General features: G+C 70.4%; 105 protein-coding genes, 6 tRNA genes and 1 pseudogene (2 of these 112 running past the window's edge). 72 read left to right on the top strand and 40 right to left on the bottom strand.

Annotation, left to right across the window (positions count from 1 at the left end; translation table 11 throughout):
• Both AB0C96_RS12560 and AB0C96_RS12555 read right to left on the bottom strand, forming a co-directional pair.
• Positions 1–212, bottom strand: partial view of a pyridoxamine 5'-phosphate oxidase family protein gene (locus AB0C96_RS12560; RefSeq protein WP_362916474.1) — the 5' portion only. 193 nt of this gene lie to the left of the window's left edge; 212 of the gene's 405 nt are visible here — the first part of the coding sequence; the start codon lies at positions 210–212; its stop codon lies beyond the left edge, outside the window.
• A 53-nt stretch (positions 213–265) separates the two neighbouring features.
• Positions 266–847 carry a Uma2 family endonuclease gene (locus AB0C96_RS12555; RefSeq protein ID WP_362916472.1) on the bottom strand — a complete coding sequence of 194 codons (582 nt, stop codon included), beginning with the start codon at positions 845–847 and terminating at the stop codon, positions 266–268.
• Between the two features lie 184 nt (positions 848–1,031).
• On the opposite strand from AB0C96_RS12555, the gene clpB reads away from it, so the two are divergent.
• Both clpB and AB0C96_RS12545 read left to right on the top strand, forming a co-directional pair.
• Positions 1,032–3,668: an ATP-dependent chaperone ClpB gene (clpB, locus tag AB0C96_RS12550; RefSeq protein ID WP_362916470.1), complete on the top strand. Its 2,637-nt coding sequence runs from the start codon at positions 1,032–1,034 to the stop codon at positions 3,666–3,668.
• A 192-nt stretch (positions 3,669–3,860) separates the two neighbouring features.
• Entirely contained in the window at positions 3,861–4,391 is a 531-nt protein-coding gene (locus AB0C96_RS12545) for a YbjN domain-containing protein (protein ID WP_362916468.1), read from the top strand.
• Positions 4,392–4,521: 130 nt separating this feature from the next.
• Here AB0C96_RS12545 and AB0C96_RS12540 read toward each other — a convergent pair whose 3' ends face one another.
• Positions 4,522–5,700 (bottom strand): pyridoxal phosphate-dependent aminotransferase, encoded by a 1,179-nt coding sequence (locus AB0C96_RS12540; RefSeq protein WP_362916466.1) that lies wholly within the window; start codon positions 5,698–5,700, stop codon positions 4,522–4,524.
• Positions 5,701–5,934: 234 nt separating this feature from the next.
• Here AB0C96_RS12540 and AB0C96_RS12535 point away from each other — a divergent pair, with 234 nt between their 5' ends.
• The 14 genes from AB0C96_RS12535 to AB0C96_RS12470 all read left to right on the top strand — a co-directional run bounded on the left by AB0C96_RS12535 (position 5,935) and on the right by AB0C96_RS12470 (position 20,503).
• Complete coding sequence (locus tag AB0C96_RS12535) at positions 5,935–6,207, top strand: hypothetical protein (RefSeq protein ID WP_362916464.1); 273 nt, start codon at positions 5,935–5,937, stop codon at positions 6,205–6,207.
• 324 nt (positions 6,208–6,531) lie between these two features.
• Positions 6,532–7,053, top strand: a complete 522-nt coding sequence (locus AB0C96_RS12530; RefSeq protein WP_362916462.1) for a DUF2617 family protein — start codon at positions 6,532–6,534, stop codon at positions 7,051–7,053.
• A gap of 267 nt (positions 7,054–7,320) precedes the next feature.
• Positions 7,321–9,024, top strand: a complete 1,704-nt coding sequence (locus AB0C96_RS12525; RefSeq protein WP_362916460.1) for a polyamine aminopropyltransferase — start codon at positions 7,321–7,323, stop codon at positions 9,022–9,024.
• A gap of 120 nt (positions 9,025–9,144) precedes the next feature.
• Positions 9,145–9,927: an SRPBCC domain-containing protein gene (locus AB0C96_RS12520; RefSeq protein ID WP_362916458.1), complete on the top strand. Its 783-nt coding sequence runs from the start codon at positions 9,145–9,147 to the stop codon at positions 9,925–9,927.
• Positions 9,928–10,545: 618 nt separating this feature from the next.
• On the top strand, positions 10,546–11,397 hold the full coding sequence (locus tag AB0C96_RS12515; RefSeq protein ID WP_362916456.1) for an aldose 1-epimerase: 852 nt from the start codon (positions 10,546–10,548) through the stop codon (positions 11,395–11,397).
• 10 nt (positions 11,398–11,407) lie between these two features.
• Complete coding sequence (gene pyrE, locus AB0C96_RS12510) at positions 11,408–11,950, top strand: orotate phosphoribosyltransferase (protein WP_362710425.1); 543 nt, start codon at positions 11,408–11,410, stop codon at positions 11,948–11,950.
• A gap of 207 nt (positions 11,951–12,157) precedes the next feature.
• Positions 12,158–13,180, top strand: a complete 1,023-nt coding sequence (gene fbaA / locus AB0C96_RS12505) for a class II fructose-bisphosphate aldolase (RefSeq protein WP_362916454.1) — start codon at positions 12,158–12,160, stop codon at positions 13,178–13,180.
• Positions 13,181–13,272: 92 nt separating this feature from the next.
• The gene (locus AB0C96_RS12500; RefSeq protein WP_362916452.1) at positions 13,273–14,775 is read left to right on the top strand and encodes an MFS transporter; all 1,503 of its coding nucleotides are present in this window, start codon (positions 13,273–13,275) and stop codon (positions 14,773–14,775) included.
• A 72-nt stretch (positions 14,776–14,847) separates the two neighbouring features.
• Positions 14,848–15,261, top strand: a complete 414-nt coding sequence (locus AB0C96_RS12495) for a DUF3151 domain-containing protein (protein WP_362916450.1) — start codon at positions 14,848–14,850, stop codon at positions 15,259–15,261.
• A 195-nt stretch (positions 15,262–15,456) separates the two neighbouring features.
• Positions 15,457–16,299 carry a tryptophan 2,3-dioxygenase family protein gene (locus AB0C96_RS12490; protein ID WP_362916448.1) on the top strand — a complete coding sequence of 281 codons (843 nt, stop codon included), beginning with the start codon at positions 15,457–15,459 and terminating at the stop codon, positions 16,297–16,299.
• Positions 16,292–17,620: a kynureninase gene (kynU, locus tag AB0C96_RS12485; RefSeq protein WP_362916446.1), complete on the top strand. Its 1,329-nt coding sequence runs from the start codon at positions 16,292–16,294 to the stop codon at positions 17,618–17,620. Before AB0C96_RS12490 ends, kynU begins: the two co-directional genes overlap by 8 nt.
• Positions 17,617–18,408 (top strand): alpha/beta hydrolase, encoded by a 792-nt coding sequence (locus tag AB0C96_RS12480; protein ID WP_362916444.1) that lies wholly within the window; start codon positions 17,617–17,619, stop codon positions 18,406–18,408. Before kynU ends, AB0C96_RS12480 begins: the two co-directional genes overlap by 4 nt.
• A gap of 74 nt (positions 18,409–18,482) precedes the next feature.
• A complete protein-coding gene (locus tag AB0C96_RS12475; protein WP_362916442.1) occupies positions 18,483–19,850 on the top strand; it encodes a histidine kinase in 1,368 nt (455 codons plus the stop codon).
• A complete protein-coding gene (locus AB0C96_RS12470; RefSeq protein WP_362916441.1) occupies positions 19,847–20,503 on the top strand; it encodes a response regulator transcription factor in 657 nt (218 codons plus the stop codon). Before AB0C96_RS12475 ends, AB0C96_RS12470 begins: the two co-directional genes overlap by 4 nt.
• A 172-nt stretch (positions 20,504–20,675) precedes the next feature.
• Here the strand turns inward: AB0C96_RS12470 and AB0C96_RS12465 are convergent, their stop codons facing one another.
• Positions 20,676–22,346, bottom strand: a complete 1,671-nt coding sequence (locus AB0C96_RS12465; protein ID WP_362916439.1) for an ABC transporter permease — start codon at positions 22,344–22,346, stop codon at positions 20,676–20,678.
• A complete protein-coding gene (locus tag AB0C96_RS12460) occupies positions 22,343–23,326 on the bottom strand; it encodes an ABC transporter ATP-binding protein (RefSeq protein ID WP_362916437.1) in 984 nt (327 codons plus the stop codon). Before AB0C96_RS12460 ends, AB0C96_RS12465 begins: the two co-directional genes overlap by 4 nt.
• Before the next feature lie 115 nt (positions 23,327–23,441).
• Here AB0C96_RS12460 and AB0C96_RS12455 point away from each other — a divergent pair, with 115 nt between their 5' ends.
• Positions 23,442–23,963: a MarR family transcriptional regulator gene (locus AB0C96_RS12455; RefSeq protein ID WP_362916511.1), complete on the top strand. Its 522-nt coding sequence runs from the start codon at positions 23,442–23,444 to the stop codon at positions 23,961–23,963.
• A 150-nt stretch (positions 23,964–24,113) separates the two neighbouring features.
• Here AB0C96_RS12455 and AB0C96_RS12450 read toward each other — a convergent pair whose 3' ends face one another.
• On the bottom strand, positions 24,114–25,202 hold the full coding sequence (locus AB0C96_RS12450) for a hypothetical protein (protein WP_362916435.1): 1,089 nt from the start codon (positions 25,200–25,202) through the stop codon (positions 24,114–24,116).
• A gap of 206 nt (positions 25,203–25,408) precedes the next feature.
• Here AB0C96_RS12450 and AB0C96_RS12445 point away from each other — a divergent pair, with 206 nt between their 5' ends.
• Together AB0C96_RS12445 and AB0C96_RS12440 are read left to right on the top strand one after the other, a co-directional pair.
• Positions 25,409–26,695 carry an adenylosuccinate synthase gene (locus tag AB0C96_RS12445; protein WP_362916433.1) on the top strand — a complete coding sequence of 429 codons (1,287 nt, stop codon included), beginning with the start codon at positions 25,409–25,411 and terminating at the stop codon, positions 26,693–26,695.
• Between the two features lie 171 nt (positions 26,696–26,866).
• Positions 26,867–27,454, top strand: coding sequence for a Uma2 family endonuclease (locus tag AB0C96_RS12440; RefSeq protein WP_362916431.1), 588 nt, complete (start codon positions 26,867–26,869; stop codon positions 27,452–27,454).
• Between the two features lie 18 nt (positions 27,455–27,472).
• On the opposite strand, the gene AB0C96_RS12435 is transcribed toward AB0C96_RS12440, so the two are convergent.
• Positions 27,473–29,257, bottom strand: a complete 1,785-nt coding sequence (locus AB0C96_RS12435) for a serine/threonine-protein kinase (protein ID WP_362916429.1) — start codon at positions 29,255–29,257, stop codon at positions 27,473–27,475.
• Between the two features lie 396 nt (positions 29,258–29,653).
• Here AB0C96_RS12435 and AB0C96_RS12430 point away from each other — a divergent pair, with 396 nt between their 5' ends.
• The 4 genes from AB0C96_RS12430 to AB0C96_RS12415 all read left to right on the top strand — a co-directional run bounded on the left by AB0C96_RS12430 (position 29,654) and on the right by AB0C96_RS12415 (position 33,592).
• Positions 29,654–30,448 (top strand): VTC domain-containing protein, encoded by a 795-nt coding sequence (locus AB0C96_RS12430; protein WP_362916427.1) that lies wholly within the window; start codon positions 29,654–29,656, stop codon positions 30,446–30,448.
• A 195-nt stretch (positions 30,449–30,643) separates the two neighbouring features.
• Positions 30,644–32,008 carry an aspartate aminotransferase family protein gene (locus tag AB0C96_RS12425; RefSeq protein ID WP_362916425.1) on the top strand — a complete coding sequence of 455 codons (1,365 nt, stop codon included), beginning with the start codon at positions 30,644–30,646 and terminating at the stop codon, positions 32,006–32,008.
• 141 nt (positions 32,009–32,149) lie between these two features.
• Positions 32,150–32,818, top strand: coding sequence for a GntR family transcriptional regulator (locus AB0C96_RS12420; protein WP_362916424.1), 669 nt, complete (start codon positions 32,150–32,152; stop codon positions 32,816–32,818).
• A 123-nt stretch (positions 32,819–32,941) separates the two neighbouring features.
• Positions 32,942–33,592 carry a hypothetical protein gene (locus AB0C96_RS12415; RefSeq protein ID WP_362916422.1) on the top strand — a complete coding sequence of 217 codons (651 nt, stop codon included), beginning with the start codon at positions 32,942–32,944 and terminating at the stop codon, positions 33,590–33,592.
• 99 nt (positions 33,593–33,691) lie between these two features.
• Here AB0C96_RS12415 and AB0C96_RS12410 read toward each other — a convergent pair whose 3' ends face one another.
• Positions 33,692–34,453 carry an SLATT domain-containing protein gene (locus AB0C96_RS12410; RefSeq protein ID WP_362916420.1) on the bottom strand — a complete coding sequence of 254 codons (762 nt, stop codon included), beginning with the start codon at positions 34,451–34,453 and terminating at the stop codon, positions 33,692–33,694.
• Between the two features lie 398 nt (positions 34,454–34,851).
• On the opposite strand from AB0C96_RS12410, the gene purD reads away from it, so the two are divergent.
• The 4 genes from purD (at position 34,852) to AB0C96_RS12390 (ending at position 41,174) form a co-directional block, all read left to right on the top strand.
• Entirely contained in the window at positions 34,852–36,165 is a 1,314-nt protein-coding gene (gene purD / locus AB0C96_RS12405; RefSeq protein ID WP_362916418.1) for a phosphoribosylamine--glycine ligase, read from the top strand.
• Between the two features lie 440 nt (positions 36,166–36,605).
• Positions 36,606–38,396, top strand: coding sequence for a hypothetical protein (locus AB0C96_RS12400; RefSeq protein WP_362916509.1), 1,791 nt, complete (start codon positions 36,606–36,608; stop codon positions 38,394–38,396).
• A 289-nt stretch (positions 38,397–38,685) separates the two neighbouring features.
• Entirely contained in the window at positions 38,686–40,164 is a 1,479-nt protein-coding gene (locus AB0C96_RS12395) for a N,N-dimethylformamidase beta subunit family domain-containing protein (RefSeq protein ID WP_362916416.1), read from the top strand.
• A 95-nt stretch (positions 40,165–40,259) separates the two neighbouring features.
• A complete protein-coding gene (locus AB0C96_RS12390) occupies positions 40,260–41,174 on the top strand; it encodes a phosphoribosylaminoimidazolesuccinocarboxamide synthase (RefSeq protein WP_362916414.1) in 915 nt (304 codons plus the stop codon).
• Between the two features lie 134 nt (positions 41,175–41,308).
• Here the strand turns inward: AB0C96_RS12390 and AB0C96_RS12385 are convergent.
• The 8 genes from AB0C96_RS12385 to AB0C96_RS12350 all read right to left on the bottom strand — a co-directional run bounded on the left by AB0C96_RS12385 (position 41,309) and on the right by AB0C96_RS12350 (position 46,125).
• Positions 41,309–41,384: transfer RNA gene (locus AB0C96_RS12385), tRNA-Gly, on the bottom strand.
• Positions 41,385–41,438: 54 nt separating this feature from the next.
• Positions 41,439–42,059, bottom strand: coding sequence for a response regulator transcription factor (locus AB0C96_RS12380; protein ID WP_362916412.1), 621 nt, complete (start codon positions 42,057–42,059; stop codon positions 41,439–41,441).
• Entirely contained in the window at positions 42,056–43,318 is a 1,263-nt protein-coding gene (locus AB0C96_RS12375; protein WP_362916410.1) for a histidine kinase, read from the bottom strand. Before AB0C96_RS12375 ends, AB0C96_RS12380 begins: the two co-directional genes overlap by 4 nt.
• Positions 43,319–43,415: 97 nt before the next feature.
• Positions 43,416–44,234: an ABC transporter permease gene (locus AB0C96_RS12370; protein ID WP_362916408.1), complete on the bottom strand. Its 819-nt coding sequence runs from the start codon at positions 44,232–44,234 to the stop codon at positions 43,416–43,418.
• Positions 44,231–45,295 (bottom strand): ABC transporter ATP-binding protein, encoded by a 1,065-nt coding sequence (locus AB0C96_RS12365; protein WP_362916406.1) that lies wholly within the window; start codon positions 45,293–45,295, stop codon positions 44,231–44,233. Before AB0C96_RS12365 ends, AB0C96_RS12370 begins: the two co-directional genes overlap by 4 nt.
• Positions 45,296–45,465: 170 nt before the next feature.
• A tRNA-Gly gene (locus AB0C96_RS12360) sits at positions 45,466–45,538 on the bottom strand.
• 75 nt (positions 45,539–45,613) lie between these two features.
• Positions 45,614–45,685: transfer RNA gene (locus tag AB0C96_RS12355), tRNA-Gly, on the bottom strand.
• A gap of 119 nt (positions 45,686–45,804) precedes the next feature.
• A complete protein-coding gene (locus tag AB0C96_RS12350) occupies positions 45,805–46,125 on the bottom strand; it encodes an Lsr2 family protein (protein ID WP_362916404.1) in 321 nt (106 codons plus the stop codon).
• A gap of 299 nt (positions 46,126–46,424) precedes the next feature.
• Here AB0C96_RS12350 and purS point away from each other — a divergent pair, with 299 nt between their 5' ends.
• The 4 genes from purS to AB0C96_RS12330 all read left to right on the top strand — a co-directional run bounded on the left by purS (position 46,425) and on the right by AB0C96_RS12330 (position 50,573).
• Positions 46,425–46,688 carry a phosphoribosylformylglycinamidine synthase subunit PurS gene (gene purS / locus AB0C96_RS12345; RefSeq protein WP_362916402.1) on the top strand — a complete coding sequence of 88 codons (264 nt, stop codon included), beginning with the start codon at positions 46,425–46,427 and terminating at the stop codon, positions 46,686–46,688.
• Positions 46,685–47,365 (top strand): phosphoribosylformylglycinamidine synthase subunit PurQ, encoded by a 681-nt coding sequence (purQ, locus tag AB0C96_RS12340; protein WP_362916400.1) that lies wholly within the window; start codon positions 46,685–46,687, stop codon positions 47,363–47,365. Before purS ends, purQ begins: the two co-directional genes overlap by 4 nt.
• On the top strand, positions 47,365–49,644 hold the full coding sequence (purL, locus tag AB0C96_RS12335) for a phosphoribosylformylglycinamidine synthase subunit PurL (RefSeq protein WP_362916507.1): 2,280 nt from the start codon (positions 47,365–47,367) through the stop codon (positions 49,642–49,644). Before purQ ends, purL begins: the two co-directional genes overlap by 1 nt.
• 125 nt (positions 49,645–49,769) lie before the next feature.
• Positions 49,770–50,573, top strand: coding sequence for a sterol carrier family protein (locus tag AB0C96_RS12330; RefSeq protein WP_362916398.1), 804 nt, complete (start codon positions 49,770–49,772; stop codon positions 50,571–50,573).
• Positions 50,574–50,674: 101 nt separating this feature from the next.
• Here AB0C96_RS12330 and AB0C96_RS12325 read toward each other — a convergent pair.
• Positions 50,675–51,536: pseudogene (locus AB0C96_RS12325) on the bottom strand (sulfatase-like hydrolase/transferase); the annotation flags it as partial.
• A gap of 256 nt (positions 51,537–51,792) precedes the next feature.
• Complete coding sequence (locus AB0C96_RS12320; RefSeq protein WP_362916396.1) at positions 51,793–51,945, bottom strand: putative leader peptide; 153 nt, start codon at positions 51,943–51,945, stop codon at positions 51,793–51,795.
• 94 nt (positions 51,946–52,039) lie between these two features.
• Here AB0C96_RS12320 and purF point away from each other — a divergent pair, with 94 nt between their 5' ends.
• Together purF and purM are read left to right on the top strand one after the other, a co-directional pair.
• Complete coding sequence (gene purF, locus AB0C96_RS12315; protein WP_362916394.1) at positions 52,040–53,599, top strand: amidophosphoribosyltransferase; 1,560 nt, start codon at positions 52,040–52,042, stop codon at positions 53,597–53,599.
• A gap of 34 nt (positions 53,600–53,633) precedes the next feature.
• Complete coding sequence (gene purM / locus AB0C96_RS12310) at positions 53,634–54,704, top strand: phosphoribosylformylglycinamidine cyclo-ligase (protein WP_362916392.1); 1,071 nt, start codon at positions 53,634–53,636, stop codon at positions 54,702–54,704.
• A 245-nt stretch (positions 54,705–54,949) separates the two neighbouring features.
• Here the strand turns inward: purM and AB0C96_RS12305 are convergent, their stop codons facing one another.
• The gene (locus tag AB0C96_RS12305; RefSeq protein WP_362916390.1) at positions 54,950–55,210 is read right to left on the bottom strand and encodes a DUF3073 domain-containing protein; all 261 of its coding nucleotides are present in this window, start codon (positions 55,208–55,210) and stop codon (positions 54,950–54,952) included.
• A gap of 330 nt (positions 55,211–55,540) precedes the next feature.
• The gene (locus tag AB0C96_RS12300) at positions 55,541–56,659 is read right to left on the bottom strand and encodes a Glu/Leu/Phe/Val dehydrogenase dimerization domain-containing protein (protein ID WP_362916388.1); all 1,119 of its coding nucleotides are present in this window, start codon (positions 56,657–56,659) and stop codon (positions 55,541–55,543) included.
• 205 nt (positions 56,660–56,864) lie between these two features.
• Between AB0C96_RS12300 and AB0C96_RS12295 the strand changes: the two genes are divergently transcribed.
• Entirely contained in the window at positions 56,865–57,701 is an 837-nt protein-coding gene (locus AB0C96_RS12295) for a hypothetical protein (RefSeq protein WP_362916386.1), read from the top strand.
• Between the two features lie 512 nt (positions 57,702–58,213).
• Entirely contained in the window at positions 58,214–58,420 is a 207-nt protein-coding gene (bldC, locus tag AB0C96_RS12290; RefSeq protein WP_003949541.1) for a developmental transcriptional regulator BldC, read from the top strand.
• Between the two features lie 541 nt (positions 58,421–58,961).
• On the opposite strand, the gene AB0C96_RS12285 is transcribed toward bldC, so the two are convergent.
• The 3 genes from AB0C96_RS12285 to hrpA form a co-directional block, all read right to left on the bottom strand.
• Complete coding sequence (locus AB0C96_RS12285; protein WP_362916384.1) at positions 58,962–59,195, bottom strand: DUF6274 family protein; 234 nt, start codon at positions 59,193–59,195, stop codon at positions 58,962–58,964.
• A gap of 187 nt (positions 59,196–59,382) precedes the next feature.
• Positions 59,383–59,457: transfer RNA gene (locus tag AB0C96_RS12280), tRNA-Asp, on the bottom strand.
• Positions 59,458–59,552: 95 nt separating this feature from the next.
• Positions 59,553–63,575: an ATP-dependent RNA helicase HrpA gene (hrpA, locus tag AB0C96_RS12275; protein ID WP_362916382.1), complete on the bottom strand. Its 4,023-nt coding sequence runs from the start codon at positions 63,573–63,575 to the stop codon at positions 59,553–59,555.
• Positions 63,576–63,817: 242 nt separating this feature from the next.
• Here hrpA and AB0C96_RS12270 point away from each other — a divergent pair, with 242 nt between their 5' ends.
• The gene (locus AB0C96_RS12270; protein WP_362916380.1) at positions 63,818–64,024 is read left to right on the top strand and encodes a hypothetical protein; all 207 of its coding nucleotides are present in this window, start codon (positions 63,818–63,820) and stop codon (positions 64,022–64,024) included.
• 50 nt (positions 64,025–64,074) lie between these two features.
• Here AB0C96_RS12270 and AB0C96_RS12265 read toward each other — a convergent pair.
• Both AB0C96_RS12265 and AB0C96_RS12260 read right to left on the bottom strand, forming a co-directional pair.
• Positions 64,075–64,148 (bottom strand) — tRNA-Phe (locus tag AB0C96_RS12265).
• 4 nt (positions 64,149–64,152) lie between these two features.
• Positions 64,153–64,227 (bottom strand) — tRNA-Asp (locus AB0C96_RS12260).
• A gap of 365 nt (positions 64,228–64,592) precedes the next feature.
• On the opposite strand from AB0C96_RS12260, the gene AB0C96_RS12255 reads away from it, so the two are divergent.
• Positions 64,593–65,174, top strand: a complete 582-nt coding sequence (locus AB0C96_RS12255) for a hypothetical protein (protein WP_362916378.1) — start codon at positions 64,593–64,595, stop codon at positions 65,172–65,174.
• 23 nt (positions 65,175–65,197) lie between these two features.
• On the opposite strand, the gene AB0C96_RS12250 is transcribed toward AB0C96_RS12255, so the two are convergent.
• A complete protein-coding gene (locus AB0C96_RS12250) occupies positions 65,198–65,833 on the bottom strand; it encodes a hypothetical protein (RefSeq protein ID WP_362916376.1) in 636 nt (211 codons plus the stop codon).
• The gene (locus tag AB0C96_RS12245) at positions 65,823–66,272 is read right to left on the bottom strand and encodes a hypothetical protein (protein WP_362916374.1); all 450 of its coding nucleotides are present in this window, start codon (positions 66,270–66,272) and stop codon (positions 65,823–65,825) included. Before AB0C96_RS12245 ends, AB0C96_RS12250 begins: the two co-directional genes overlap by 11 nt.
• A gap of 539 nt (positions 66,273–66,811) precedes the next feature.
• On the opposite strand from AB0C96_RS12245, the gene AB0C96_RS12240 reads away from it, so the two are divergent.
• From AB0C96_RS12240 to mobF, 20 genes are all read left to right on the top strand, one after another.
• Positions 66,812–67,549, top strand: coding sequence for a DUF2786 domain-containing protein (locus AB0C96_RS12240; protein WP_362916372.1), 738 nt, complete (start codon positions 66,812–66,814; stop codon positions 67,547–67,549).
• 66 nt (positions 67,550–67,615) lie between these two features.
• Positions 67,616–67,858: a hypothetical protein gene (locus AB0C96_RS12235; protein ID WP_362916371.1), complete on the top strand. Its 243-nt coding sequence runs from the start codon at positions 67,616–67,618 to the stop codon at positions 67,856–67,858.
• Positions 67,859–67,887: 29 nt separating this feature from the next.
• Positions 67,888–68,352 (top strand): DUF6197 family protein, encoded by a 465-nt coding sequence (locus AB0C96_RS12230; protein ID WP_362916369.1) that lies wholly within the window; start codon positions 67,888–67,890, stop codon positions 68,350–68,352.
• 93 nt (positions 68,353–68,445) lie between these two features.
• Positions 68,446–70,218 carry a ParB N-terminal domain-containing protein gene (locus AB0C96_RS12225; protein WP_362916367.1) on the top strand — a complete coding sequence of 591 codons (1,773 nt, stop codon included), beginning with the start codon at positions 68,446–68,448 and terminating at the stop codon, positions 70,216–70,218.
• A gap of 65 nt (positions 70,219–70,283) precedes the next feature.
• On the top strand, positions 70,284–70,706 hold the full coding sequence (locus AB0C96_RS12220) for a hypothetical protein (RefSeq protein WP_362916365.1): 423 nt from the start codon (positions 70,284–70,286) through the stop codon (positions 70,704–70,706).
• A 135-nt stretch (positions 70,707–70,841) separates the two neighbouring features.
• The gene (locus AB0C96_RS12215) at positions 70,842–72,059 is read left to right on the top strand and encodes a hypothetical protein (protein WP_362916363.1); all 1,218 of its coding nucleotides are present in this window, start codon (positions 70,842–70,844) and stop codon (positions 72,057–72,059) included.
• A 379-nt stretch (positions 72,060–72,438) separates the two neighbouring features.
• Positions 72,439–73,548 carry a hypothetical protein gene (locus AB0C96_RS12210; RefSeq protein WP_362916361.1) on the top strand — a complete coding sequence of 370 codons (1,110 nt, stop codon included), beginning with the start codon at positions 72,439–72,441 and terminating at the stop codon, positions 73,546–73,548.
• Positions 73,549–74,097: 549 nt separating this feature from the next.
• A complete protein-coding gene (locus AB0C96_RS12205) occupies positions 74,098–74,730 on the top strand; it encodes a hypothetical protein (protein WP_362916360.1) in 633 nt (210 codons plus the stop codon).
• A 59-nt stretch (positions 74,731–74,789) separates the two neighbouring features.
• Positions 74,790–75,149 (top strand): hypothetical protein, encoded by a 360-nt coding sequence (locus tag AB0C96_RS12200; RefSeq protein ID WP_362916359.1) that lies wholly within the window; start codon positions 74,790–74,792, stop codon positions 75,147–75,149.
• 123 nt (positions 75,150–75,272) lie between these two features.
• Entirely contained in the window at positions 75,273–76,163 is an 891-nt protein-coding gene (locus AB0C96_RS12195) for a hypothetical protein (RefSeq protein ID WP_362916358.1), read from the top strand.
• 119 nt (positions 76,164–76,282) lie between these two features.
• The gene (locus AB0C96_RS12190) at positions 76,283–76,705 is read left to right on the top strand and encodes a DUF6409 family protein (RefSeq protein WP_362916357.1); all 423 of its coding nucleotides are present in this window, start codon (positions 76,283–76,285) and stop codon (positions 76,703–76,705) included.
• Between the two features lie 331 nt (positions 76,706–77,036).
• Complete coding sequence (locus tag AB0C96_RS12185; protein WP_362916356.1) at positions 77,037–78,500, top strand: DUF3560 domain-containing protein; 1,464 nt, start codon at positions 77,037–77,039, stop codon at positions 78,498–78,500.
• 71 nt (positions 78,501–78,571) lie between these two features.
• Positions 78,572–79,219 (top strand): hypothetical protein, encoded by a 648-nt coding sequence (locus AB0C96_RS12180; protein ID WP_362916355.1) that lies wholly within the window; start codon positions 78,572–78,574, stop codon positions 79,217–79,219.
• Between the two features lie 61 nt (positions 79,220–79,280).
• Positions 79,281–79,709, top strand: a complete 429-nt coding sequence (locus AB0C96_RS12175) for a DUF6197 family protein (protein ID WP_362916354.1) — start codon at positions 79,281–79,283, stop codon at positions 79,707–79,709.
• Between the two features lie 44 nt (positions 79,710–79,753).
• Entirely contained in the window at positions 79,754–80,155 is a 402-nt protein-coding gene (locus AB0C96_RS12170) for a DUF6181 family protein (protein WP_362916352.1), read from the top strand.
• On the top strand, positions 80,152–80,760 hold the full coding sequence (locus AB0C96_RS12165) for a DUF6349 family protein (protein ID WP_362916350.1): 609 nt from the start codon (positions 80,152–80,154) through the stop codon (positions 80,758–80,760). The genes AB0C96_RS12170 and AB0C96_RS12165 overlap by 4 nt, the downstream gene beginning before the upstream one ends.
• Before the next feature lie 200 nt (positions 80,761–80,960).
• Positions 80,961–81,239 carry a DUF6211 family protein gene (locus AB0C96_RS12160; RefSeq protein ID WP_362916348.1) on the top strand — a complete coding sequence of 93 codons (279 nt, stop codon included), beginning with the start codon at positions 80,961–80,963 and terminating at the stop codon, positions 81,237–81,239.
• A gap of 44 nt (positions 81,240–81,283) precedes the next feature.
• Entirely contained in the window at positions 81,284–81,937 is a 654-nt protein-coding gene (locus AB0C96_RS12155; RefSeq protein WP_236573862.1) for a hypothetical protein, read from the top strand.
• A 3-nt stretch (positions 81,938–81,940) separates the two neighbouring features.
• Positions 81,941–82,117 (top strand): hypothetical protein, encoded by a 177-nt coding sequence (locus tag AB0C96_RS12150; RefSeq protein WP_362916346.1) that lies wholly within the window; start codon positions 81,941–81,943, stop codon positions 82,115–82,117.
• Positions 82,118–82,768: 651 nt separating this feature from the next.
• Positions 82,769–87,184: a MobF family relaxase gene (gene mobF / locus AB0C96_RS12145; protein ID WP_362916345.1), complete on the top strand. Its 4,416-nt coding sequence runs from the start codon at positions 82,769–82,771 to the stop codon at positions 87,182–87,184.
• A 44-nt stretch (positions 87,185–87,228) separates the two neighbouring features.
• Here mobF and AB0C96_RS12140 read toward each other — a convergent pair whose 3' ends face one another.
• From AB0C96_RS12140 to AB0C96_RS12105, 8 genes are all read right to left on the bottom strand, one after another.
• Entirely contained in the window at positions 87,229–87,801 is a 573-nt protein-coding gene (locus AB0C96_RS12140) for a hypothetical protein (protein WP_362916343.1), read from the bottom strand.
• 330 nt (positions 87,802–88,131) lie between these two features.
• On the bottom strand, positions 88,132–88,605 hold the full coding sequence (locus AB0C96_RS12135; RefSeq protein ID WP_362916341.1) for a TrmO family methyltransferase: 474 nt from the start codon (positions 88,603–88,605) through the stop codon (positions 88,132–88,134).
• A 31-nt stretch (positions 88,606–88,636) separates the two neighbouring features.
• Positions 88,637–90,028, bottom strand: coding sequence for a Tat pathway signal protein (locus AB0C96_RS12130; protein WP_362916339.1), 1,392 nt, complete (start codon positions 90,026–90,028; stop codon positions 88,637–88,639).
• 175 nt (positions 90,029–90,203) lie between these two features.
• Positions 90,204–91,037 (bottom strand): aminoglycoside phosphotransferase, encoded by an 834-nt coding sequence (locus tag AB0C96_RS12125; protein WP_362916337.1) that lies wholly within the window; start codon positions 91,035–91,037, stop codon positions 90,204–90,206.
• Positions 91,018–91,860, bottom strand: coding sequence for an aldo/keto reductase (locus tag AB0C96_RS12120; RefSeq protein WP_362916335.1), 843 nt, complete (start codon positions 91,858–91,860; stop codon positions 91,018–91,020). The genes AB0C96_RS12125 and AB0C96_RS12120 overlap by 20 nt, the downstream gene beginning before the upstream one ends.
• Positions 91,782–93,005 (bottom strand): cupin domain-containing protein, encoded by a 1,224-nt coding sequence (locus AB0C96_RS12115; RefSeq protein ID WP_362916333.1) that lies wholly within the window; start codon positions 93,003–93,005, stop codon positions 91,782–91,784. The genes AB0C96_RS12120 and AB0C96_RS12115 overlap by 79 nt, the downstream gene beginning before the upstream one ends.
• Positions 93,006–93,416: 411 nt before the next feature.
• Positions 93,417–93,890 carry a hypothetical protein gene (locus tag AB0C96_RS12110; protein ID WP_362916331.1) on the bottom strand — a complete coding sequence of 158 codons (474 nt, stop codon included), beginning with the start codon at positions 93,888–93,890 and terminating at the stop codon, positions 93,417–93,419.
• 11 nt (positions 93,891–93,901) lie between these two features.
• Entirely contained in the window at positions 93,902–95,170 is a 1,269-nt protein-coding gene (locus tag AB0C96_RS12105; RefSeq protein WP_362916329.1) for a helix-turn-helix transcriptional regulator, read from the bottom strand.
• 407 nt (positions 95,171–95,577) lie between these two features.
• Here AB0C96_RS12105 and AB0C96_RS12100 point away from each other — a divergent pair, with 407 nt between their 5' ends.
• The 15 genes from AB0C96_RS12100 (at position 95,578) to AB0C96_RS12030 (ending at position 111,359) form a co-directional block, all read left to right on the top strand.
• A complete protein-coding gene (locus AB0C96_RS12100; protein ID WP_362916327.1) occupies positions 95,578–96,183 on the top strand; it encodes a hypothetical protein in 606 nt (201 codons plus the stop codon).
• 124 nt (positions 96,184–96,307) lie between these two features.
• Positions 96,308–96,745: an ATP-binding protein gene (locus AB0C96_RS12095; protein ID WP_362916325.1), complete on the top strand. Its 438-nt coding sequence runs from the start codon at positions 96,308–96,310 to the stop codon at positions 96,743–96,745.
• Positions 96,745–97,230, top strand: coding sequence for a hypothetical protein (locus AB0C96_RS12090; protein ID WP_362916323.1), 486 nt, complete (start codon positions 96,745–96,747; stop codon positions 97,228–97,230). The genes AB0C96_RS12095 and AB0C96_RS12090 overlap by 1 nt, the downstream gene beginning before the upstream one ends.
• Positions 97,227–97,727 carry a hypothetical protein gene (locus tag AB0C96_RS12085; protein WP_362916321.1) on the top strand — a complete coding sequence of 167 codons (501 nt, stop codon included), beginning with the start codon at positions 97,227–97,229 and terminating at the stop codon, positions 97,725–97,727. The genes AB0C96_RS12090 and AB0C96_RS12085 overlap by 4 nt, the downstream gene beginning before the upstream one ends.
• Positions 97,728–97,781: 54 nt before the next feature.
• Positions 97,782–97,979, top strand: coding sequence for a DUF5999 family protein (locus AB0C96_RS12080; protein ID WP_362916319.1), 198 nt, complete (start codon positions 97,782–97,784; stop codon positions 97,977–97,979).
• Positions 97,976–99,184, top strand: a complete 1,209-nt coding sequence (locus tag AB0C96_RS12075) for a hypothetical protein (RefSeq protein ID WP_362916318.1) — start codon at positions 97,976–97,978, stop codon at positions 99,182–99,184. Before AB0C96_RS12080 ends, AB0C96_RS12075 begins: the two co-directional genes overlap by 4 nt.
• A gap of 33 nt (positions 99,185–99,217) precedes the next feature.
• Positions 99,218–100,135 carry an endonuclease/exonuclease/phosphatase family protein gene (locus AB0C96_RS12070; RefSeq protein ID WP_362916316.1) on the top strand — a complete coding sequence of 306 codons (918 nt, stop codon included), beginning with the start codon at positions 99,218–99,220 and terminating at the stop codon, positions 100,133–100,135.
• 62 nt (positions 100,136–100,197) lie between these two features.
• A complete protein-coding gene (locus AB0C96_RS12065; RefSeq protein ID WP_362916314.1) occupies positions 100,198–100,644 on the top strand; it encodes a DUF6082 family protein in 447 nt (148 codons plus the stop codon).
• A gap of 504 nt (positions 100,645–101,148) precedes the next feature.
• Positions 101,149–102,378: a methyltransferase, FxLD system gene (gene fxlM, locus AB0C96_RS12060; protein WP_362916312.1), complete on the top strand. Its 1,230-nt coding sequence runs from the start codon at positions 101,149–101,151 to the stop codon at positions 102,376–102,378.
• A gap of 58 nt (positions 102,379–102,436) precedes the next feature.
• The gene (locus AB0C96_RS12055) at positions 102,437–102,643 is read left to right on the top strand and encodes an FxLD family lanthipeptide (RefSeq protein ID WP_362916310.1); all 207 of its coding nucleotides are present in this window, start codon (positions 102,437–102,439) and stop codon (positions 102,641–102,643) included.
• Positions 102,644–102,728: 85 nt separating this feature from the next.
• Positions 102,729–105,779, top strand: a complete 3,051-nt coding sequence (locus AB0C96_RS12050; RefSeq protein WP_362916505.1) for a lantibiotic dehydratase — start codon at positions 102,729–102,731, stop codon at positions 105,777–105,779.
• Positions 105,776–106,999, top strand: coding sequence for a lanthionine synthetase C family protein (locus tag AB0C96_RS12045; protein ID WP_362916309.1), 1,224 nt, complete (start codon positions 105,776–105,778; stop codon positions 106,997–106,999). Before AB0C96_RS12050 ends, AB0C96_RS12045 begins: the two co-directional genes overlap by 4 nt.
• Positions 106,981–107,982, top strand: coding sequence for a thiopeptide-type bacteriocin biosynthesis protein (locus AB0C96_RS12040; protein ID WP_362916307.1), 1,002 nt, complete (start codon positions 106,981–106,983; stop codon positions 107,980–107,982). The genes AB0C96_RS12045 and AB0C96_RS12040 overlap by 19 nt, the downstream gene beginning before the upstream one ends.
• Entirely contained in the window at positions 107,979–109,148 is a 1,170-nt protein-coding gene (locus AB0C96_RS12035; protein WP_362916305.1) for a hypothetical protein, read from the top strand. Before AB0C96_RS12040 ends, AB0C96_RS12035 begins: the two co-directional genes overlap by 4 nt.
• A gap of 315 nt (positions 109,149–109,463) precedes the next feature.
• Positions 109,464–111,359, top strand: coding sequence for an ATP-binding cassette domain-containing protein (locus tag AB0C96_RS12030; protein ID WP_362916303.1), 1,896 nt, complete (start codon positions 109,464–109,466; stop codon positions 111,357–111,359).
• A 231-nt stretch (positions 111,360–111,590) separates the two neighbouring features.
• Here AB0C96_RS12030 and AB0C96_RS12025 read toward each other — a convergent pair whose 3' ends face one another.
• The 5 genes in view from AB0C96_RS12025 to AB0C96_RS12005 are tightly spaced (at most 41 nt apart) and all read right to left on the bottom strand, a layout consistent with a single transcriptional unit that may run on beyond the window.
• Positions 111,591–112,037 carry a hypothetical protein gene (locus AB0C96_RS12025; protein WP_362916301.1) on the bottom strand — a complete coding sequence of 149 codons (447 nt, stop codon included), beginning with the start codon at positions 112,035–112,037 and terminating at the stop codon, positions 111,591–111,593.
• On the bottom strand, positions 112,034–112,543 hold the full coding sequence (locus AB0C96_RS12020; RefSeq protein WP_362916299.1) for a hypothetical protein: 510 nt from the start codon (positions 112,541–112,543) through the stop codon (positions 112,034–112,036). Before AB0C96_RS12020 ends, AB0C96_RS12025 begins: the two co-directional genes overlap by 4 nt.
• Positions 112,540–113,988: a TraM recognition domain-containing protein gene (locus tag AB0C96_RS12015; RefSeq protein WP_362916297.1), complete on the bottom strand. Its 1,449-nt coding sequence runs from the start codon at positions 113,986–113,988 to the stop codon at positions 112,540–112,542. The genes AB0C96_RS12020 and AB0C96_RS12015 overlap by 4 nt, the downstream gene beginning before the upstream one ends.
• A gap of 41 nt (positions 113,989–114,029) precedes the next feature.
• Positions 114,030–114,284 (bottom strand): hypothetical protein, encoded by a 255-nt coding sequence (locus tag AB0C96_RS12010; protein WP_362916295.1) that lies wholly within the window; start codon positions 114,282–114,284, stop codon positions 114,030–114,032.
• Positions 114,285–114,292: 8 nt separating this feature from the next.
• A protein-coding gene (locus AB0C96_RS12005; RefSeq protein ID WP_362916294.1) for a DUF6238 family protein crosses the window boundary here: on the bottom strand, positions 114,293–114,444 show its 3' portion. The gene runs 235 nt beyond the window's last position; the window shows 152 of its 387 coding nt (coding positions 236–387); its start codon lies off the right edge, out of view; the stop codon is at positions 114,293–114,295.

Genomic DNA, 114,444 nt, shown 5'->3' with positions numbered 1-114,444 from the left:
GCACCGTCCGCCCCGGCGGCGAGGACGTTCTTGACCTTGGTGCTGTCCTTGCGGGTGATGACCCGCGCGATCCGCTGCTCGGCGTCGTAGGTGACGCCCACCGGGACGACGTGCGGCGTCCCGTCCGTACGCAACGTGGTGAGGGTCGACATCAGGTACTCGCGCCAGAAGGCGAGGTACTCGGGGGTGAGGGCGGAGAGGTCGTGGGCCATGGGGGCAAGGGTAGGCCCGCGTCCCTCAGGGGTTCGCGGGCCACTGCTGAAAGTCAGAGGAAGTCGATGGTCTCCAGGTCGAAGGAGAAGGGGGCGGGGAGGGGGACGGGTTTGCCGAGTGGGACGCTGATGCTGCCTGCGTAGTCTCCCTCCGAGGGCTCGCTGAACAGTGTGATCGTGGACTTCTCACGATCGACGAGGAGGTAGAGCGGGATGTTCGCGCGGGCGTAGGCGTCGCGCTTGGTGACGCGGTCCCGGTGCGGCTTGCTTGAGGTCACCTCGACGACCAGGGCGACAGCGTCGCTGGGAACCCAGTTCCCTGGCAGGCCGAAGAGGTCTGCGGTGCTGGGGGCGAAGGTGGCATCCGGGATCACGTAATTCTTGGGATACAGGCCGCCAGGTGACAGCTGGATCCCCTTGTTGCCGGATACGTCCATGTCGGTGTGAGACTTGGCCAGGACCTGCTTGACGATCTTGCTGAAGACCCGCTCATGCCTATTGTCCGGCGGTGGTGTCACAACGATCTCCCCCTCGATCAGCTCGGCTCGGAAGCCCTCGGGGGTCTCCAAGGCGAAGAAGCCGTTCAGGAGGGTCTCTTCGTTCGTAGCTACAGGCTCTTGTGCCATAGCCGTCATGCTGCACCTCCTTGTGGTCGAAGGCCAGCGTTGCCAGAGAAGGTCAGTGACACGGGCATATTCGAGTGGATTCCCTCGCAAGGATCAGCCTTGAGTGGAATAGACTCAACTTATCGCACGTTGGTACTTGCAGGATTCGGGTACGAGGGACGACGGAACGTCGTACGAGGAGGATCACAAGGCCGTGGACGCCGAGCTGACCAACAAGAGCCGGGAGGCGCTCAGCGCCGCCAATGACCGGGCGATCACCGCCGGGCACGCGGACATGACGTCCGCGCACCTCCTGCTCGCGCTGCTGGCCGGGCAGGACAACGAGAACATCATGGACCTGCTGGCCGCCGTCGAGGCCGACGCCGCGGTGCTGCGCAACGGGGCCGAGCGCCAGCTCGCCGCGCTGCCCAGCGTGCAGGGCTCGACGGTCGCCCCGCCCCAGCCGGACCGCGACCTGCTCGCCGCGATCGCGGAGGCCACCCAGCGCGCCAAGGAACTGGACGACGCCTACGTCTCCACCGAGCACCTGCTCATCGGTATCGCGGCCAAGGGCGGGCGCACCGGTGAGCTGCTGGAGCAGCAGGGCGCCTCCGCCAAGAAGCTGCTGGCCGCCTTCGAGGCCAGCCGTGGCGGGCAGCGGGTGACCAACCCCGATCCGGAGGGCACGTACAAGGCGCTGGAGAAGTTCGGCACGGACTTCACGGCGGCCGCCCGCGAGGGCAAGCTCGACCCGGTCATCGGCCGGGACCACGAGATCCGCCGGGTGGTGCAGGTGCTGTCCCGCCGGACGAAGAACAACCCGGTGCTGATCGGTGAGCCGGGCGTCGGCAAGACCGCCGTCGTCGAGGGGCTGGCGCAGCGGATCGTCAAGGGCGACGTGCCCGAGTCGCTGCGCAACAAGCGCCTGGTCGCGCTCGACCTGGGCGCGATGGTCGCCGGTGCCAAGTACCGCGGCGAGTTCGAGGAACGGCTGAAGACCGTCCTGGCGGAGATCAAGGCCAGCGACGGCCAGATCATCACGTTCATCGACGAGCTGCACACGGTCGTGGGCGCGGGCGCCGGCGGCGACTCGTCCATGGACGCCGGCAACATGCTCAAGCCGATGCTTGCCCGCGGCGAGCTGCGGATGGTCGGTGCGACCACCCTCGACGAGTACCGCGAGCGGATCGAGAAGGACCCGGCGCTGGAGCGGCGCTTCCAGCAGGTGCTGGTCGCCGAGCCGACCGTCGAGGACACGGTGGCCATCCTGCGCGGCCTCAAGGGACGCTACGAGGCCCACCACAAGGTGCAGATCGCGGACTCCGCGCTGGTCGCCGCGGCCGGCCTCTCCGACCGGTACATCACCTCCCGCTTCCTGCCCGACAAGGCCATCGACCTGGTCGACGAGGCCGCGTCCCGGCTCCGCATGGAGATCGACTCCTCGCCCGTCGAGATCGACGAGCTCCAGCGCGCCGTGGACCGCCTCAAGATGGAGGAACTGGCGCTCAAGAACGAGACCGATGCCGGCTCCGTCCAGCGCCTGGAGAAGCTGCGCAAGGACCTCGCCGACAAGGAGGAGGAGCTGCGCGGCCTGACCGCCCGCTGGGAGAAGGAGAAGCAGAGCCTCAACCGGGTCGGTGAGCTCAAGGAGAAGCTCGACGACCTGCGCGTCCAGGCCGAGCGCGCGCAACGCGACGGCGACTTCGACGCCGCCTCCAAGCTGCTGTACGGCGAGATCCCGGGCGTCGAGCAGGAGCTGGAGGCGGCCGCCGCCGCCGAGGCCGAGCAGGAGGCGTCCAAGGAGTCCATGGTCAAGGAGGAGGTCGGTCCGGACGACATCGCGGACGTGGTCGCCTCCTGGACCGGTATCCCGGCCGGGCGGCTCCTGGAGGGCGAGACCCAGAAGCTGCTGCGCATGGAGGAGGAGATCGGCAAGCGGCTGATCGGCCAGACCGAGGCCGTGCGGTCGGTGTCGGACGCGGTGCGCCGCACGCGCGCGGGGATCGCCGACCCGGACCGGCCCACCGGCTCGTTCCTCTTCCTCGGCCCGACCGGCGTCGGCAAGACCGAGCTGGCCAAGGCTCTGGCGGACTTCCTCTTCGACGACGAGCGGGCGATGGTCCGGATCGACATGTCGGAGTACGGCGAGAAGCACAGCGTCGCCCGCCTGGTCGGCGCGCCGCCCGGCTACGTCGGCTACGAGGAGGGCGGCCAGCTGACGGAGGCGGTCCGCCGCCGCCCGTACAGCGTCGTGCTCCTCGACGAGGTGGAGAAGGCGCACACCGAGGTCTTCGACATCCTGTTGCAGGTCCTCGACGACGGTCGGCTCACGGACGGCCAGGGCCGGACGGTGGACTTCCGCAACACCATCCTCATCCTGACCTCCAACCTCGGCTCCGCCTTCCTCATGGATCCGCTGCTCAAGGAGGACCAGAAGCGGGAGAAGGTGCTGGAGACGGTCCGCGGATCCTTCCGGCCCGAGTTCCTCAACCGGCTTGACGACGTGGTGGTCTTCCACCCGCTCGGCACGGACCAGCTCCAGCGGATCGCCCGGATCCAGCTGGACCACCTCCAGCGCCGCCTCACCGACCGCCGTCTGACGCTGGACGTCACCGACCGTGCCCTGACCTGGCTCGCCTGGCTGGGCCAGGAACCGGTCGTCGACGCCCCCGCGCCCGACCTGTCCTACGGTGCCCGCCCCCTGCGCCGCCTGGTCCAGTCGGCCATCGGTGATCGGCTCGCCCGCGGCATCCTGGCGGGCGAGGTGCTGGACGGGGACACCGTGCGGGTGGACGTGGACGGCGACGGCGAGGGACTGTCCGTGGAGGCGGTCCGGCGGAACGCGGCCTGAGCTGCGACGCTTCCCCCAGGGAGGGTCACGAGGCAGCCCGCGGCGCCGCTCGGTGCCGCGGCCCGGGCACCCGGCCGGACCGCCCGGTCGTTGCCTTGACCGACACCTTGCCCGCTGCCGTTCCGTCCGGGGTTGCCAGGACGGGGCGGGTGTGGGGGAGGATGGCAGGGACCATACGAAGGGAATTCCACGGTGAGCATCGACCCGTCCTCGATTCCGAATTTCGGGGGCCAGCCCGAACCGCAGCCCTCGGGGCCTGATGGTCCCGTCCTGCCCGACCAGGACCTGGTCAAGCAGCTCCTCGACCAGATGGAGCTGAAGTACGTCGTCGACGAGGAGGGTGACCTCGCCGCGCCGTGGGAGCAGTTCCGCACGTACTTCATGTTCCGTGGCGAGGAGGAGCAGCAGATCTTCTCCGTCCGCACGTTCTACGACCGCGCCCACGGCATCGACGAGAAGTCGAAGCTGCTGGAGGCGATCGACGACTGGAACCGCCGGACGCTGTGGCCCAAGGCCTACACCCACACCCATGACGACGGCACGGTCCGTCTGATCGGTGAGGCATCGATGCTGATCGGCACCGGTGTTTCGCTCGAACACTTCGTTTCGAGCACGGTCAGCTGGGTTCGCGCCTCGATCGAATTCGACAAGTGGCTCGTCGAGCAGCTCGGTCTGGAGGCCGAGATCGAAGGAGACCAGAAGCCGGACGACGACGAGGGCTGACCCGGCCCTTTCGCCCCAGCCACCCGGCTGCGCGGGCCCCGGAGCGCAACGGCTCCGGGGCCCGTGTCCGTGTGTGGGGGAGTGGGCGAGCACTGCGAGGGTGGAGCCGTTCCCACGTGATCGCCTCTCCTCAGAGTTTCCGGAGCCGGCCCACCGCCTCCCGCAGCACCTCCTCGCGCTTGCAGAAGGCGAATCGGACGTAGGGCGCGCCGCGGTCCTTGTGGTCGTAGAACACGGCGTTGGGAATGGCGACGACGCCGGCGCGCTCGGGCAGGGCGCGGCAGAAGGCGAAGCCGTCGCTCTCCCCGAGGGGGCGGATGTCGGTGGTGATGAAGTACGTGCCGGAGGGGTTGAAGACGCGGAAGCCGGCGTCGGTCAGGCCGGCGGCCAGGACGTCCCGCTTGCTGCGCAGATCGTCGCGGAGACCGGTGTAGTAGCTGTCGGGGAGGGCGAGCGCCTCGGCGACGGCGTACTGGAAGGGGCCGGCCGAGACGTAGGTGAGGAACTGCTTGGCCGAGCGGACGGCACCGACCAGCTCCGCCGACGCGGTGACCCAGCCGACCTTCCAGCCGGTGAAGGAGAACGTCTTGCCGGCGGAGCTGATCGTGACGGTGCGCTCGCGCATCCCCGGGAAGGACGCCAACGGCAGGTGCTCGCCCTCGAAGACCAGGTGTTCGTAGACCTCGTCGGTGATGACGAGGAGGTTGCGCTCCACGGCCAGCCGGGCGATGGCCGCCAGCTCGTCGCGGGTCAGGACGGTGCCGGTCGGGTTGTGCGGGGTGTTCAGGAGGATCAGGCGGGTGTCGTCGGTGACGGCGTCGCGCAGCTCGTCGAGGTCGAGGCGGTAGCTGCCGGACTCCGGATGGGCGCGCAGGGTCACCGGGACGCGGCGGCCGCCCGCCATCGCGATGCACGCGGCGTACGAGTCGTAGTACGGCTCCAGGGCGATGACCTCGTCGCCCGGCTCCAGCAGCGCCAGCAGCGAGGCCGCGATGGCTTCGGTGGCGCCGGCGGTGACCAGGACCTCGGTGTCGGGGTCGTACGAGAGGCCGAGGTGGCCGTAGCAGCGCTCCTGGTGGGCGGCGACCGCGGTGCGCAGTTCGGGGACGCCGGGGCCCGGCGGGTACTGGTTGCCGCGGCCGTCGCGCAGCGCCCGCACCGCTGCCTCTCTGACCTCCTCCGGACCGTCGGCGTCGGGAAACCCCTGGCCGAGGTTGATGGAGCCGGTGCGTACGGCGAGTGCCGACATCTCGGCGAAGATCGTGGTGCCGAATTCGGCGAGGCGGCGGTTGAGCAGCGGTCGGTCCATGCGCGCCATCCTCCGCCGAACCTCTGGAGTTCCTCAACTGTGCTTTGAGACGCCGGGAGCTCGGGCATCAGCCCCGCACACAGGATGGTGACGGCCGCCGGACGGGCGGCCGGCGGCGCGGGACGGCGCCGTGGCTCGGCGCACGGGGCGCCGGACGGAGCGATGCACCTCCACTGCCCAAGGGCGTGGGAGGTGGCCCCACGCTTCGGGGGGATACGAAAGGACGTGAGGCAGATGGGGATCGTGGCTTTCCTGGTGATCTGCGTGATGGTGATCGGGCTGGTGGCCCTGGCCGCACGCAGCGGCGCCGGCGGACGGCGCGGAAGCGGGTACCGCAGTTCCGGTGGCAGCAGCTGGTGGGCCGGCGGCGGTGACTCCGGTTCGAGTGGTGGCCACCACGGCGGCCACCACGGGGGCGGGCACCACGGCGGGCACTCGTGCGGCGGCGGCCACGGCGGCCACGGCGGCCATTCGTGCGGTGGCGGGGGCTGCGGCGGGGGTTCCTGAACCGGCCCGAGGCCCCCTCAACTACACACGTGCGGGCGGCCCTTGCCGCTCCGCATATGCGTCCGGCGGGCTGGGCGGAACGCCAAATCCCGCCGGGCGTAAGGTGGTTGAACAGATGAACTGCATGGCCCTCTAGGGGATGGAAACCCGGAGGAGATGGGTAAAAGCGCTGTGGGTGACCGGTCTTTCATGATTACCTCTTAACAGAGAATTCCCCACGTTCTCCGATCCCACGTGGGCACGTGCCGGCAGGCAGACGAACATTCCTGATCCTTCACGGGCGGGCCGGCCCACCATTCCACTGCGTGCTTGCGGAGCCGACCCATGCTCACCACTCTGAAGACGGCGTACACCGATACCCGTGCATCCGACCTGGCCTGGGCGCTGGGCAGGGAACCCCTGCCGGCCCTCGCCGTACTCGACCTCCAACTCCACGGCGCGCAAGTGCAGTTGAGGCTGCTCGGCGCCTCCCATCAGGTGCTTCTGGAGGAGGAGCACGGCACGTGTTCCGAGACGGTCGCCTGTATGCCGGGCAGCAGCACCCCGCTGCCGCTCGGCGTGGCCAAACGGCTGGGCGACTGGGAGTACGAGTTCGCCGCGCACGTGGAGACCCTCTCCCACGGCTCGTTCGCGGGCCGGGCGCAGGAGCTGCTGGCGCTGGTCGCCGAGCATCCCTACGGGCTGGCCGGCACCTTTCCTGGCTCGCCGCACGCCTTCACCGCAATGCTGGCCCAGTGCCAGCAGGGCCGGGTGCGCTGGCGGACCTGGCACGCGTATCCGCAGGAGGGCCGCCTGGTTGCCACCCGTACGCGGGTGGGCGTACGCGCGGCGGTCGCGGCTGTCTAGTGGGTGACCGGCCGAAGTGACCGACCCGGTCGGCCGGGACGGTCGGTGGGTGGGCGCGGGGTTGTGGGGTGTGGCGGTCGCGGGTGGTGCGCGCTCGGGGCATGGATGGACGAGGGAGCGCGCACGACGGTGAATGCGCCGGCGGATCGAAGCCGTCGCAACTGGCGCCCCATGCGCATCGACATCGCCCCAACTGGCGCGTGTAGCCCGCAGACTGCACTCGTGTGGGTGACGAAGAGCGACGGAAGCGTCACGTAGCGTTCACTCATGATCGACCCCCCAGAGTCCGTTCTCACCGGCACCCTCGGGGCGCCGGAGGTCCTCGCGCCGGCGCGGCTGCCCGTGCCGACCGGGCTCGGTCGGCTGCTGGTCCTCGCCGTGGTCTTCGTCTGCGCCGCCTGCGGCCTGGTGTACGAGCTCGAACTGGTCGCACTGGCCGCGTACTTGGTCGGTGACTCGGTCACCCAGGCGTCCGTCGTCCTGTCCGTCATGGTCTTCGCGATGGGCGTCGGCGCACTGCTCGCCAAGCGGCTGCGCTGCCGGGCGGCGGTCGGCTTCGGCGCGGTCGAGGCCGGCCTGGCGCTGGTCGGCGGCGGCTCCGCGATGGCGCTCTACGCCTGCTTCGCCTGGTTCGGCCAGTCCCGCTCAGCGCTCGTCGGCTTCTCGCTGGCGATCGGCGTGCTGATCGGCGCCGAGGTGCCGCTGCTGATGACGCTGATCCAGCGGGTCCGCCGGCAGGACGCGGGCGGCGCGGTCGCCGATCTCTTCGCCGCCGACTACGTCGGAGCGCTCGTCGGAGGCCTGGCCTTCCCCTTCCTCCTGCTGCCCTGCCTCGGCCAGTTGACCGGCGCGCTGGTCACCGGCGCGGTCAACGTGGTGGCCGGCGGTGCGCTGGTGCTCTGGCTCTTCCGCCACGACCTGACCGTCCGCGCCCGGTGGCTGTTGCTCGTCGTCAACGTCCTGGTGCTCGCGCTGCTGGCGACGGGCATGCTGCTGGCCACGCCGTTCGAACGGGCCGCCCGGCGCGCGGTGTACGGCGCTCCGGCGCGGGTCGCGGTGCAGACCGGCGTACAGGAAGTGGTGCTGACCGGCGGTACGGGGCACGGGAGGAAAGGTTCCGGCCCGCCGCTGGAGCTCTACCTGGACGGGCGGTTACGGGTCAGCTCGGACACCGAATTCCGCTACCACGAGGCGCTGGTGCATCCGGCGATGGCGGGCGGCCCGCACGCCCGGGTGCTGGTGCTCGGCGGCGGCGACGGCCTCGCGGTGCGCGAGATCCTCCGCTACCGCGCCGTCCGTTCCGTGACCGTCGTCGAACTCGACCCCGGCGTACTGAAGTTGGCCCGCACCGACCCCGGACTCTCCCGCCTCAACCACCACTCGCTCGGCGATCCACGGGTGCACGTGATCACCGCCGACGCCTTCGACTGGCTGCGGTGGCAGGCCGGTCGGAGCCGCCACCCGGCGCCCTACGACGTCATCGTCTCCGACCTCCCCGACCCCGGGATCACCGCCAGCACCAAGCTCTACTCGCAGGAGTTCTACGGCCTCGCTGCGCGGATGCTGGCCGACGGTGGGCGGCTGGTGGTCGACGCCGGACCACCGGTCGTGCGGGCACGGACGTACTGGACGGTGGTGGCGACGGTCCGCTCGGTGGGCCTGGCGACCGTCCCCTACCGGGTGCCGGGCCGAGCCGCCGGTTTCTCCGGCGGTCCGGACCGCTCGGCCAACCCCACTCCCTGGACGGCGGCCGACGGGCTTCCGACCGCCGTGCAGCCGCCCGACCGGAGCCGCTACTGGGGGTTCGTCCTGGCCGCGCGGCAGCGGCCCCGGTTCGGGCTGGCGCCCGACGCGCCCCCGCTCGCCGGCGTCACCGCGGCCGAGCTGCAAGCCGGCCGGCGCGGGGCGGCCCGCGCCAGGATGGCCGGGCTGCCGGTGTCGACGCTGATGCACCCGCGGTACCTGGACTGAGGCGGCACCGGCTCGCCGGCGGGCGCGGGCGGGCCCACCGAGGGGCGGCCCCGGCCCGGTGCGCAGAAAAGTGTGCGTGTGCGGGCACGGCTCCGGGGGCGCTGGGTAGGCTCCCATGTCATGGAGCATGAGGTGTACGTTCCGTTCCCCGTCGGCACCGTGCGGCAGGCGCTCACCGAGCCGGAGCGGGTGGCGCGCTGTGTCCCAGGAGTCCAGCTCGACGCCGATGCGGCCCCACACTGCCCCGAGGGCCGGCTGCGTCTGCGCATCGGGAGCTCCACCATCACCTACCGCGGCTCGCTGACGGTCAGTGCCGAGGACGCGCGGGTGACGGTCGAGGCGAAGGGCACCGAGGCGCGCGGCGACGGATCGGTCGCGCTGACGCTGACCGTACGGCTCTCCCCGACCACCGAGCCCGGCCCCGGTACGACCCTGACCTGCACCGGCACGGTCCACAGCGAGGGCCGGCTCGCCGAGGCCACCGGCCAGTCCGCCCAGACCGCCGGCCGCCGACTGCTGGACCGCTTCGCGGAGAACCTGACGGCGGACCTGCGGCAGCGACCGGTGACCGACACCGAGGAACCCGCCCAGCCCGGCGTCTTCGACTCCGACGTACCGCCGCCGTCCCTGGACACGCTCAGCGACGAGGACACCTACGCGGGCGACCGGTACCCGAGTGACACCTACGGCGCCGCCCCCGCGGAGGCGGCCCACGCCCGTCGGACGATGATCGGCCGCAGCGCGGAGGAGGTCGACCACGCCCCACCCAGGGGCCGCTACGCGCCCGTCCCGGCCCCCCAGACGTCCTCCACCTCCGCCACCCTCCGCTGGGCGGCCCCCGCCGCGGCGGTGGTCGTGGCGGGGGCGGTGGTCGTGGGGCGCGTCCTGCGACGGCGGCGTTGACCTCCTACGCTGTCGGCTTTCCCGCCGTGGCCTAGGCGGCCGGCGCTCCCCCCACGTTGTTGGCTTTCCCGCCGTGGGTGTTTCGCGCCGTGGCGCCTGCGGCGGGCGTGGGTGTTGTCGGGTGCGGTGACGGGCCTCCGGGGCAGGGTTTCCGGACTGCTTCGCTTTACGCTCCGCTGCGCTCCGCCTTTGCTCTTCATCGAGCCTTCGGAAGCAAAGCCCGGACACCCTGCCCCTCCGGCCCGTCCCCTCCCGTGAGTGGGAGGAAAGACGGTCGTGGGGGCGGGTGTGAGTGGGCTGGTGCGCGCAGATGACGGTCTACGGGCACCCCCACCGGTCTTCTTCCCCACCATCCACGGGAGGGGGCGGACCGCAGGACGAAGTCCGGAGGGGCGCACCCGCAGCTGACAGCCCCGCGCAGCGGCAACAGCCCGCCGCAGGCGTCATGGAGAGAAAGCCAAGAACGTGGGGGGAGCGCCGGCCGCCAGGCCACGGCGGGAAAGCCAACAACGTGGGCAGGCAGCCAAGCGCAGCGGAGGGGCCAAACGGCAAGGTGCCAGCACGGCGCCGCAGACGAAAACGTGGGAGGTCAGCCAACCGCCGCGTAGGGTCGTCACCGTGAGTACCGACAGAGACACGCAGGCCGCGCCGGAGGCGACGGGTGTTCGCCTCGTTGCCGGGAGCACCGAGTTGACCGTGCGGCCGGACGACGGCTGCCGGATCGGCAGCCTCCGTATCGGCGGGACGGAGATCCTCCGGCAGGGCGCCACGTACGGCTGCTTCCCGATGGTCCCGTGGTGTGGACGGATCGAGCACGGGCAGTTCCGCAACGGTGGTGAAGTGCACCAGATGCCGGTCAATGCGCCGCCGCACGCCATCCACGGCACCGGGCGCAACCTCCGCTGGCGGACGGTGCGTTCGAGTGCCACGGAGGCGGTGTTCACCTACGAGCTCACCGATCCGGCGGCGCCGTGGCCGTATCCGGGGCGGGTCACCCAACTCGTCGAACTGGCCGAGGACGGTGGGTCGCTCACCCTCACCATGGGCGTCGAGGCGACCGGCGACTCGTTCCCGGCGCAGGCCGGCTGGCACCCGTGGTTCCTGCGGAACCTGGGGGTCGGTGAGGACGCACGGATCGACTTCGCTCCGGAGTGGCAGGAGGAACGCGGCGCCGACCACCTCCCGACGGGTCGGCGCATCATGCCCAGGCCCGGGCCCTGGGACGACTGCTTCGGCATGCCGCGCGGGGTGGATGTCACCCTCACCTGGCCGGGCCGCCTGGAGCTGAGGGTCGCCAGCCGCGCCGAGTGGGTGGTGATCTACGACGAGCAGGAGGCGGCGGTCTGCGTCGAGCCGCAGTCCGGCCCGCCGAACGGCCTCAACACCCTGCCGCGCCTGGTCACCCCCATCGACCCCCTGGAGATCTCCACCACCTGGAGCTGGCGGAGCCTGTTGCCGGGCACCGCCTAAGCTCAGGGGCATGAGTGACGACGTGCGCGGCGAGCTGCTGCAGCAGATCAAGGACAAGGCCGTGGTGCACGGCAAGGTGACGCTTTCTTCCGGCAAGGAGGCCGACTACTACATCGACCTGCGCCGGATCACCCTGGACGGCGAGGCCGCGCCGCTGGTCGGTCAGCTGATGCTGGACATCACCGCGGACCTGGACTACGACGCGGTCGGCGGGCTGACGCTCGGCGCCGACCCGGTCGCGACCTCGATGCTGCACGCCTCCGCCGCGCGCGGGCGGCGGCTGGACTCCTTCGTCGTCCGCAAGGCGCAGAAGGCGCACGGTATGCAGCGCCGCATCGAGGGCCCGGACATCAAGGGGCGCCGGGTGCTGGTCGTCGAGGACACCTCCACCACCGGTGGTTCGCCGCTGACCGCCGTCGAGGCGGCGCGTGAGGCGGGCGCCGAGGTCGTTGCGGTCGCGACGATCGTCGACCGGGGTGCCGCCTCGGCCATCGCCGAGGCCGGTCTGCCCTATATCACGGGCTACCAGCTCGGCGACCTCGGGCTGGGCTGAGGGTCGCCCGGAGACTGGAGCGAGGGCTCTGACCTGCGGTTTTGATGAGGGGTGCGGTGTTTCACGTGAAACACCGCACCCCTTTCGCATGACGGCCGGACGGGCGATGTGGAGCTCCCGGTCGAGTCTGGGAGGATGTGCTCGGCGAAGTCCTCGCCCCCTGGTCAGGGCCAAGAACGCACACCCGCACACACAAGGAGCGGACAGATGCCCATCGCAACCCCTGAGGTCTACAACGAGATGCTGGACCGGGCGAAGGCAGGCAAGTTCGCCTACCCGGCCATCAACGTCACGTCGACACAGACGCTGCACGCGGCGCTGCGGGGCTTCGCCGAGGCCGAGAGCGACGGCATCATTCAGATCTCCACCGGTGGTGCGGAGTTCCTGGGCGGCCAGTACAACAAGGACATGGTGACCGGCGCGGTGGCCCTCGCCGAGTTCGCGCACGTCGTCGCCGCCAAGTACGACGTCACGGTCGCGCTGCACACCGACCACTGCCCCAAGGACAAGCTCGACGGCTATGTCCGCCCGCTGCTCGACATCTCCGCCGAGCGTGTGGCCAAGGGCCAGAACCCGCTCTTCCAGTCCCACATGTGGGACGGCTCGGCCGAGACCCTGGCCGACAACCTGGCCATCGGCCAGGAGCTGCTCGCCAAGGCCGCCGCCGCCAAGATCATCCTTGAGGTCGAGATCACCCCGACCGGTGGCGAGGAGGACGGCGTCAGCCACGAGATCAACGACGAGCTGTACACCACGGTCGAGGACGCGCTGCGCACCGCCGAGGCGCTGGGCCTGGGCGAGAAGGGCCGCTACCTGCTCGCCGCCTCCTTCGGCAACGTCCACGGCGTCTACAAGCCGGGCAACGTCGTGCTCCGTCCCGAGCTGCTGAAGGACCTCCAGGAGGGCGTCGGCGCCAAGTACGGCACGTCCGCCCCGTTCGACTTCGTCTTCCACGGCGGCTCCGGCTCCACCGAGCAGGAGATCGCCACCGCGCTGGAGAACGGCGTGGTCAAGATGAACCTGGACACCGACACCCAGTACGCCTTCTCCCGCCCGATCGCGGACCACATGTTCCGCAACTACGACGGTGTGCTGAAGGTCGACGGCGAGGTCGGCGACAAGAAGACCTACGACCCGCGCAGCTGGGGCAAGCTGGCCGAGGCCGGTATGGCCAAGCGCGTCACCGAGGCCTGCGCCAACCTGCGCTCCACGGGCACCAAGATCAAGTAGTCCGTCCGTCACGGGCTTCGGGCCCCGCACCTCCTCAGAGGTGCGGGGGCCCTCGCCGTGCGCGGGCCCCCGCCGCCGGGCAAGCTCGCCGTATGAGGGAATCGAGCGCGCCGGGCAGCGTCCGGCTGGCCTCGGCGCAGGGCCGGTGGGTGCTGACGACGGCCGTACTGGGCTCCGGCATGGCGATGCTCGACAGCACCGTCGTCAATGTCGCGCTGCCGAGGATCGGCCGGGACCTCGGTGCGGATCTGGCGGTCCTCCAGTGGACCGTCACCGCCTACATGCTCACCCTCTCCTCGCTGATCCTGCTGGGCGGTACGCTCGGCGACCGCTTCGGCCGGCGGCGGATCTTCGTGATCGGCGTGGCGTGGTTCGCGGTCGCCTCCCTGCTGTGCGGCCTGGCGCCCACCGCCGGGGTGTTGATCGCGGCCCGGGCACTCCAGGGCATCGGCGGCGCCCTGCTCACCCCCGGCTCGCTCGCCCTGATCCAGGCCGTCTTCCACCCCGGCGACCGGGCCCGCGCGGTCGGCGCCTGGTCGGGGCTGGGCGGGGTGGCGGCCGCGGTCGGACCGTTCATCGGCGGCTGGCTGGTGGACGGTGCCGGCTGGCGCTGGGTGTTCTTCCTGAACGTGCCGCTGGCGGTGGTCTGCGTGCCGGTGGCGCTGCGGCACGTACCGGAGACCCGGGAGCACGGCGAACACCGCGGCTTCGACGTCTCCGGCGCGGTGTTGGGCGCGCTGGCGCTGGCCGGGGTCACCTATGCGCTGATCGCCGCGCCGGAGACGGGCGCGTCGCCGGGAGTGTTCGTGCCCGCGGCCCTCGGGCTGCTGCTCGGGGTGCTCTTCGTACGCGTCGAACGGCGCCAGCCGGACCCGATGCTGCCGCCCGCGATCTTCCGGATCCGGCTCTTCTCCGCGATCAACGGCGTCACGGTCTGCGTCTACGCCGCCTTCAGTGGCTTCTTCTTCTTCGCCGTGCTCCAGCTCCAGGTCGTGGCCGGCTACTCGGCGCTCCAGGCCGGCACCGCACTGCTGCCCACCACGGTGCTGATGCTCCTGCTCTCCGCCCGCTCCGGTGAGCTGGGCCAGCGCATCGGGCCGCGGATCCCGCTCACCGTGGGCCCGGTGCTGTGCGCCGCCGGCATGCTGCTGATGATCCGGGTCGGCCCGGGGGCCTCGTACGTCACCGAGGTGCTGCCCGCGCTGGTGGTGCTGGGCCTCGGCATGGTCATCCTCGTCGCGCCGCTCACCTCCACCGTGCTGGCGTCGGTGGACGTCGACCGGGCGGGCCTGGCCAGCGGCATCAACAATGCGGCGGCCCGCGCCGCCGGCCTGATGTCGGTGGCCGCGCTGCCGCTGCTGGCGGGCGTGGGCCCGGAGACGTACCGCTCGGCCGACGCGTTCGCGGCGACCTTCCGCCGTGCGATGCCGCTGTGCGCGGCCGTGCTGCTGGTGGGTGCGGTGATCGCCTGGCTGACCGTACGGCCCGTCACCCCCACCGCCGCCGAGCGGGGCCCGGAGGCGCACTGCCATCCGGAGTGCGCGTACCACTGCGGGGTGGGGGCACCACCACTCGATCCCGGCGAGGCGGATTGATTTCACTGGGGGAGCAACGGGGAGAAACCACCACGGCGGGAAAGCCGACAACGTGGGGGGAACAATGACCCCATGCCCATTCACGAGAATCTGCTCGGGGGACCGTCCCCGACCCATCTGCCCGACGACCCGGAGCCCCGCGAGCTGCTCGCCGCCGGTACGGCGCCGGCGGATGTCGCCGCGAAGTATCCGACCTCCTCCCTGGCCTGGGCGCAGCTCGCGGACGACGCGTTTGCGCAAGGCCGGGTCGTCGAGTCGTACGCCTACGCCCGTACCGGCTACCACCGTGGTCTGGACGCGCTGCGTCGGGCCGGCTGGAAGGGGCACGGCCCGGTGCCGTGGGAGCACGAGCCCAACCGCGGCTTCCTGCGGGCGCTGCACGCCCTCGCCCGCGCCGCGCAGACGATCGGTGAGCAGCAGGAGTACGAGCGGTGCAGCACCTTCCTGCGCGACTCCTCGCCGACCGCGGCGGAGACGCTCTCCTGAGCGAGGGGCAGACCCTCTCCTGAGCGAGGCGGATACCCCTCCGGGGTGCAGCGACAATACCCGCCTGGTCCCCTGACCAGGCGGGTATTGCTTTGGGAGGGGACCATTGCGGAAGATGCGGGTTGGGGACCGGGGCCCCCGTGCCGGCACGGCAGGGGCGGACCGCTACCCGGAGTACGTTTCGAGGAGACAGCGATGTCCCACGAGGTAACCGGCGGGGCTCACGAGCCTGAGACCCCGAACCTCGACTTCGCAGGTACCACCCCGTACGAGGACTACGTCCAGGCCGGCGTCCTCACCCACCTCCAGCACCCGCTCTCCGACGACCCCGGCGAAATGGTCTTCCTGGTCACCACGCAGGTGATGGAGCTGTGGTTCACGGTCATCGTCCATGAGTGGCACACCGCCGCCGAGGCGCTGCGCCGCGACGACCTCACGGTGGCGATGGATGCGCTGCGCCGCTCCACGTACGAGTTGGAGGCGCTGAACGCCGCCTGGAAGCCGCTGGCCAAGCTGACGCCGGCGCAGTTCAACGCGTACCGCAGTGCGCTCGGGGAGGGTTCCGGGTTCCAGTCGGCGATGTACCGGCGGCTGGAGTTCCTGCTCGGTGAGAAGTCGGCGTCGATGCTGGTGCCGCACCGTGGCGCGCCCCGGGAGCACGCCGAGCTGGAGAAGGCCCTTCAGGAGCCGAGCCTGTGGGACGAGGTGCTGCGGCTGCTGGCCCGTCGTGGCCACGCCGTCCCCGAGGAGGTGCTCCGGCGGGATCCTGCCCTGCGCTATGAGCCGCATCCGGCCGTCGAGGCGGTCTGGGCCGAGGTCTACGCCGGCTCGCAGGAGTCCGAACTGGTCCGGCTGGGTGAGGCGCTGACCGAGGTCGCCGAGTTGGTCTGGCGCTGGCGCAACGACCATCTGGTCGCGACCCGGCGGGCCATGGGGGCGAAAATGGGAACCGGCGGTTCGGCCGGTGTGGCCTGGCTGGAGAAGCGGGCCCGTAAGAACGTGTTCCCCGAGCTGTGGACGGCGCGCAGCCATGTCTGAGATCCCCAAGACCCCTGAAGCCGGAGAGCCGGCCGGTGCCGGCGAGCTCTCCGGGGAGCGTGAACTCGCCCTTCGTGCACGGCAGTTGGACGCCGAGGACGCGCTGGCCGCGCTCCGTGACCGCTTTGTCCTGGACGGGGAGGTCTACCTCGACGGCAACTCGCTGGGGGCGCTGCCCCGCGCGGTGCCCGACCGGATAGCCGATGTCATCGCCCGGGAGTGGGGCGAGTTGCGCATCCGTTCCTGGACCGAATCCGGCTGGTGGACCGCGCCCGAACGGGTCGGCGACAAGATCGCCCCGCTGATCGGGGCGGCCCCCGGCCGGGTGGTGGTCGGCGACTCGACCAGCGTCAACATCTTCAAGGCCGTGGTCGGCGGCATACGGATGGCCGGCAAGGGCTGCACGGAGATCCTGGTCGACGCGACGACCTTCCCGACCGACGGCTACATCGCCCGCTCGGCGGCCCGGATGACCGGTCTCGCGGTGCGGCCGGTGGAGCCCGCCAGGATCGCCGACGAGGTGACCGAGCGGACCGCGCTGGCGCTGGTCAACCACGTCGACTACCGCACCGGCGAGCTCAACGACCTGCCCGGTATCACCGCGGCGCTGCACTCCGCGGGTGCGCTCGCGGTCTGGGACCTGTGCCACAGCGCGGGTGCCCTGCCGGTCGGGCTCGACGCCCACCACGTCGACCTCGCCGTCGGCTGCACGTACAAGTACCTCAACGGCGGCCCGGGTTCGCCCGCGTACCTCTACGTCCGCGAGAGCCTCCAGGAGCGGTTCGAATCGCCGCTGCCGGGGTGGAACTCGCACACCGATCCGTTCGCGATGGACCCGGCCTACGCCCCCGCCGACGACATCCGGCGCGGCCGGGTCGGCACCCCGGACATCCTGTCGCTGCTGGCGCTGGAGGCGGCGCTGGAGGCCTGGGACGGGGTCGCGATCGAGGACGTACGGACCAAGAGCCTGGCCCTGACCGACTTCTTCCTGGAGTGCGTGACCGCCTACGTACCGGCCGGTCGGGTCCGCTCGCTCACACCGAACGACCACCGGCGGCGCGGCAGTCAGGTGTCGCTGGCGTGCTCCCCCACGCTCTCGGCGCCGTTCGGGCAGGGGGGTGCCCCGCTCGCCGGTGAGGTGATGGAGGAGCTGATCCGGCGCGGGGTGATCGGCGACTTCCGCCCTCCCGACGTGCTGCGTTTCGGGTTCACCCCGCTCTACACCTCCTTCGCGGACGCGGAGCGGGCGGCGTGGGTGCTCGGTGAGGTGCTGGGGGCGCTGCCCGAGGTGCAGCCGGGAGCATCCGGAGCCGGCGGGTGAGTCCTGCGGACGAGGAGACGGCGCTGCTGGGGCTCGCCCCGGTGGCGCCGGACCGCACCGTGGCCTACGGGCCGCATCCGGACCAGGTCGTCGATCTGTACGTGCCGCGGGCGGCGGGCACGGGCACGGCGGCGGCCGGCCCGCTGGTCGTCCTGCTGCACGGCGGGTTCTGGCGGGCGGCGTACGACCGGGGCCACCTGTCGCCGCTCGCCGCCCATCTGGCCGGGCTGGGGCTGCCGGTCGCGCTCGCCGAGTACCGCAGGGTCGGCGCGGGCGGCGGTGTGCCGGAGACCTTCGAGGACGTGGCGGCTGCCATCGGGGCGGCGGTGCGTGCGGTCCCGGACGCCGGGGGACCGGTCGTGGTCGGGCACTCGGCGGGCGGCCATCTCGCGCTGCTCGCCGCGGCCCGGCCCGGCACCCCGGTGACCCGGGTGATCGCCGTCTCGCCGGTGGCCGACCTCGCCCGCGCCCATGAGCTGGGACTGAGCAACGGGGCGGTCGCCGAACTCCTCGGCGACGGCCCTGGCCTGCCGGAGCGCCTCGCGGCGGCCGACCCGGCCCGCCGTCCGCCCGCCGGCATCCCCGTCACGATCCTGCACGGCACCGACGACCCGGACGTCCCGCTCGACATCTCCCGCCGCTACGCCGCCGTGTGCCCCGCCGCGACGGAGCTGCGGGAGCTGCCCGGCGTGGGCCACTACGCACCGGTCACCCCGGGTACGCCCGGCTGTGCGGCCCTGGTGGCGCTGCTGTGCCCACCGGGGGTGGACACCGCTGTTACCCCGTAGTACTTGAGACGGACCCCGGCAGATCCTCACTGGTGGGGACGCCGGGGGCCCGTTCAGTGCTTACCGTTGTCAGGGTGAACCAGACGACCCAGACGCAGGGCACGCTGCGCTCAGAGGCCCGGATCGCCCATGGTGGGCTGCACCGGCTGCGCCAGGACCTGTTCGTCGACGCCTTCGCCTTCCGCCCGATGCCGCCGCTGGAGGACGCCAAGGTGTCCCGATGGGTGCCCTGGCTGCCGGAGCGGCTGCGCCACTGGGCGCGCTGGCTGCCCCACCTCATCGTGGGCTTCTTCTCGGTGCTGGTCTTCCTCGCGACCTACACCATGAGCTACGACATCGGGCCGGTGAAGGGGCTGCTCGTTGCCGGTTTCTGCCTGCTGGTCGCCGCCCCGCCGGCGCTCACGCTCTTCCGGCCGGTGGGCGCCTACTGGCTGTCGCTGCTCGCCTTGGGGGTGTCGGATTTCGCCAGCGCCGCCTTCTCCTCGTACGCCAGCTACTTCGACGGCGCCGCCTTCCCGACGCTGGTCGCCACCATGGTCCTCGTGGTGCTGCGCACGCGGCCGCGGCTGGCGGTGGAGATGTGGCTGGTCACCTTCGCGGTGGCGGCCGTCCTGACGGCGGTCACCAGCGGGGACACGGGTGATCTGCCGCCGGTGGCGGTCTTCACCGGTGTGGTGCTGATCTCCGCCGCGGCCATCCGGGCCTGGCGCGAGGAGCGCCGGCACGTCGTCGAGACGCAGACCGTCACCGCCGAGGAGCGGTCCCGGCGGACCCTCCTGGAGGAGCGCGCCACCATCGCCCGTGAGCTGCACGACGTGGTCGCCCACCACATGTCGGTCATCGCCATCCAGGCCGAGGCCGCCCCGTACCGGGTGGAGAACACCCCGCCCGAGCTCGCCACGTCCTTTGCGACGATCCGTGAGAACGCGGTGGCGGCGCTCACCGAACTGCGCCGCATCCTGGGCGTGGTCCGCTCCGAGGACCCGGACGCGTTCGTCGACAGCGACCCGGAGGCGCCGCAGCCGACGCTCGCCAGCCTGGACTCGCTGCTCGACAGCGTCCGCGGCGCCGGGCTGACCGTCGACGCCGTGATCACCGGTGCGCCGCGCCCGCTGCCGCAGGGCGTGGAGCTCTCCGCGTACCGGATCGTCCAGGAGGCGCTGAGCAATGCGCTGCGCCACTCGCCGGGCGCCGACGCCCGGGTGGAGATCTCCTATGTGCTGGGCGGGATCGGCCTGCGGATCATCAACGGTGTGCCGAGCCGTCTCGCCAAGCCGTCCCCGGGCGCCGGGCACGGTGTGCTGGGCATGCGCGAGCGGGTGCAGATGCTGGGTGGTGAGATCACCGCCGACCACACCGAGGACGGCGGTTTCGAAGTCGCGGTGTTCATTCCGGTGTCGGCGTCGGCCGGGGAGACCACTGCCGGGGGGAGCGCGTCATGATCCGGGTACTGATCGTCGATGACCAGGTCATGGTCCGTGAGGGATTCTCCGTCCTGCTCAACGCCATGCCGGACATCGAGGTGGTGGGCGAGGCGGTCGACGGCCGCCAGGCGGTGCAGAAGGTCGCGGTGCTCAAGCCCGATGTGGTGCTGATGGACATCCGGATGCCGGAGATGAACGGCCTGGAGGCGACCCGTGAGATCGTCGCCGCCGACGCGGACGCCAAGGTCCTGGTCCTGACCACGTTCGACCTCGACGAGTACGTCTACCAGGCGCTGCGCGCCGGAGCCAGCGGCTTTCTGCTCAAGGACGCCTCGGCCGGTCAGCTCGCCGAGGGTGTCCGGATCGTCGCCTCCGGCGAGGCGCTGCTCGCGCCCACCGTCACCAAGCGGCTGATCTCCGAGTTCTCCCGTCTGGGCACGCCCCGTGCGCCCGCCCAGGAACGCATCGCCGACCTGACGGAACGGGAGACCGAGGTCCTGGTGCTGGTGGCCCAGGGCCTCTCGAACGGAGAGATCGCGGAGCATCTCGTGGTCGCCGAATCCACCGTGAAGACCCATGTCAGCCGCATCCTGGTGAAGCTGGGCCTGCGGGACCGGACCCAGGCGGCGGTGTTCGCCTACGAGGCGCGGCTGGTGACGCCCGGGGGGTGAGTGTGCTCCTGCGTTCCCCTGCTTCGTCCACAGCCTGTGGATGGAGCGCGGGAGTGCAGGGGAACGGCAGCACAGGAGCACAGGAACACAGGAGTACGCCGCCGGAGTCCGCTACAGCTCCGGCGGCGTACGTCGTGGGGGCGGCGGTTTCACGTGAAACCGCCGCTCGGGATCAGCCGAGGTCGCGGCGGCGGACGCCGAGGAGACCGGCGACGGCGAGGACGGCGGACAGCGCCAGCAGCCAGACGAACGGAGCCGCGGTGGCCTCGGCGCCGGGCAGCTTGGGGAGGTGGGTGTAGGGGGAGAGGTCCATGGCCCACTGGGGGAACTTCAGGGAGGGCCCGATCCAGCCGATGGCCAGGCAGCCGCCGACCAGCGCCCAGACGGCGGTGGTGGCCTTGGGGAACAGGCCGAAGACCAGCACGGCCAGACCGGTGAGGGTCCACACGGCCGGGACCTGGGAGAGAGTGGCGGCCAGCACGGGACCCAGCCGTCCTCCCACGTCATGGACCGAGGCGCCGTAACTCAGGCCCAGGGCCAGGCCGCCGAACCCCAGGACGACGGCGGTGCCCCCGTACGCCACGACCAGATGGCCGGCGGCCCAGCGGAGCCGGCCGACGGCGCCGGCCAGGACCGGTTCCGCGCGCTCGCCGGTCTCCTCGCCGCGCAGCCGGAGTACCGCGCCGACCGCGTAGATCGAGGCGACCATGCCGAGCATGCCGGCCATCGTGGCCAGGAAGGCGTCGGTCAGGCCCTGTTGGCCCCCCATCCGCTCAAAGATCTCGCGGGTCTGTTGGTTGCTGCCGACCAGGTCGGAAGCGCCCTTGGCGATCCCGCCGAAGACCCCGCCGGCGCACAGGAAGCCGGCCGACCAGCCCAGCAGCGTGGTGCGCTGGAGCCGCCAGGCCAGGCCGAAGGGGCCGGCCAGGGTGCGGGGCGCCTCGGCCGGGCCGGGGCGGGCCGGTAGGAAGCTCATGCCGATGTCGCGGCGGGCGGTCAGGGCGTACGAGGCGGCGACGGCCAGCGCGGTCGCGACGACGAAGAGCAGCAGGACCCACCAGCGCTCCGCGGCGTACGGGCGGAGGTTCTCCGACCAGCCGATGGGCGAGATCCAGGTGAGGGAGGAGGAGGTTGCTCCGGACTCCGTCCGGGAGGACCCGCCGGCGCCGGCGGCGTCGCCCGCGGCGCGCAGCGCGAAGGCGAGGCCGAGCACCGCACCGGTCAGGCCCTTGGCCATCCGGGCGCTCTCGGTGAGCTGGGCGGCGATTGCGGCCAGACCGGCGAAGAGCAGGCCCGTGCAGCCGATCGCGAGGCCGAGGGCGAGCGAACCGGCGGCCGGCCGGCCGGAGCCGGTCAGGCCGGCCGCGATCAGCACGGCGAGCACGGCGTTGGCGAGCAGCGCCGACAGCAGTGCAGAGGTCAGCGGCGCACGGCGGCCGACCATGGCCGCGGAGAGCAGCTCCTGGCGGCCCGTCTCCTCCTCCTCGCGGGTGTGCCGGACGACGATCAGCAGGCTCATCACCGCGGCGAGCACGGCGCCGAAGCCGGCCATCCGCCAGGCGATCAGACCGCCGATGGAGTCGCTGAAGACCGGGCCGTACAGCGCGCGCATCGAGCCGTTGCCGTTCATCGAGGCGGCCAGTTCGCCGCGCTTGGCGGCGGTGTCGTACAGCCCCTCGAAGGCCGAGCCCATGCTGGCGACGGCGAGCCCGAGGGCCAGTACCCAGGCCGGGATCATCACCCGGTCGCGGCGCAGCGCCAGGCGCAGCAGGGTGCCGGTGCCGGCGAAGTGCCGGGGGCGGGCAGTGGGCGAAGGGAGGCCTGCGGCCACGGCGGCGGTCATCGCGCGACCGCCCCTGCGGCGTGCGCCGCGCCGCGCACATCGTCCTGGTAGTGGCGCAGGAAGAGCTCTTCGAGGGTGGGCGGGGTGCTGGTCAGACTGCGGACACCGGTGTCGGCGAGCGAGCGGAGCACGGCGTCGAGCCGGTCGGTGTCGACGGTGAGCCTGACCCGGTTGCCCTGGCCCCGCTCGATCGGCTGAACGTCCACGTCATGCACGCCGGGGAGCGCGGCCAGCCCTGCCCCGGCTGCCTCCAGGGGTGCCCCCGGCGGGCCGGCGAGTTCGGCGACGATCGTGGTGCGGGTCAGGTGCCGCAGCTCGCCCAGGGAGCCGGATTCGACGGTCCGTCCCGTGCGGATGATGCTGACCCGGTCGCAGAGCGCCTCGACCTCGGACAGCACATGGCTGGAGAGCAGGACCGTACGGCCGCGGTCGCGCTCCTCGGCGACGCAGCTCTGGAACACCTCCTCCATCAGCGGGTCGAGGCCGGAGGTGGGCTCGTCGAGGATCAGCAGGTCGACGTCCGAGGCGAAGGCGGCGACCAGGGCGACCTTCTGCCGGTTGCCCTTGGAGTACGTGCGCCCCTTCTTCGTGGGGTCCAGTTCGAACCGCTCCAGGAGTTCGGTCCGGCGGGCGGCGTCCTGCCCGCCGCGCAGCCGTCCGTAGAGGTCGATGACCTCGCCTCCGGAGAGGTTGCGCCACAGGGTGACGTCGCCGGGGACGTAGGCGATGCGGCGGTGCAGCTCGACGGCGTCGTGCCAGGGGTCCTTGCCCAGGAGCCGGGCGGTGCCGCCATCGGCGCGCAGCAGGCCGAGCAGGACGCGGATCGTCGTGGACTTGCCGGCGCCGTTGGGGCCGAGGAAGCCGTGCACCTCGCCGGCTTCGACGGTGAGGTCGAGGCCGGTCAGCGCGTGGGTCCGTCCGAAGGACTTGCGCAGACCGTCCACCTGGATGGCGGGAGCGGGAGCGATTGCCGTGGTCATGCTTTTGAAGCTACGCTAGTTTCACAAATTTGTGAAGTTAAGAAACCGTATAAAGTTGGGACGGGGGTCGGGGCGGGTCCCTCTGATCAGGGGAGATGATGCAGAGATGGCGGACATGAGCGAGCAGCGGCAGCAGGGCGACGACACGCGTGCGGAGGAGGCGATCTCGACGTTCGTCGAGCGCTTCGCCGCCCAGATGGTCGAGGCGGGGATGGCGCGCATGCCGGCCCGCGTCTTCGCCTGCCTGCTCGCCTCCGACTCCGGCGTGCTGACCTCGGCCGAGCTGGGGGAGCGCCTCCAGATCAGCCCCGCCGCGGTCTCCGGCGCGGTCCGCTACCTCTCCCAGGTCGACATGGTCAGCCGGGAGCGCGAGCCCGGCTCCCGCCGCGACCGCTACCGCGTCCACAGCGACCAGTGGTACGAGGCCCTGACGCGCCGGGAGAGCGTGCTCACCCGCTGGGAGAGCACCCTGCGCGAGGGCGTGGAGAGCCTCGGCAAGGACTCGCCCGCCGGGCGCCGCCTGAACGAGACGCTGGTCTTCTTCGACTTCCTCCAGAAGGAGCTGCCCACGATGCTGGAGCGCTGGCGCGAGTACCGCGACCAGCTGCGCGCCGAGTACGACGAGGCCGAGGGCTGAGCCCGCCGGGCGCCCCGGCCCCGGCCTCGGCCCTGGCCTCGGCCCTGCTCTCCCGTTCCCTGCTCCCGCTTCCGGCCCCGGCCCCGGCCCCCGCTCTCGGCACCCGCTTCCGGCTCCCGCTTCCGGCCTCGGGGTCCCTCGCCCCCGGCCTCAGCCCCGGGGCAGTTGGAGCCGCCAGGCGCCCGGCTGCACGGTCCAGGTGCGGGTCCTGACCGGCCCACCGACCGTCGCGTCCGCCCGGTAGTGGAAGTCCGCGCCGGAGACCGTCACCGCCCGCGCCCGGGTTCGTATCGGTCGCCCCTCGCCCGGCCAGTGCACCACGACCTCGGCCAGCTGCCGGTCCCCGCCCGCCGCGGACTCCGGCGCCCCGGCTGCTCCGCCCGGCACGACCGACACCCCGCGCACCGGCCGGTCCAGGTCCGCCAGCAGCACCCCGTCTGCCTCGATCCGCAGCCGCTGGCCCGGGATCCGGGCGCGCCGCCCTCCCCCGTCCTCGGCTTCTCCCCCGTGCTCGGGGGACCCTCCCGCGCGCGGGGACGCCCACCGTCCGTTCGTCGGCGCCAGCAACGACAGCGCCGTACGGGCGGTCCGCGTGGCCGGCTGCCACCACGGTCGGTGCCGATCGAGGCCGTCCGCCGAGCCGCCCGGCGCGGTCACCGGATGCCAGGCGTCCGCCGGGCCCGCGGCCCCGGCCGGTCCGGTCGTCCCCGGCGCCACCGCGCCGTTCCCGGGCCGCCGGTCCCCGCCCGGTCCTCGCCGGTCAGGTGCGCTGTCGCGCCCGCCGCCACGCCCGCCGTCCCGCCCGCACGGAATCTGTAGCCCGCCCAGCACGATCCCGTCGCTGTCGTCCGTGAGCAGGTCCATCGGCCGTTCGCCACCGTCCAGCACCGCCCGTGCGGCGGCCACCGTGTCCGTCGGCACTCCCAGCGCCCGGCTCAGCGCGACCGCCGCCGGCGCCCCCACCGGAACCACCGACACCGGCACCCTCGCCAGCTCCCGCTCCTTGTGCAGCAACCCCACGACCCGCAGCAACGCACGGTCGTCGCCGATCACCACCGGCCGCCGCTGTCCCCGTCGGGCCAGGATGCGGGCGAATTCCTCGGGCCCCTCCGGAAGGCAGATCTTCGCCCCCGCGCCCGCACACAGGACATCCTTCGCGATGCGTACGGATTCGCCGTCGGTACTGCGGGCGAGCGGGTCGATGACCACGAGCAGGGGGTACCCCCGAACGGAGTCCACGGGAGAGTGCCCAGAAGGCTGCGCCGACACCTCGGTCCTTCCTCAGGTAGCATCTCGGTGCAAGAGCCCCTTGCGCTATTGCGCCAGGGGCTTCGTCTATTCCGGGGCACCGGTTCGACGGCTCTAGCGATGACGGACGCGTGGACACGCACGCCGACGCCATCCACGCACGTTGGACATGCCCCGCCCGGAAGGGGTGTACGCCTGTGCCCGCACTTGTGCTGCTCGGTGCTCAGTGGGGTGATGAGGGCAAGGGAAAGGCCACCGATCTGCTCGGTGGGTCCGTTGACTATGTGGTGCGCTACCAGGGTGGCAACAACGCCGGCCACACGGTCGTCGTCGGCGACCAGAAGTACGCGCTGCACCTCCTCCCTTCCGGAATCCTCTCGCCGGGATGCACCCCGGTCATCGGCAACGGCGTCGTCGTCGACCCGGCGGTCCTGCTCTCCGAGCTGAGCGGACTCAACGAGCGCGGCGTCGACACGTCCAAGCTGCTGCTCAGCGGTAACGCGCACCTGATCACCTCGTACCACACGACGCTCGACAAGGTGACGGAACGCTTCCTCGGCAAGCGGAAGATCGGCACCACCGGCCGCGGCATCGGCCCGACCTACGCCGACAAGATCAACCGCGTCGGCATCCGGGTCCAGGACCTCTACGACGAGTCGATCCTGACCCAGAAGGTCGAGGCGGCCCTCGACGTCAAGAACCAGCTGCTGACCAAGCTCTACAACCGCCGCGCCATCGAGGCCGGCCAGGTCGTCGAGGAGCTGCTGGGCTACGCCGAGCAGATCAAGGGCTACGTCGCCGACACCACCCTGATCCTCAACGACGCGCTCGACCAGGACAAGGTCGTGCTCTTCGAGGGTGGCCAGGGCACGCTGCTCGACATCGACCACGGCACGTACCCCTTCGTCACCTCTTCGAACCCGACCGCCGGCGGCGCCTGCACCGGCACCGGCGTCGGCCCGACGAAGATCAGCCGGGTCATCGGCATCCTCAAGGCCTACACGACGCGCGTCGGCGCGGGCCCGTTCCCGACCGAGCTGTTCGACAAGGACGGCGAGGCGCTCCGCACCATCGGTGGCGAGCGCGGCGTCACGACCGGCCGCGACCGCCGCTGCGGCTGGTTCGACGCGGTCATCGCCCGCTACGCGACCCGGGTGAACGGCCTCACGGACTTCTTCCTCACCAAGCTGGACGTGCTGACCGGCTGGGAGCAGATCCCGGTCTGCGTCGCGTACGAGATCGACGGCCGGCGTGTCGAGGAACTCCCGTACTCGCAGTCCGACTTCCACCACGCCAAGCCGATCTACGAGATGCTGCCGGGCTGGTCCGAGGACATCACCCAGGCGAAGACCTTCTCCGACCTGCCGAAGAACGCCCAGGCGTACGTCAAGGCGCTGGAGGAGATGTCCGGCGCCCCGATCTCCGCGATCGGCGTCGGCCCCGGCCGCGACGAGACGATCGAGATCAACTCGTTCCTGTCGTAGGGCCATAAGGTCCCGCAAGACCGCACGGCCCAGGGGCCCGCGCACCGTCATCGGCGGTGGGCGGGCCCCTGCGCGTATCCGCGTGTCCTCGAACGAGTGACCTGTCGCGGAGTGCCCATCGGCCCCAACCGCGCCCGGCAACACTGGCTTTCACCTCGAAAGGAGTGCAGCATGACGGTTATGGCCGAGCGCACGCGTCACATGTTGGTGGAGGAATTCGAGCAGATCGCCTCCACCGCGCCCGAGACCGTCACGTTGGAGTTCATCAACGGACGGATTGAGGAGAAGTGCGTGCCGGACGGAGATCACGGCGAGATCATCAGGTGGCTCCAGGAGCGCTGCATGCAGCACCGTCCCGACATCTGGCTGTACGCGGACGACCGCGGCCTTCGGGTGGCGGAGTATCGCACAGGCCGTGCCCGGCCGGACGGAGTCCTGGCGCCCAAGGGGTACTTCGCAGGGCGCGGTGAATGGTCCGATCCGGAGGGCGTCCTGATGACCGTCGAGGTCACCTCGTACGACGGGGACACCGACCGCCGCGACCGGAAGGAAAAGCCGGCTGCCTATGCAGAGGCGGGCATTCCCGTCTATCTCCTCATCGATCGGGACAGCTGCGCTGTCGTCGTCCACACCGACCCGGACCCGCAGCAAGGCCGCTACCTCGACATCCACGAGGCTCCCTTCGGCAAGGAGGTCACCCTCCCCGACCCGGTCGGCATCACCCTCGACACCGAGATCCTCAAGAACTACGTCCGCTGACGCCCGCCTCGGTGCCGGTCACCCCGTCTTGCGGTACGTCAGCGCCTTCCCGTCGTCGAAGGTGCGGCGCAGTTTGCCGCCGACCATCTCCAGGGTGCTGGGCTCGCCGGGGCTACAGCTGTCCCTTGAGCCGGAGACGACGGTGGACGGGCCGAGCCGGACCGGGGGCCCGACGCCGGCCAGGGTGGCCGCGAACTCGCAGCGGTAGGTGGCACCGGTGGCCGTCATGGTGAGGACGGTGTCGCCGGTCCTGCCCTGGGTGAGGGTGAAGCGCCGCACGCTGCCGGCGTCGCCGACGGTCGCCTCCCAGGTGCCCAGGTAGTCCGCCGGGATCCCGCCGTTCGCGGCCGGCTTGGCCGAGGCCTGCCCGCTCATGCCGCCCTCCCGCGCGTCCGCCGACCGCACCCCGCTGCCACGGTCGCCCAGCAGGGTGTACGCGGTGGCCGCGCCGGCCCCGGCGAGCGCGAGGGCGACCACGGTGAGCAGGGCGGTGCCGATACCGCGGCGCCGGGGTCGGGGCCGGGGTCGGGGCGCGGTGGGCGCGGGCGCCGGAGCGGCGTGCGGATGGTGTCCGTGGGCGGCGACGGGCGGCGGGTACGACGTCGGGCCGTACGGGACGGGTGCGGGCGGCGGCGTCGGCGGGGTGCGGTCGGGGACCGGGGTGGGGGAGACGGTGGTGGGCAGGGCGTGCAGGCCGGGTTCCTCGGCGGGCTGCGCCGGGGCGGCCGGCCGTGCACCGGCCGGCTCCGCGCCGTCCCGGTCCCGCTCCGCGCCGTCCCGGTCCCGCTCTGCGTCGTCCCGGTCCCGCTCCGCGCTTGGCTCCTCCGTGTGCGGGTTCTCGGCCTCCAGCAGCTCCACGGCGTGCCGTCCCAGCCGGGCGACCAACGCCCCCGGCAGCCATGGCTCGTCGTCCGGGCCCGGCCCGGACCCGTCGTCCGCCCCCTCGGCCAGAGCCACCAACTCGTCGGTGGTGGGGCGCTGTTGGGGGTCCTTGGTCAGGCAGCGGGCGATCAGGTCGTGCAGTCCCCCGGGCAGCGTGGAGAGGTCGGGCTCCTCCTGGGCGATGCGGTACATCAGCGCGTGCGCCGCGCTGTCGGCAGTCCCGAACGGTTGCCGCCCGGTCGCCGCGTAGTTGAGCACCGAGCCCAGGGAGAAGACGTCGCAGGCCGGGGTGAGCGGTTCGCCGCGGACCTGCTCGGGCGACATGAATCCGGGCGAGCCGACCGCCGCGCCGGTCCGCGTCACGCCGTCGCCGCTCACCGCCTCCAGCGCCCGGGCGATGCCGAAGTCGATGACCCGGGGCCCGTCGATGGTGATCAGTACGTTGGACGGCTTGAGGTCGCGGTGGATGATCCCCGCGGCGTGGATCGACCGCAGCGCACGGGCCAGCCCGGCCGCCAGGATCCGCACCGTGCGCTCGGGCAGCGGTGTGCCGCCGCCGACGACCTGCTGGAGGGACGGGCCGGCGATGTAGGCCGTGGCGAGCCAGGGCGTCTCGGCCTCGGTATCCGCGTCCAGGACGGGCGCGGTCCACTCGCCGCCGACCTGCTGCGCGGCCCGCACCTCGCGCCGGAACCGGTCCCGGAACTCCTCCTCGTCGGCCAGCTCGGCCCGCACCAGCTTGACCGCGACCGTCCGTCCCCGGTCGGAACGGGCCAGGAACACGCGCCCCATCCCGCCCTCGCCGAGCCGCCCGATCAGGCGGTACGCGCCGATCCGTTGCGGATCCCGCGCGCCCAGAGGCACCAGCCCGCCGGGCCGCCCCGAACGCCCCTGCTGCCCGGCACGTCTTGGCTGTTCCACGTCCGTCGCCCTCTCCCCCGTATACGTCCTGCGGGCGGCGAGTGGGCGCAGGCGCATACGTGCGTGGCTGCCCGCGGCCCCTCTTCCGTGGTGAGGATATCCAGGGGTGATGGGCCACCGGCAGGCGGCGCGGGTGCCTCGGTCGATGCCGAACCGGTCGGCCAACGGGCGGACGGCGGCCGAGATCTGACGGTTGTGGAGACCGGATTCCGCGTCCCGGAACTTTTCCGGGGGAGTGAACGTAGAACGCATACCGCTCGTACCCCTCAGCACCGCGCACCCCAGGTCCGCTCGTACCCCTCAGCACCGCGCACCCCAGGTCCCGCTCGCACCCCTGAGCACCGCGCACCCCAGGTCCCGCACGCTCCCCGTCCCTCCGCCTGCCAAGGAGACCGTGTGATCCCCGCCGTACGCGCCCTCGCCCGTGCCGCCATGGCCGCGCGCCCCGTGCCGCTCGCCGACGTCCAGGCGCGGGCCGAGCTGCTCGCCCGCTTCGGCAGCAGCTACCTCGTCCCCGTCGACGTGTTCGCCGCCTTCGCGGCCGAGCTCACCGATCGCCGACGGCCCGGTGGTCCGTTCGCCGCGCTGTGCATCAACGGGCGCCGCTGGTTCCGCTACTGCTCCGTCTACTACGACACCCCCGACCTGCGCTCCTTCCACGACGACCGACGGGGCCTCCGGGTGCGCTACAAGATCCGCGAACGCCTCTACGCGGACACCGGGGAGCGGCAGTTCGAGATCAAGCTCCAGGGGCGGCGCGGCGAGACGGTCAAGCACCGGCGGCCGCTGCTGCCCGGCGACACGGCCCTCGGCACCGCCCCGCGCGGCTTCCTCGCCTCCGTACTGGACCGCTCGTACGGCATCGCGGCCCCCACCGACCTGGGCCGTTCGATCGAGACCGACTACACCCGGGTCACCCTCGTCGCCGACGGGCAGCGCATCACCTGTGACGCGGCGCTGCTCTGCCGCGACCTGGAGACCGGTCGTACGGTCCGGGCCGACGGCGGGCTGGTCCTCGTCGAGACCAAGACCGCCGGCCGGCTCACCGAGGTGGACCGGCTGCTGCACGGCTACGGCATCCGGGCCGCCGACTTCACCAAGTACGGCGGCGGGCTGTCGGCGCTGCGCCCGCACTTGACCGCCGGCCACCGGCGGGTCGCGGTGCGGACGGCGTTCCCCTCGGCGGTGTGACGGCCCTCCCCCGCGCCGGGGCGGGGGCCGGCCCGCCCTGGAGCTTCCTACAGCCCCGCCGACATTCTGTCCGTGGTGGTGGTGAGGGCCATACACACTGTCGGTACCGGACAAAGGGCGCTGATCCCTAGGCTGAGGATGTTCGCCGTGCCCATCCCTCGGCGGACCCGAGCGACCCGATCCGAGGTACTGACCGTGACCACGACGCACCCCGCCGCCGACCCCGCAGCCGGCGCGGCCGTGAAGGCCGACGACCGCGCCCATGTCTTCCACTCCTGGTCCGCGCAGGGCCTGATCGACCCGCTGCCGATCGCCGGCGCCGAGGGCTCGTACTTCTGGGACTACGACGGCAACCGCTACCTCGACTTCTCCTCCCAGCTGGTCAACACCAACATCGGCCACCAGCACCCCAAGGTCGTCGCCGCGATCCAGGAGCAGGCCGCGAAGCTCTGCACCATCGCACCGGGCTTCGCGGTGGACGTCCGGTCCGAGGCGGCCCGGCTGATCGCCGAGCGCACCCCCGGGGACCTCGACAAGATCTTCTTCACCAACGGCGGCGCGGAGGCCGTGGAGAACGCGGTCCGGATGGCCCGGCTGCACACCGGACGCGCCAAGGTGCTGTCCGCCTACCGCTCGTACCACGGCGCCACCGCCGCCGCGATCAACCTGACCGGCGACCCCCGCCGCTGGCCCTCCGACACCGCCTCGGCCGGCGTGGTGCACTTCTGGGGCCCGTTCCTGTACCGCTCGCCGTTCCACGCCGAGAACGAGCAGCAGGAGTGCGAGCGCGCCCTCGCGCACCTGGAGCAGACCATCGCCTTCGAGGGCCCGCAGTCCATCGCCGCGATCATCCTGGAGACCGTGCCCGGCACCGCCGGGATCATGGTGCCGCCGCCCGGCTACCTCGCCGGCGTCCGTGAGATCTGCGACCGCTACGGCATCGTCTTCATCCTGGACGAGGTGATGGCGGGCTTCGGGCGCACCGGTGAGTGGTTCGCCGCCGACCACTTCGGCGTCACGCCCGACCTGCTGACCTTCGCCAAGGGCGTCAACTCCGGCTACGTCCCGCTGGGTGGTGTGGCGATCAGCGCCGAGATCGCCGCGACCTTCGACCAGCGGCCGTACCCGGGCGGTCTGACGTACTCCGGCCACCCGCTGGCCTGTGCCTCCGCCGTGGCGACGATCAACGCGATGGCCGAGGAGCGGATCGTGGAGAACGCCGCCGAGATCGGCGAGAAGGTCATCGGACCGGGCCTGCGGGAGATCGCCGAGCGGCACCCGTCCGTCGGCGAGGTCCGCGGCCTGGGCGTCTTCTGGGCCCTGGACCTGGTCAGGAACCCGGAGACCCGCGAGCCGCTGGTGCCCTACAACGCCTCCGGCGCCGCCAACGCTCCGATGGCCGAATTCGCCGCGGCCTGCAAGCGCGGCGGGATCTGGCCGTTCGTGAACATGAACCGTACGCACGTCGTCCCGGCCTGCACGATCACCGAGGCCGAGGCCAAGGAGGGACTGGCCGCCCTTGACGAGGCCCTGACGACGGCGGACGCACACGTGGGCTGAAGCGCCCCGCAGCCCTTCCGCACCCCGGCCGGAACACCAGGTCACGGCCACCGCGGGCGGCAGCACCGGGCGGCCCTCGCCTATCGTGGGCGGGGGCCGCTCCCATCTGCGCGGTCATGGACGTCGAAGGAGACGCACACGATGGCCGCCGGCGGAGACAGTTCAGTCATACGTCGCAGCACCCTGCGCCAGCAGATCGCCGATGCGCTGCGCGACGAGGTGCTGGCCGGCCGGCTGCCCTGCGGCCACCCGTTCACCGTCAAGGAGATCGCCGACCAGTACGGTGTCTCCGCGACCCCGGTGCGCGAGGCGCTGCTCGACCTGTGCGCCCAGGGCCTGCTCGACGTCGAACAGCACCGTGGCTTCAAGGTGCACGCCTTCACCGCCGACGACTTCCGCGCCATGGTCGAGGCCCGCACCCTGATCATCGAGGGGATCTTCCGCAGCGGCGCGGAGCGGGCGCTGCGCGCCACCCCCGCCCAGGTGCTGATCTCCATCCGGCGCCGCGCCGAGGAGGCCGAGCGGGCCGCACGGGCCGGCGACCTCGACGTGCTGATCGGCTACGACCTGCGGTTCTGGCGCGAGCTGAGCAGCATCGTGAACAACGCCTACATCAGCGACTTCCTCGATCGGATCCGCATCCAGACCTGGATGTTCGTGGTCCCGCTGCTGCGCCGCCACCCCGACCTCAAGGGCCATCTGTGGCAGGGCCACGGCGCGCTGGCCGACGCCCTGGTCCGCCACGACCTCGCCGCGGCCCAGCGGCTGATCGCCGAGTACAACGAGCACTCCCTGGCGCTCGTGGGGTGAGCACACACCCTCGTGGGACGGCGCGGCTGGCACTACGCTGTCCCGACTCGGCCGTAATGGGCCGTACCCGTAGCTGTACGTGCGCCGGTGTCCCCGTCCCCGACCGGAAGCGAGTCCTCACCCGTGGCATGTGACCTGTGGCTGGTACCTCTCGTCGATGTGCTGTGCCACAGCCCCGACAACCCGTTCTCCGAAGAGATCGCCGCCTACGACAAGGCCCTGACGGAGGCGGGACTGCCGCCGGTCCCGGTCTTCAGCTACATGCCGGGCCTGTCCGGCGACGTGGCCCCCATCGCCGGCTTCGACTACGACGCGCTGCACTTCCTGCGCCGCGCCTACCTGCTGCGCCTGTGCGGCCTGGAAGTGACCCCGGTCGACGAACTGGGCGGCGACTACGAGCAGTTGCTGGAGATGTTCGAGACCACCGCGCAGCAGTCGCACCTGGTGTGGCACTACGACCACGCCGGCGCGTACGTCCCGGTCGACTTCCCGCATCCGCTCGGCAACGACGAACTCCTGGAGGGCGGCGGCCCGTTGGGGTCCTCGCACGGTCTGCTCCGCGACCTCGAACTGGTCGCGCCGGCCCTGGGTATCGATCCGGCCAATCCGCCGGCCGCGCCGGCGCCGCCGGCCGGCCCCACCTCCCTGGAGGAGCGGGCGGGCGCGGCGCCCCTGGACGACGGTCCGTTCGCCCGGGAGCGTCATGTGTGGCTCGGCCTGCACGCGGCCGCCACCAGGAGCCTGGGCCAGGGCTCCATGATCGTCTTCAGCTGATCCGGAGCGCGCGGGAGGAGCGGGGCGGCGCGGGGCGCCGAGGCTGAGGGGCGGTGGTCGGGTGACGGGCGAGTGGCGGGCGGGTGGCGCCACGCCCGCCTACCGCCCGTGCTCCGGCGGCCGCTGCCGCGGCATGTTCGGCCGGGCGCGGTGCGGCACCGCGAACCGCCCCGGCTGCCCCGCGCCCTCCGGCCGCGGCGCCACCCACGGCACCACGGCCTGGGCGGCCTGCGGCGCCGGACCGGCCCGGAACTCCGCCATCCAGTCGGCCGTCTCGGCGCGCACCAGCTCCCCGAGGTCCTCGTGGAACCGCCGCAGCACCCCCAGACAGCGCTCCGCCGCCTCGCTCGCGGTGCCCTCGGTCGGTCCGAGCACCTCGCGCACGCCCTCGGTGGCCCAGTCGAACTGCAATGTCTCCAGCCGCCGGTGGATCGCCTGGGCCGTCGCCAGGTCCCGCATCCAGCCGGCCGTCACCCCGAAGTAACGGTCGCAGCCCACGCACACCGCCGCCAACAGCAGTGCCAACCAGCCCCAGGGCTCCCCGCCCCGCCAGACCCCGGCCAGATCCAGCAGCGCCAGCACCCCGCCCCCCGTCACCCCGGCCGCGGCCCCCATCCGCAGCGCCCGCGCACCGCGCCGCTTGCCCACCCGGTCGTGCAGGTACCAGCCGGCGGTGCGCAGCGCGCCCTGCTCGGTCCACAGGTAGAGCGCGTCCAGCCGGTCGGCCGGCTCGGCCCAGTCGCCGCCCGGGAACGCCCGCCCGGCGAGATCCGGCCGGCCGCGGCGCCGGCTCCCGTTCTGCCGAGCCGGGCGGCCGCTCTCCCGAGGGGGCCCGTCGGGCTGCATCTCCGGCTGGTTCACCCGTGCACTCCCTCTCTACGTTCTCTGCGCTCGGTGCGGATACGTGCGGTGCGGACGACCGCGGTGCGGATACCCGCGGCGCGGACGACCGCGGTGCACGCGGGACATGACGTACTGCGGTGCACACGGGACATAAGGCGACGGCCGTTGTGCGCAGCCCCTTTCCTACCGCCGAACGGTTGGCCTCGGCCGCAAGATCACGCTATTTCCGCCCAGAAGTGGTGCACGATCGGATATAGGGCCATCGGTCATCTCACTCGAAAGGGTTGCCACCGGGGTCGGGGACGGCGCCCGGCGGATTCCGGCCGCCGCCCGCCCTCGTGCGATCGGGCACGTCCTTGTGCGATCGGGGCACGCCCGGCGTCCGGCCCGTTGGTGCATTCGTCTAGGCTGCCACCGTGAAGGTCCTCGTCATCGGCGGCGGCGCCCGCGAACACGCCCTGTGCCGCTCTCTGTCTCTCGACCCCGACGTCACCGCGCTGCACTGCGCTCCCGGCAACGCCGGCATCGCCGAGGTGGCCGAATTGCACGGGGTCGACGCCCTCGACGGCGCGGCCGTCGCCGAACTCGCGGCCGGCCTGGAGGCCGACCTGGTCGTCGTCGGCCCCGAGGCCCCCCTGGTGGCGGGCGTCGCGGACGCGGTGCGCGACCGCGGCATCCCGGTCTTCGGCCCGTCGGCCCGGGCCGCGCAGCTGGAGGGCTCCAAGGCCTTCGCCAAGGACGTGATGGCGGCCGCCGGGGTGCCCACCGCCCGCAGCTACGTCTGCACCACCCCGGACGAGATCGACGAGGCGTTGGACGCCTTCGGGGCGCCGTACGTCGTCAAGGACGACGGGCTGGCGGCCGGCAAGGGCGTCGTCGTCACCGAGGACGTCGCGGCCGCCCGCGCCCACGCGCTGGCCTGCGTGGCACAGCGTCGCGAAGCGACTCCGTCCGAGGTGGAGGCGGGCGAGGGGCGGGCCGTCATCGAGGAGTTCCTCGACGGCCCGGAGGTGTCGCTCTTCGCGGTCACCGACGGCGAGACCGTCGTCCCGCTACAGCCCGCCCAGGACTTCAAGCGCGCCTACGACGGCGACCAGGGCCCCAACACCGGCGGGATGGGCGCCTACAGCCCGCTGCCGTGGGCCGACCCCAAGCTGGTCGACGAGGTCATGGCCACCGTTCTCCAGCCCACCGTCGACGAGCTGCGCCGCCGCGGCACCCCGTTCTCCGGGCTGCTCTACGCGGGCCTGGCGATCACCTCGCGCGGGGTGCGGGTGATCGAGTTCAACGCCCGCTTCGGCGACCCGGAGACCCAGGTCGTGCTCGCCCGTCTGAAGACCCCGCTCGGCGGTCTGCTGCACGCCGCCGCCACCGGCGACCTCGCCGCGCTGCCGCCGCTGCGCTGGAGCGACGACGCCGCCGTGACGGTCGTCATCGCCTCCCACAACTACCCGGGCACCCCGCGCACCGGCGACGCCATCGAGGGGCTGGCCGAGGTCGCCGAGCAGGACGCCCCGGACGCGTACGTCCTGCACGCCGGCACCAAGCGGGACGAGGCGGGCGCGGTGCTCAGCGCGGGCGGCCGGGTGCTGTCCGTCACCGCCACCGGCGCCGACCTCACCACCGCCCGGCAGCGCGCCTACCGCGCCGTGGGCCGGATCTCCCTGGACGGCTCCCAGCACCGCACGGACATCGCCGCCAAGGTCGCGGACGCGGCGGCGGGCGCCTGACGCGCGCCGCAGAGGCACCACCCCCGGAGGGACGGGGCGTACGACGACGCCGATGCCACAGCGGTCGTACGCCCGGTCCGCACCGCTGGTCACGGGTTCCCGGCTTTACCCAAAGCCATTCCATCGAGTGACCACGCCAGATTCCGGCTGACGAGACCAACACCCCCAACTAGGGTGCGGCGCAAGCGCTCTGCGGTTTTCCGCGCCGTTCTTCGGCACGGCTGCCGCCGGGGCGTCCGGCAAGTGGCCCACCGGCATTGCGATGTCAGTGGCCAGTGCCACAGTGGTGGTGTGCGAGCTCGCTCGCACACACAACCGCAATGTTCGAAGGCGTCCGTCCCGTGTTCTCTCGTCCGGCTCCATCAGGACAGCAGGGGGTGTACAGGCTCGTGGCAAGTCCGGAAACAGGCGTCCTGGCGGCGCATGCCCGTGCCCTCGCCGTGCTGCGGATCCGCGGCACGGCACTGGCGGTGGCACTGGTGCCCGCGGCCGTGGCGGTGGTGCTGTCCGCCGGCCGGGCGACCGGCCATCTCGGCGCCGGCGGTGGCTGGGACCTGGCCGGCTGGGTCGTCGGGGCCACCGCCGTGCTCAGCCTGCTGCTCGCGACGCTGGTCACCGGAGTCGTCGTACGCGCCAGGCCGGCGCTCAGCCCCTCGGTGCCGATCTCCGAGAAGGCGGCCCCCGACCTGTACCGCCTGGTCCGTGACCTCGCCGACCGGCTCGGGGTCCCCGCACCGTCCGCAATAGCGCTCACGCCGGACTGCGACAGCTGGCTGGAGGACCGTACACACCGCGCCCACGGCCCGCCCCGCCGCGGCCGGCGCACCACGGACCAGGCCCGCCGGGCGGGCCACGAGGCCCCGGTCCTGGTGATCGGCTCGCCGTTCCTGTGGTGGATGCGGGTCGCCGAACTGCGCGCCCTGCTGGCCCCGGTCGTCGCCGGCACCGGCCCGTCCGCGCACCCCGACATAGCCGCGGCCCGCCGCTTCATCCGCGGCCTGGACGCCGCGGTCGCGGTGGCCGCCCGCGCTCGGGGCCCGCTGCGCGGCCCGGCGCTCCGCTTCGCCGGCCGGGTGGCCCGGCTGCTGCTGCGGGCCTGCCGCGAACACGCCACGATCATGGAGCGGGCCGTCGCGGCCGCCGCCTCCGAGCGCGCCCAGACCGTCGACTACGGCCTGCGGATCGTCGCCCAGGAGCAGGTCGGCCTCGCCTACGCGGGGTGGGACCGGCTGCTGACCCGGGTCGCGCTGCCCGCCTGGCGGATGGGCCGCTGGCCGTCCCGGCTGGACGCCGGCGTGGTCTCCGCGCTCACCGAGCTCTCCCGCCGCGACCGCCTCGCCGACGGCTTCGCCTCCCGCCTGGGCGAGCGCCCCGCCTGCGACCTCTTGGAGGAGCCGGGCGCCATCGACCGCGCCGCCTCCCTGCTGGCCGCCCGCCTCTTCCACGGCGGCCCGGCCGAACCGGGCCCCGACTGGTCTCCGGTCGGCTGGAACCAGTACCCCGAAGAGGTCGTGGACCGGAAGTGGCGCCTGGAGGCCGCCCGCCTCCACCGCGTCCTCGACGAACTCCCGGCCACGCCGCTCCCGCCCACCCCCGCCGCGACCCCGGACCCCGCTCCGGCCGCCCCGCCCCTGACGTACGCCGGCACCGCGGCCCGTACCCCCGTGGGTGGCCGCCCCGCGGGCCGGCCGTCCGGCGACGGCCGCCCGGCAGAGCCCCCGGCGGCCCCCGCGGACCCTCGCGCCGACGAGCCGGCGGCGCCGGGGCCGACCCTGGCCCGGGTCATCGACCGGCTCGCCCACGACGAGCGCGCCGGCGACCTGGTCGCCGCGCGGCTGGGCGCGGAGGTCGAGAGGGAGGAGCGCGAGGAGGCGGCGCGTCAGGCGGCCGGCGGCGACCGCGCGACACAGGACACCGCGGCGGGCGTGGCCTGGGGCGACGGTCTCTTCGAGGGCGGCCTCCCGCTGTTCCCGCTCCAGCCGCCCCGCACCGGCCGTGAGCTGCTCGCGGACCACGTCACGGCGATGGTCTGCTGCGCCGCCGTCGACACCGCCGGTGCCGCCCCCGGCCTCGACTGGCTGGACGGCCCGGCGCTGCTGGTCGACGGCGCCCGCCGGGTCGACCTCGGTCGCCCGGTGCTCAGCCTGGTCGACGACGGTGATGCGGAACCGCTCCGCGGCTGGCTGACGACGGTCGGCGTGCGCCCCGAGAAGCCGGTCCGGCTGGTATGAGCCGGTCGGCGGGCCGGACCGTGCGCCGGGGCCCGCGCCCGTCCCCGCGCCGGCGGCCGCGCCGACCTGCGAACGGGCGTGCGGGAGGGTCACCCGCAGTGTTCCGGATTCCCGGCTGAATGTTCTCTTCCAGTTCGTGTTTCGGGGCAAGTGCATCTAAATTCACGACGAAGGGTGACGAAGCGAGTGCGTAATGTGATGTGCTGGGGGTGGCCGGGTTCGCTCAGTCGGAGGTAGAGGCCGGCCCGATCGGCCGCGGCCAGTGGGGGACGCGGGAGGGGAGTGGAAGGTGGCGACGGAACAGATCAGGCGCTGGGAGTCGGGCGCCCTCGCCCACGCGGTCACGGACCCGTTCGGACAGGGACCACTGCCCTGGCTGCGCGGCAGCGAGAACTACTTCGACTCCGGCCGCATCATCCCCTGGTACGTCGACCCCGCCGTGGCCCAGGGCGATCTGCGGGTGCCCGCTCCCCGCAAGCACAACGGCCCGCGCACCGCCGACGACGTCCACCGTCAGATCAAGGGCTTCGCCGGCACCGGCGCGGTGGCCCCCGGCGACGCCATCGACTTCCGGGTCTCGGTCGACCCGCCGCAGCCGTTCAGCATCGACGTCTACCGCATCGGCCACTACGGCGGTGCCGGAGCCGCCAAGATCACCACCAGTCCGCGGCTCTCCGGCATCGTCCAACCGCCCCCGCTGACCGTCGACCGCACCGTCTCCTGCCACCACTGGTGGCTGTCCTGGCGCCTCCAGGTGCCGACGTACTGGCAGCTCGGGGCCTATGTCGCGGTGCTGACCACCGCCGACGGCTACCGCTCCCACATCCCCTTCACGGTCCGCGACGACACCCCCGCCGACCTGCTCCTGCTGCTGCCCGACATCACCTGGCAGGCCTACAACCTCTACCCGGAGGACGGCCGCACCGGCGCCAGCCTCTACCACGCCTGGGACGAGAAGGGCGCCCTGCTCGGCGAGCGGGACGCCGCCACCACCGTCTCCTTCGACCGCCCCTACGCCGGCGCCGGCCTGCCCCTCCATGTCGGCCACGCCTACGACTTCATCCGCTGGGCCGAGCGCTACGGCTACGACCTGGCCTACGCGGACGCCCGCGACCTGCACGCCGGCCGGGTCGACCCCTCCCGCTACCGGGGCCTGGTCTTCCCCGGCCACGACGAGTACTGGTCGGTGCCCATGCGCCGCACGGTCGAGCTCGCCCGCGACACCGGCACCTCCCTGGTGTTCCTCTCCGCCAACACCATGTACTGGCAGGTCGAACTCTCCCCGTCGCCCTCGGGCCCGGACTCGCTGCTCAACTGTCGTAAACGCCAGGGGCCCGGCCGCCCCGCCCTCTGGCGCGAGCTCGGCAACCCCGAGCAGCGGCTGATGGGCATCCAGTACGCCGGCCGGGTCCCCGAACCCGCTCCCATGGTCGTCCGCAACGCCGGCCACTGGCTGTGGGAGGCCACCGGCGCCCACGAAGGCGATGAGCTCCCCGGCCTGGTCGCCGGCGAGGCCGACCGCTACTTCCCGCGCACCAGCCTCCCCGAGCACACCCGCCGCATCCTGCTCGCCCACTCCCCGTACCACGACGGTGAGGGCACCCGCCGCCATCAGGAGACCTCCCTCTACCGCTCCCCCAGCGGCGCCCTGGTCTTCGCCTCCGGCACCTTCGCCTGGTCCCCGGCGCTCGACCGCCCCGGCCATGTCGACCAGCGTATCCAGCGCGCCACCGCCAACCTCCTCGACCGCATCTGCAAACGCGACTAGGGGATCTCGGGAGGGCAGCCGGCCCCCGTGGGACGCCGGCCTTCCGCATACGGGAGAATCGGAACGACTCCTGGATCAACCTACGCGGAGGAAGCGTGTCCGGTTTCGTAGAAAAGCCTGAGCCCGTGGAGGTCCCGGGGCTCACCCACCTCCACACCGGCAAGGTGCGCGACCTCTACCAGAACGCCGCCGGCGACCTGATCATGGTTGCCAGCGACCGCACCTCCGCCTACGACTGGGTGCTGCCCACCGAGATCCCCGACAAGGGCCGGGTGCTCACCCAGCTGTCCCTGTGGTGGTTCGACCAGCTCTCCGACCTGGCGCCCCATCACGTCCTCTCCACCGATGTCCCGGCCGGCGCCCCCGCCGACTGGGCGGGCCGCACCCTGGTCTGCACATCGCTGCGGATGGTCCCCGTCGAGTGCGTGGCCCGCGGCTACCTCGCCGGCTCCGGCCTCGTCGAGTACCGCCGGTCCCGTACGGTCTGTGGTCTGGAGCTCCCCGAGGGCCTCACCGACGGCTCCGAACTCCCCACGCCGATCTTCACCCCGGCCACCAAGGCCGCCGTCGGCGACCACGACGAGAACGTCTCCTTCGAGGAGACCGCCCGCCAGGTCGGTGCCGACGTCGCCGCCCAGCTGCGCGAGGCCACCCTCGCCATCTACGGCCGGGCCCGCGACATCGCCCGCGAACGGGGCCTCATCCTGGCCGACACCAAGTTCGAGTTCGGCTTCGACGAGCGCTCCGGGGGCGAGCCGGTGCTGACCCTCGCCGACGAGGTCCTCACGCCGGACTCCTCGCGCTACTGGCCCGCCGACCAGTGGGAGCCGGGCCGCGCCCAGCCCTCCTTCGACAAGCAGTTCGTCCGCGACTGGCTGACCTCGCCGGCCGCGGCCTGGGACCGTACGGGCGAGCTGCCGCCGCCCGCGCTCCCGCAGGAGATCGTCGAGCGCACCCGCGCCAAGTACGTCGAGGCCTACGAGCGCCTCACCGGCGACAGCTGGTCATAACCCGCCGCCCGTCCGACGGGAGCGACCCACGCGAAGGGGCCCCTCACCAAGGGGGCCCCACATCAAGGGGGCCCTCACGAAGGGGGCCCCGCACGAAAAGGGCCCCGGTCATCGACCGGGGCCCTTTTTCCATCTGGAGCGGACGACGAGGCTCGAACTCGCGACCTCAACCTTGGCAAGGTTGCGCTCTACCAACTGAGCTACGTCCGCATGCTCCGCGCCTGGCTCCTCGAAGGGACCCGTCACCGCGCGGTGCGGGGTCCACTATAGCCAACCTCGCTCGCGTGCGAGACGCGCCGCCGCATGGCGGTTCTCCGCGCCCAGCTTCGCGGTCGCCGACGAGAGGTAGTTCCGCACCGTCCCCGGAGACAACGAGGTCCGCCCGGCGATCTCCGCGATCGGCGCCCCCGCCTCCGCGCACTCCAACACCTCCGCCTCCCGGACCGTCAGCGGCGACTCCCCGGCGCTGATCGCATCCGCAGCCAACTCCGGGTCCACATAGCGGTTCCCGGCGTGGACGGTGCGGATGATCTCCGCCAGCCGCTGGGCCGACACGGTCTTCGGTACGAACCCCCGGACCCCGGCCTCCAGCGCCCTCTTCAGGTGTCCCGGCCGGCCGTGACTCGTCACGATCATGGACCGGCACTCCGGCACTTCACTGCGCAGGGATGTGGCCACCGCCACACCGTCCGCCCCCGGCATCTGAAGATCCAGCACCGCCACGTCCGGACGATGGGCCCGGGCCATCGCCCGCGCCTCCGGACCCGTCGCCGCCTGCGCGACCACCAGCAGATCGTCCTCCAGCGACAGCAGCGCCGCCAGCGCTCCCCGGATCAGGTGCTCGTCGTCCGCCAGCAACACCCGGATCACCGCCCCCTCGCTCACCCCGTCACCCCTGTCGTCGTCATCGGCAGCTCGACCGTCAGCCGGTACGAGCCCTTGCGGGCCGGGCCCGAGACCAGGGTCCCGCCCAGGGGCTGGAGCCGTTCCCGCAGCCCCTTCAGACCGCTGCCGGGAAGGGCCCCGGTGGCGGTCGCCCCGTCCCGCGGATCGCCGACCCCGTCGTTCTCCATGGTCATCACGAGCACCGAGCGCTCCGGGTCGATCCGGGTGCGCAGCGCACAGCTGCGGACATCGGCGGCGTGCCGCAGCACGTTCGTGGTGCCTTCACGGACGACCCAGCCGAGCGCCGACTCCACCTCCTCCGGCAACCGCAGGCCCTCCCCGCCCTCGATACGGCAGTCGACGCCGGCCGCGCGCAGTATCGAGCGGGCCCCGGCCAACTCCGCCTGGAGATCGACCTTGCGGTAGCCGCGCACCACCTCCCGTATCTCGCGCTGCGACTCCTGGGCGATCCGCTGCACCTCCACCATCTGTGTAACCGCCTCCGGCTGCTCCCGGCGGGCCAGCTGCACGGCCAGCTCGCTCTTCAGCGCGATCACCGCCAGATTCCGTCCCATCACATCGTGCAGATCCCGGCCGAACCGCAGCCGTTCCTCGGCGACCGCGAGCCGAGAGGCGGTGGCGCGCGCTGCGTCCAGCTGCCCGATGACGGCGAGCAGCCAGCCCGTGGGCCGCGCCATTCCCAAGGCCCATCCGCCCGCGAAGAGCACCAGGCCCGCCAGCGTCAGAGATATGGGCAAGGAGCGCGTGTACGGCAGGAGCAACAGCGTCTGCCCCGCCGCGGTGCCGAACAGCGTTGCCAGGAACCTCCGCTTGGACACCACCAGGCACTGGGCCATGAAGAACGGCGTCAGGGTCGAGGCGACCGCCAGCGCCGCGTTGCCCAGATGCTCCTTGCCGACCCCGCTGATGGCGAGCAGGGCGAACAGCGCGGCCTCGGAGAGGAAGGTCAGCACGGCGGAGCCGACCAGCAGCCGGTTCGGGGTCGCCCCGCGGTTGAGGTACCGCTCCAGGGCGCGGTGCAACAGGGGCTTGGCCAGGACTCCCTGCGCCACATTCAGCCCCATGGCCACCATGATCAGCGTGATCGGGAGGGTGCGGCCCATCGTCGTGCCCGTGAGCAGCGCCACCCCGCCGAACACCGGAAACCAGGCAATGAGGTACAGCGTCCAGCGGAAGTAGGCGTCCACCATGCTCATCCGGCTGCGCCGCCGCCACATCGCCCGCACCCACTTGCTCATGTGCTGCTCGCCCCCCCCGTCGTACCGATTGCGCCACCGCGCGTCGTGCGCCGCCGGGGAGCCGCGGCCCGCCCGGTGGATCCGGGGCGGACACCTCCTAGCGGCGCGGTTCCCAGCGGAACCACCGCTGCACAGCAAACAAGGCGATCCCGGCCCAGGCCAAACCGCTGAGCAGGTGCCCCAGCGTCTGCTTGACGTCCCCGCCGCCCGTCCAGCCCGCCCGTATCAGCTCCATCGCCGGTGACAGCGGCAGGAGCCCGAGAACGTCGGCCACCCGCTCCGGGTAGACGTCGAGCGGAACGACCATCCCGGACCCCGCCATCGACACCAGCATGAGGGGCAGCACGGTGAGCTGGGCCGCTTCGGTGGACCTGGTCAGGCGTGCGGACACCGCTGCGAACCCGACGGCCACGACCATGCCCAACGCCAGCCCGGCGAGCAGCAGATGCGGCGCCGACGGGAGGCCGGCGTCCAGGACCGGGCCGCCCACGAACACCAGCAGGGCGCACTGCGCCAGCCCCAGGACCACCGAGGGCAGGGCGGTGCCGGCCAGTATTTCCAGATCCCGCAGCTCGCCGGTGCGCAGCCGTTTGAGGACCAGCTCCTCGCGCCGGGCCACATAGGCGCTGGTCAGACTGGCGTAGACGGCGAAGACCAGGACGAATCCGAGAGTGCCCGGCAGCAGCACCGTTCCGACCGAGAGCCCCGCACCGGACAGCGGCATTCCCTCGACCGCCCGTTTCATGGCGAACGCCATGGCCACAGGGAGGACCAGCGTGGTGAACATGGCGGACTTGTTGCGGCCGAGGAGCGTCAACTCCGCGCGCCCCAGGGAGAGTAGACGGGCCGTCGGGCCGATTGCCGCCGGTGATGCGGTGCGCTGATTGTCGCTGACTTCCCGCGCGATTGCCCTCATGCCTTCTCCAGCCCCTTTGCTATCTGTAGAAATGCCTCTTCCAGGGATGCCGGTCTGACGTCCAGACCGCCCAGCGCTATCCCCTTTTCCCGCGCCCAGACCAGCACTCCGGTCGCGGTCCGCTGGAGCTCGTCGGTCCTCAGCCGGACCCTGCGCCCGGACGTCTCGTGGCCGACGACGCCCAGCGCCTCCAGCGGGGGAAGGTCGCCGACGTGGTAGCCCTCGGGCAGCTCGAAGGAGATGTGGGAGGGGTGCGCGGCGACGACCTCCGCGACATGTCCGGACGCCGCTATCCGCCCGTTGTGCAGGATCGCCAGCCGGTCCGCCAGCTCCTCGGCCTCCTCCAGATAGTGCGTGGTCAGCACGATCGTGGCGCCCCCGTCGCGCAGCTCACGGACCAGTTCCCAGGTCGCGTGGCGCGCTTCGGTGTCCAGCCCGGTCGTGGGCTCGTCCAGGAACAGCACCTCCGGCTCTCCCAGCAGCGCCAGCGCCAGATCCAGCCGCCGCCGCTCCCCACCGGACAGCTGCTTGACCCGTACGTCCTTGCGCCGCTCCAGTCCGACCCGGGACAGCGCCTCCTGGACCGGCCGCGCCCCGGTGGTGCACCCCGCCCACATCCGCAGGGTCTCCGCGGGCGTCAGCTCGGAGGGGAACCCGCCTTCCTGGAGCATCACGCCGACCCGGGGCCGGACCGCGGCCCGCTCGCGGAACGGATCATGGCCCAGCACCCGGACCCGTCCGCCCGTGGGCGCGGCCAGCCCCTCCAGCAGTTCGAGGGTGGAGGTCTTGCCCGCGCCATTGGTCCCCAGCAGCGCGAACAGCTCCCCGCGCGCGACCGAGAAGTCGATGCCCCGCACGGCCTCGAACCCCGTGGGCCTGCCCGGCGGGACCCGATCACCGTGTCCGCCCAGCCCCCGCGCCCGCCCCCGCGTCGAACGCCCGCCGGCGTCGCCGTACGACCTGCGAAGCCCCGTGACCTCGATCACGTCGGCGCCGCGCTCACATAGCGAGCCGGCGCCGCGGTGCCCTGCACCCCCGGTGCTTTTCTCCCCGATGTTCATGGTTCCAGCGTTCCGCCGACCCGCGTTTCCGGGCAGTGCGGCCTGTCATCGCAGCTGATGACAAATGTCAGTTGCCGATGATCGAAGAGTGGGCAAGGAGACGGCGTGTGGAGCACGGGAACGGTGAAATGCAGAAGGCCCCGGTCGCGATGACCGGGGCCTTCTTTCTGAGCGGACGACGAGGCTCGAACTCGCGACCTCAACCTTGGCAAGGTTGCGCTCTACCAACTGAGCTACGTCCGCAGGCATCCACTCGGCTTTCACCGAGCGGCGCGACAGCTACTCTACCTGATCCAACGGAGTGGTCGAGACTGTCAGAGCGGGTGACAGGGATTGCACACTGCGCCTCCCCCTTGGAAAGGGGGCGCTCTACTACTGAGCTACACCCGCGTGACTCCGTGAGGTCCGGCCTTTCGGCCTCGCCCCTCGGCGTGCTCCAGACTCTAGCTGATCAGTGGGGGTGCTGTGCAAGTCCGCTGCGCCCGGCCCGAGCGGTGCCGGCAAGTCGGTTAGCGGTTGGCCGCGTTGAAGGCCTCGTAGACCTTCTTGGGGATCCGGCCGCGCGGCGGGACGTCCATCTGGTTCGAGCGGGCCCAGGCCCGGACGGCCGCGGGGTCGGGGGTCACCGCGGTCCGGTGGTAGGCCTTGCCGGACTTCGCCCGCTTGCGGCCGGCCTCGACGAAGGGGGCGAGTGCGCCGCGCAGTTTCTTCGCATTGGCGGGATTGAGGTCGATCTCGTACGACTTCCCGTCCAATCCGAAGGTGACCGTCTCTGCGGCTTCTCCTCCGTCGATGTCATCGGAGAGCGTTACTACTACGCGCTGCGCCACGGATATCGGTCCTTTCGTGGAGCCACCCCTTGTTGACATGGGGTGATGCTCCGGATCCGGCTGATTGGGATCAATGCTTTTTCATTTGTACAGCGATGGGCATTGCATTGTGAAGCCCAGTTAATTTTGTCAGCGTGTCTTCCCGCAATCGGGACTCCCGATCTTTTCGAGGATTTTCCCCGGGCGCGCTTGCGCCGATACCGGCCCGTGATCTGGGGCCCGAGATATCTATGCGCGTAGATTTTCGAACACGGTACTGTGAGGACACCGCCTTACGCACCACACCACCGGGAGTGCCAGTGGCACGCGTCGTAGTCGACGTCATGCTCAAGCCGGAGATCCTCGACCCTCAGGGCCAGGCGGTGCAGCGCGCACTGCCACGCCTGGGCTTCGAAGGGATCGCCGACGTCCGTCAGGGCAAGCGTTTCGAACTTGAGGTGGAGGGTCCGGTCGACGAGGCCGCCCTCGCTCGCATCCACGAGATGGCCGAGACCTTCCTCGCCAATACCGTCATCGAAGACTTCACCGTCCGCGTCGAGGAGTCAGCCGGAGCCGGCTCATGACCTCGCGGATCGGAGTCATCACCTTCCCCGGCACGCTCGACGACCGCGACACCCAGCGCGCGGTCCGGGTGGCCGGCGCCGAAGCGGTGCCGCTGTGGCACCGCGACAAGGACCTCAAGCAGGTCGACGCCGTGGTGCTGCCCGGCGGTTTCTCCTACGGCGATTACCTGCGGGCCGGGGCCATCTCCCGGTTTTCGCCGGTGATGGAGACCGTGATCGAGCAGGCGAAGGCCGGTATGCCGGTCCTCGGCATCTGCAACGGCTTCCAGGTGCTCACCGAGACCCACCTGCTGCCCGGCGCCATGCTGCGCAACAACCACCTGCACTTCATCTGCCGCGACCAGAAGCTGCGGGTGGAGAACGCGGACACCGCCTGGACCACCGACTACACGGCCGGCCAGGAGATCTCCGTACCGCTGAAGAACATCGACGGCCGGTACGTCGCCGACGAGCGCACGCTCGACATGCTGGAGGCCGAGGGCCGGGTGGCCTTCCGCTACCTGGACGGCAACCCCAACGGCTCGCTCCGTGACATCGCCGGCATCACCAATGAGGCGGGCAACGTCGTCGGTCTGATGCCGCACCCCGAGCACGCCGTCGAGCCGCTGATCGGTACGGGCCGTACCGACGGCCTCGGATTCTTCACCTCGATCCTGAAGAAGCTGGTCAACGCATGATGGCCGAGCGAAGCGAAGGCACCATGAAGCACAGCCTGGACACCGTCGAGCACGCAGCGAAGACCCCCGAGGTCGAGCAGCCCTGGGCCGAACTGGGGCTCAAGCAGGACGAGTACGAGCGCATCCGCGAGATCCTCGGCCGCCGTCCGACCGGTGCCGAGCTCGCCATGTACTCCGTGATGTGGTCGGAGCACTGCTCGTACAAGAGCAGCAAGGTGCACCTGAAGCAGTTCGGCGAGAAGGCCCCGGAGAACGACGCCCTGCTCGTCGGCATCGGGGAGAACGCCGGTGTCGTCGACGTCGGCCAGGGCTACGCGGTCACCTTCAAGGTCGAGTCGCACAACCACCCCTCGTACATCGAGCCCTACCAGGGCGCGGCCACCGGCGTCGGCGGCATCGTGCGCGACATCCTCGCGATGGGCGCCCGGCCGGTCGCCGTGATGGACCCGCTGCGGTTCGGCGCCGCCGACCACCCCGACACCAAGCGCGTCCTGCCGGGCGTGGTCGCGGGCATCGGCGGCTACGGCAACTGCCTGGGCCTGCCCAACATCGGCGGCGAGGTCGTCTTCGACCCCTGCTACCAGGGGAACCCGCTGGTCAACGCGCTCTGCGTGGGCGTGATGAAGCACGAGGACATCCACCTCGCCAAGGCGTCCGGCGCCGGCAACAAGGTGATCCTCTACGGCGCCCGGACCGGCGGCGACGGCATCGGCGGCGTGTCCGTACTGGCCTCGGAGACGTTCGACGACAGCAAGCCGGCCAAGCGGCCCGCCGTGCAGGTCGGCGACCCCTTCCAGGAGAAGCTGCTCATCGAGTGCACCCTGGAGATCTTCAAGGCGAACCTGGTCACCGGCATCCAGGACCTCGGTGGCGCCGGGCTGTCCTGCGCCACCAGCGAGCTGGCCTCGGCCGGTTCCGGCGGTATGCGGGTCGAGCTGGACACCGTGCCGCTGCGCGACTCCTCCCTCTCGCCCGAGGAGATCCTCATGAGCGAGTCGCAGGAGCGGATGTGCGCGATCGTCGAGCCCGGCAACGTCGACCGCTTCATGGAGATCTGCGAGAAGTGGGACGTCATCGCGACCGTCATCGGTGAGGTGACGGACGGCTCGCAGCTGGAGATCTTCTGGCACGGCGAGCAGATCGTGGACGTCCCGCCGCGGACCGTGGCCCACGAGGGCCCGGTCTACCACCGCCCCTACGAGCGGCCGTCCTGGCAGGACGCCCTCCAGGCGGACGACGCGAACGCGCTCGCCCGGCCGGCCGGCGCCGAGGAGCTGCGGGCGCAGGTCCTGAAGGTGGTGGCCTCGCCCAACCAGGCCTCCAAGGCGTGGATCACCGACCAGTACGACCGCTTCGTGCAGGGCAACACCGTGCTCGCACAGCCGGAGGACTCCGGCATGGTGCGGATCGACGAGGACTCGAACCTCGGTGTCGCGGTGGCCACCGACGGCAACGGCCGGTACGCCAAGCTCGACCCGTACGCGGGTGCGCAGCTGGCGCTGGCCGAGGCGTACCGCAATGTGGCCGCCTCCGGTGCCAAGCCGCTGGCGGTCTCCGACTGCCTGAACTTCGGCTCGCCCGAGGACCCGGCGGTGATGTGGCAGTTCGCCGAGGCCACCCGTGGTCTCGCGGACGCCTGCCAGACCCTCGGCACCCCGGTCACCGGCGGCAACGTCTCGCTCTACAACCAGACCGGGGACGTGGCGATCCACCCGACGCCGGTCGTCGCGGTGCTCGGTGTCATCGACGACGTCAACCGCCGCACCCCGATCGCGTTCGCGGACGAGGGCCACCTCCTCTACCTCCTCGGCGACACCCGCGAGGAGCTGGGCGGTTCGGCCTGGTCGCAGGTGGTGCACGACCACCTCGGCGGTCTGCCGCCGAAGGTCGACCTGGCCCGCGAGCAGCTGCTGGCGGAGATCCTGATCTCGGCCTCGCGCGACGGCATGGTCGACGCCGCGCACGACCTGTCCGACGGCGGTCTGATCCAGGCCCTGGTGGAGTCGTGCCTGCGCGGCGGCAAGGGCGCCCGTCTGGTGGTCCCGGACGGTCTGGACCCGTTCGTCCTCCTCTTCTCGGAGTCGGCGGGGCGCGCGGTCGTCGCGGTCCCGCGGAGCGAGGAGCTCCGCTTCACCGACATGTGCGGCGCGCGGGGGCTGCCGGCCACCCGGATCGGTGTGGTGGACGGCGAAGAGATCGACGTCCAGGGGCAGTTCAGCATCCCGCTGAGCGAGCTGAAGGACGCCCACGAGGCGACGATCCCGAACCTGATCGCCTGAACGAGGCTCCCGGCCCGCCCGGGACCCCGCCCGTGACGCAACGGCCCGCCGGTCCGCCCGGCGGGCCGTTGCGCCGTCGTCCGGGGCCGGCGGCGGTTGTCAGTGCCCCCGCCTACGCTGAACGCATGTCACCCACCGCCCGGAAGCCGCGCGTTCGCCAGTACGACGCGAAGAAGACCCGTGCCGCCGTCACGGCCCAGTTCGCCGGTGTCCGACGGGCTGTGACGGGGCTGGCGCCCGACCAGCTGGCGCTGCCGACCCGGCTCGGCGACTGGACGGTGCGGGAGCTGGTGGCACACATCGGCCGGGGCGTCGACGCCGTCCAGCGGTTCGCCGAGCTGCCGGAGCCGCCGAAGCCGGAGGCCACGGCCCTCGACTGGCCGTTCGTGACGGCCGTGAACGCCGGGGCCCTCGCCGACGCCGGCCGGGAGCTCGCCGAGCGGCACCCCGACCTCGACGCCTACCTCGCCGCCATCGAGGAGCGTTTCACCGCGCTGCTGGCGGAGCACCCCGACACCCGCCTGCTCGCCACGAACGCGGGCCCCATGTCCCTCGCCGACTACCTCGTCACCCGCACCGTCGAACTCGTCGTGCACACCGACGACCTGAATGCGGCCGTGCCGGGCCTCGACGTGCCCCACGACCGTCAGGCGCTGGCCATCGCCACCCGGCTGCTGGCCGATGCGCTGGCGGTCAGGGCGCCGGGCGGATCGGTCGAGGTCCGGGTACCGCCGTTCGCCGTGGTGCAGTGCGTCGAGGGCCCCAAACACACCCGCGGCACCCCGCCGAACGTCGTCGAGACCGATCCGCTGACCTGGCTCCGGCTCGCCACCGGCCGTACGAGCTGGGCCGACGAGCTGGCGGCGGCGCACGTCAGCGCCAGCGGGGAGCGGGCCGACATCGGTGGGGTGCTGCCCCTGATGAGCTGAAGCCTGCCCGAGGGGGTGTCTTCCCGACCTTTCGTGAGCCTGCGGCGTCAGCCCTTCGGCTTCGGCTCGGGGTACGGGAGCAGCTCCGCGTCCACCGCCTCCCGCACCAGGGTCGGCACCCGGATGCCGCCCTCCTGGAGCGACGCCTTGTTCCCGGACAGCGGCCAGTTGTACGACCAGCGCTCGCCGCCGTTGTCGCTGGCGAAGAACGCCAGGGTGTCGTCCTCCTGGCCGGAGCGCCGCAGCGCGGCCAGCACCTCGCCGACCGAGCGGTCCAGGTCCTCGACCATCTCCGCGTACTTCTCCAGCGAGCCGCCGTCCGCGTGCCACAGCGCGTCGGGCTCGCCCGCGGTGATCCTGCGGACGATCCTCGCGCTCTCCTCGTGGTCGCCGTCCGCGATCCACGGCCAGTGCGGAGTGGTGAAGTCGAGGTTCGGCAGCCAGGGCCGGTCGTGCTCGCGCTCGATGTGGTCGACGGCCCGCTCGGTGATGATCCGGGTGTAGTAGCGCAGGTCCCGGTACTCCGCGTCGCCCTCGTAGAGGTCGTACTCGCCGGCCGGGCCCAGCTTCGAGTGGTACTCCAGCGCCCCGCCGAAGTTCCCGAAGAAGGTGTCCCAGCCCGACCTGGTCGGGCTGTAGTCCGGCAGATGGCCGAGTGCCACTTGCCGATCAGCGCGGTGCGGTAGCCGGCGGTGCGCAGCAGCGAGGCGAGGGTGGGGTGGTGCGGGTCCAACCCCACGGTCCGGTCGGCGATCGGCTCGGCCAACCCGCCCTGCGTACGGCCCGGAACGTCCGCTCACCGGGCCATGGCGGCCCGGCGGCAGCGGCGTCGGGCGCGCCCGCCGGCGCGCCCAGTCCGCCCAGGGCCGCCGCCGCACCCGCGCCGGCGAGCCCTCCGAACGTACGTCGGGACAGGTCGGGGGTCTGCGCGAGGGGCTCATGGGCGGGGTCGATGGAAGGCATCGGTTCGGCTCTCCAGGGTGGTGTCGGGCCGTGGCGCGGCGCCCCGTCGGCCCCCGGGAACGACGGCGGGCGGGGGAGCGTCGCGTATCTCACACGGACGGGCAGGAGGTGGGTACGGCACACGCCGCATACGGGCGGAATCCGGCAGGCGTGAGGAACGGGACAGGCGCCGGTGAGGGAGGAAAGACGCAGCTCAGATCGGGTGTCGACGGGTGGTGGACCGTGTCGCGACTACCCGCCGCAACCGCGCAGCCGCTCAGCGACAGATGGCGCTGGAGACCCGGCCGAGGTCGACGTGGCGGCGACGCACCAGGCGCTCGGCGGGGCGGTGCACCCGGCGACACACCAGGTGCGCCAAGGGCTGCGGGGTCTGCATGGGCAGAAATCCTGTCCGCGTGGTCGTGGTCACGTCAAGCATGCTCAACGCGCCGTTCATGCACTCATCCAGCTTCCCGGCCATCCCCGGTTCGGATGAATGCGCGACCTGCCCTAGACTCGGGGGCGTGCCACGTGGTGACGGACGACTCAACCACGACCTGCTCCCCGGCGAGAAGGGCCCCCAGGACGCTTGCGGCGTCTTCGGTGTCTGGGCTCCGGGTGAAGAGGTCGCCAAACTCACCTATTTCGGGCTGTACGCGCTGCAGCACCGTGGACAGGAGTCCGCGGGCATCGCAGTGAGCAACGGCTCCCAGATCCTCGTCTTCAAGGACATGGGACTGGTCTCCCAGGTCTTCGACGAGACTTCCCTCGGCTCCCTCCAGGGCCATATCGCCGTGGGCCACGCCCGCTACTCCACCACCGGTGCCTCGGTGTGGGAGAACGCCCAGCCGACGTTCCGTGCCACCGCGCACGGCTCGATCGCGCTCGGCCACAACGGCAACCTGGTCAACACCGCCGAGCTGGCCGAGATGGTCGCCGCGCTGCCCCGCGAGGGCGGTCGCGCCACCCAGGTCGCGGCGACCAACGACACCGACCTGGTCACGGCCCTGCTGGCCGGCCAGGTCGACGAGGACGGCAAGCCGCTGACCGTCGAGGACGCCGCCCCGCGCGTGCTGCCCAAGGTCAAGGGCGCCTTCTCGCTCTGCTTCATGGACGAGCACACGCTCTACGCCGCCCGCGACCCGCAGGGCATCCGCCCGCTGGTCCTCGGCCGCCTGGAGCGCGGCTGGGTGGTGGCCTCCGAGACCGCCGCGCTGGACATCGTCGGCGCCAGCTTCATCCGGGAGATCGAGCCCGGTGAGCTGGTCGCCATCGACGAGGACGGCCTGCGCAGCAGCCGCTTCGCCGAGGCCCGTCCCAAGGGCTGCGTCTTCGAGTACGTCTACCTCGCCCGCCCGGACACCGACATCGCCGGCCGCAACGTGTACCTCTCCCGGGTGGAGATGGGGCGCAAGCTGGCCGCCGAGGCCCCGGCCGACGCCGATCTGGTCATAGCGACGCCGGAGTCCGGCACCCCGGCCGCCGTCGGGTACGCCGAGGCCAGCGGCATCCCCTACGGGTCCGGCCTGGTCAAGAACTCCTACGTCGGCCGGACCTTCATCCAGCCCTCGCAGACCATCCGTCAGCTCGGCATCCGCCTCAAGCTCAACCCGCTCAAGGAAGTCATCCGCGGCAAGCGCCTGGTGGTCGTCGACGACTCGATCGTCCGCGGCAACACCCAGCGCGCCCTGGTGCGGATGCTGCGCGAGGCCGGCGCCGCCGAGGTCCACATCCGGATCTCGTCCCCGCCGATCAAGTGGCCGTGCTTCTTCGGCATCGACTTCGCCACCCGCGCGGAGCTGATCGCCAACGGGCTGAGCGTGGAGGAGATCGGCAAGTCGCTGGGCGCCGATTCGCTCGCGTACATCTCCATCGACGGCATGATCGAGGCGACCGCGATCGCCAAGCCGAACCTCTGCCGGGCCTGCTTCGACGGCGAGTACCCGATGGAGCTGCCCGACCCCCAGCTGCTGGGCAAGCACCTCCTGGAGTCGGAGACGACGGTCCCGACGAAGTCCGACGTGGACGGCGTCCAGACGCTCACCGCCGGGGTCGGCGGCGCCGACGCACTGCGTCGTCCGTAGAGCTCGTACACACACGACACGAAAGTTCTCTGCCATGTCCACTGCAGACACTGGTGCCAGCTACGCGAGCGCGGGCGTCGACATCGAAGCCGGCGACCGCGCCGTGGACCTGATGAAGGAGTGGGTGAAGAAGGCCACCCGCCCCGAGGTCGTGGGCGGGCTCGGCGGCTTCGCCGGCCTCTTCGACGCCTCCGCCCTCAAGCGCTACGAGCGTCCGCTGCTGGCCTCCGCCACCGACGGCGTCGGCACCAAGGTCGACATCGCCCGCAAGATGGGCGTCTACGACAGCATCGGCCACGACCTCGTCGGCATGGTCGTCGACGACCTGGTCGTCTGCGGTGCCGAGCCGCTCTTCATGACCGACTACATCTGCGTCGGCAAGGTCTACCCCGAGCGGGTCGCGGCCATCGTCAAGGGCATCGCCGAGGGCTGCGTGCTGGCCGGCTGCGCGCTGGTCGGCGGCGAGACCGCGGAGCACCCGGGGCTGCTCGGCGTGGACGAGTTCGACGTCGCCGGCGCCGGTACGGGCGTCGTCGAGGCGGACCGGGTGCTGGGCGCGGATCGCATCCGTACGGGCGACGCGGTGATCGCGATGGCGTCCTCCGGACTTCACTCGAACGGGTACTCCCTGGTCCGGCATGTGCTCTTCGACCGCGCCGGGATGGCCCTGGACCAGGAGGTCGCGGAGTTCGGCCGGACGCTGGGCGAGGAGCTGCTGGAGCCCACCAAGATCTACTCGCTGGACTGCCTGGCGCTGACCCGCACGACCGAGGTGCACGCCTTCTCGCACATCACCGGTGGCGGACTGGCGAACAACCTCGCCCGGGTCGTCCCGGACGGTCTGCACGCCACGGTCGACCGCTCCACCTGGACGCCGGGCCCGGTCTTCGACCTGGTCGGCACGGCCGGCTCGGTCGAGCGCCTGGAGCTGGAGAAGACCCTGAACATGGGCGTCGGCATGATCGCCGTCGTGCCGCAGGAGTCGGTGGAGGTCGCGCTGACCACGCTGGCGGACCGCGGCGTGGACGCCTGGGTCAGCGGTGAGATCGTCGAGCGGGGCGACCACGCCGAGGCAGTGACCCTGACCGGTGACTACGCGAGCTGACGACCTGAGGAACGCTCCCCACGGCCCGGCACGGGCCGTGGGAGGAGTCCCGGTCCCCGGTGGGCGCGGTGTGCGTGGGTACGGCCGCCGCGCTGGTGGCGACCGCTGCACCACGGGTCACCTGGGCAGCACAGAACCCGGTCCGGGCGATGCCCAGGACCGGGTCCGTGATGTTGTTGTGGGTGCCGTGACCGCACGTCGTGTCAGGCGCCTGGGGGCTGCCGGACCAGCCGTCCGCAGCGCGTTCAGGCGCGACGACGCTGTTGGGACGAGTCGCCCTCGTCCTCATCGTCGTCGTCCTTGTTGTACAGCTCTGCGTACCGTGCGTACGGGTCGTCGTCCTCGTCATCCTCGAACGGCTCTGCGTTCGGAGGCTGCTGGTTCGACGGTGATGCAGGTGATGCACCCAGCTCGTCGGCCAGTCGTGAGAGATCCGTCCCACCGCTGCTGTACTTCAGCTGGCGGGCGACCTTTGTCTGCTTGGCCTTGGCCCGGCCGCGCCCCATGGGTCGACCCCCTCAATGACGGGGCTCGATGGCCCCAGAGTCTTGACACGCGTTCATGGATCAGAGCGGGCTCTCAAAAGAGAGACCGGCCCGTAGGGCTTTAACGGTACCTGCTTCCGCGGCCATACGGTACGTCGCCCGCATCACCCGCCGCTCGGCACGACCGGCAAGGCGCCCCGTCCCCGCTGGTCAACTGCGATTTTAACCTGTCCTGTACGGCGACCCGCCGACGGGTGGTGAGGGATGTCTCCCCGACCGCCCGTGGCGGGCCGCGCAAGGTTGTGTTTCCGGCCGGCGAGGCCGAATGGCTGCGCCGGCCGCGGTGCCGGGTCAGGCGTGCCGGGCCTCCGCCATCCGGTGCTCGGCCAGCCGGTCGGCGGCCGCGGCGGGCGGAATGCCGTCGGCCTTTGCACGAGCGAATATCGCCAGCGTGGTGTCGAAGATCTTCGCGGCCTTGGCCTTGCAGCGGTCGAAGTCGAAGCCGTGCAGCTCGTCGGCCACCTGGATGACACCGCCGGCGTTCACGACGTAGTCGGGCGCGTAGAGGATGCCGCGGTCGGACAGGTCCTTCTCGACGCCGGGGTGCGCGAGCTGGTTGTTGGCCGCGCCGCACACCACCTTCGCGGTGAGCACCGGCACCGAGTCGTCGCTCAGGGCGCCGCCCAGCGCGCACGGCGCGTACACGTCCAGACCCTCGGTGCGGATCAGTGCCTCGGTGTCGGCGGCCACGGTGACCTGCGGGTGGTCGGCGACGACCCGGGCCACCGACTCGGTGCGCACGTCCGTGATCACGACCTCCGCGCCGTCCTTCAGGAGGTGCTCGACGAGGAGGTGCCCCACCTTGCCGACGCCCGCGATGCCGACCTTGCGCCCGTGCAGCGTGGGGTCGCCCCAGGCGTGCTGGGCCGAGGCGCGCATGCCCTGGAAGACGCCGTAGGCCGTCAGGACGGAGGAGTCGCCGGCGCCGCCGTTCTCCGGGGAGCGGCCGGTGGTCCACTTGTTGGTCCGGGCGACGACGTCCATGTCGGCGACGTACGTACCGACGTCGCACGCCGTCACGTAGCGGCCCCCGAGGGAGGACACGAACCGCCCGTAGGCGAGCAGGAGTTCCTCGGTCTTGATCAGATCGGGATCACCGATGATCACGGCCTTGCCGCCGCCGTGGTCCAGCCCGGCGAGCGCGTTCTTGTAGGACATGCCGCGCGACAGGTTCAGGGCGTCCAGCACGGCCTCCTCCTCGGAGGCGTACGCATGGAAGCGGGTGCCGCCGAGGGCGGGGCCCAGGGCGGTGTTGTGGATGGCGATCACTGCCTTCAGGCCACTGGCCCGGTCCTGGCAGAGAACGACCTGCTCATGGCCCCCCTGTTCGGACCGGAACAGGGTGTGCAGTACGCCGCCGTCGGTGCCGGCGGAGGCCGGACGTACGTCAGTCACTGTGGTGACTCCCATAAGTCGCGAAGGACGCCCTCCTGCGGGTGGGGAGGGCCGGTTGACAAGAGCGTAAGACCTGCCGGGCCGGTTGATCGGTCAGGTGCGGAGGATCACCCTCTCCCGGGGGACGGGCGTGGGACGATCTGGTCGTATCGCAGGCCGCACGGGGGCCGCGGGCGCGTCCCGGGCCCTTGCGGCGGTGGACTTCCCGGAAGGAGCGGGCGTGGCGTTGGCGTCGTCGGTGAAGGTCCCGTACATGGCGTATCTACGGGTCTACGAGCCGCTGGCAGCGTTCCCCGAGCCGGAGCGCTCCCACTGGGCGCGCTATGCCGAACGGGAGGACGCCCCCACCGCCCAGGACGAGCAGCGCCGGGCGCTGGCCGATCTGCTGCCGACGCCTCCGGTGCCGGTGCCGGTCCACGAGAGCGCGGATGCGTTCATCGCCGTGGTCGACGAGGTGACCTGTGTCTGTCCCTGGCGCACCCGGCTGCGCGGCTGGCAGGCCCTGGACGCGCTGGAGGAGCTGCTGCCGGCGTCGGTGCTGGACGCGGCGCTGCCCCCGGTGGTGCGCCGGCAGGCGGCCACCGACTACGAGCGGTGGCGGGAGCGCAATCCGGACGCCCGGCCGTGGATCCGCGGGTCGGCCTGGCACGTCCCGGTCCGCTGGTTCGTGCTCTTCGACGACGCGGAGCGGGAGTGTACGAAGGGTGACCAGGGGCCTGTGCTGCGTTACCGGACGCCGATGGTCCAGGCCAGGCGCCGGGTCGCCCGGGCATTGCGTACGCTGCGGGACGCGCTGGAAGAGGGGCCGCTGATCGACGGCCTGGTAGATGTGGGGCGCTGGCTTGAGGAGTTCCATCCGCGATCACTCGTGGAGTTGGACTACGGAGGGCTGGTGCACGCGGTGCCCGAGGGGCAGCTCGCCGAGGACCGTTCCGCCGCCGAGGTTGCGGAAGGACTGGCGGCGCTGCGCGAGGGGGACGGCGAGCGGGCCGGGGTCGCGTACGAGAAGCTTTCTCGGCGGTGGCGCGCGGTGCGCGAGCGTCAGTTCGCCAGCTGAGGGCCGGAGATGCCGAAGGTTCACGGCGTGGATGTTCGACGTTCGCTCTCCGGTGGTTGGACGGCTAAGGACGTTGGTCCTTAACCGGGCGATTGCCTCAAGCGTGACCTAAAGCACTGACTTCGGGTCTTGCTAGCAAGGTGCACCCTCGTGCCAAAATAGGACAAGGAGCCCGACGTGGGCTCCTTCCGTCCAACTAAGGGCGGATAGATCGGTATTGCGGTCCTTGAGGGGTCTCGTGGCGGCTGATCACGCTGTGACTGATCGTTACTGCCGTGTGACTGTCCGCTATGGCACGGTCCATCGGCATCCGCCGAGGTTGAACACCTGAGAGGGCAATTCCATCGGTTTGGCCGACGCGGCTGGACAGATGGTGTAGTTGTAGTGCCGAGGACAAGCCGTTCGTCCTATAACCGACTCGGCCCGCGTCCGCCATTTCGGGCAACGTGGGTCAAGGTGCAGAATTTAGAGGAAAGAACCGTGATGGTTCGGTTCTCCCGAGGAGGCCGCTCATGACCGCTCGCACCCCTGACGCCGAGCCGCTGCTGACCCCTGCCGAGGTTGCCACGATGTTCCGCGTGGACCCCAAGACGGTCACCCGCTGGGCCAAGGCAGGCAAGCTCACGTCCATCCGCACGCTCGGAGGACATCGGCGTTACCGCGAGGCTGAGGTCCGCGCACTGCTCGCGGGTATCCCGCAGCAGCGCAGCGAGGCCTGAACAACCGCATAACCAGGCCTTTTCGGGGCCCCCAACCCGAAAATGCCCACTTCGCACCACATGGCTCCACTGCTCCACAGAGCTGCATACGACGCGGCGCCTGTCCCAACAGGCCCCACACCCGCTCCATCTGGGTACGTCATCGATCGCGCTGGACTCCGCCGGGTCCAGCGCGATCTCTTTTGTGTGCGGCCGCTCCCGGGCCCCTCGGGGTGATCGGGTCGACCTGTCGCCGGTGTCGTTCCCGGCGGCTCCCAGGGCGCCTTCAGGGGCCCTGGATGGGCTTTTCCGCTCGGACCCCGGGGCCTCCCTCCGGAGCCCTTCGGGGGTGGTGCAATTGCACATATTAAATTGACCGGTTGTAGGGAGGGTGTAAGTTCCCTGTCTCGCCAAACTTGTTCGGTGACACCCGTCACACGACACGCCGCTTGAAGGCGATACGTCCCTGGGGTAGAGAACTTTCCCCGTCAGTAAGTCGTGTCCGAACCCGTCGGTACTCAACAGCCTGTCACCGCTCTGCGGGTGGCGCAGGCGTCCTTGGTCACCGGGTCGCGGGACTTTTGTCCTCGGCCGTGGCGGGCTCACGGGCGGGCGCGACGGGCGCGGGCGCAGCCGCGCGCGCCGGCGGCCCGGAGGGGGTCGTGTGCGGCTCCATGGCGAGCCGCAGCAGCTGATGGCAGATGGGGCAGTGCCGCATCAGATGGCGATAGCCCGTGGCGGCTGACAGGTGCGCCCGTAGCAGCGCCTTGGTCTCGTGCCGTACTGCAGTCGTCATCGCACAGCCCTCCCCGGCCCCCACACCTTCCCAAGTGAGTACCGGGGGCGCTGCCCGCCGTCAATACAGCCGGCAGCAAAGCCGTTACGGCGCGCAGCCGTCGGGCGGTACGCCATGGCTGGTGAGCGGGCGTCCGAGCGGACAACAGAACGGCCCGCATCGGATGCCGATGCGGGCCGTATCTTTGCGGTCCTGACGGGATTTGAACCCGCGGCCTCCACCTTGACAGGGTGGCGAGCACTCCAAACTGCTCCACAGGACCTTGCGTTTGCCTCCCGCTTGCGGCGGGCTGCGAAACAAGACTGTACAGCAGGTCAGGGGGTGCGGTCGAACTCGATACCGGTGGCCGCCCATCCGTCAGGGCGCGGCGGCGTCCACCGCTTTCACGATGCGTTTGTCGGAGACCGGGTAGGCGGTCCCCAGGGCGTGCGCGAAGTAGCTCACCCGGAGCTCCTCGATCATCCAGCGGATCTCCAGAGCCGCGGCCGGCACCGGGCGGCCGGGCGGGAACTGCTCCAGCAGCCAGGCGTATTCGTCCTGCATCTCCTTCACCTTCGCCATACGGGTGCGGTCCCGCTCGGCGTTGGTGGGCAGCTGTTGCAGCCGGCGGTCGGCGGCCACCAGATAGCGCATCAGATCCGGCAGCCGCTTGGCGCCGTGCGCCGTCACGAAGCCCGGCTTGATCAGCGCGGCCAGCTGCTCCTTGACGTCGGCGAGCGACGGCAGCAGCGAGGGGAACGTGGTCTCCTTCAGCCGGCGCTCGCACGCCTGCCAGGCGGCCAGCACCTCCTGGACCTGCTGGATGGTCCGCAGCGTGACGTCCACCAGATCGGCCCGGACCCCGTCGAACAGCTTCCGGAAGGACTCCTCGTCCCAGGCCGGGCCGCCCCGGGCCGCGATCAGACGGTCGGCGGCGGCGGTCACGCAGTCCTCGAAGAGCGCCGCGATCGAGCCGTGCGGATTGCGGGAGAGCGCGAGCTTCTGTTGGTTGCTGAGCTTGTCCTGGGCGAACTTGGCGGGGTTGGAGGGGATGTTGAGCAGGATGAGGCGGCGGGTGCCCGCCCACATCGCCGTCAGCTGCTCGGCCTCGGTGTCGAAGAGCCGTACGGCGACGCTGCTGCCCTCGTCGACCAGCGCCGGGTACGCCTTCAGCGGCTGGCCCGCACGCCGGGTCTCGAACGTGCGCGGCAGAGTGCCGAGGGTCCAGGACGTCAGCCCGGTCCGCTGCTCCGGGCCGGCCACCGCCGATCCGTCACCCGCGGCCCCCTGGCCGCCCCTGCGGTCCCTGGCGGGCCGCTCGGCGGCCTGCTCGAAGGCCTTGGAGATGGCGGCCCGGGTCTTCGGCTTGAGCTTCAGCCGCAGCGCCTCCAGGTCCTTGGCCTCGGCGAGCTTGCGGCGCCGCTCGTCGACCACCCGGAAGGTGATCTTGAGGTGGTCGGGGACCTTGTCGGTGTCGAAGTCGGCGGCCTCCACGGGGACGCCCACCATCCGCTGGAGCCCCGCGGCCAACGCGGCCGTCAGGGCGCCCTGGAGGGGAACCGCGGAGTCCAGGAAACGGGCCGCGAAGTTCGGCGCCGGGACGTAGTTGCGCCGGATCGGCTTGGGCAGCGACCGGATCAGCTCCGTCACCAACTGCTCCCGCAGACCCGGGATCTGCCAGTCGAAGCCCTCCGAGGAGACCTGGTTGAGCACCTGGAGGGGGATGTGGACGGTCACGCCGTCCGCGTCCGCGCCCGGCTCGAACTGGTAGCTGACCCTGAACTTCAGCTTCCCCTGGCGCCAGGAATCCGGGTAGTCGTCCTTGGTGACGGCCTCGGCGGATTCGTTGATGAGCATGGAGTGCTCGAAGTTCAGCAGCTCCGGCTCGTCCCGGTGCTGCTTCTTCCACCAGGAGTCGAAGTGCGCCCCGGAGACCACGTCCGCCGGGATGCGCTGGTCGTAGAAGTCGAAGAGGGTCTCGTCGTCCACGAGGATGTCGCGGCGCCGGGCCCGGTGCTCCAACTCCTCGACCTCGCCGAGGAGTTTGCGGTTGTCATGGAAGAACTGGTGGTGGGTGCGCCAGTCGCCCTCGACCAGGGCATGACGGATGAACAGGTCGCGGGAGGTCTCCGGATCGATCCGCCCGTAGTTCACCTTGCGCTGGGCGACGATCGGGACGCCGTAGAGCGTCACCCGCTCGTACGCCATCACCGCGGCCATCTTCTGTTCCCAGTGCGGCTCGCTGTACGTGCGCTTGACCAGGTGCTGGGCGAGCGGCTCGATCCACTCGGGCTCGACCCGCGCGTTCACCCGCGCCCACAGGCGGGACGTCTCGACCAGTTCCGCCGACATCACCCAGCGCGGTGGCTTCTTGAAGAGCGCCGAGCCGGGGAAGACCGCGAACTTGGCGCTGCGCGCGCCCAGGTACTCGTTCTTGGCGTCGGCGTCCTTGAGGCCGATGTGCGAAAGCAAACCGGCGAGCAGGGCGGTGTGGATGTGGTCCGGCGCCGCGTCCTCCTCGCTGAGGTGGATCCCCATGGACTTGGCGACCGTGCGCAGCTGGGAGTAGATGTCCTGCCACTCACGTATCCGGAGGTAGTTGAGGAACTCGCTGCGGCACATCCGGCGGAACGCCGAGGAGGACAGCTCCTTCTGCCGCTCGCGGATGTAGCGCCACAGGTTCAGGAACGCCAGGAAGTCGGAGGTCTCGTCCTTGAAGCGGGCGTGCTGCTGGTCGGCCTGCTGCTGTTTGTCGGACGGCCGCTCGCGCGGGTCCTGGATGGACAGCGCCGCCGCGATGACCATGACCTCGCGGACACAGCCGTTGCGGTCCGCCTCCAGCACCATCCGCGCCAGCCGCGGGTCGACCGGCAGCTGGGACAGCTTGCGGCCGGTCTGGGTGAGCCGCTGCCCCTTCTTCCCCTCCTGGGGGGCCTTCTGCTCGCGTTCGAGCGCCCCGAGCTCCTCCAGGAGCTGCACGCCGTCCTTGATGTTGCGCCGGTCCGGCGGATCGATGAAGGGGAACCTCTCGATGTCGCCGAGCCCGGCCGCGGTCATCTGGAGGATGACGGAGGCGAGGTTCGTACGGAGGATCTCCGCGTCCGTGAACTCCGGACGGCCCAGGAAGTCGTCCTCCGAGTACAGCCGGATGCAGATGCCGTCGCTGGTGCGGCCGCAGCGGCCCTTGCGCTGGTTGGCGCTGGCCTGGCTGATCGGCTCGATCGGCAGCCGCTGCACCTTGGTGCGGTAGCTGTAGCGGGAGATGCGGGCCATACCGGTGTCGATCACGTACCGGATGCCGGGGACGGTCAGGGAGGTCTCGGCCACGTTGGTCGCCAGCACGATCCGCCTGCCGGTGTGCCGCTGGAAGACGCGGTGCTGCTCGGCGTGCGACAGCCGGGCGTACAGCGGCAGCACCTCGGTGTCCCTGAGCTGCTTCTTGTTGAGCGCGTCGGCGGTGTCGCGGATCTCGCGCTCACCGGAGAGGAAGACCAGGACGTCGCCGGGCCCCTCGGCCTGGAGCTCGTCGACCGCGTCGCAGATGGCGGTGATCTGGTCCCGGTCGGCGTCCTCGCCGCCCTCTTCCAGCAGCGGCCGGTAGCGCACCTCGACCGGGTACGTACGCCCGCTGACCTCGATGATCGGCGCATCGCCGAAGTGCCGGGAGAACCGCTCCGGGTCGATGGTCGCCGAGGTGATGACGACCTTGAGGTCCGGGCGGCGCGGCAGCAGCTGCGCCAGGTAGCCGAGGATGAAGTCGATGTTGAGGCTGCGCTCGTGCGCCTCGTCGATGATGATCGTGTCGTACTGACGCAGCTCGCGGTCCGTCTGGATCTCGGCGAGCAGGATGCCGTCCGTCATCAGCTTGACGTGGGTGTCCGGGCTCACCTGGTCGGTGAAGCGGACCTTCCAGCCGACGGACTCGCCGAGCGGGGTGCGCAGCTCCTCGGCGACCCGCTCCGCGACCGTACGGGCGGCGATCCGGCGCGGCTGGGTGTGCCCGATCAGGCCCCGCACGCCGCGGCCCAGCTCCAGGCAGACCTTGGGGATCTGGGTCGTCTTGCCGGATCCGGTCTCGCCCGCGACGATCACGACCTGGTGGTCGCGGATCGCCTCCAGGATCGTGTCCTTCTTCTGGCTGACCGGCAGCGCCTCGGGGTAGCTGACCTCGGGCACGGCGGCGCGGCGGTCCGCCACGCGCAGCTCCGCCTGCGCGACGTCCGCGGCGATCTCGGTGAGCACGGCCGTCCGGGCCTCGGGCTTCCGGATCCGGCGTGCGCCGTCGAGCCGGCGCCCCAGCCGCTGCTGATCGCGCAGCATCAGCTCGGGCAGACGCTTGAGCAGGTCGGGCAGGGCGGGAGCGGCGCCGTCGGGCAGGGCGGGGGCAGGCTGACTGGACATACGTCCCCCAGGATCTCACCTCGGGTGAACGACTGGCGAACCATTTGCCCGCGCGGCCGGATCACGGGTACTGGGGGCTGACGCCGGCGGAGGCCCCCGCCAGGGCGGGTGACCTGCCCCCGTGTGCCCGGCATCGGCGCGTGGGCGGGTCCGCACGGTGATCATCTCGGCGCCCCCGGCCGAGCCCGCGGGTCCGCCGAATCGACTGGAACTCCGCCGCGCGCACAGGCGACGATGTCCCCATGGACAAAGGAATACGACGGATAGCCGGGGCCGCACTGATGGTCGCCGGCATCGCCTTCGCCGCCTGGCTGGTCTTCGGTGCGCCGCACGACTGGGAGGGCGACGTCCGGCTGCTGCGGATGGGGATGGGGCTGGGGGCGACCGCGGCCATCAGCGGCGGCGCCCGGCTGATCTTCTGGCGGCCGCAGGGCGAGCGCGTCACGTAGGTACGCGGAAGGCCCCGGTTCCATGAACCAGGGCCTTCCGACAAGAGGTGTGGCTGGGGCCGGGGTCGAACCGGCGACCTATCGCTTTTCAGGCGATCGCTCGTACCAACTGAGCTACCCAGCCGCAGCGGTCCTGACGGGATTTGAACCCGCGGCCTCCACCTTGACAGGGTGGCGAGCACTCCAAACTGCTCCACAGGACCTTGCATTGCGCGAGAGCGGCGTGAACCAGTCTCGCACACGATGGTGCGTGCCCCCAACGGGATTCGAACCCGAAATCGTTACCTCGCTGACCTGCGGAGATTCGCGGGAGCCCGGCAAATACGCCCGTCTGCGTCCTCCTGAGTCTAGCTCGATCCTCCTCGATCCTGCCCCCGTGCTGACACGTCAGCACGGGGAGGCATGCCGTTGTGACTGCAAATCTCGGGGGTCCGGGATGGCCCGAGAAGCCTATGATTCCAGGGTTCCTCGCCGGTGCCCCAACGTTTCGTAGCGTGATGAGTGTGAGGCAGACATCGCAGAGCGGCCCCGCGTTCCGAGTGTCGCCCGAGGGCGAGAGAATGTCGCCATGAGTGAGTGGGGGGTAGCGCTGATCGCGGCCGGGTCAGCGATCGTCGGCAGCGCCGTGACAGGCTGGTTTACGCGTAGCGCAGGACTGCGACAAGCATCTGCTGCACGACTGGCCGGTGAGGAGCAAGCTGCGGCAGCACGGCACGCCGGCGAGCGGCAGGCTGAGGCTGTCTTGAAGACCGTGCATCAGACCCTGGAATCGCAGGCCAGGGTGCAGCAGCTTGGGATCAAGCGCGACGCATACGTGGCCTTCCTGCAAGCAGCCCAAGCGCTTGCTGAAGACCGCAAGCGTGATCGAGGCGCGCTGGACGAAGCACTCCTTGCCGAGGCTCAGCGGGCGTATCAGGTCCTCTGGCTGGAGGGCACCGACAACGTCACGGCGCATGCCCAATTCCTCATGCGGGCGATCGAGGACTCCCTCACTGACCGCTCTGTCGGCGCAGACGAGATCGATCGCTGTCTACGCCACTACGTCTCCGTGGCGCAGCACCACTTGCAGGAGCCCTGGAGCTGGATGGGACGGAGTCGCAACTCCTGGATCGCAGGTGGGGTGACGGAGCCCCCTACCGCAGCGACCTGAGCCCCGCCAAGGACGGTCGGCCCTTACCAGAGACTGAAGGGGCGGCCTGCTGCGATCGCCACCCGAATGCGTGCTGTGATCTCCGCCTCAGACTCTCCGCGCTCTTGGCCGGCCCGGATAGCGGCGCCAATCGCGCGCGAGCGCCCGGCAGGGCCACGGAGGTCGGCCAGGGGACTGCTCGGGTCCCGGCGGCGAGCCAGCCATTCAGCCCGGTTCTCTGCCGCCGTGCCCAGCCGCAGGTGCGTCGGCTGCTGGCAGGAGTGGTTGTCACACGTGTGGCAGACGGTCGGGCTGTCGGTTCCCCAGCCGAGTCGAGGGATGACACCGTGCGCGAGCTGGTACCCGTACAGGTGGCCCGGCACCGTACCCGTTCGTGTCCTGCCCGGCCGCGAGGCGGCTCTGAAGCTGGCATGGCCGGTGCTGGAGATCCCACCGAGGAAGAACCAGCAGTCCTCGGTTGACGGGGTCCGGTAGACCTTCGCCCAGTACCGGGCCTGAACGGACTCGTCGGCCAGCCAGGCCATCCACTCAACGGCCGGTATGCGGACGGGCGTTGGTTCGCCGATGAGGGAAAGTTGCTCATCAACGTGAACGGGCCCGGCCCCGTTCACCGCCGCGAGCGGGAAGAGGCCGGGCCCGAAGTCGTTCTCAGGCGGCATCAGCCCGGCTGTCGTCCGTCGTGACGACCGGGGCCGGGGCGCCCGAGGTCGAGGTAGCCGTGTCTGCCGCATCCGCCCGAGGCTTACGGGTTCGGGCGGAGCGGGGCCGCTCGGCGCGGGCACGCAGCGCTTCGATGATCTCCTTCGCCCGAGCGGCGGTAACAGGCTTCGCCTCGCGTTCCAACTCCTCCGCCGGGACGCCCAGCAGTTCCGAGACCAACTCGGCGTCGTTGTCGAACAGCCGCAGGACTACAGCAGCAGCTTCCCGTGCCGTGACGTCGGCCTCCTCCTTCGTCTTGGCCGCCTTCACCGCGGCCTCGCGCGCGGACAGCGCGTTCGCGGCGGCCATCTCCCGCGTCTTCGCCTTCAGTGCTTCAGCAGCGCGAACCCGCCGCCGCAGCTCCGACGCGCTCACCGGTCCTGCCGAATTGGTGCTCACCCGTGCCCCCAGTTCTGTTCGAAATCGCTGCTCGTCGCGCGCACCGTAGGCACAGGTCCGCGGACATCTCGAACCACGAGTTCGTTGGGTGCCGGCCAGGGCGAAAGGCAGCCTCCGGCGGGTCCTCCTCGGAGGGGGAGGGGGTTGGTCGGTCGGGTGCCGCGCCGTTGTGGTGCGGGTGGTGAAGGCGGGGTTCCCTCCTCGGCCGGACACCCAGGGGCGTATCAGGAACCCGGGCACGGCGTCCAGGCCGAGCCGCTACGCGGTCGCTGCGCGAGCCAGGACACCGCGCCCGGAACCCTGATACGGCGGAGCTGTCCGACCGAGGAGGGAACCCCGCCCAGGCCCGTTGTGGCCGGGCCCGGCCGGGCGGGTGCGGGGCGTCGGTGGAGGAAAAGGGCAGGTCAGAGCGTGTATCCGGGTTGACCCAACCCCTAGAACGTGGTTTAATTAGTGGTGTCGGAAGGGGAGGGCAACCCCCGACCGGCACACGGTGGGCCGACCGGCCGCCGACAACCTCTCTCACCAGGAGAACGCACGTGAGCACCACGAAGGCCCCCGGAAAGCTCGACACCATCCGCGCCCTGCTCACCACGGCGGAGGACCCCCGCACGCCGGAGTCGGAGGCGGAGTTGGCCCGGAAGCGGGCGTTCGAAATGATGGCGAAGTACGGCGTCGAAGAGGCCATGCTGAGCGACGGTCAGCCGTCGCGGGACGCGGTCACCGCGCGATACGTCGACCTCCCCAACCCGTGGTCCATGTCCCGCGTCCGCCTCATGTGCTTCATCGCTCAGAACGTCGGCTGCAAGGCCGTGCACATGGGCGTGCGGGGCAACGTGCGCCGCGTTCACATCGTCGGCCACGAGTCCGACATCCAGCGCGCCGAAGTCCTGTACGCCTCCCTCCTGATCCAGATGCTCGGCGGGCTCAGCGCGCAGGTTGTTCCGTACGGCGTCCGCAGTGCGCGAGCCTGGCGCAACTCGTGGACCATCGGGTTCATCGAGCGCGTCATAGAACGGCTCAAGGCGATCGAGCAGGCCGCCCGCGCCGCCGCCAGCGGGGAAACGTCAGCCACGGGCCGCAGCGGTGAACTCGTGCTGGCCGACCGCGACGCGATGGTGGAGGCCGCCTACCGCAAGGAGCACCCGCACGTCCGGCACTCGCGCGGCTCGTACAGCGGCAGCGGGTACGGCGACGGAGCCGCCGCAGGCAACCGCGCCGACATCGGAGGCACCCGCCGCATCGGTGCTCAGGCCGCCGGAGCGCTCGCAGCCTGACCGCCCATCCCGGCCGGGGCGGCAGCCCGCCGCCCCGGCCCCCCTCGAAGCGCCGAGGAGCCACGCATGTACATGGAATGGGCCCGATTCCACAAGACCGACGAGAACGGCCGCCACTACTTCCAGACCTACAGCTTCCCCCAGGAGTGGGCCGCCGCGACGCCGAAGGAGCCCGGCACCGGCCGGATCAGCGAAGCCGCCGCCCTTGCCTACTCGATCATCTCCATGTCCGGGTGGCAGTGGCAGACGCCGTGCCACTGCGTCGAGTGCACCATCACGGCCAAGTCCGCCCAGCACGTGACCACTTGACCGCCACCAATCACCGCCAGGAGGACACGATGCCGTCCCGGAAGCCGCACGCCACCCCCGCCCGCATTCTCACGGCCGCCGCCGACCACATCGAACGCGTCGGGCTCTACCAGGGTGACCACCTCTGGCAGCCCGGCCGGATGGGCGACACCGCCCCGTGCACCGTGCTGCACGCGTGGGAGCGCGGCGTGCGCTCCGTCCGGCCCCGCTGGTCCGTACGCGGTGAACCGTGGGGCATCTTTCAACGCGCCCTGTTCGACTCCCTTGTGGTGCTCAGCAACCACGCCAACGGCCGTCCCGTGTCCGGCGTCCGATGGCGAAAGCTGCGGCTCACGGAGGATGCCTACCGGCGCACCCTCCTGTGGTGCTGGGGGGACGAGCCCGAGCGGACCACCGCCGAGGCCGCCGCGATGATCCGCGCCGCCGCAGCCCTGCATCCGAGTGGCGGCGATCACGGCATCCCCGGTTGTCCCACACTCAAGAATATGGTTTAATTAATGGTGTCGGAAGGGGGAGGGCAACCCCCCGACCGGCACCTTCACCGGGCCGAACGGCCCGACGAACTCTCACCGGAAAGCGAAGGACCGATGACGAACATCAAGACCCAGGCCGGCGTCCAGACCGCCCCTGCCCCGTGGCCGACCCTCACGGTCGCCGAACTCTCCGCGCACCCCGGCAACGTCCGCGACATCGAGGCCCCGGCCGATCTGCTGGCCGCCGTGCAGGCCAACGGCGTCGTGGAGCCGCTGTACGTCGTGCGCACCAACGGTGACGTGCCGCAGGTCATCGACGGGTTCCAGCGACTGGCCGCCGCTGTCGCCACAGGGCTGGAGACCGTGCCTGTCACCCCGCGCCCCGTCATCCGGATCGACGCGCTCACCCCGCACCCGAAGAACGCCCGTGAAGACCTTGACCTCAACGCGCCGTTCGTGGAATCGCTCCGCGCCGAGGGGTGCCGCATCCCCGTCAAGGTCCAGCGGCTTGACGGAGGAGTCCTCCAGGTCAACGACGGGAACCGGCGCTACTTCGGTGCGCGGGACGCGGGTCTCACTCACCTGCCGTACGAGTGGGAGGACGACGACCGCGACGAGGCCGGGCAGTTCCTCGACATGATCACGACCGCTCAGCACCGCAAGAGCCTGACCGCGTCCGAGATGAACCAGGCCATGTTCAGCGCCGCCGAGGCGGGCGCGCAGGTCGGCCGCATCGCTAAGGCCGCAGGCGTGCGGCAGAAGGACGTCAAGACCCTGGTCAAGGTCCGGTCCGACGAGAAGCTGTCGGCCGCCGTCAGGGGTGCGAGCAGCTATGAGTGGACCTTTGAGCACCTGGCCGCGCTCTCGGAGTTCGCGGACGACCCCGAAGCGCTCGCCGCGATCAGCGAGGCCGCCGCCGAGGACGACGCCGACGCCGGAGACGTTGACTGGGCAATTGCGATCGAGCGGACCAAGCGCGAAAAGCGGACCAAAGCCGAGGTTCACCGCGCGGAGCTGGAGGCGGCCGGGCAGAAGATCCGGGACGCCGAGGAGCTGTCCGAGCGGGCCATGCCCGTGTGGCGACTGCGCGGCATCAGCACCGAGGAGCACGCCGAGTGCAAGGGTCTGGTGTGGGTGTTCGACGAGCGGCGGGGCGACCGGTACGAGCCCTACTGCTCCGCCCCCGGCCTGTACGGGCACACAGTGCCCGAGGGCAGCGGCGGAACCGGCGGGACGAAGACCGCCGCTCAGGTGGAGGCCGAGCGCGCCGCCCGCGCCGCCGTCAAGAAGGGGAACATCGACTGGGACGCGGCCGAGGCCCTGCGCCGGAAGTGGATCACCGACCTGATCAAGCGGCGCAACCTCGCGAAGACCACGACCAACACCCTGATTGGTCACGTGAACAATGCTCTGCTGAACGGTAGTTGGGGAATCTGCGACGACCTGAACAAGGAGCCGACGACCGAGATCCTGGCCGCCTTCCTTGGCCTGAACACCGAACAGGCCAAGGACCGGGGCAGCTTCGCCGGGCATGTCGCCAAGGACCCCCGCAGGGCCCCGCAGCTCCAGTTCGCCGCCATCGCCGCCGTCCGGGAGAAGTGCGCGAACCGGTCCGCGTGGAGGACGGACAGCCAGCGCGCCCCGTGGACGCGGACGCCCACCGGCCGGTGGTTCCAGGTGCTCGCGTCCCTCGGGTACCCGCTCACGCCCATTGAGCAGTCGGTCGTGGACGACGAGCCGTACGACCCGTCGAAGAGGAAGCCCCGCGCGATCACGACCGGCAGCGAGCCGGAGGCCGAGCAGGAGCCCGGCACCGACGAGGAGACGGGCGAGCCGGAGGCCGAGGAGGCCGACGACCCGGCCAGCGACGACGAAGCCGCCGCCTAGCCGCCTCAGCCGCCCGACGCCGGGGGCGGGAACTCCCCGCCCCCGGCCACCCCAGGAGCCCCACAGTGACCCGTACAGCTTCGTTCGAGACCCACGCCGACGACCACGGATGCGGATGCGTCGCCGCCCCCGCCGAGCCCGACCCCGGCACCACCGCCGACATCATGCAGGCCCGCGCCATCGCGTCCGGACTCGCAGAGTTCGGCATCGGGCCCCGCCGCTGGTCAGCCGCCTACGACCACCAGGCCGCCGCCGTCGTCCTGCGCGTGGACACCCCGCGCGGACTGTACGCGCTTGCCATCCCGGCCCCCGGCCAGCCGTTCCCCGTCCGCCACCGTGGCGAGCGCATCGGAGCGCTGGACTGCCGCCGCACCTACGGCACCGCCGACAGCTACACCGCCGCCTTGTTCGCCGCCTTCCTGCGCGACCGCGCCGCACTCGACATCCCCGGCCGGGATGCTTGCCCCACACCTCAAAACATGGTTTAATTAATGGTGTTGGAGGGGGAGGGCAACCCCCCTCCAACACCACGGGCCGTCATCCGGCCCGACCCCGGCTGCACGCGGAGGGCAACCCGCCCGGCCGGGCCCTCGATTCCTCTCTCACCAGCAGGAGCACCCACGATGACCAGCGCAGCCATGCGGTTTTCCATACCCGCCACGGCCCAGTCCCGCGTCCGTCAGCTTGTCGAGGCCACCAACGCCCGCGCCGCCGTCCACCACCTCAGCGCGTACACGCTCGACATCTCCAAGCCGTTCCTTGCCGACTACCACGACATTGACGGCCGCCTGATCGGCCAGCGCCCCACCGTCACCGTGACGATCTCCGGTGACATCCCCCGTCACCACGGCTGGACTGTCATCGCCCGCCTAGACCACGACGAGGAGGGCGAGACGATCACCAGCCTGTTCCCCGGTCTGCCCGAGCAGGACGCCGAGGCCGCGCGCCAGTACCGCGCCATCGAGAACTTCTGCCACGGGTGCGCCGTCGCCCGCCACCGCACGGCCACCTATCTCGCGCGCCACGAGAACGGCGAGATGCGGCAGTTGGGCACGACGTGCGTGGAGCCGTACACCGGTCTGCCGATCAAGGGGCTTGAGGCCCTGTGGCGGTTCGGCACGCTGAAGGACTCCGATTGGGACGGCGAAGGGGGTGGCATTCCGGCCGATCTCCGCGTCCCGGTGATCGAGGTCCTGCGGGTGACCGCCGCCATCGTGAAGACGGAGGGCCGGTTCTACAGCCGGTCCGAGCAGTGGAAGAACACCATGCCGACCGCCGACGGCGTCGAAGCGTACTTCTTCGACCGCAAGGCCCCGATGGAGTGGCGGGCCGCTATTGACGCCGACCCCGACGCGCCGACCACCGCCGCCGCCGTCCGGGCATGGGCCGTCCAGGGATACGGCAGCCTCTCCGACTACCGCCACAAGGTGGGCCAGCTCGCCAAGGCGGAAACGGTCGACCCGCGCCACCTGCCGACGCTCGTGTCCGCCATCGCCGGTTGGTACCGCGACCAGGAGAAGGAGGCCACCGAGCGGGCCGCCCAGAACAGCAAGCCGCAGGGCACCGTGGGCGAGCGCATCACCACCAACGCCACCGTCACCACCGTGATCGAGCTGGAAGGCCGGACGTACGGCTACCACACTCAGCGCCGCCGACTGGTGAAGTTCCAGGACCCGAGCGGCAACGTGTTCGTCTGGTTCAGCTCCGCCGCCGATGTCCCCGACCAGGGCGACGAGGTCGAGCTGACCGGCACGGTCAAGGACCACAGCATCTACGGCGAGACCGCGCAGACCGTACTCACCCGGTGCCGCGTTGCCGCACGCGAACCGGTCGCCGCGTAGCAGCAGCCCGGCCGGGCGGGAGCCACCGCCCGGCCGGACCCGGGCCGCCGGGCCGTGGGGTGGGCGGCATCGAGCCGCCCACCCCACGCTTCGCCCACCACCGACCGGGGCCAGCCGCGTCGGCGGCCGGCCCCGCTCACCGGCCCCCGTACGAAGGGCGTCCCTCCGGGACGACTCAGCCCGGCCCGGCTCGCAGCCGGCCGAAACGTCCGGGCCGCAGGTGGCCCTCCCGTCCCGTCCGGACGCCGGGCCAAACGGGCGCGTGCCCTGCGGGCACGACGGCCCTGTCCATCGCGCTCCGCGCGACCACGGGCGGCACCTCGCCGACGTCGGAACGGCACGCCGCCGACCGCACCGCCGAGATCCCGAGGAACACCCCATGCCTAAGAACGTGTCTGCCGTCCAACATCAGGTTGCCCCCGCGGGAGACCCGTCTCCGCAGACCTGTCTCCAGGTCGCCAGGCAGGCCGCGATCCTCGCCGTCACCGCAGCCGACGACGCCATGACTGCCGTCTGCCGCAGCCGATCCGGCGCCACCGCCCGCTTGGAGGCGGCCATGCACGCGGCCCACAAGGAAGCCGTCGAAGCCGAGGGTCACGCCGACCGCGCCGAGCAATACGCCGACGACCCCACCATGCCGAGCAGTGCCCCCTTGTACTGCGCCCGTGCGGCCGTCGACCATGCTGTTCGGGCGCAGTCGGCCGCCGGAGTCGAGACGACGGCCGCCGACCTGCGGGCCGAGCTGGAGCGGAAGTTGACGGCGGCCGAGTACGCCGAGCGGGAGACCGAACGCCGCCGGGAAGAAGTCGAGCAGGAGGCCGAGGAGCGCGCGGCCACCGGCATGGACGCGGACAACCGGGACCGGGCGGCGAGGAACCGCTATCTCGCCGAAGGGCACGTTGCCGAACTCGGTTGGACGGCGGGACACGTCCGTGTGCTGGAGGCCGCCGCGTCCGGGCGCCTGTACTGGCGAGGCGGGCGGGCCCGGCAGGCAGCGCGGCACGGCGTGTGGAACGGTGGCCGGCGGATCAGTCGCGAGCGAACCCAGGCACTGTTCGCCGCGCGGTTCCTCGTCGCCGTCCGTCAGGACGACGGCACCCGCGTACTGACGCCCAGCCCGATGGGCCAAGTCGCCCTTGAACTGGCCCGGCTCCATCCCGGCGGGCTCCACGGCAGCGACAAGGCCGCCTACGAGGCACGGTTCGCCCGGGTCCGTCGACGCCACAAGCGCCGCGACGACCAGAAGGCCGCCGCCCGAGTGCTCCCGCCGCTCGATTCCAGCGCGCGGAAGTTGTACCGGAAGCCGGTCACTCTCACCGAGCAGCAGGCCCGCGCCGAGCGCGACGCCGTCGACCGGTGGGAGGACGAGGGCGGCTACTGCCCCGGCGCGGACACTCCGCGCCCCGCAGCAGGCGCCCCCGCGAACCCGCCCGTCCGGATCATCCTGCCCCTGCACCGGCACACCGCCGTGCAACCCGCCTTGTGGTGACGGTGATGCATCCGAGGAGCCCTCCGCACTACCCGCGGACCCCGGCCGCGCAGGCGCCGCGTCCGACCAACAGCAACTCCGGCGAACAGAATCGTTGGGTGCCGGCCAGGGCGAAAGGCAGCCTCCGGCGGGTCCTCCTCGGAGGGGGAGGGGGTTGGTCGGTCGGGTGCCGCGCCGTTGTGGTGCGGGTGGTGAAGGCGGGGTTCCCTCCTCGGCCGGACACCCAGGGGCGTATCAGGAACCCGGGCACGGCGTCCAGGCCGAGCCGCTACGCGGTCGCTGCGCGAGCCAGGACACCGCGCCCGGAACCCTGATACGGCGGAGCTGTCCGACCGAGGAGGGAACCCCGCCCAGGCCCGTTGTGGCCGGGCCCGGCCGGGCGGGTGCGGGGCGTCGGTGGAGGAAAAGGGCAGGTCAGAGCGTGTATCCGGGTTGACCCAACCCCTAGAACGTGGTTTAATTAGTGGTGTCGGAAGGGGAGGGCAACCCCCGACCGGCACACGGTGGGCCGACCGGCCGCCGACAACCTCTCTCACCAGGAGATGGACGATGAACACGCCTCTCACCGTCGCGGAACTGTCCCACCCGATCGCCCTCGAACTCGGCGGAAACTGGCGACCGCAGCCCGCGCGCCACGGCGTCCAGGAGCTGGACCACGCCGCCACGTTCACCCACCTGGACGGCCGACAGCTCCACCTCTCCGAGCGGTTCGATGACCCCGGACATCTGCGCATCCGGGGCGCGTTCCCCACCACCGACTATCCGTTCCGTAGGGGCGAGCGTGACACGGTCCGAGTTGCCATGAGCGAGGACCCGGCGGACATTGCGGCCCGGATCGCCGCCGATCTCATCCCCGTGCACCGCGAGGTTCACGAGCGGGTGAAGGAGCACAACCGCGCACAGGCCGCAATGCGCCGGGGTGTTGAGGAAGCCGCACGCGATCTCTCCGCCCGACTTCCCGGAGCGCGAACCCGAATCGACGGCACAACCGCCTTTGTCTACATGGATCTTGAACCGGGCGAAGTCCGTATCGGACTCGACGGCGACACGGTGAGTCTTGTACTCAACGACGTACCCCGGATTATCGCTGACGCCGTCGTATTCGCGGTGAGCCGATTCCTTCCCCATGTTCAGACCCCCGAGGGAGAGCGCGGCGAATACGTCGACGGATACGCCCTCTAATTCCCACGCGTCACGGCGGCGCGCTACCCCAGCGCGCCGCCCCCCAGAAAGGCCCCAGGATGAGCGCCGATGTATTCACCATCGAGCCGCAATGGATCGTGCAGGCCCCGCACCTCCGGTGCATCCTCAAACGCGCTCTTGCGCTCCAGGCCACACAGAATGTGTGGTCCAGTACCGAGCACATCAACAACGCCGTGGCGATGGCCTACGGCGATCAACTCCCGGACTCCGGCCGATGGGAACTGACCCGTTCCCAACTCCGTACACTCAAAATCGCCATTGAGTGGCGCAGGGCCAAGCGTGCGGCCAGTGACAACAAGACCGCCCCCGATATCCTCGAACGCTGGACGCAAATAGAGGATGAGGTCATAGCCGCATACCGGGCCGTGAGCAACGAAGCAGGGTTGTACTGGATTTAAAGGGGTTGCCGATCACCCAGGAACATGGTTTAATTAATGGTGTCGGAAGGGGGAGGGCAACCCCCCGACCGACACCGTGGGGCCAGCCGGCCCCGGACGATCTCTCACCAGGAGGACCGCGACATGCCCCGTAAGCCGAAGATGACCGACGAAGAGCGCCGGGCCTACTCCGCCAAGATGCGCGGTGAACTCGAAGCCGTCATGGATCGCGCGTACGGCGCGATGGCCGCAAGCGAAGAATTCTGGGCCACCGTCATGCGCACGGCCGCGAACCTGACCCACCCGGACCGCGACGACCGCAGCCCCACCAACTGCATCGCCATCGCTGCCCAGCACCCCAACGCCACCCACGTACTCAGCTCCGGAGACTGGCGAAAGGCCGGACGCTTCCCGGTCAAGGGCTCCACCTCCCTCCGCATCTGGACGCCGATCAAGCGGCGGCCCGAGGAGGGCCAGGAGGCCACGGCCGCAGCCGCCGACGGCGGGCAGCGCGAGGCCACCGACGAGACCGCCGGGGGTGAGGCGCGCAAGGTGTCAGGCTTCAAAGCCGGGCCGGTTTTCGACATCAGTCAGACCGACGGCGACGCCTACGAGCCGCCCGCCGCCGCCCCGCTCGCCGCCGAGGTCATCCGCGATGTCCTGGTGAACCAGTACCGCGACCAGTACCACGAGGACCCCGAGCAGGCCGGAGGGTTCGACTTCACCCAGGAAGCCCCCGACAACGCCGTCCGCATCCTTCTGTACGGCCACGCGTGGCGACGTATCAGCGAGGCGGACGCCCCCCTTCCCGGCCAGCACGCCGCCGAAGTCGCCTCAGCTGCCCACGTCGCCGCGCTCATCCTGAACATCACTCCGGGCCCCGCCGTCATGCCGCCGCTCGCGGGCATCATCAGCCAGGACAAGAAGCCCCCGGTACACGAGTCCGCCGTACGGGCCATCGAGACCGGCCGCGCCATCGCTCGCGCCGTCACGATGGCCGCCGAGCGCCGCCGCGAACTTGCCGTGGCTGGTTGACCCAGACCCAGGAACATGGTTTAATTAATGGTGTCGGAAGGGGGAGGGCAACCCCCCGACCGACACCCCCGCCGGGGTCGACCGGCCCCGGCGGGACCTCTCACCAGACAGGACACGACATGCTCACCACCGACCAGAAGCCCACCGTCCAGGACTTCCCCACCGCCACGCTCGTGATCGGCGGACCCTGGTTCCGGGGCCACCAGCTCGACACCCGCCCCGCCGTCGTCGTCGGCCCGTTCGGCGGACCGGAGTTCGCGGGCGAAGCCAACATGGTCGTTGTCTGGTTCTTCACCCTCGGTGCCCCGGAGCCCGGGGACAGCGTCCAGGCGATGTTCCCGCACGAGCTGACGCCGCTTGACGACACCCTCACCACGATGAACCCGGACGTTTTCCGCGACGTCGTGTGCGGTCTGCGCCGGGGACGGTTCGCCTACGACGACGGGGATGCACTCCGCGCCGCCGTCCGCCAGGCATGGCGCGAGCGGACCGGACTGGCCGACGCCGACCCGGCCGCCCGGCACACGCTCCACCGCAGCTGACACCAAGGCCCGCCGGTCCGGGGGAGGGCAACACCTCCGGACCGGCAGGCCCCCAGCACCCGAGCGGACACCCCTTCGGGGCGGCAGGACAGGTCCGGTGCGTTCACCGCCGCCGGCCGACTCCGCCGCAGGCGGCTCCGCCGACCGACGACGGGCACCGGACCGCAGTGGACGCGCCCCGCGGGGGCGCGGCAGCCCCTGTCGCCGCGCAGGCGCGACGACCCGCGAGCCGATCGTCCCTCACGGCCCGCGCCGGTGGTGCAGCGCCGCTGCCAGCACACGGTCCGCCCTGCGGCCGGACCACAAACTCTCACCAGAAAAGACCAGGTCAGTGACTATCGAGATCACCCATACCCGCCGAGAAGGAACCCTGATCGAGGGCACGAGCAGGAATGATGGCTCCAAGGAAGTCCTCCGCACCCGCCACTACGCATCCGGCTACACCACGCTCGCCAAGTGGTCCCGCAACCTGGGGTGCTGGTACCTCCCCTACAGCCGCGACAAGCGCACCTCTGAGCCGATGCTGGAGGCCCTTGCCGACCGGCTCCGCGCCGCAGGGTTCGAGGTCACCGTCACCATCGACGAGACCGACCGCCGGACCTTCGCCGAGGCGGAATCCGACCGCGTCGAGCGCGCCGAGGACCGCGCCCAACGGTTCGGCCAGTACGCGGACAACGCGGCTACCCGCTCCGAGGCCGCATGGAAGTCAAGCCACGAGATATCCGAGCGGTTTGCCTTCGGTCAGCCCATCCTCATCGGCCACCACTCCGAGGGCCGCGCCCGCCGTGATCACGCGCGGATGGACAACGCGATGCGCAAGAGCATCGGTGAGCGCGACCGCGCCGACCACTGGACCGGCCGGGCGCAGGCCGCCGCGAATTACGAGCGATTCAGGAAGGACCCCAGGCGCACGCTCCGCCGTCTCGACAAGCTGCGGGCTGATCTCCGCGCGGTCGAGAAGTGGCAGCGCGGCGAGTCCGCCAAGGGTTACTCCCGCAACCCCGACGACCCCGAGCTGACGATCCGGCACGAGGAGCTGACCGAGGAAATCGAGTACTGGCAGCAGATCATCAAGGATGCCGAGGCCGAAGGCGTCAAGGTCTGGTCGAAGGCCGACTTCACCCGCGGTGACTTCGTGCTCTACCGCGGCACCTGGTACGAGGTCCTGCGCGTCAACCCGAAGTCGGTCACCATTCCGCACATCCACAACGGCACCGGTCAGCGCGTCGTCCGCGCCACGGACAACCGGCACGACGGATGGACCTGGACCGCCCCCTACGACGACGTGTCCGGGCGCAAGAGCGCCGAAGAGATGCAGCAACCGCCCCAGGCCGAGACCACCGAGCACCATGAGCAGGCCGAGCAGTTCCCGCCGGTCGTGGAGCCGGTACCGGCGGCCGAGACGTGCCCCATGTGTCACTCCAGCCAGTGGCACGCGGAAGTACGCCGCTGCGCTCACTGCCACCACGCCCCCGAAGGGAAGCCGACCCCCGCTGCCAGGGCGGACCGGCAGGAAGACATGGCGCTGGTGCTCATCGCCTCGAAGAACTCCCGCCGCTCCCGCAAGCGCGCCTTGTGGGCGATGACCCGTCGCGAGGCACAGGCCGTGTGCGGCGACCCCCGCACCTCCGGCCGCTCCTACATGCTCACCTGGACCGACCGGCCCGGCGTCGAAGGTGCCGACTGGGAATGGGTGCCCGACAACGGGAGTCTCGACCCGGTCCTTTCGGACCTGGACGTCACCCCGCGCCGTGAATGGACCGCCGCCCCTCAGGCCCCGGCCGAGGCCGCGTAACCACGCCCCCGCCCGCCCCGGCGGCCGAGCGCGCCGGGGCGGGCCCCTCTCTCGCCAGCAGGAGCACCACCATGACCACGCAACTCCTCGAACGACCCGCGACCATCACCGTCCCCGACACCGAAGCGGCCAGGCTCATCGTCCCCGCGACCGAGGGCACCACCGTCCCGACGTACCGCGTCGGCGCCCCCGACATCCAGTGCCGATACCCCGTGATCGTGGGCACAGACCAGGTCATCGGCCGCGCGTACCGGTGGCACCGAGACTGGCTCGTCCTCACCACCGCGGGTGAACGCAACCTCCGCCGCCCCCCGAAGGGGACACCCGGCACGGAGATGGCCGCCGCCCATCTCGCGGGGCAGTACGCCGCCGGTCGGATCGGCGCCGTTCCCCTGGATCAGGTGCTCGCCGAGGCCCCCACCCCGCTGTGCGGGCCGGTGCCTCTCCTACACCCCCGGATGCCGGTCAACCCTCGCAACATCGAGGGCGCCCAGACCGCGTTCGCTGGCCTCCGTGCACACCACTGGCGGGCCGTCCTCACCGGGTTTCCCGGCAGCGATAACCACTGGTACCTCAGCTGCGAACTGTGCCCGTGGGAGGGCCCGAAGTTCTGGTCGCACTTGCGCGGGAGGAACGGGGCGCCGCCGAGCGCGCGGCGTCACAAGGGCGGGTGCATCGGGGAGGACGAGGTCCGCCGACTGATTCCCGCGTACCAGTAGTAGCCGCTCCGGGGGCGCGGCGGCAGCGCGCCGCCGCCCCCCTTCCCCGAAGGACAACACCGTGCCGACCCGCCACACCCCCGAAAGCATCGTCATCGCGGACACCCCCGCCGCAATCCTGCAATGGGCAGCCCGCCACATCGAACACGTAGGCATCCACCAGGGTGACCACTTGTTCGCCGGTCCCGGCCGTACGGCCACGTTGCCGTGCTGGCCGCGCGGCGCCCTCCAAGTAGCCGCCGGCCACGGGCGGGGAGCCGCCGGCCGGACGTACGACTGGGACCGCATCGACCGCGCCCGCGACCAGGCGTTCGGCATCCTCGCGGAAACCCTCACCGGTCACCCCGTCGACGCCGACGACCCCGCCACCGCCAAAGCCCTGCACCGCGAGGCCATCGACCGGTGGAGCGCCGAGCCCGGCCGCACCGCCGCCGACGCCGCCCACGCGTTCCGCACCGCCGCCGCCCGCGCCGAACACGCCCTGTTCTGACACCCGACGCCCGCCAGCATCCCGAGTCATCGAAGGCCAGCCCGATGGACGAGACGACAGAAGCCCGCAGCACCACCAGGACGCCGAGCCGCCGAGGAGCCGCCACCCCCAGCCGGGACGGCGTCCACCGAGTCGGCGTCCCCCTTCAACCCCGGCTCACCGCGGCCGAGCTGATCCGCGTACTCCTCGCGGCCCCGGGGGAAACCGACCTCACCGCCCTCGACCCGGTACGGGTCCGGTCGCTCATCTCCGCCGTGCTCACCCAGCACGGCTATGACGTGCTCGACCGATCGCCGTACTACCCGGAGCTCGACCGCCACCAGGACGCCCGCCGGGCCGTGCGCAGCGCGTACGGGTCCCGCTTCCTCGACGCCCCCGACGAACAGGCCGTACTCGCCGATCCTCTGCGCGAAGTGCTCGCCGCCGCCGGAGGTGGGCCATCATGACCGCGACAGTCACCGAGCCGACCGGAGCACGGGCACGGCAGACGTACTACTGGCGGGTGCGCAACGCGCGGACGCGCCAGTCACCCGGGAGCGCCGGGCAGGCGTGGCACATTCAGCCCGGACACCCCGGCGGCGCGTACAGCGACCTCGGCCATGAGCTGGACCCGCCCGAACACCACGCCCCGACCCTGCTCTCCCGCAGCCGGCCGACCGGCCGCCGGGGGGACGAGCAGGAGTTCCGCGGCGGGTGTCTCGCGTGCGAGTGGGAAGGCCCCGTGCACTCCGGCGACGGGTTCGGCGACGGTGACAACGAGGCGGTGGAGGACGCGCACGACCACTGTTTCCCCGGCTGGCGGGCGCTGCCGCCGATCACCACGGTCGAGGACCGGTGGGCCGTCCCGCGGAGCCGGAGCCGCTGGGCTCAGCTCACCTCCCAGTACCCGGCGGGCTGGATCGACCAGGGCGCCCCCGTCGTGGCGTGGCGCCGCTACCGCCGCGAAGCTCACGCCCCGCCGTACACCGGACGCCCCCGCTACGAACTCCGCGTCACCCGGCCACCCATCGACCGGGGCCGACGCCCCACAGATCAAGGGGCTCTCTTCTGATGACCGCTGTCCTCCGGATCAGGGCCCCGCCCCGCTCAACCCAAAGGTGGTTTAATTACTCCGCCGTCAGCGGAGCGGGCAACCTCCGACCGGCCGTGCGTCCCACGGGCGCCACGCACCCCAGACAACAGATGACGGCCAGCGCACAAGGGCAACAAGGCGCTGGCCGTCGATGTTCTCTCACCAGAAAGAACCCCACCATGCTATGCGACCGACACCCCGACGGTCCCCAGCCCGGCGACATCGCCCAGCTCACGAGGGGTAACAGCATCGGCGCTGATCCCACCGACAGCTTCGTCATCGTCGAGGACTTCCCCCCGACCGGCCGGCATCTCGTGCTCAACCTCCCCGTCGACCACCCAGGCCGCGCCGACTGGGCCGCCGCCGTCCCCCTGGCCGACATAGCCACCCTTACCCGGCTCGAACCGGCGGGCAGTCGTACGTGGGCGCCGGCCCCGGACCCGGACGACATCCAGTGACCGTGCCGAGCGGTCACGACCCCGACCAAGAACAGGAGGCGACCGTGTCCCGCAAGACCGGCCGCACGCTCTACTCACGCGCGGACCTGCGCAAGGTCCACGGCATCAGCGAGCCGACGCTTCAGAACCTCTGGACCGACCGGGAGAACAACGGGCACCCGCCCGTCGCGGACACCATCGACGGCGTCATGCACTGGGACGGCGACGTATGGGCGACGTGGCACCACGAGCTTCAGCGGCAGCGCGCCGCCGCCAGCACCACCAACCCGCCGAAGCTCGACGGCGACCCCGAAGAGATGGTCGGCCCCGCCGAAGCTGCGAAGGTCTGCGGGTTCGCCGATTCCACCACCGTCTCCCACTACGTCAAGAACCCGCCCGAGGGGTGGCCCGCGCCCGACGACTGGGACGAGCTACCGACCCGGCGGCGCCCGAAGTGGAAGCGCTGGAGGCTGTGGCAGTACCTCGCGGACCGGAAGGGCCGCGGGCACGCCGGCGGACGGCCCACCGGCCGCCGCGGACTGGCCTACCCGTACCAAGGAGACGAGCGGCTGACCCTCGCACGGCAGGCCATCGCGGCGAACCCCGGGGCGAAGAACGCCGAACTGATCCCGCAGCTTCAGGGGCAGACGGAGAAGACCTACTCCCGCCCGACTTGGAACCTCATCCTCAACTCCGCTCGCGAGCACCCCGAGGAGTGACCCGTGCCCGACACCCGCTGTCCGCGCTGCGGCGGCCCGCTCGGTGAACGGCCCGCACGTTCCCGTCTGACCACCGACCGCGAGGTCTTCATCTGCATCACGTGCGGTACGGACGAAGCCGTTCGCGAAGCCCAAGGTCAGGCGCCGGTGCCGTTCGGCGAATGGCCCCTGAACACATAGCCGTCGGCCGAGCCACACGGCCAACATGACGAAGGTCCCCGCTCCGACCCGGAGCGGGGACCTTCGTCATGTCACCAAGCGCTTGCGGGTCGGGCAGGGCCCAACCAAGACCGCTCGACCCGACAGTAGGGCGACACGCCAGCGGCTACGAGCCCCCCGGCCCGTCGGGAGCCCGCTCCTCCCTCCGGCCGTTCGCCCGGGTGCGGGGGCGGAGTCTGACGTCCCGGTCCGAACCGGCCCTCCGCGTCGACTCCGTGCGCCGGGGAGTCCGAGGCCATCCAGTAGGGGCCTGACAACTCGGCGAACCGGCGGGAAGCCGCCGGATACGGGGTGTGCTCCATACGCGAACCAACGACACAGCGGCGCGCAGGCACCGCACCGACATCGGAGCGTCATACCGCCTCAACGCGTACGGCGCCCCAGCCCGCGCACCTCGCACAGAGGTAACAGTCCAACAGGACATCAGGCTCCAGGAGCCTGATCCGCAGGAGCGACCAGGCCGCTCCGAGTGCCCGAGGTTCGCCCTCGTTGATCATGATCTTGAATTTAGAGGACCAAGGTATCGTCACTTCGTGACGATACAATCAGCCAAGATGACCGAATCTGACTGAGTGGAAGCGGGGGGTGAGCGGGCCGATGGGGTGGACGACCATGATCGGCCCGTCCGACGAGCAGGTTGAGTACCGCCTTACCGGCGGTCACGGCTGCGGGAAGTCCACCACGGTCGACGCGGCCCCCCTCGTCGCCGCCATTGAGGCCAAGGCCGCAGCAGCGGGCGCTCCCGTCGCGTCCCTGCTCGGCTCCCGCGAGGCCAAGCGTGCCTTCTTCCGCGCCCGCGGACTGATCCGCAGCAAGGGCACGGCGCGGCTCACCGGGTTCGACGCCGTCGAAGTCGCTGCCGCAGCCGGGCTCGAAGCCCGCGACCTCTACGGCGAACAGGCCCTTCCCCCACGGGCCGCCGACGGACAGGTGGATTACCACCTGGACGCCAGTGAACGCCCCCTGGTGTGGGTCGGTAACGGCCTCACCGAGTTCGACATCACCCCCGGCAGCATCCTCGCCCCCGAGCACTTCCAGGCTGCCCGACGCCTCATGCACGGTGAGGACCCCCGTACCGGGCAGACCCTCGTAGAACCCAAGCTCGCCATCGCGCCGGCCGCAAAGCTCCCCGCCGCCCCGCTGGCCCGCGCCATCCGCCGCGCCGCCGCCGAACGCAGCGTGAACCCCGTGTCCCTGCTGGACTCCAAGCGCAAGCAGGACGCCTTCCGCAGGATGGAAAGCCAGCTCAAGCGGTTCGGTGAATCGCACCGCATCCCCGCCTCCACCTTGCTGAAGCTCGCCGACGCCGTCGGCATCGACGCCGTCGACCTGTACGGCGAGGGCACATTGGAGAAGGCCGTGGCCGCCGAGGCGGGCGGCCAACTCGACGCCCGCGCACTCCTGCGCGCCGTCGAAGCCCGCGCCACCGAGACCAGGCAGCAGCCCGCCGACCTGTTCACCGCAGCGTCCCTGAAACGCCGGTATGCTCAGACCGCGGGCGAGGGCGAACGACGACTTCGGGACCTGCCCATGGACGTCCGCGAAGCGGTCGCCATGGCCAAGGCGGCAGGACTCGCGCCCGAGGACGTATGGGACGCCGAGGAGATCAAGGCCGCCCTCCTCGAAGGACGGGTACAGGTAGGCAACTTCGGCGCCGACGTCACCTTGGACCTGGCGAAGTCGAAGAGCGCGTTCCTCGCGTACGCCCCGAAGGAGATCGCCGCCAAGGTCGAGGGCATCTACACCTCCGCCGGCCGAGAGTCCATCGGTGCCCTGGAGCGCTGGACCGCCTACGCCATGCGAGGCCACCACGGCGACGGCGATGAGGCGGAGACCGTAAAGACGAGCGGGTTCTCCGGCTGGATGATGGTGCACCGCGCCGCCCGGCCCGTGGACGGCGCCGTGTTCGGCGACCCTCACTTCCACCTGCACTTCACCCTGGCCAACATGGTCAAGGGCACCGATGGCAAGTGGTCCACGATGGCCAGCGGGGGCCGCGACCTGCACCGGCACACCCGTGCGACCCAGTCCCTCATGAACGCCCGCATCCGCAGGGAGTTGACCAATGAGTTCGGCATCAGCTTTCGCCGCGAGGAGCGGACCGGCGCGTGGGAGATCGCGGCGATTCCCGAAGCCACGATTCGCCTGTTCAGCAAGCGCACCAGCCAGGTGCGGGATCTGCTGACGAAGCTGGGCATCGACTACGACAGCGCCACGACCCGCGAGCGCACTGCCGCGTCCACCGCGTCCAAGGCCGCGAAGAATGGAGAAGCCGCAGGAGTCGGGGACGACGTTCTTCGCGCTTACTGGCAGGCCGAAGGCCGCTCTGCCGGTGACGATCCCGAGGCCATCGCAGCCAACGCGATGGAGCAGGACCGAGCGGATCAGAACCCTGATCTGGACGAGCTGTGCGCCCAGGTCTTCGACCCGAAGACCGGCTTGACCAGCCACTCCAAGGAGTTCACCCACGCCGCCGCCATCGCCGCTGTGCTGGACGCCCTCCCATACGGAGTCGCGAACGCCGAGGAGGCCGAACAGCTCACCACCTCCGTCCTCCGTCGCGCCGGTTATGCGGTCCAGCTGAACCCGAAGGGCGCCCAGCACTTCACGCACGCCGACCGGTACACGACGGCGGACATCGTGGCTGCGGAAGCGCTGATCGTCTCCGAGGCCACGAACCGTCTCAACGAGCGGACCGCCGTCGTCAGCCGCGACACGGTCGACATGACCCTGTCCACCGTCGAGGCCCAGCACGGCGGCAGCTTCGCGTTCTCCGACGAACAGCGCGCCGTCCTCGAACGGCTGCTCACGGCCGGGCACGGGATCGACTCGGTGGAGGGCATCGCCGGATCGGGCAAGACCACGATCATGGATACCGCCCGCCAGGCATGGGAGGCCCACGGTCTCGTCATTGCCGGGGCGAGCACGGCCGCCGTCGCCGCCGCGAACCTGAAGGCGGAGGCGGGCATCGAGTCCCGCACCCTCGCGTCCTGGCTCACCGGTATCCGTCGAGGCAGCCCCGGCCTCAACGGCGTTGACGTGCTGGTCGTGGACGAAGCCGCCATGTGCGATGACCGCGACATCGCCGAACTCCTCACCCACGCCGCGAAAACCGGAACGAAGGTTGTCGGCATCGGTGACCCCAAGCAGTTGCACTCGCCCGGCATCGGCGGGTCCTTCGCCGCCGTGCACCACATCGTTGGCGGACTCAGCCTCAGCGAGAACTTCCGGCAGAAGGACTTGGTCGAGCGTCGGGCGCTGGAACTGTGGCGCGACGACAACCGCGTGGAAGCGCTCCGTGCTTTCGCCGGGACGGGCCGCGTACACGCCCTCGCGGACAAGGACGCCACCCTCGCGGCGATGCTCACCGTCTGGGCCGACAAGCGCGCCGTGCACATCGATGACCACACCGCCGTGCAGCAGCTCCTCATGATGGCCGCCACCAACGAGATCGTGGAGGAACTGAACGTCGGGGCCCGCGCCCTGCGTAAGGCGAGCGGCGACCTCACCGGGCAGGAACACGTCTACGCCCTCCCTGGCGGGGGCGAACTGACGCTGTCCGTCGGGGACCAGGTCCTCCTTCGGACCAACGACTACCGGGGTAAGCGAAGCCGTGGTGAGCACGAGGACGTACTGAACGGGTACAGGGGAATCGTTCGCGCCGTCGATGAGGAACGCCGGGTCCTGGTCGAGTGGCGCGAGAAGACCGCCGACGGCCACCGAGATGTAGCCGAATGGGTCGACGCCGACTACATCGCGCAAGGAGGACTCAGCCTTGGGTACGCGATCACCGGCCACAAGTCCCAGGGTCTGAGCGTCCAAGAGGCCCTGGTCTATGGGCCCGGTGCGCAGGCGAATGCGCTCTACACGATGATGAGCCGCGACAAGAAGGAGTCCCACCTCTTCCTGCCGCTGTCCGTCTACGAAACCGACGCCGACCGTGCCCGCGGAGGCGACGCGCTCACCGAGCAGGAACAGCTTGACCGCGCTGTCGCGGGCCTCATCCGCGAGATCGAGAGCGGCACCGAGGAGCGCATGATCCTCACCGAACTCCCGAAGAACGCGGTCCCCGCCCACGTTCGGCAGGCGGTAGCCGATCTGCCGACCCCGCGGGCTCCTGGAACCGGTGACATGCACGATGCGGACGGCCCCGAGGACGCGCCGGAGCCCAAAGAAACGCATACCCCGAGTACCACGGAGCGGCCCACGGCGCCGGCCTCAGCACCGGACCCCGCGCCGACGGCCGACCGTCCGTACGCACACCTCAACAACGCGGCCCTTCGCGACGCTGCGCGCAAGGCTGCCACGGCCGCGCGTGCCACTAGGACAGCGGCAGAGAAGGCGGAGGCGGCAGCCGACCGCGCCGAACAGCAAGCCGCCGCTGGAGCCGGCCCGAACGTGCTCGCGCTCGACCGTCGCCAGCAGGACCTCACTGCCCGCGCCGAGGCGATCCGCGAAGTCCGTTCCCTCACAGACGTGGTGGCCAAGCACGCCCACGCACAGCGGGAAGTCGAAGAACGACTACACCGGCTTGACCAGCAGTTGACCGCCACCGGCCGGTTCGGCCGTCTCGCACTACGCGGTGAAGACCGCGTTCATGCCGAGACCGAACGCGGAACGCTCCAGCAGCAGCACATCGAAGCCGCGCGTGAACTGGAGACACTGCACAACCGCCTCCACGAGCTTTCCCCCATTGCCGGACCCGACGAGGAGCACGACGCCGTGTTCGCAGAAGCGGAAAGGCTGAAGCGCGACAGACCCACACTCCTAGGCCGCGCCCAGGACAAGGACACCCAGGCCGCCAAGCGCGCCCGTACGGAAGCGACGAAGTCCCGAAGCACAGCCCAGGGTGCAACACACAGAGAGGCAGGGCTGCGCGACGAACTGTCCCGTCGCGCGGAGGCATGGACCGATAGTGAGGAATGCCCGGAACCGCGTTCTGCACCTCGGTACGCTGCCCCCGCCGCCACGGAAATTCAGCACCACCATGAGGTACCGGAAGATCCCTCAGCCGAACCGTTGCTGTAGCCGAGGCCGGTCGCGGCGATGCCACCTACCGTTGGGAGGTTAGGTCAGGCCGCTGGCAGGCCCAGAGCCCGTAGCGTGCCCGGCGCCACATCAAAACCTTCGAGTTCATGGGCGAGGCGCAGTACCTGGTCTGCGATAACGAGATCACGGGGAGTCTCGGGAACGGTGTCGCCGGCGCTTCGCAGGAACTCGGCGATCTTGTGCCAGGAGTAGAACACCGTTCCCTCCCTGCTGGATTCCGGTTCTGGGAATCCGCCGGGTCCGCGCTGGTCACGGGAGAGCTGTGCCAGAGGCTGGTAGCTACGGCCGCATCGCTGCGCGGCCTCTTCGAGGGTCACTGTGTCGTCGTGGTGGACTCCGACGGCGCGCAGGCCCGGGATGAGCCGGATGTTGCGTGCTACCTGGGCGATGGCGTCGAGGAGCGTCGGTGCCTCAACGTCGCACGACAATTCTTTCAGCTTGGTTGGGTCAGGGCTGTGCGTGTACTGGTGGGGATCGTCTGGGGCGAGTGTGTAGGAGACGGAACCGTCGGCAAAGGCATCGCAGTGGTCGAAGGCGTTGGCCTGCTCAGGTGTGAGGGGCTGATTGAGACGGAGAGTGAAACTCCACTCGGACACGGCGCGCTCCTTTCAGTGCTGATGTTCCCTGACGAACCGATCGATGCGCTTCGCCTCGTTGCCGGGGTTCTTCGGAGTGCCCGACACCGTGATCCGTGCTCCACAAGAGCAGCACACCACCCATCCCCATCGGTGGCCGTTCTTGTCTGGCACTACTTGGCAATTGGCCCTCTTTGCGCGATCGAGGGCCGCCGCAACGTCCCCATTTTGGTGTCGCCCCTTGGAGATCATCCACGGAACCTACCCACTGTTGCACATGAGCAACAGTGGGTGCTGGGTGCCGCGGCGTAAGTTCCGCGGACTCAATGGACCGCTGCCGACCCGGCCTATTCAGCCCTTGTCTGCCCAGTAGTTGGCCAGCATCTCGCCGGGCCAGGTGGGCTCATGGATCGGGCCGCGCGGCCCCATCTCGGTGAAGAACGGCGACAGGTCGTAGATCTTCGTACCGACCACCGCGTCCAGGTCAGCCACGCGAAGTTGGAGGCCGTCGACTTCCAGCAGACGCGGGAAGGACTGTGCGAGCTGGTTGGGGCGCCTGTGGTTGCGGTGCGCGAATGTACCTGTGGCCGGCCACCGAGTGTTTCCGCGCGGGCTGCGAGCGTGGTACTCGACATCACTCGGGGATGCCTGGTCAAAGTGCCAGACGACCACGAGGTGCGAGAACTCCTCCAGGCCCTGTACCGAGTCCAAGGGGAACTCGGCCTCGTCGAGCTGGATCACGGACTCGACGCCGCCCCAGTAGTCGTCCGCGACCTCGATCCGGCCTGCAACCACTTCCCCGATCGGCTTGATCTCCAGAGCCATGCTCAGCCCTTCCGCTCATCGAAACGTGCAGTCACGTTACTTGGGCCAGGTATGTGGCCGCGCGGGCATCGAGCACACCGACCGCGGGGATACCGCGCTTCCGGAACGGCGAGAGCAGTTGCCGCATGTCTACGACAGTCTGCCGGGCTCGGCCCGAGTAGATCCCGTCCTCCATCGCGTCCAGGACGCTGGTCCACGTTGCGCATGCCTCCTCGACCCCGCCCTGGGCAATCTGCGTTGCACCCATGTACCCGAGGGTGACCGCGTGCGTGCGCCGGAAGGCGGCGCCGCGCGTGCGCACGGAGCGCCGGAACTCCTTGACCGCTCGCTGGTGATCACCGAGGTCCCGAAGAGTGCATGCCGTCTCGTGTGCCAAGGACGCTTCGCCGAAGAAGAACGTTCGGTCCGGCTCTCCGATCCCGTCGTGGGCGTTGGACAGATCGTCCTCAGCGCGCAGCAGGGCCCGTGCTGCCTCGTGATTGCGGCCGCTCGCAGCTAGGGTTCGCGCGTGTACTACGCCGAGGAGCGCTCGCTCACGGGGGGTGGCGGCCGCGTACCGCTCGCCGTGCACCGAAGCCTGTGCGATACGGAGGGCTTCGCGTCGAAAACCCATGTCGAGCGCCTGGTGCGCCATGGCTCGAAGAATGTGTCCGCTCAGGGGCGCGTCGCCGGACCGGGCAGCGAGCTTGACCGCGGTGTTGAAGCGTTGGAGGGCGACGGCGTGCTCGCTGTTGTCGAAGGCCATCCAGCCCGACACGTAAGCCAGCTCGGCGGAGGCCGAGAACATGGCACGTCGGGTCGCGTCGTCGGCAAACCGGCCCCGAAGGAAGTCGTGAGCCTCATGCTTCAGGTACTCGTCGACTGCCCGCCGGCCGTGGCCACCACCACGTCGCTGGTCCATGCGCGAGAAGGCCAGGGTCAGCTCCCGCACGGTCTCGACGTCGCCGCGACCGACGCGTTTGCCCACTGAGGGCTCTTCGGCCGGTGGCGTCGACATCGCGTCCCACCACGTCTCCTCGGGAAGGATTAGAGCTGCCGCGGAGTACACCCCGCCCGCCAGCAGTCGACGCCGGTCCGTGTCCACGCCACTCCCCAAGTCGTTCAGCGCGATCAACGGATCAACGCGCCAGTCCAGCGCCCCCTGCGCTGGTGATGTGGAAGCTGCGAACCCGATCTCTTCTGGCGTGATCTCACGCTTCAAACGACGGGACAGCGCCTGGCACAAGATAGCGGGCGCGATCCCAGACGGCTGGGTGCCTCCCACCCACATACTGACGTGGGAGCGTCCGATCTTGGAGTTTTCCCGTACGTCGCCGTTCAGTGTCTCGACGGCGACCCGGTTGTACGCGGCGGCGGCTTGCGCTCGTGACCAGGCCGCTTCCAGGAGGAGCGCGGCCAGTCGCTCGTTTCTCTCGCGCGCCATCCTGCGCCCCCGCCGCTGAACACGATCTTTGACCACGTTGACCGGACCCGCCCCGGAAGTACCCCGGGGACGGGTGCAGATCCAACGTAGTGCTCAACTGCCCTTTGGTGCAGCCGAGGTGGCGGAAAGCCACCCTTGGCGACTCACGGTGAGGAGTTCATCCGCTTGCTGGCCTTCAGCTCAGGGAGGCGAGCAGTTCGGCGGCCGCAGCTTCCATTGCACCGGTCAGCGGTCCTGCCTTCCCCGTCCGTCGGTACGCCCGCGCCACGTTCGCGCACAGCATTAGCCGTGACAGCTGACCGGTCCGAGTGTTGAGGACGTCGGCGAACACGTTGAGGACACGGGCGGCGAGGACGGGGACCGGCAGCGAGGCTGACCACAGACAGGCCGCGTCCCAGCCGGCGGGCGCCAGCCCCCAGTCCTCCCAGTCGAGCAGGGTGAGCGGAGTGGCGGTGAGGTTGGCGTATCCGACGTCGCCGTGTGCGCACGTCCACTCCGCCACTGTCGTGTCGACCTGGTCGCCGTACACCTCTCCGATCCGCCTGGAGAGGTGGCTCTGCTGGACGCATACCCGGCTCGTTTCGTGCCTGGCCAGGTTCCCCAGCGCCGTGCGCAGGTCGGCCCACCAGGCTTCTGCCAGGCTCGGGTCGCGGTCGACGGTGCCGGCCGGCGAGAGAGCCGGGGAGGTGGCGAGGCTCATCTCATCGGCCCGCCACACCACCCCCCGGCCCTCGTCATGCCACATTGAGGCCGCAAACCAGTTCGGTCGCGGCACTCCTTCGATTGCGACGGAGGCTTCCAGTCCGGTCCACGACTGCGCGCTGAACGCGCCGGGCCGTACCCAAGCCAGTCGCACCCAGGTGCCTGCCGAAGTCGGGAACCCGGCCGTCCCGTTGTACTGGGAGTAGTGGGCACGGTCGCGGTAGAGGACGCGGCCGGTACGCTTCTCGGCTTCGGCAAGGACGTCCTCGTGGCTGATGGTCGACAGGTCATCCATGGTGGGCCGCACGGGCGGCTTCCTTTCCGCGTCCCGCCCGTTCCCGTAGCAGTGCGCGGTAGGCGTGAACCATCGGCATGCTGGCCACAATGCGGGGAGCGGCGGCGAGCTCGGCGAGGTGGTCCGGCTGGGAAGTGCCCACGGCAATCCTGCTGACGGAGGGGACGGCGAACGCTGCTGCCAGCCTGGCCTGGACGCTCGATACGGCTGGCTGCCCCGGTTCGAGGAACAAGCCGGTATCGACGCCGGACCAGACCGGATCTGAGGGGTCGCCCGCAAAGGGTGCCATACCCCACACCGCCCTGCCACTTAGCTCATGGGCAAGGTTCTCGGCGGTGTCGAGGACCGGGCCGGGCACGGCCAGCCCGGCCCGCACCATCACGACATCTGGCCGTACGGGTACCCCGGCCGCGACCGGGATCAGGGGCAGCGGGTTCCAGGTGGCGACCCCCCAGGCTCGGCACAGACCCGCTGCCTGGCAGGTAGCGAGCGTCTCGCACGCGACCGAGAACCGTCCTGGATCGTGCTCGGGGTTGTGCAGGAACACCGTGTCGGGCACCCGGCCGAGAGTCCGTCCTGCCTCGGCTACGGCGGCCCGCAACCGGCTCGGGTCGAGGTCGTGGCCGTCGGGGAAGTACCCCACTTTGGTCGACAGCTCGAATCGCTCCAGAAGGTCGCCTGCTTCACTCGCGAGGGCCCGGTGCCCGTCGTACTGGCTGTAGTTGTAGGCCGTGTCGACTGCGGTGATACCGACCTCTAACGCCCGTTCGAGGACAGCACGGGAGGGACCAGACCGGTATAGCCCGAGAACAATTCGTCGGTCAGCTCCGCGCACAGCCCCTCCCGGACCAGGATGTCGGCGAGTTCTCCAGCGTTGACGCCTGTCTCAATGCCTGCCTGTTCGATCTCCACCGGCGCGCCCGACAGGAACAAGCGCAGCGCGGGCAGCGCCTTGCCGTGGAAGGTGAGGCGCTTACCCGAGGCGGAGACGATGACGTGTTCGCCGTCCGGCTCGATGAGAGGCGGGAACTCGGTCACGCACACCACGGCGTTCGGCGCTCCGAACAAGCCGGAGGTCTGCACGTGCCGGGCGGCCGTGCGCTCCTGCTCGCGGGTGGCGAGGAAGGCAGCCGGCGGGAACTCGTCGACCAGGCGGGCAGCCGCGGACCCGAGCGCGGCGGTCTCCACAACCTTCCCCTCCGCCGTGCCCCACCGATCCAGGTCCGTGCGGAATGTCTCCTCGCGTCGGCACTGGTCGGCGAGCCACGTCAACCAGTTCACTCCCGTGCGCTTCACGAACCCGAACGTCAAGTGCAGGCTGTACCCATCGCCGCTGTCGGTGCGGGTGGCCTGGTGCCAGTGGCCTCGGGGGATGTGCATGACCTCCCCGGCCTTGAGCGTCCCCCGCCATATGGACTGGTCCGGCGGGGTGTTGTTCGGCTCCGCGTCCCGGTACATCGGCACCGGCCGGGACACACCACGAACGTCCCACGCCTTCTCACCGGCCACCTGAAGGATCACCACATCATGGTCGTCCCAGTGCAACGCAAACCCGGCCGCGTCCTGCGTCGTGAGGTACGCGTTCACCTGGACGAGCTCGCGAGACCACCACTGCAACGCCCGGCAGGCGACCTCAAGGGCGGGATCGAAGAAGTCGAGTTCGTCGAGGACCAGAGTGCAGCCAGCGCGCATCAGCGCCCCAAGTTGCGTCATGTTCGCGAACCGGATGCCCTGCCCGCGGCGGGTAACCGTGTCGGTGAAGTACTCACCGGGGTGAAGCTCATGCCCGTCCTGGAACGCCCGGAACTGGGGGTGCGACAGGCAGCGGCGCATCACGATGTCGAGAAGCCGGGCCGGAGTCATCAACCGCGGCAGAAGGGCCGGGGCGGGGACACTGCCCCTGGTGAACACGGAGCCCAGGGCGGCTGGACCGTCCCAACCGAATGCGGACTCGATGGCGTGAACAAGCTGATGCTGCACATGTCCTCCGGGAACGTCGGGGCAGGCCCGCCGCAGACCGCGGCGGGCCCAGATGCGGAGAGAACCGGCGCCTATGCCTCGGGGTGGTTCAAGCCGTCGCGGTTCTCTCCGTCGTCCCCGGCGGAGGTACCGGTGGGGTCGGACTCCTGGGTATCGAAGCGGTCTTGCACACGGGCCAGCTGCTCGACGGCGATCAGAAGCCCAGGCTCGCCGGCACTGCTGGAGGGTTCTCGGTTGGCCATAGTCGTCCTCGCTCACTTCCAGTGAAGGGGGCTGATGACGTGCTGTAGTGCCCTGGAACCCTGCCCTCTCGAACGGGTGTACGCAAGAGCGTGAATGAGCCCCCGAGGCACGCCGGGCGCAGCCGCGAACGGCTTACTCGGATGCGCGACGGGCGCTGGCCGTCGATGTCTACCGCGAGGCGCCTTTGGGCCAAAGGATCGTGACGGGAACTCCTACGCGCTCCGCGTAGGCAACGACATCGGCAGTTCCGCCGTAGCCGCGAGCGGGTTGGCCGTCCCAGACGGCGACAAGCCGATCGGAGAGGCCCACCAAGATCTCGCTCCCGGCCTGGTGGGCTTCGGAGGTCGACTCCTTGAGACCCGTGTCGTGCACGTCGCTGGCTCGCTGCATGAGGTTGTCGTAGACAGGGTGGTGCCAATCCGGCAGACCCGCCCGGTACTCGGCCGCCGGCACGACCACCTCGATCTGTCCGCCCGCGGCGACGACAGCTTGGGCCCACCAGGTGTCGGGCCCGTCAGCGATGCAGCTGATGCCGATGAGGTCGCGGGCGTCGTACGTCTCGACGTGTTCCAGCAGCAGCCTGCGGACCTGGGCTTCGACTGGTTCGGGCAGGCCGCGGTGTCCCGTGATGCCGACGCGCATGGGGTGTTCTCCTACAGGTAGGCGGTGTGGAGCTGGTCGTCGAAGTCGCGCACGATACTTGGCGGCCGGGGTGAGGAGTAGGCGCGGCGGAGGGCGCGGGCTCGTTCTGTGATCTTGCCGGAGCGGAGTCGTATCCCTTCCTGCAGAGCGCGTTGGGCGAGCGCGAATGCGGTATCGATTTCCTTGGTCGCGATGTACCCGTTCGCGACGTCGAGGGTCAGCAGGGCTCGCTGTTTGTCGTGGCTGCTGCTCAACGCGGAGGCGATCTCCTGCTCGCCGATTCTGGTATGGAGGGGCTGACCCAAGCGTGCGATACAGATGATGCGGTAGGCCGCGATCTTCCGTTCGTCGAACGCGAAGATCCACGGCCACTCGACGGGGTCAGCGTCCGGGATGTGCGCGGCGTGCTGTTCGCATGCCTTCATCGCCCTGTCACAGGCGCGGTGTTGACCGCTGGTTGCATGGGCGACGGCCTCGATCGCGGAGAGCCAGGCGGAGGCGAGAGACGAGAGGTTCGCCCCGAGCTGTTGCCGCGCATGGGTGACGAGGCGCAGCGCCTCGTGCGGGGTGCCGGTCTCGGCCTCGAAGGAGGCGAGGCTGCCGGTCTGGTAGGCGGTCAGGAGTGTGTTGCCGGAGCTGCGGGCGGCCTTGATCGAGGAGCCGTACAAGCGGCGTGCGGAGCCGTGATCGGCCATGTCCCACGCTAACCATGCGGCGAACGAGGCGGCTTCAGACCCGACCGAGGCCATTCGGGATCGGTGCGTGTCGTTAGGAGCCTCACCTGCGATGGTCTGGATGAGCCGAAGGTGGGACTTGACGGCCTCCGATAGGTCTCGGGACGCGACGGTCGAGTCCAGTCGCCGGAACGAACTCGTGGCGATGCGGAGAGAAGCGGCCTGGGAGTTGTCCCACTCGGGTGTTGATGTGGCTGCTGCGCTGACGGGCTGAGCAGCAGCGGCGAGAGCTGCTGTGAGGAATTCGCGCCGTTCCACAGGCGATGTCCTATTCGCTTGCTGATCGGCGAGGCCCACCAGATCGAATGGAAGTCCGAGCGCTGTGGCGGCTTTCGCCAGTGTGTCCATGTTGTAGTTGCCGACGGCGCCCTGGTTCTCCAGCCGCGAGACAGCAGCTTGTGAGAGACCGAGTGCTTCGCCGAGTTGGCCCTGCGTGGTCCCGCCGGCTATCTGCCTAGCTCGGCGGATCACGTATCCGAAGTTCCCTGCGCGTGCTGCGTCTTTGAGGTCTCCGAACGCCGCCCAGTCAATGTCCTGTGTTCCCACGGTAGGCAGGATGACACGCCAGTTAGGGCGCCCGTATGCGCGCAGCGAATATTCGGATTCATTTTCCGAATGCCGCATGGAGATCGCGCATTGGAGGCGATTTCCTGGATCTCACGCCCACTTGGGAGCGCCTGCCGTGCATCCCTCGGACGATCTTTGACCACCTTGACCACCCCCGGCCCCTTGACCCCATGTCGATCTGCCGGGTTACGCGGTTCGCTCTTCTAGCCAGCGTCACGACGAGCGGGAGCACCCACATGAACGCCTCCACTGCCAGACCCAGCGCTGCACGTCAGAACAGCACCGACCAACGGCAGCGTCGTCGTGAGGCCATAGCCAGTGGCTTCAGCCGCCGCTTTGCGGTGCCCGCCACAGCGATGCAGGTGCCTGCTGTGGGGAGACCGTAGATGCCCCTCGCGCTTGCCGACAGGCTGACCGAGTTCCTGGACAGAGCGGCGTACGTCTACATGTGGCCGCTGTACCCACCGCCGGATACGTGCAGCCCGGAGCGTCCCAGGTCTCGCAAGGCGCCGGACTGGATGGATGTCGATCGAGGGTTCGCCGAGCAGTGGCACCCCGAGGTGGTCCGCATAACGCCGGACCAGCTCGTACTGCTCGGCGCCGAGCGGCGCGAAGTCCTCAACCAGCGTCTGGCGCACCTCGAAGCCCACGGTCGGACGCCGCGAGTATGCCTGTACGGCCTAACCCCGGTCGGGGAGCAACCAGCACGATCGTTTGCCGCTGCCCGTGCGTACACCGACGGCAAGGGCTGGAGGGTCGGCGCCGACCGCTGCATCGCGGACCGACTCCGCAGGACGGACCCGAAGCACCGTCCCGGCTGGCGCTGGGTGCTGCACCTGATCCGCGCCGGGCACGCCGACGGAGTCGTAGCGCTGACGCACACGGACATCAGCCTGCACCTCGACGAGTACGAGCTCCAGCTCGACCGGGTCAGCCACCACGGTGGGTTCGTCGCGCTTGTGAGGCCGGAGGCGGCGGGGAGGGACCAATGAGGACGCAGGTGGTGACCGTCCTGCTGGAAGCACGTAGAGGGGTCGACGAGGTGAGCCGTGCCGAGCGACGCAGAGGCATCGTATGCCGCACGCTCCCCCGTACCGCTCACTTGGGAGGCTTCCGGTGACCCCCGCCACCTCCGTCGCGCCAGCCACCCTTGCGAAGCCGGTGCCGCCTTCCGCGGGAGCCTTCGAAGTGTCTTTCATCCCGGACAAGGCCCGCGTCCGCCAGATGCGCACGATCACTACCGCCTTCCTGCGGAAGTGGGACGTGAGCGGCCCGCTGGCCGAGTGCATCGTGCTCGCCGTCTCGGAGCTAGTTACCAACGCTGTCCAACATGGCTATGGAGAGGTCGGGCTGCGCGTGCGCTACGTCGCTGGCGAGCTGCGCATCGAGGTCAGCGACGGGAACCCCCAGCCGGCCGAACTGCGATCTGCCGATGATGACGACGAGTCTGGCCGGGGCATGTTCCTCGTCGCCTTCTTCTCGAAGGACTGGGGGGTCAGCGAGGACGGCACGACGACGTGGGCCGCGTTCCGCGTCCCCATGGGGAGGGCCTGATGCTCGCCGACGGCGTAGCCACCGCCACCGCGCCCGCAAGGCGTCCGGTCACCGAAGAGGACGTGGCGAAGCGCAGGCTTGTCCACGTCCTTTCCCGATCCCTCGCAGACGAGGGGATCCCCGACGACTTGATCGCAACCCTTGAAGAAGTCCTTAGCGACCGACCTGGCGCCGCCGCCCCTCCCCGGAAGGTCGACGGCTTGTTAGCAAGACTCGGACTGCCCGCCCCGCGCCAGCGGCCGCCAAAGGTCGCTCCGCTGACCTCCGAAGATGCGGCGCGGATTGGCGACCGGTTCCGCCGAGCCACCCGCCAGATGATGCAGGTCGCTCCGCACCGTGTGGCGTTGTACCCCACCGAGGAGCTGCGGCTGCTGATCGCCCTACGCAACGAACGGCCGACACCAGGCGAGGCGTTGTCGTACCTGCGCCGATACGCCCTCGCGATCGTCGCTCTGCTCGACCTGATGGGAGACGACGAGGAATGACCACCCTGTTTGAGGCCATCACCGCCGCGGTGCACGGGGACGAGCGTCAGATGGTGCGCGAGGATGCCCGCCAGGTGATCCTCGCAGCGCGGGAATGCCTGGATGGTGGCGACGCCTGGCTTTACGCCAGCACTCATGTACCGGCGGTGGAGGCGGTGATCGCCAATCTTCTGCCGATCTGTACGGGACGCGCCCGGCAATCGTCGGTGGCCATGCAAACGGTTGACCACGCCCGCGCTCTCCGCGACGGGCACCACGTCAGCCAAACCTACCCAGCACAACGGCGGCTTCGCGTCCTCCTGCACTCTGCACACCGCCTGCTTGTGATCAGCCAGGCCACACCCCGTCGTCGCCATCGGTGGCGACGACGCATCAACTCCTCCTGGCGCCGATGGACGGCCGGCAATCGCGAGGAACACAGACCAGAACCCACCGCTGGGTGCTCGGAGCTGCTGGCTGGCCCGCCACACCCTGCCCTGGTGCGAGACGGCTGGTAGCGACACCCCCGTACGTCCCGACGGCGTGACCACATCCGCGATTCGGAGTTATCCATGTGCCAGCATCAACCCCCGTGCCCTCCGCCCGATGCTACGGATCGGGAGGCCGCGCACCTCGTGGCGTACCACCCGGAGCAGGGCTGGAGCCTGCTGTGCAACAGGGTCGTGCTCTTCGACGACACCGGCGAACTGCTGCCTAACGGGCAGGTTATCGACACGGCGCTGCGCCGTGCGCAGGCGGCAGCAGCATGAGCCTTCAAGACGAGCACCAAGAGCATGGGTCAGCAGTCGAGTCCGGTTCATCGCCGGAGAATGACGCGGGCACCCGTCGCGCATTGCGTGCTGACCTGCTGCGGCTGGGCAGGGTTGCAGGCGCGAAGTCGGCGGCCTCCACGGCGGCCGTGCTGGAAGGCCACGACGCCCTCGACGGCTACACCGCCGTGTGGGTGCCGCTGGCCGAGCGCCGTCGGGAAGCGGCGACGGGGTCCCCGGCCGACCAGGCTCGATGGTCCCGGCTGATCGAGGGAGCTGCCAGACCTTCGGCGAGGAGCGTGGCATCGTACGAGTCTCTGGTCCTGCGGGCAGGCCATGCACGAGACCTGCTGCGCGCCCTTGCGGACACCACGCCACCGTGGGTACCGATCGCCGATGTCGCACGACGCATCAAGAAGCAAATCGAGGCAGGATCGTACCTCTCCGGTGCCGTCCTGGCGCCAGGCCGGCTCGCGGCCGACCTGGCCCTTCCTCTCCCGAGTGTCCACCTGGCCTTGAGCGACCTCGCGGCCGAGGGCGTTGTCGAGCCAAAAGGCAACAACCGTGTGGGGGTGCCCGGCCCGCACCTCGAACAGGACCGCCCAGGTCAACTTGCAGAGCTCATAAAGAAGTTCATGCAGCAGGGCGTATTCCCTCCCGGTGTCGCGCTTCCGGAACGTCGGGAACTATGCCGCATCCTGGTCACCGGGCAGGGGCCCCTTTCCGTTGCGGTGCAGAGCCTGTTCGACGAGGGAGTGCTGGAACTCGGCGCTTTCCGACGGCCGACCGTGTGTCGAGACGCTGCGAAGCGCCCGAAGACCCCCGCTGAGCTTCCCGGACCGGCACCAGACCTGACCCTCAGAGCTAGCCAAATCCGGGAGGTCGTGCACAGAACCCGCGGCTGGTGGAACGCGCGTCTCTCACCGGTGCCGAGCGCATTGGACGAGGCCATCGCCCAGCTCGGTGCGGCGGCGCACCAGCTGGTCGGACGAGCCCGATGCGGCCCCATTCCGCCCACTACGACGCACCAGCAGGTGTCGGCCCTCATCGCACGCACGGCCGTCATCGCCGCGGCAATGCACCGCCCTCACTCGCAACTGCGGGTGTGGCACGCGGCCTGTCTGGCCACGGCCGTGGGAGACCTCCAGGCACTCGTCGACAGCAACCGCCTCGCCGGCACCCCCGCGACGCCCCTCTCGGCGTGACCTCGCCCACCCCCAACGAAGAGAGAACTGCGCATGAAACGGATCACCGTCCTTTGCTGGAACTTCGAGCGGAACGGCGCCGGTAGCCACATCGCACGGTTCCAGGCGCACGAAAGGCTGCGCGCGCTCAACCCTCACCTCGTGCTGAGGCAGGAGATGTGGGGCGCTGATGATGCCGGGCACCGGATCATGTACGAGCTGGAGAGCATCCTGGGCATGCGCGGCTGGCTCGGGCCGAAGTCGAGCACCGCGGTCTTCGCCGACTCCGTCGTCTTCGAGCCGGTACGGACCTGGCCCGACACCGGCCCGATGTGGGTGCAGCCGCCCACTGCGCTCACCTTCCGCTACCGGCCAGCGGGCGTGGAGTCTATGCCCCTGGCCGTGGCCTCCTACCACCTCAACTATGGCTCGTCCGCCAACCGAGTGGCCGAGGCCGAATGGCTCTCGACCTGGGCCGACAAATACCAGACAACCCCCGAAGGCGAGACGTACCGGCTGCCGGCCCTCCTTGGCGGCGACACCAACAGCTACCCGGAGCCGGGCCTTCCCAAGGACCCCGCGGTGCCCAATCTGGACGAAATTCGGGACCGGCCGCACAGGCTCCATCGCTCCTACGTCGGCCCGGACGGTCGGCGACGGATGGATACGCGCCCGGATGAAGCCCTGCGCACAGCTGGGCTGGAGGACGTGGCCCGGTACTGGGCGACAGCCCCGGGGGGCAACGCTGCCGCCGTGGCACGCACCGTAAATGGCTGTGTCACACACGGACCCGACGCGAGGGTTGATCGCTTCTACGCGACACAGGACCTGCTCCCCGCGGTGCTCGACGTAGACGTGATCGAGGTACCGCTGACGGAGTCGGACCACCACATCGGCCGGCTTGCCCTCGACGGAGACGTGCTGACCGACATCCTCACCCGCCTCCCCGACGCAGCGCTCCAGGCCATCTAGACGAACGACCGAGGCAGCGCGCACCACTGCGCTAGCAGTCGCACACCATATGGAGGACCCAAATGAAGATTACGAACGCCGCCATCCTCGCCGTCGCCGCCGTTGGCGCACTCCATCTTGCGCAGAGGGAGCGGCACCAGCGGCAGCAGAATGAGGTGGCTGTCGCCCGTATCCAGGTCGACAGGCTCACCCATCTGGCTGCGCACCCCGACCTTGCGGCGTTGTGGGCGCCCCCGGGCATGGATGCCGAGGAGTACGTGAAGCTCCTGGACGCCAACCACCAGATCTGCGCCCTCTCGCTGAGGCACAAGTTGGGCATCACCCGCGGAGAGCAGTTGCGCTTCGTCGCCGAGAAGGTCATGGAGCGTGAGGTCGGCCGACGGTACTGGAAGCGGTTCGGCTCCTTCCGTGCGGAAGAGGCGGCGGGCGACAAGCCCTCCGAGGAATTCACCGAAGCCTTGCAGGACGCGTACCTGGCCCACCCGGAGATCCAGCTCGCAGGCGTCTGACCTGTACTTCTGTGCCGCGCGTCGCTACCGACTCACAGCACCGAGACTGGGGCCTCCTCCTGGTCATGAGGCCCACCGCGCCTGTGCGCGGAGGGCCCGAGACCACCCCTCGGAGGAGGAGGCGGCGCCTGGGCGCCCCGGCCACGCTCCGTGAGAGAGACGTGGCCGGCCCGCTCAACCCGCCCGCCGCACTGGTGCCTGACTGGCCCAGGCAGCAGGCGGCCACCCGGCAGCCGAGTCTGGAACACGGCTCGGTGCCGGACGACGTGTGGGGAGGAGGCCCCTCTCATGGGGCTCCTCCCCACACATCCGGCTGAACGAGAGGAGGAAGGAAGCAATGACGATCTCCTGGACTGCTGTTCTGCCAAGCTCCGAAAGCCAACCCGCACGGCGGCGCGTAGCCCCTGCCAAGGGTCGGCGACCTGGCTAGCGTCGCACTCGACCAACAGGCCAACACGCCGATATGCCCGTGCAGTTGTGCGAGATACCGCGAAGGAACCCCCTATGACCGATGTGACCGTGGGCCCCGACGAGAACCACGCGACCGAGCTGCGCAACAAGGTGGTCGACAAGCTCAAGGAGGACGGCACGATCGTGTCGCCCAGCGTCGAGGCCGCCATGCGCAAGGTGCCCCGGCACCTGGCCGTACCGGAAGCGTCACTCGATGACGCCTACAGCACCTACAACGCTGTGGTCACGCAGGAGGACGAGCACGGCAACCACACCAGCTCCGTGTCCGCACCGCAGATCCAGGCCATGCAGCTAGAACAGGCCGACATCCGTCCCGGCGACGACGTACTGGAGATCGGCACCAACGGGCCGAACGCCGCGTACATCGCCGAACTGACCGGTTCTACAGGGCAGGTCACCACCGTCGATATCGACCCGACCCCTGCCGCCCGCGCTCAGCAGTTCCTGGATGCGACCGGCTACACCAATGTGCGGGTCGTCGTTGCCGACGGCGAGAGCGGCGCTCCCGACCACGCCCCCTATGACGCGATCATCGTGACTGCCGGGGCATGGGACATCCCGCCCGCCTGGACCGAGCAGCTGAAGGACGGCGGCCGGCTCGTCCTGCCGCTCCGCATCAACGGCCTGACCCGCACTTACGGATTCGTGCGGCAGGGCGACCATCTGGTTGCCACCAGCGCCCACGTGTGCGGCTTCGTGTCGGTGCAGGGCGCGGGCTCGCACAAGCAGCAGGTGATGCAGCTGCCCGGAGACAAGGGGGTCACGCTGCACTTTGACGAAGGGGCGCCCGCCAACCCGTCGCTGCTGGAAGGCGTTCTGGACACGCCCCGCGCCGAGACGTGGACCGGGGTGACCGTTGGCAGCCGTGAGCCCATCGGCACCCTTCAGATGTATCTGGCGACGCACGTGCCGACGTATTGCAGCATGACCATCGACCCCGAGCTGAGTACCGGTGCCATCGGTCCCACGGGCCTCGGGTTCTCCATGGTCGCTGTCGATGGCCCGAACTTCGGATACATCGTGGTTCGCCGCGACCCGGAGAAGAACAACGCGGAGTTCGGGTTCCACGCCTACGGGCCTGACGGGTCCGGCTTTGCCGAGCGGCTTGCCGACATCGTCCGCACTTGGGGCAAGGAACACCGCAACGCTCCCGGCCCCCAGATCGCCGTCTACCCGGCGGCCACGCCCGATGACCGGATCCCCGGCGACCGGATCATCGACAAGAAGCACAGCCGGATCTCAGTCTCCTGGCCGGTCGCGTAGAACGCGGCGCCGGGCCAGGTCGTCCTGCACCATCCCATCGGACAGAAAGAGTGATCACATGACCACTGCCGTACTCGACCGTGCCACCACGCTGAACGTGCTGCCGGGCGGTGACCTCGCCGACGACGAGTTCCAGCTGGACGTTCACGTCGTCGTCTCCGAGAGCCCCATCACCAATCTGAACTGCCCCACCAGTGACGGCTGCGGTGACACCTGCGCCAACGGCGCCAGCTCCTGCGTCTCCACGATCGAGGACGCCGCCTGACCGAACCTCCCGGTCACGTCGCTGGGGTGGCAACCGATGGTTGCCACCCCGGCAACACCTCGCACCCCATCAAGAAGGGGAACTAGTGGCACACGGATCACCCATCACTTACCAGTGGCAGCGGGGAGCCCTGCTGCGCGCCTCAACCGCTCCCCGGCAGATACCTGTGCCGGATCTCGATCTGCACGGCGCAGACATCCCCGCCAAGGGACGCGCGTGGCTGTCCGAGGTGTGGCACGCCCCGGTGCCGGACGCCGTGGCGGCCGCCAGTCCCGTCCTGTGCCAGCGAGTAACCGACATCCTCAACGGCACCCTCACCGACAGCCGTCGCATCCGTCGGGCCGTCAGGTCCGTGGCCGCGTACCTGCTCCGTTGGAATCACCGGCCGACGCCCTTCGGCGTGTTCGCCGGCGTCGCCCCCGTGCACGTGTCCACCTCAGCCCGGATCGACTGGGCAGGCGAATACGGGACAGTGCTCCGTCCCGATTCCAACTGGCTGACGGACGTCATCACCCGGCTGGAGAAGAGCCCCACCCTCCTTGCCCGGCTCACGGTCGTCGCCAACAACACCGGCCGGTCACGCGGTGACCGGCACGTCGTGGACGGAATGCCGACGGACGGGCACACCAAGAACTACGCCCCGGTGGAGCTGTCCATCCGCCGTACCCGGCCCGTCGCCGCTGCGCTCGGCGCTGCCCACACCCCGGTCACATACGACGCGTTGCTGCGCCATCTCGCCGAACAGTTCCCCACGGCGCGCCCGGAACAGCTCACCGGACTGATCTCCGACCTGTTGGCCAAGCACATCCTGATCAGCAGCCTGTGGCCCCCCATGACATCGATCGACGCGCTCGCCCATGTGTGCAGCCAGCTGGAGAAAGCCGACGCGGCCAGCCTCTCCGACGTCGCCGACCTCGCCGCCCAGCTCTCGGTCATCCGCGATCGAATCGACCGTCCCGACAGCTCGGTACCCTGGACACCCGGCTCCGGCCTTGTGCAGGACATGCAGCGCATCAGCCGCGTCGCGGCGGTCCCGGTGCTGGTCGACACGGTGCTGGACTGCACCCCTCACATTCCCGAGATCTTGCTGACCGAGGCGGCCGAAGCCGCCGGGATCATGCACCAGTTGTCGCCCCACCCCTACGGGTATCCCCGCTGGCGTGACTACCATCATCGGTTCCTTGAGCGGTACGGCAGCGGCGCCGTTGTCCCCGTACTGGACCTGACCGCCGACAGTGGGCTCGGCTTACCTGCGGGCTACCTGGGATCCGAACGCGCCCGGCCGCCGTACCAGCTAACTGACCGCGATGAGAAGATCCTGCGCCTCCTCCAGGAGGTGAGGCTCGACGCTGGCAGAGAGCTTGTCCTCACCAGGGCGACGATCGCCGACCTGACTGCCGACCACGCAGAACCGCTCTTGCCTGTACCGCGGGCAGAGATAGCCGTAGAGATCCACGCCCCCACACCGGCAGCCGTTCAGCGTGGTGACTACCGGCTGCTGGTCACTGGAGCTCCTCGGCCGGGCAGCAGCATGTTCGGCCGGTTCGCCCACCTGCTGCCGCCATCCGCCCAATCCGTCCTCTCCGACAGCTACGCGACCGCCAGCCCCGGCGCGATCCCTGCCCAGCTGTCGTTCAGCCCACGCCGCCGTCGAAACGAGAACGTCGCCCGCGTCACGCAGTTGCTGTCTCACACGATCCCCGTCGGCGAGTACCACGAACCTGGCCCCGGCGTGATTCCCCTTGGCGACCTGGCGGTCACCGCCGATGCCGACCGCTTCTACCTGGTGCGCCCGTCGACCGGGCAGCACATCGAGCCCCGCGTCCCTCACGCGCTGGAAGCGTCCATCCACACGCCGCCGCTCGCCCGGTTCTTGGCAGAGATCAACACGGCCCGCAGTGCCGCGTACAAGACGTTCGCCTTTGGTGCCGCCGCGACGCTGCCGTACCTGCCGCGGGTCCGATACAAGCGAACCGTTCTCGCGCCCGCCCGCTGGTTGCTCTCCTCCGACGAACTTCCCCCACGCTCCACACCCATGGCCGACTGGGCGAAGGCTCTGGATCGGTGGCGCGCAAGGCTCCACGTCCCTGGCCGCGTTGCCCTCGTCGAAAGCGACCAGCAGCTGCCCATCGACCTTGACCAGCAAATTCCCCGCGCACTGTTGCGCGCCTGCCTGGACCGCACCCACCTCGTCGAACTGCGGGAAACCCCCACGCCGCACGACCGGGCATGGATCGGCCGCTCTCACCAGCTCCTCATCCCCCTGGCGAACTCCGCTCCCGCCGGCGTCCTCCCGTCTCTTCCTGAGCGCATCACCATGAGCCCGCTAATGCCGGGCCGGTCCACCGTCCTACACGCCCGCCTGTATGCCCACCCTCAGCGGTACGCCGAGATCATCACCGGCCACCTACCCGGACTGTTCGGCCAGTTCGAGAGTGCACCGCGCTGCTGGTTCCTGCGGCACCGCGATACCAGCACCCCGGACTCCGACCAGTACCTTGCGCTGCATCTGAACCTGGCCACCTCGGACGACTATGGCCCCGCCGCCGCGCTGCTCCACGACTGGGCTGCCGCCCTGCACCACCAGCGTCTGGCCGCCCGCCTGGAGCTGACCACTTACCTGCCACAGGCCGGCTGCTACGGACACGGCTCCGCGCTCGACGCCGCACACGATGTCTTCGCCGCGGACTCTGCCGCATGCGCCGCACAGCTACGCGCCGCCCCCGACGGTCCGGCCTCGCAGGCTCTGACAGCCGCCAGCATGTACGACCTTGCCGTTCAATTCCTTGGCGACCCGAGCCAGGCCGACGCCTGGCTGACTCGCACCCTGCCCCACGAACACGGCCCCCTCGACCGGGACCTGACGCGCGAGGCCATCGCGCTGTCCACTCCCGACCGGACGCACCTGCTGTCTCTGCCCGCAGGCCGGGACATTGCCGACGCCTGGCAAGACCGCGCCGCCGCCCTGCACACCTACCGAAACGAACTGGCCTCCCAACGCGACCCGCATACCGTTCTGCGATCCCTGCTCCACCACCACTGCAACCGAGCGCTGCCTATCGACTCCGACCACGAACGTTCCACCGGCCGACTCGCGCGAGCCTGCGCCTTACGCCACGCGGAGGGACGCCAGTGACCACCACAACCGACCCGACCGCAGTCGTCGACGCCATCGCCCGGTCCCTGGCTGCACCCCACCAGCCGCCGGAAGACCAACCCTGGCAAACGCAGTCCATGGCCGTGGGCGCAGCCGGTACCGCCCTATTCCACATCGAACGCGCCCGCACCGGACGTGGCACCTGGCGCCAAGCCCACACCTGGATCACGGCCGCCGTCTCCACGGACGTCATCGCAGCTGACACCACCGGCTTGTACCTGGGTGTCCCAGCCATCGGCTTCATGCTTCTCTGCGCCGTCACCGACGACTCGACCCGCTACCACCAGACGCTCAACGCCATGGACAGGCACGTGGCCGATCTCGCCCACCGCCGGGTCGACTCCGCTGACAACCGCCTACGCAGCGGACGTCACTCCACCTTCCACGAGTACGACGTCTTCTACGGGCTGACCGGCATCGGCTCCTATCTGCTACGCAGCGCCCCCAGCGGCACCGCCATGGAACGCATCCTCACCTACCTCGTTGCGTTGACCCGTCCCGTCCGCGACGCCGACCACGAACTGCCCGGCTGGTGGGTCGGCCACGCTCCCGACCTCACCACCTCCGATGACTTCCCCGGCGGGCATGCCAACCTGGGCGCAGCGCACGGCATCACCGGCCCGCTGATGCTGCTCTCTCTCGCCCACCGCCAGGGCGTAACCGTGGATGGCCAGGCCGAGGCAATCGCCACCATCGTCGGCTGGTTGGACGAGTGGCGGCAGGACGGCCCCTCCGGACCCTGGTGGCCGGAACACATCACCATCGCAGAACTGCGCGCGGGCCGCACCCGGCGGACGGGGCCCGCCCGCCCGAGCTGGTGCTACGGAACACCCGGCATCGCCCGTGCTGGGCAGCTTTCCTCGATCGCCCTCGGCGATGCCCGGCTACAGCATCAGTTCGAGCACGACATGGCCCGCTGCCTGACCGACCCGGCGCAACTGAACCGACTCACCGACGGAGGGCTGTGCCACGGCTGGGCAGGCGTCTACCAGACTGCCTGGCGCGCGGCCCGCGACGCCGCCACCCCGGCTCTGCGCGACGCCCTGCCTGGCCTTGCCGCCGCCCTGACCCTGCACGCTCACCCCGGCCCCGACCCTGGCCTCCTGCAAGGCAACGCGGGCACCGCCCTCGCCCTGACCACCGCTGCCCATGACGCTGCACCGACCTCGGGATGGGACGCATGTCTCCTGATCGACTGAACCAGCCCGCCCGCCTGGAAACGACCCTGCACGCCGTGCTGGAGGTCCTGGCCGGCGCCAGCACGGAAAGTGCCGCAGCCCACGCCGGGCTAGAACCCGCCGACCTGGATGCCGCCGTCGCCGTCTACCAACAGGCGGGACAGCATGCACTGGCCCAGCAGGCGGGGCCCCAGGAATGGCGTCAGCTGTACGTCCAGTTCACTGACTGGGATAAGGCCGAGCAGGCCGCCGCCGACCACATCGCTCCCGCCCTGGACCTCGCCCAACAGGACGGGCTGATCACGGGCTGGTGGTTCATACGCAAGCACCCGTGCTGGCGGCTGCGGCTGCTCCCCGCCCCCGGGACGCAGCTTCCCTCGACACTGGCCGACACGCTGGACGAACTCACCGCCGACGGACGAGTCCACCACTGGTGGCCAGGCATCTACGAACCCGAAACCGCGCCGTTCGGCGGCGACACCAGCATGACCATCGCCCACACCCTGTTCCACGCCGACAGCCGCGCCATCCTCACCACACCGCAAGGGGGCCTAGGCCGCCGGGAACTGTCGCTGCTGCTGTGCGCCACCCTGATGCGCGCCGCAGGGCTGGAGTGGTACGAGCAAGGCGACGCCTGGCACCGCGTCATCATGGAACGCCCCCTCCCCCCGGACCTTCCGGCCGCCAAAGTCCATGCCATGGCTGGGAGCCTGCGGCAGCTGCTCCTCGCCGACACCAGCGCCACCGGCACCATGCTCCAGTCGGACCGCACGCTCAAGCCCGCCGCCGACTGGGTCCGTGCGTTCCGGCATGCGGGAAGGGATCTCGGCACAGCCGCCCGGAACGGAAGCCTCGACCGCGGCTTGCGCGAGGTCATCTCCTACCACGTGATCTTCCACTGGAACCGGATCGGTCTGCACTCCCGCACCCAGAGCGTTCTCGCTCACGCGGCCCGCACCGCGATCCTGCACCCCGTTGCCTCCACGGAAAGGCCGATGCCGTGACCGCGCCACCCCCACAGGTTAGGTTCCACCGGTTCGACAGGCGGTTCCCTCTGGTCAGCCGGTCCCACCTGGTCTACCCCAGCTTCGCTGCCCGGGTCGAAGAGGTACACGCCTGCGCGGAGAAGTCGACACAGGACAGGCCACTCCTCGACCGGATCAATCTCGCATGCGCCACCTGGAACCTGTCCTCACTCATCGCCTCCGACTGCGGCCTGACCGACCTGGCAACAGACCTGTGCCTGCGTCAGCTCCGCCTTTTCCAGCCGGCATGGCCCGTCACCGGGGACACCGCCATCGCCTGCCTCCAGCCAATCGTCAACCTGGTACGGCTGACCACCCGAGCGGGAGACCCACAGGCCGCCTACCAGCAGCTGATGAACGTCCATCGCGCCGTGCACGACGGCGGCACCGTGACCGTCCAGGGCCACCCCATCGACTTCACGGGCTTCACGACTGATGCGACCCGGGACCACATCCAGCCTTGGCTACGCACCGTCCTGCTCGAAGACGGCACCCGGCTCCTTGCCGCCACCGGCCAATGGTCACAAGCGGCAATGCACGCAACCGTCTACGACGAGGCCCCTGAGCGCCTGCACGACAGCAGGCAAGCACACGTCATGGCAAGCCTGCACACGGTCGCCCCAGACACAGCCAACTCCCTGATCAACAAGGCAACGATCACTGAACCGTGGGAAAGAGCCGTCGCACAGATCCTCCGCCACTACGCCGACCGCCTTGCGAGCCGCGCCACGGCAGACGGGTTCACGGCTGTGGCACGCGCCGTGCAGGATGCCCTGGAGCCGGCCCCGCCGCACCTACGCATGTTCCGCGTGAGACTGGTCCTGGCGACGATCGATCTGACTCCCGAAGGCTGCGAAGCCCAGGCACAGCCCCTGCACCACGCGATCGTCAACGACACCACGCAGGCGGGCGATGCCTACTCTGCGCGCGAGATCCTGCGCCGGTCCGTCCTGCCGGTCAGCGAGCGGTCACACCGTGAGTTGGAAGCGATCGTCCGCGACGGCGGGCTCGGTCAGGGAATCCTGCCGGACTCGGTGTTGTCCACGCTGATGCAGGCCGTGAGCACAGCCGAAGAGAGCCTCGTGCACTGCCTCGCCGAGGGAGGGACGACTTCGCCGCATTCGTGGCGGCCGGGCATCAGCTGAGGCAACGGCCGCCAGCGGTCAGCTGGTGCGCATGGGCTGTGCGCGGTCGCCGCTCACTGCGATCGCGAGTGGTGCTCTGCCATAACCACGAGCCGATCAGCCTCCGGAACCTCATTCGTCACAGGCGCTTCAGACGTCGGCGATTCGGCCAATCCTCCCCTCCCGAGGCTGGCCCCAACGCGGCGTCCACACGTTCGACCCCTTGCGTTTCAAGGACCCCAGCGCGTCTGGAATCGAGCGCGTTCGATTCTGGCGTCGCGTCGTTATGCCGTGCACCGCCGAGCCATCCAGGTGCGGCACCGACCCCAAGGAGGGATGCAGGTGACTGTTTCTGACGCCTCGACTGCAAACGCGGAGATGCCGCCCCCTCCACCTCCAGCCCACCTCAGCTTCGAGGGGCAGCACGCCAAGAACCCCCTGGCAGAGGCCAGTTTTGCGAAAATGTGCGGGCGGCTCCCCTCAGTGCTACGGCACACCGTGCACAGGGCCTGGGCCGTGGACCGGACCGCCGTAGTGCTCCTGCTCGCCTGCCAGGTCCTCACCGGAGCCTCGGCAGCCCTGCTCCTCGCATTCACCGCGAAGGCCATGACGCACATCCTCGGAACCGGGCAGGTATCCGAACGGCTGCATTCCGCGTTGCCCGCGCTCATCGTCGTCACGGCGGCCGCGGGGGTGGGCCGCATCAGCAGCGCCCTGTCCTCCTACGCCGACGGGAGGATCACACCGCTCCTGATGACGGAGGCGGACGTCGCTCTCGTATCTGCCGTATGTCGCGTCGAAGCCTCCACGTACGGGGAAGCCGGATTCTCCGACCGTCAGGAGGCCGCCGAGGTCGGCGTCACGCGCACACGGATGATGGTCCAGGACGCCCAGCGGTTCATGGCGGCCCTGGTGCGCATGATCGCCGCGGGCGGCGTCATCACGGCGCTGCACTGGATGATGCTCCCGCTCTTGCTGCTTGCCGTGCTCCCGGCCGGCCTGGGCGCCGTACTCTCTGCGCGGGTCGACTACGAGACCCACTATGCCAACGTCGGTGACCGCAACGTGCGCGGCACGATGCGCTGGTGGGCCACCTACTCCCGCTACGGCGACGAGGTTCGCGCCAACGGCATGACCGGCTACCTCATCTACTGGTACCGCGCCCTGTCCGAACGCATCGACGAACGCACCCTGACGGCAGCACCCCGCATGCTGCGCATCGTCCTGGCGACCAGCGCTCTCGGCGGAGTCTTCCTCCTGGGCACCTGGGTCACCCTCGCGTGGCTGGCCACCACCGGCCGCGTTGCCCTCCCGATCGCGGCCACCGCGGTGGTCGCCGTCCAGACCACGCTGGCGGCGCTGTCACAGTTCGTCATCTACGGTGCCGCGCTGTTCCACACCTCGCTGTACCTCGCAGACATGCAGTCATTCCTAGATACTGCCGCCGAACGCGCTCCCAAACGTGGAGAGCTGGGCATTCCTGACCAGGTCAAGGAGATCCAACTCGAAGACGTCGTGTATCAGTACCCAGGCAAGGATGACCCGGCCGTCGACGGCGTTTCGCTCACCCTGCGCCGCGGCGAAATCCTGGCCATTGTGGGCGAGAACGGGTCTGGGAAGTCCACACTCGCCAAACTGCTCACCGGCATCCTGCTCGCCGACAAGGGCCATGTCAGGTGGGACGGCGCCGACCTAGCCGACGCCGATCCCGACTCCGTATGGTCACGGACCGCCCTCGTCCCGCAGAACTTCGCCTGCTGGCCGCTGCGAGCCCGCGAGAACATCACCCTCGGGCAGCCCAAGACCTTCGATGACGAACTGGTGTGTGAAGCCGTCGATGCAGTCGGCATGCGGGAAGCCGTCGAGAAGCTGCCCAAACAGCTCGACACCCTGCTCGCCCGCGAACTGTTCGGCGGAGCCGAGTTGTCCGGAGGACAGTGGCAACGGCTCGTGTGCGCCAGGGCTCTGTACCGCAGGACCCCCCTGCTGATCCTGGACGAGCCGACGTCGCAGATGGACCCCCGAGGCGAGCATCAGATTTTCCTGGAGATCAAGCGGATCGCCGCAGAGCGCATGACGATCGTGGTGACACACCAACTTGAGAACACCCGTCTCGCCGACCGAATCCTCGTTATGCACGAGGGACGCGTTATCGAGCAGGGCGGATACGACGAGCTTGCCCATGCCGGCGGTTTGTTCGCTGAGCTCGTTGCCCTCGCCAAGGACCGGTGAGCATCGGTCCCCGCACCAAAGCGTGCAGCGAACCCGGCCCCTCTGTACGTCGCCCCGAGACGTACAGAGGGGCCGTTCGTCGGCTGAGGCTGGTGAAGCCGTTGGCTGTGAGTGCTAGGGACTATGCAGCGAGGAGGAGCGGCTTCCGGAGAATCCCAGTGGGGTTCTGCACGTCATCAGGGTCGGCAGCATGCTGCCGACCCTTTCCCTTGCGAGTGATGACGACGTGACTCACATCTCGGGTGTCACGGAGGAAGGCTCCGGGCTTGCGTTGTCGATGTTCCCGGCGCACCTGTCCCCGTACGGCGGAGGAGTGGCTCCTGCGGTCCGCCGGGGTGGATCGTCCACAAGATTCTGTGGCCTGGTTGCCGCTGGGGGCTTTCCCGTTGTCATCTGAGTGAAGACCTGGTCCGCTTCAGCGAGCCGGAGCAGCATCGTTCCATACGGGCCTTGGAGGTAGCCCGTCCGGTGCCCGTGGCGGTGCAGTTCCAGCACGGCTTGTACCCCGGCGTCGACCTCCGGCACGTCATCCGGCGGGACGAGGGCGTGCAGTTCCTCCTCCCATTCCCAGCCCAGATCGCGGAGCACGGTCCGGGCCTCTTCCTGCTCCCACCCACTTCGCGCCACGAGGCCGTGGCGGGGGTCCGTTGCGAAGACCATGTCGGGGTTCGTCATCATTCCGCCACCTCCGTGACTCGTTCCGAGGGCTTCGGTTCTTCGGAGCTATCAGTTACCTGTGCAGGCCAGGCGGCGAGCTGGAAGCGCGCCGGACGATCTTCGTGCCGCCCGACTCGGCAGTCGTCTCCGGCCTTGCCCAGGGCCTTGTTCATCCGTGTGAGGAATCGGTCGTACTGCTCGTGCCAGATCACGGACGAGCCCGCGTCTGTGTACGCGTCCCCCCTTGCGAAGGCCAGGGCCGCGATCTCGTACGCCAGGCCCTCGTGCTTGGTCCAGCAGGGCGGGATGACGTCCTGGGGCTGCCAGGCGTACCGGCCGTTCAGCCAGCGGCACACGGCATCGAGCCACGCGGGCATCGGTTCGATCAACTCCGCTGGCAGGGCGCCGAGGTCCCATGGGGCGGGGCCGTCGACCACGGACTCCTCCGCGCTCCGCTCCGCGATGTACTCCAGGATCAGCGCGGGCGGCTCGGGGAACGGCTCGAAGGCGGAAAGGGCGTTGGTCATGCGGCAGCCGCTCCTTCACGGCCGGCCCACGCGGCGGCGTGAGCCTTGGCCTGGTTCTTCTTCTTCGCGTTTCGCCGGGTTCGCTCGGCTTCGTTGGCGGCTCGCAGGTCGCGCACGTGATCCTCGATGTCGGTCCACGACTCCCACGTCCACATGCCGTCGAGTCTGGTGATGACCGGCGGGAGGTTGTCCGCGAGGACCAGGGCATGGCCCTCGGGCAGGCCCCTGATCTCGTCTCCTCGCAAGACCGGTTCGAGCGCCATGTGAGTGGCGGTCGAGTGGCCGCCGCGGTCTCCGCCGGACGTGGTCTTCGTCGTGCGCTCGCGTTCGACCTGACCGGACAGGTCTGACATGTCCTTGAGGAAGTCGGGGTCCTTGTCCCCGCTGAAGACCACAACGTTGTTGGTGAAGGCGGCCAGCTCCTTCGCCGTGTCCTCACCGAAGCGGGCGCGGGCGGATGCCCAAGCCTGGAGTCCGTAGATGACGGTGATGCCACGGCCGCGGCCGTCGGCGACGCGTTGCCGCAAGCTGGGGATGGGCGCGATGTTCGGCGCCTCGTCCAAGGCGGCGAGCAGCGCGGGATCGAGTCGCCCGGCCGGGGAGGCGATGGCGTGAGCCTCCGCGAGGTCCAGCAGGTCTTCGGCTATTGCGGTGGTCAGCGGGGCGACGCTGTTCACCTCCGAGTCCTTGCCCAGCAAGTAGAGGGTGCCCCCGGCGTCGAGGAACGCGTCGAAATCCGTCGGGTCCTCGCCTTCGCCCTGGAGAGCGTTGACCACCGACTGGTGCATGAAGGGCTCAAGCGCCGCGTCGAGCGTGCTGGCGGTGTTGCCGACGGTGCGGCTGTCGCCGGAGGTCGCCGTGCGAAGCATGTCCGCCCAACCGGAGCCGGCGCCGGGGTGAGCATCGAGGATGCCGAGGGGGGCCGGGTCGGTGAGCTTGCGGCTCCACCGCAGTACCCAGTCCAGGGACGCGCCGTCGAGAGCGGCAGCGTGGAAGAAGGCGGCGAGGATCTTGGACGCCTGCCCCTTGTAAAAGGCGCTGCCCTCGCTGGACTGTGCCGCGCTGTTGGGAGTGCGCGAGCCTGCGACGAACGCCTTGGCCCTCATCATCGCGACTTCCGTTTCGGACGCGCCGTTGATTGGCGTCCACCGGAACTTCGGGAGGCTCGGAGCGATGTTCTGCGGGTCGAAGACCGCGACGGGGCGGCCGTCCCGTCGCCGGGCGTCGAGGGTCAATTCGACCAAGTCGGGCTTGGTCGAGGTGGCCAGGACCGGCCCGGCCCAGTTGCGGACGAGCGGTGCGAAGAACCGCAGGGTCTTTCCGCTGCCCATGGGGCCGATGACCCGGCATGCCTTGTCGGCGCGGGACCACAGCTCGACTCCCTTCGGGCGTTGCGAGGTGCCCAGCGAGTAGCCGAAATCGTGAGGATCGAGGGGGTGGTGCATGACGTGCTCCGGAACGAGGTGAGAGACGAGGAAGGGAGAGGTCAACGAGCGGCCGAGCCGTCTTTCGCGAAGCTCACTCCTGATGCGCGGGCCGGTCGGCCGTCGTCGCTGGTGAGGGAGGGGCGGATCTCGGTGGCCCGCAGGACCGCCTTGGCCGACAACTGGCGCTTCAGCTGTCCCTTGCTCGCGAATCCGGCGTTGCGTCGGCTCCGGTTCAGCAGGACCCAGACCGTGACCAGGGCCACCGCGCACACGACCGTCAGGGCGTACAGGGCCAGGGTGATTCCGCCGGGCATGATGTCCACTACTCGGCCCTCCGCGCGGCGCGGGCCGCCAGGTAGCGCATCCGCCGACCGCACAGCCGCGACAACGAAGCGTCGGGCCCGGCACAGCGCGGGGGCGCTGTGTGAAAGGCGCTGTGCAGGTCCTCGGCGGCTCGCCAGATGTGGGTGACGG

Origin of the sequence: Streptomyces sp. NPDC048506 (assembly GCF_040651315.1) — a bacterium.
GTDB lineage: Bacteria > Actinomycetota > Actinomycetes > Streptomycetales > Streptomycetaceae > Streptomyces.
The sequence above is the reverse complement of the archived record's forward strand: the minus strand, read 5'-3'. Positions and strand labels throughout refer to the sequence as shown.

Bases quoted from the DNA above. Each gene is read 5' to 3' on its own strand.
- AB0C96_RS12555 (WP_362916472.1), bottom strand. From the start codon at position 847: ATGACGGCTATGGCACAAGAGCCTGTAGCTACGAACGAAGAGACCCTC.
- AB0C96_RS12540 (WP_362916466.1), bottom strand. From the start codon at position 5,700: ATGGACCGACCGCTGCTCAACCGCCGCCTCGCCGAATTCGGCACCACG.
- AB0C96_RS12535 (WP_362916464.1), top strand. From the start codon at position 5,935: ATGGGGATCGTGGCTTTCCTGGTGATCTGCGTGATGGTGATCGGGCTG.
- AB0C96_RS12530 (WP_362916462.1), top strand. From the start codon at position 6,532: ATGCTCACCACTCTGAAGACGGCGTACACCGATACCCGTGCATCCGAC.
- AB0C96_RS12525 (WP_362916460.1), top strand. From the start codon at position 7,321: ATGATCGACCCCCCAGAGTCCGTTCTCACCGGCACCCTCGGGGCGCCG.
- AB0C96_RS12520 (WP_362916458.1), top strand. From the start codon at position 9,145: ATGGAGCATGAGGTGTACGTTCCGTTCCCCGTCGGCACCGTGCGGCAG.
- pyrE (WP_362710425.1), top strand. From the start codon at position 11,408: ATGAGTGACGACGTGCGCGGCGAGCTGCTGCAGCAGATCAAGGACAAG.
- fbaA (WP_362916454.1), top strand. From the start codon at position 12,158: ATGCCCATCGCAACCCCTGAGGTCTACAACGAGATGCTGGACCGGGCG.
- AB0C96_RS12500 (WP_362916452.1), top strand. From the start codon at position 13,273: ATGAGGGAATCGAGCGCGCCGGGCAGCGTCCGGCTGGCCTCGGCGCAG.
- AB0C96_RS12495 (WP_362916450.1), top strand. From the start codon at position 14,848: ATGCCCATTCACGAGAATCTGCTCGGGGGACCGTCCCCGACCCATCTG.
- AB0C96_RS12490 (WP_362916448.1), top strand. From the start codon at position 15,457: ATGTCCCACGAGGTAACCGGCGGGGCTCACGAGCCTGAGACCCCGAAC.
- kynU (WP_362916446.1), top strand. From the start codon at position 16,292: ATGTCTGAGATCCCCAAGACCCCTGAAGCCGGAGAGCCGGCCGGTGCC.
- AB0C96_RS12470 (WP_362916441.1), top strand. From the start codon at position 19,847: ATGATCCGGGTACTGATCGTCGATGACCAGGTCATGGTCCGTGAGGGA.
- AB0C96_RS12465 (WP_362916439.1), bottom strand. From the start codon at position 22,346: ATGACCGCCGCCGTGGCCGCAGGCCTCCCTTCGCCCACTGCCCGCCCC.
- AB0C96_RS12460 (WP_362916437.1), bottom strand. From the start codon at position 23,326: ATGACCACGGCAATCGCTCCCGCTCCCGCCATCCAGGTGGACGGTCTG.
- AB0C96_RS12455 (WP_362916511.1), top strand. From the start codon at position 23,442: ATGAGCGAGCAGCGGCAGCAGGGCGACGACACGCGTGCGGAGGAGGCG.
- AB0C96_RS12440 (WP_362916431.1), top strand. From the start codon at position 26,867: ATGACGGTTATGGCCGAGCGCACGCGTCACATGTTGGTGGAGGAATTC.
- AB0C96_RS12420 (WP_362916424.1), top strand. From the start codon at position 32,150: ATGGCCGCCGGCGGAGACAGTTCAGTCATACGTCGCAGCACCCTGCGC.
- AB0C96_RS12375 (WP_362916410.1), bottom strand. From the start codon at position 43,318: ATGAGCAAGTGGGTGCGGGCGATGTGGCGGCGGCGCAGCCGGATGAGC.
- AB0C96_RS12370 (WP_362916408.1), bottom strand. From the start codon at position 44,234: ATGAGGGCAATCGCGCGGGAAGTCAGCGACAATCAGCGCACCGCATCA.
- AB0C96_RS12365 (WP_362916406.1), bottom strand. From the start codon at position 45,295: ATGAACATCGGGGAGAAAAGCACCGGGGGTGCAGGGCACCGCGGCGCC.
- purQ (WP_362916400.1), top strand. From the start codon at position 46,685: ATGACCTCGCGGATCGGAGTCATCACCTTCCCCGGCACGCTCGACGAC.
- purL (WP_362916507.1), top strand. From the start codon at position 47,365: ATGGCCGAGCGAAGCGAAGGCACCATGAAGCACAGCCTGGACACCGTC.
- AB0C96_RS12330 (WP_362916398.1), top strand. From the start codon at position 49,770: ATGTCACCCACCGCCCGGAAGCCGCGCGTTCGCCAGTACGACGCGAAG.
- purM (WP_362916392.1), top strand. From the start codon at position 53,634: ATGTCCACTGCAGACACTGGTGCCAGCTACGCGAGCGCGGGCGTCGAC.
- AB0C96_RS12305 (WP_362916390.1), bottom strand. From the start codon at position 55,210: ATGGGGCGCGGCCGGGCCAAGGCCAAGCAGACAAAGGTCGCCCGCCAG.
- AB0C96_RS12300 (WP_362916388.1), bottom strand. From the start codon at position 56,659: ATGGGAGTCACCACAGTGACTGACGTACGTCCGGCCTCCGCCGGCACC.
- bldC (WP_003949541.1), top strand. From the start codon at position 58,214: ATGACCGCTCGCACCCCTGACGCCGAGCCGCTGCTGACCCCTGCCGAG.
- AB0C96_RS12285 (WP_362916384.1), bottom strand. From the start codon at position 59,195: ATGACGACTGCAGTACGGCACGAGACCAAGGCGCTGCTACGGGCGCAC.
- hrpA (WP_362916382.1), bottom strand. From the start codon at position 63,575: ATGTCCAGTCAGCCTGCCCCCGCCCTGCCCGACGGCGCCGCTCCCGCC.
- AB0C96_RS12270 (WP_362916380.1), top strand. From the start codon at position 63,818: ATGGACAAAGGAATACGACGGATAGCCGGGGCCGCACTGATGGTCGCC.
- AB0C96_RS12255 (WP_362916378.1), top strand. From the start codon at position 64,593: ATGAGTGAGTGGGGGGTAGCGCTGATCGCGGCCGGGTCAGCGATCGTC.
- AB0C96_RS12250 (WP_362916376.1), bottom strand. From the start codon at position 65,833: ATGCCGCCTGAGAACGACTTCGGGCCCGGCCTCTTCCCGCTCGCGGCG.
- AB0C96_RS12235 (WP_362916371.1), top strand. From the start codon at position 67,616: ATGTACATGGAATGGGCCCGATTCCACAAGACCGACGAGAACGGCCGC.
- AB0C96_RS12230 (WP_362916369.1), top strand. From the start codon at position 67,888: ATGCCGTCCCGGAAGCCGCACGCCACCCCCGCCCGCATTCTCACGGCC.
- AB0C96_RS12225 (WP_362916367.1), top strand. From the start codon at position 68,446: ATGACGAACATCAAGACCCAGGCCGGCGTCCAGACCGCCCCTGCCCCG.
- AB0C96_RS12215 (WP_362916363.1), top strand. From the start codon at position 70,842: ATGACCAGCGCAGCCATGCGGTTTTCCATACCCGCCACGGCCCAGTCC.
- AB0C96_RS12210 (WP_362916361.1), top strand. From the start codon at position 72,439: ATGCCTAAGAACGTGTCTGCCGTCCAACATCAGGTTGCCCCCGCGGGA.
- AB0C96_RS12205 (WP_362916360.1), top strand. From the start codon at position 74,098: ATGAACACGCCTCTCACCGTCGCGGAACTGTCCCACCCGATCGCCCTC.
- AB0C96_RS12200 (WP_362916359.1), top strand. From the start codon at position 74,790: ATGAGCGCCGATGTATTCACCATCGAGCCGCAATGGATCGTGCAGGCC.
- AB0C96_RS12195 (WP_362916358.1), top strand. From the start codon at position 75,273: ATGCCCCGTAAGCCGAAGATGACCGACGAAGAGCGCCGGGCCTACTCC.
- AB0C96_RS12190 (WP_362916357.1), top strand. From the start codon at position 76,283: ATGCTCACCACCGACCAGAAGCCCACCGTCCAGGACTTCCCCACCGCC.
- AB0C96_RS12180 (WP_362916355.1), top strand. From the start codon at position 78,572: ATGACCACGCAACTCCTCGAACGACCCGCGACCATCACCGTCCCCGAC.
- AB0C96_RS12170 (WP_362916352.1), top strand. From the start codon at position 79,754: ATGGACGAGACGACAGAAGCCCGCAGCACCACCAGGACGCCGAGCCGC.
- AB0C96_RS12165 (WP_362916350.1), top strand. From the start codon at position 80,152: ATGACCGCGACAGTCACCGAGCCGACCGGAGCACGGGCACGGCAGACG.
- AB0C96_RS12160 (WP_362916348.1), top strand. From the start codon at position 80,961: ATGCTATGCGACCGACACCCCGACGGTCCCCAGCCCGGCGACATCGCC.
- mobF (WP_362916345.1), top strand. From the start codon at position 82,769: ATGATCGGCCCGTCCGACGAGCAGGTTGAGTACCGCCTTACCGGCGGT.
- AB0C96_RS12135 (WP_362916341.1), bottom strand. From the start codon at position 88,605: ATGGCTCTGGAGATCAAGCCGATCGGGGAAGTGGTTGCAGGCCGGATC.
- AB0C96_RS12130 (WP_362916339.1), bottom strand. From the start codon at position 90,028: ATGGCGCGCGAGAGAAACGAGCGACTGGCCGCGCTCCTCCTGGAAGCG.
- AB0C96_RS12110 (WP_362916331.1), bottom strand. From the start codon at position 93,890: ATGCGCGTCGGCATCACGGGACACCGCGGCCTGCCCGAACCAGTCGAA.
- AB0C96_RS12100 (WP_362916327.1), top strand. From the start codon at position 95,578: ATGCCCCTCGCGCTTGCCGACAGGCTGACCGAGTTCCTGGACAGAGCG.
- AB0C96_RS12090 (WP_362916323.1), top strand. From the start codon at position 96,745: ATGCTCGCCGACGGCGTAGCCACCGCCACCGCGCCCGCAAGGCGTCCG.
- AB0C96_RS12085 (WP_362916321.1), top strand. From the start codon at position 97,227: ATGACCACCCTGTTTGAGGCCATCACCGCCGCGGTGCACGGGGACGAG.
- AB0C96_RS12080 (WP_362916319.1), top strand. From the start codon at position 97,782: ATGTGCCAGCATCAACCCCCGTGCCCTCCGCCCGATGCTACGGATCGG.
- AB0C96_RS12075 (WP_362916318.1), top strand. From the start codon at position 97,976: ATGAGCCTTCAAGACGAGCACCAAGAGCATGGGTCAGCAGTCGAGTCC.
- AB0C96_RS12070 (WP_362916316.1), top strand. From the start codon at position 99,218: ATGAAACGGATCACCGTCCTTTGCTGGAACTTCGAGCGGAACGGCGCC.
- AB0C96_RS12065 (WP_362916314.1), top strand. From the start codon at position 100,198: ATGAAGATTACGAACGCCGCCATCCTCGCCGTCGCCGCCGTTGGCGCA.
- fxlM (WP_362916312.1), top strand. From the start codon at position 101,149: ATGACCGATGTGACCGTGGGCCCCGACGAGAACCACGCGACCGAGCTG.
- AB0C96_RS12055 (WP_362916310.1), top strand. From the start codon at position 102,437: ATGACCACTGCCGTACTCGACCGTGCCACCACGCTGAACGTGCTGCCG.
- AB0C96_RS12040 (WP_362916307.1), top strand. From the start codon at position 106,981: ATGTCTCCTGATCGACTGAACCAGCCCGCCCGCCTGGAAACGACCCTG.
- AB0C96_RS12030 (WP_362916303.1), top strand. From the start codon at position 109,464: ATGCAGGTGACTGTTTCTGACGCCTCGACTGCAAACGCGGAGATGCCG.
- AB0C96_RS12025 (WP_362916301.1), bottom strand. From the start codon at position 112,037: ATGATGACGAACCCCGACATGGTCTTCGCAACGGACCCCCGCCACGGC.
- AB0C96_RS12020 (WP_362916299.1), bottom strand. From the start codon at position 112,543: ATGACCAACGCCCTTTCCGCCTTCGAGCCGTTCCCCGAGCCGCCCGCG.
- AB0C96_RS12015 (WP_362916297.1), bottom strand. From the start codon at position 113,988: ATGCACCACCCCCTCGATCCTCACGATTTCGGCTACTCGCTGGGCACC.
- AB0C96_RS12010 (WP_362916295.1), bottom strand. From the start codon at position 114,284: ATGCCCGGCGGAATCACCCTGGCCCTGTACGCCCTGACGGTCGTGTGC.